This is a genomic window from Trichococcus palustris (genome assembly GCF_900114465.1).
GTDB classification, from domain to species: domain Bacteria; phylum Bacillota; class Bacilli; order Lactobacillales; family Aerococcaceae; genus Trichococcus; species Trichococcus palustris.
Window position 1 is genome coordinate 1 of the sequence record NZ_FOTD01000002.1, and the last position, 115,343, is coordinate 115,343.

General features: G+C 43.9%; 107 protein-coding genes, 1 tRNA gene, 1 other RNA gene and 3 pseudogenes (1 of these 112 running past the window's edge). 23 read left to right on the plus strand and 89 right to left on the minus strand.

The window, feature by feature from the left end; translation table 11 throughout:
* The coding region (locus tag BM101_RS14525; protein ID WP_409373488.1) for a helix-turn-helix domain-containing protein at nt 1-68 on the minus strand (68 nt) is incomplete at its 3' end.
* Nucleotides 69-242: 174 nt separating this feature from the next.
* Here BM101_RS14525 and mgtE point away from each other — a divergent pair.
* Both mgtE and BM101_RS01340 read left to right on the plus strand, forming a co-directional pair.
* Nucleotides 243-1,580, plus strand: a complete 1,338-nt coding sequence (gene mgtE / locus BM101_RS01330) for a magnesium transporter (RefSeq protein WP_087030334.1) — start codon at nt 243-245, stop codon at nt 1,578-1,580.
* Nucleotides 1,581-1,895: 315 nt separating this feature from the next.
* Entirely contained in the window at nt 1,896-3,173 is a 1,278-nt protein-coding gene (locus BM101_RS01340) for an NRAMP family divalent metal transporter (protein ID WP_087030328.1), read from the plus strand.
* Between the two features lie 443 nt (nt 3,174-3,616).
* On the opposite strand, the gene BM101_RS01345 is transcribed toward BM101_RS01340, so the two are convergent.
* From BM101_RS01345 to BM101_RS01360, 4 genes are all read right to left on the minus strand, one after another.
* Nucleotides 3,617-4,471, minus strand: coding sequence for a creatininase family protein (locus BM101_RS01345; RefSeq protein WP_087030326.1), 855 nt, complete (start codon nt 4,469-4,471; stop codon nt 3,617-3,619).
* Nucleotides 4,472-4,486: 15 nt separating this feature from the next.
* Nucleotides 4,487-5,959 (minus strand): MFS transporter, encoded by a 1,473-nt coding sequence (locus tag BM101_RS01350; RefSeq protein WP_087030323.1) that lies wholly within the window; start codon nt 5,957-5,959, stop codon nt 4,487-4,489.
* Nucleotides 5,960-6,695: 736 nt separating this feature from the next.
* Nucleotides 6,696-6,896, minus strand: coding sequence for a cold-shock protein (locus tag BM101_RS01355; RefSeq protein ID WP_087030320.1), 201 nt, complete (start codon nt 6,894-6,896; stop codon nt 6,696-6,698).
* A gap of 186 nt (nt 6,897-7,082) precedes the next feature.
* Complete coding sequence (locus BM101_RS01360) at nt 7,083-7,583, minus strand: GNAT family N-acetyltransferase (RefSeq protein ID WP_087030317.1); 501 nt, start codon at nt 7,581-7,583, stop codon at nt 7,083-7,085.
* Between the two features lie 384 nt (nt 7,584-7,967).
* On the opposite strand from BM101_RS01360, the gene BM101_RS01365 reads away from it, so the two are divergent.
* Nucleotides 7,968-9,197: an OFA family MFS transporter gene (locus tag BM101_RS01365; RefSeq protein WP_087030314.1), complete on the plus strand. Its 1,230-nt coding sequence runs from the start codon at nt 7,968-7,970 to the stop codon at nt 9,195-9,197.
* A 111-nt stretch (nt 9,198-9,308) separates the two neighbouring features.
* Here BM101_RS01365 and BM101_RS01370 read toward each other — a convergent pair whose 3' ends face one another.
* Entirely contained in the window at nt 9,309-9,563 is a 255-nt protein-coding gene (locus BM101_RS01370) for a DUF6718 family protein (protein ID WP_087030311.1), read from the minus strand.
* Nucleotides 9,564-9,737: 174 nt separating this feature from the next.
* Here BM101_RS01370 and BM101_RS01375 point away from each other — a divergent pair, with 174 nt between their 5' ends.
* On the plus strand, nt 9,738-10,184 hold the full coding sequence (locus tag BM101_RS01375) for a VanZ family protein (protein WP_177194319.1): 447 nt from the start codon (nt 9,738-9,740) through the stop codon (nt 10,182-10,184).
* 131 nt (nt 10,185-10,315) lie between these two features.
* Here BM101_RS01375 and BM101_RS01380 read toward each other — a convergent pair whose 3' ends face one another.
* From BM101_RS01380 to tnpA, 11 genes and pseudogenes are all read right to left on the minus strand, one after another.
* The gene (locus tag BM101_RS01380) at nt 10,316-11,014 is read right to left on the minus strand and encodes a DNA/RNA non-specific endonuclease (RefSeq protein ID WP_087030306.1); all 699 of its coding nucleotides are present in this window, start codon (nt 11,012-11,014) and stop codon (nt 10,316-10,318) included.
* Nucleotides 11,015-11,325: 311 nt separating this feature from the next.
* A complete protein-coding gene (locus tag BM101_RS01385) occupies nt 11,326-12,249 on the minus strand; it encodes a metallophosphoesterase (RefSeq protein WP_087030303.1) in 924 nt (307 codons plus the stop codon).
* Nucleotides 12,250-12,515: 266 nt separating this feature from the next.
* Nucleotides 12,516-14,006, minus strand: a complete 1,491-nt coding sequence (locus BM101_RS01390) for a metallophosphoesterase family protein (RefSeq protein WP_087030301.1) — start codon at nt 14,004-14,006, stop codon at nt 12,516-12,518.
* Between the two features lie 192 nt (nt 14,007-14,198).
* Nucleotides 14,199-14,534 carry a hypothetical protein gene (locus BM101_RS01395; RefSeq protein WP_143084402.1) on the minus strand — a complete coding sequence of 112 codons (336 nt, stop codon included), beginning with the start codon at nt 14,532-14,534 and terminating at the stop codon, nt 14,199-14,201.
* Nucleotides 14,531-14,692 carry a hypothetical protein gene (locus tag BM101_RS13985; protein ID WP_177194320.1) on the minus strand — a complete coding sequence of 54 codons (162 nt, stop codon included), beginning with the start codon at nt 14,690-14,692 and terminating at the stop codon, nt 14,531-14,533. Before BM101_RS13985 ends, BM101_RS01395 begins: the two co-directional genes overlap by 4 nt.
* A complete protein-coding gene (locus tag BM101_RS14315) occupies nt 14,670-15,149 on the minus strand; it encodes a phosphodiester glycosidase family protein (protein WP_245825568.1) in 480 nt (159 codons plus the stop codon). Before BM101_RS14315 ends, BM101_RS13985 begins: the two co-directional genes overlap by 23 nt.
* The gene (locus tag BM101_RS14320; RefSeq protein WP_245825566.1) at nt 15,146-15,490 is read right to left on the minus strand and encodes a glycosyltransferase family protein; all 345 of its coding nucleotides are present in this window, start codon (nt 15,488-15,490) and stop codon (nt 15,146-15,148) included. The genes BM101_RS14315 and BM101_RS14320 overlap by 4 nt, the downstream gene beginning before the upstream one ends.
* Before the next feature lie 570 nt (nt 15,491-16,060).
* Nucleotides 16,061-17,029: an RCC1 domain-containing protein gene (locus BM101_RS01405; protein ID WP_093399815.1), complete on the minus strand. Its 969-nt coding sequence runs from the start codon at nt 17,027-17,029 to the stop codon at nt 16,061-16,063.
* A 245-nt stretch (nt 17,030-17,274) separates the two neighbouring features.
* A complete protein-coding gene (locus BM101_RS01410; protein WP_087030293.1) occupies nt 17,275-17,775 on the minus strand; it encodes a hypothetical protein in 501 nt (166 codons plus the stop codon).
* 266 nt (nt 17,776-18,041) lie between these two features.
* Nucleotides 18,042-19,343 (minus strand): RNA-guided endonuclease InsQ/TnpB family protein, encoded by a 1,302-nt coding sequence (locus BM101_RS01415; protein WP_087030290.1) that lies wholly within the window; start codon nt 19,341-19,343, stop codon nt 18,042-18,044.
* Between the two features lie 15 nt (nt 19,344-19,358).
* Nucleotides 19,359-19,758 (minus strand): annotated as a pseudogene (gene tnpA / locus BM101_RS01420) (IS200/IS605 family transposase).
* 376 nt (nt 19,759-20,134) lie between these two features.
* Between tnpA and BM101_RS01425 the strand changes: the two are divergent.
* Nucleotides 20,135-21,694, plus strand: a pseudogene (locus BM101_RS01425) (IS1182 family transposase); the annotation flags it as partial.
* Nucleotides 21,695-21,881: 187 nt separating this feature from the next.
* On the opposite strand, the gene BM101_RS01430 reads toward BM101_RS01425, so the two are convergent.
* On the minus strand, nt 21,882-23,963 hold the full coding sequence (locus BM101_RS01430; RefSeq protein ID WP_087030287.1) for an HlyD family efflux transporter periplasmic adaptor subunit: 2,082 nt from the start codon (nt 23,961-23,963) through the stop codon (nt 21,882-21,884).
* Nucleotides 23,964-24,217: 254 nt separating this feature from the next.
* Between BM101_RS01430 and BM101_RS01435 the strand changes: the two genes are divergently transcribed.
* From BM101_RS01435 to BM101_RS01455, 5 genes are all read left to right on the plus strand, one after another.
* Nucleotides 24,218-24,916, plus strand: coding sequence for an ABC transporter ATP-binding protein (locus tag BM101_RS01435; protein ID WP_087030285.1), 699 nt, complete (start codon nt 24,218-24,220; stop codon nt 24,914-24,916).
* 12 nt (nt 24,917-24,928) lie between these two features.
* Nucleotides 24,929-27,277, plus strand: coding sequence for an ABC transporter permease (locus BM101_RS01440; protein ID WP_087030282.1), 2,349 nt, complete (start codon nt 24,929-24,931; stop codon nt 27,275-27,277).
* A gap of 404 nt (nt 27,278-27,681) precedes the next feature.
* Complete coding sequence (locus tag BM101_RS01445; RefSeq protein ID WP_087030280.1) at nt 27,682-27,921, plus strand: biotin/lipoyl-containing protein; 240 nt, start codon at nt 27,682-27,684, stop codon at nt 27,919-27,921.
* A 12-nt stretch (nt 27,922-27,933) separates the two neighbouring features.
* Nucleotides 27,934-28,809, plus strand: coding sequence for a lipoyl synthase (lipA, locus tag BM101_RS01450; RefSeq protein WP_087030277.1), 876 nt, complete (start codon nt 27,934-27,936; stop codon nt 28,807-28,809).
* Complete coding sequence (locus tag BM101_RS01455) at nt 28,809-29,798, plus strand: lipoate--protein ligase (protein WP_177194321.1); 990 nt, start codon at nt 28,809-28,811, stop codon at nt 29,796-29,798. The genes lipA and BM101_RS01455 overlap by 1 nt, the downstream gene beginning before the upstream one ends.
* 174 nt (nt 29,799-29,972) lie before the next feature.
* Here BM101_RS01455 and BM101_RS01460 read toward each other — a convergent pair whose 3' ends face one another.
* From BM101_RS01460 to BM101_RS01470, 3 genes are all read right to left on the minus strand, one after another.
* Nucleotides 29,973-31,211, minus strand: coding sequence for a DUF438 domain-containing protein (locus BM101_RS01460; protein WP_087030271.1), 1,239 nt, complete (start codon nt 31,209-31,211; stop codon nt 29,973-29,975).
* Between the two features lie 6 nt (nt 31,212-31,217).
* A complete protein-coding gene (locus BM101_RS13990) occupies nt 31,218-31,442 on the minus strand; it encodes a DUF1858 domain-containing protein (RefSeq protein ID WP_177194322.1) in 225 nt (74 codons plus the stop codon).
* A 289-nt stretch (nt 31,443-31,731) separates the two neighbouring features.
* Complete coding sequence (locus BM101_RS01470; RefSeq protein WP_218149869.1) at nt 31,732-33,147, minus strand: aspartate ammonia-lyase; 1,416 nt, start codon at nt 33,145-33,147, stop codon at nt 31,732-31,734.
* A 254-nt stretch (nt 33,148-33,401) separates the two neighbouring features.
* Here BM101_RS01470 and BM101_RS01475 point away from each other — a divergent pair, with 254 nt between their 5' ends.
* Nucleotides 33,402-33,845, plus strand: a complete 444-nt coding sequence (locus BM101_RS01475) for an Lrp/AsnC family transcriptional regulator (protein ID WP_087030940.1) — start codon at nt 33,402-33,404, stop codon at nt 33,843-33,845.
* Nucleotides 33,846-34,052: 207 nt separating this feature from the next.
* Here BM101_RS01475 and cysK read toward each other — a convergent pair whose 3' ends face one another.
* From cysK to BM101_RS01500, 5 genes are all read right to left on the minus strand, one after another.
* On the minus strand, nt 34,053-34,982 hold the full coding sequence (cysK, locus tag BM101_RS01480) for a cysteine synthase A (protein WP_087030262.1): 930 nt from the start codon (nt 34,980-34,982) through the stop codon (nt 34,053-34,055).
* Nucleotides 34,983-35,157: 175 nt separating this feature from the next.
* A complete protein-coding gene (locus tag BM101_RS01485) occupies nt 35,158-36,054 on the minus strand; it encodes a LysR family transcriptional regulator (protein WP_087030259.1) in 897 nt (298 codons plus the stop codon).
* 469 nt (nt 36,055-36,523) lie between these two features.
* On the minus strand, nt 36,524-37,414 hold the full coding sequence (locus tag BM101_RS01490) for a tRNA 2-thiocytidine biosynthesis TtcA family protein (protein WP_087030257.1): 891 nt from the start codon (nt 37,412-37,414) through the stop codon (nt 36,524-36,526).
* 333 nt (nt 37,415-37,747) lie between these two features.
* Entirely contained in the window at nt 37,748-38,992 is a 1,245-nt protein-coding gene (locus BM101_RS01495; protein WP_087030254.1) for an RtcB family protein, read from the minus strand.
* 100 nt (nt 38,993-39,092) lie between these two features.
* Complete coding sequence (locus tag BM101_RS01500) at nt 39,093-39,716, minus strand: hypothetical protein (RefSeq protein WP_143084403.1); 624 nt, start codon at nt 39,714-39,716, stop codon at nt 39,093-39,095.
* Between the two features lie 289 nt (nt 39,717-40,005).
* Between BM101_RS01500 and BM101_RS01505 the strand changes: the two genes are divergently transcribed.
* A complete protein-coding gene (locus tag BM101_RS01505) occupies nt 40,006-40,263 on the plus strand; it encodes a hypothetical protein (protein WP_087030249.1) in 258 nt (85 codons plus the stop codon).
* Between the two features lie 87 nt (nt 40,264-40,350).
* Here BM101_RS01505 and BM101_RS01510 read toward each other — a convergent pair whose 3' ends face one another.
* Together BM101_RS01510 and BM101_RS01515 are read right to left on the minus strand one after the other, a co-directional pair.
* Nucleotides 40,351-41,571 carry a haloacid dehalogenase-like hydrolase gene (locus BM101_RS01510; RefSeq protein WP_087030246.1) on the minus strand — a complete coding sequence of 407 codons (1,221 nt, stop codon included), beginning with the start codon at nt 41,569-41,571 and terminating at the stop codon, nt 40,351-40,353.
* Between the two features lie 243 nt (nt 41,572-41,814).
* Nucleotides 41,815-43,587 (minus strand): ammonium transporter, encoded by a 1,773-nt coding sequence (locus tag BM101_RS01515; RefSeq protein ID WP_093399818.1) that lies wholly within the window; start codon nt 43,585-43,587, stop codon nt 41,815-41,817.
* Between the two features lie 514 nt (nt 43,588-44,101).
* On the opposite strand from BM101_RS01515, the gene BM101_RS13840 reads away from it, so the two are divergent.
* From BM101_RS13840 to BM101_RS14215, 3 genes are all read left to right on the plus strand, one after another.
* Nucleotides 44,102-44,293: a hypothetical protein gene (locus tag BM101_RS13840; RefSeq protein ID WP_143084404.1), complete on the plus strand. Its 192-nt coding sequence runs from the start codon at nt 44,102-44,104 to the stop codon at nt 44,291-44,293.
* A 53-nt stretch (nt 44,294-44,346) separates the two neighbouring features.
* Nucleotides 44,347-44,502, plus strand: a complete 156-nt coding sequence (locus BM101_RS14530) for a 2-keto-3-deoxygluconate permease (RefSeq protein WP_087030242.1) — start codon at nt 44,347-44,349, stop codon at nt 44,500-44,502.
* A gap of 108 nt (nt 44,503-44,610) precedes the next feature.
* Entirely contained in the window at nt 44,611-44,748 is a 138-nt protein-coding gene (locus tag BM101_RS14215) for a hypothetical protein (RefSeq protein ID WP_179193082.1), read from the plus strand.
* Nucleotides 44,749-44,811: 63 nt separating this feature from the next.
* Here the strand turns inward: BM101_RS14215 and BM101_RS01530 are convergent, their stop codons facing one another.
* Nucleotides 44,812-47,265, minus strand: coding sequence for an ATP-binding cassette domain-containing protein (locus BM101_RS01530; protein ID WP_087030240.1), 2,454 nt, complete (start codon nt 47,263-47,265; stop codon nt 44,812-44,814).
* A gap of 167 nt (nt 47,266-47,432) precedes the next feature.
* Here BM101_RS01530 and BM101_RS01535 point away from each other — a divergent pair, with 167 nt between their 5' ends.
* A complete protein-coding gene (locus tag BM101_RS01535; protein WP_087030237.1) occupies nt 47,433-48,194 on the plus strand; it encodes a C39 family peptidase in 762 nt (253 codons plus the stop codon).
* A 184-nt stretch (nt 48,195-48,378) separates the two neighbouring features.
* Here the strand turns inward: BM101_RS01535 and BM101_RS01540 are convergent, their stop codons facing one another.
* The 6 genes from BM101_RS01540 to BM101_RS01565 all read right to left on the minus strand — a co-directional run bounded on the left by BM101_RS01540 (nt 48,379) and on the right by BM101_RS01565 (nt 52,820).
* Nucleotides 48,379-48,588: a hypothetical protein gene (locus tag BM101_RS01540; RefSeq protein ID WP_087030234.1), complete on the minus strand. Its 210-nt coding sequence runs from the start codon at nt 48,586-48,588 to the stop codon at nt 48,379-48,381.
* A gap of 46 nt (nt 48,589-48,634) precedes the next feature.
* Nucleotides 48,635-49,666 (minus strand): DUF5050 domain-containing protein, encoded by a 1,032-nt coding sequence (locus BM101_RS01545; protein ID WP_087030232.1) that lies wholly within the window; start codon nt 49,664-49,666, stop codon nt 48,635-48,637.
* Nucleotides 49,667-49,975: 309 nt separating this feature from the next.
* Nucleotides 49,976-50,788: a cell wall hydrolase gene (locus BM101_RS01550; protein ID WP_087030229.1), complete on the minus strand. Its 813-nt coding sequence runs from the start codon at nt 50,786-50,788 to the stop codon at nt 49,976-49,978.
* 549 nt (nt 50,789-51,337) lie between these two features.
* Nucleotides 51,338-51,538 carry a hypothetical protein gene (locus BM101_RS01555; protein WP_087030937.1) on the minus strand — a complete coding sequence of 67 codons (201 nt, stop codon included), beginning with the start codon at nt 51,536-51,538 and terminating at the stop codon, nt 51,338-51,340.
* 51 nt (nt 51,539-51,589) lie between these two features.
* Nucleotides 51,590-51,814, minus strand: a complete 225-nt coding sequence (locus BM101_RS01560; RefSeq protein WP_087030226.1) for a hypothetical protein — start codon at nt 51,812-51,814, stop codon at nt 51,590-51,592.
* A gap of 25 nt (nt 51,815-51,839) precedes the next feature.
* Nucleotides 51,840-52,820, minus strand: a complete 981-nt coding sequence (locus BM101_RS01565; protein WP_087030223.1) for a hypothetical protein — start codon at nt 52,818-52,820, stop codon at nt 51,840-51,842.
* A 150-nt stretch (nt 52,821-52,970) separates the two neighbouring features.
* Here BM101_RS01565 and BM101_RS01570 point away from each other — a divergent pair, with 150 nt between their 5' ends.
* Nucleotides 52,971-53,870, plus strand: a complete 900-nt coding sequence (locus BM101_RS01570) for a DNA/RNA non-specific endonuclease (protein ID WP_087030220.1) — start codon at nt 52,971-52,973, stop codon at nt 53,868-53,870.
* 864 nt (nt 53,871-54,734) lie between these two features.
* Here the strand turns inward: BM101_RS01570 and BM101_RS14470 are convergent.
* The 12 genes from BM101_RS14470 to BM101_RS01640 all read right to left on the minus strand — a co-directional run bounded on the left by BM101_RS14470 (nt 54,735) and on the right by BM101_RS01640 (nt 64,812).
* A complete protein-coding gene (locus BM101_RS14470) occupies nt 54,735-55,127 on the minus strand; it encodes a JAB domain-containing protein (protein WP_281251086.1) in 393 nt (130 codons plus the stop codon).
* 51 nt (nt 55,128-55,178) lie between these two features.
* Nucleotides 55,179-56,171 carry a patatin-like phospholipase family protein gene (locus BM101_RS01580; RefSeq protein ID WP_218149858.1) on the minus strand — a complete coding sequence of 331 codons (993 nt, stop codon included), beginning with the start codon at nt 56,169-56,171 and terminating at the stop codon, nt 55,179-55,181.
* A gap of 34 nt (nt 56,172-56,205) precedes the next feature.
* Nucleotides 56,206-56,400, minus strand: coding sequence for a hypothetical protein (locus BM101_RS01585; protein WP_087030210.1), 195 nt, complete (start codon nt 56,398-56,400; stop codon nt 56,206-56,208).
* A gap of 652 nt (nt 56,401-57,052) precedes the next feature.
* Nucleotides 57,053-57,637: a hypothetical protein gene (locus tag BM101_RS01590; protein ID WP_087030207.1), complete on the minus strand. Its 585-nt coding sequence runs from the start codon at nt 57,635-57,637 to the stop codon at nt 57,053-57,055.
* 145 nt (nt 57,638-57,782) lie between these two features.
* The gene (locus BM101_RS01595) at nt 57,783-58,058 is read right to left on the minus strand and encodes a hypothetical protein (RefSeq protein ID WP_087030205.1); all 276 of its coding nucleotides are present in this window, start codon (nt 58,056-58,058) and stop codon (nt 57,783-57,785) included.
* A gap of 149 nt (nt 58,059-58,207) precedes the next feature.
* Entirely contained in the window at nt 58,208-58,474 is a 267-nt protein-coding gene (locus tag BM101_RS01600; RefSeq protein ID WP_087030202.1) for a hypothetical protein, read from the minus strand.
* 33 nt (nt 58,475-58,507) lie between these two features.
* Nucleotides 58,508-58,969, minus strand: coding sequence for a hypothetical protein (locus tag BM101_RS01605; protein ID WP_087030200.1), 462 nt, complete (start codon nt 58,967-58,969; stop codon nt 58,508-58,510).
* 901 nt (nt 58,970-59,870) lie between these two features.
* On the minus strand, nt 59,871-60,290 hold the full coding sequence (locus BM101_RS01615; RefSeq protein ID WP_087030194.1) for a hypothetical protein: 420 nt from the start codon (nt 60,288-60,290) through the stop codon (nt 59,871-59,873).
* A gap of 1,007 nt (nt 60,291-61,297) precedes the next feature.
* Nucleotides 61,298-61,525: a hypothetical protein gene (locus BM101_RS01620; protein ID WP_087030192.1), complete on the minus strand. Its 228-nt coding sequence runs from the start codon at nt 61,523-61,525 to the stop codon at nt 61,298-61,300.
* Between the two features lie 1,190 nt (nt 61,526-62,715).
* On the minus strand, nt 62,716-63,411 hold the full coding sequence (locus BM101_RS01630; protein WP_087030189.1) for a hypothetical protein: 696 nt from the start codon (nt 63,409-63,411) through the stop codon (nt 62,716-62,718).
* 13 nt (nt 63,412-63,424) lie between these two features.
* Complete coding sequence (locus BM101_RS01635) at nt 63,425-63,766, minus strand: hypothetical protein (protein WP_087030187.1); 342 nt, start codon at nt 63,764-63,766, stop codon at nt 63,425-63,427.
* A 155-nt stretch (nt 63,767-63,921) separates the two neighbouring features.
* Entirely contained in the window at nt 63,922-64,812 is an 891-nt protein-coding gene (locus BM101_RS01640; RefSeq protein ID WP_087030184.1) for an exonuclease domain-containing protein, read from the minus strand.
* 355 nt (nt 64,813-65,167) lie between these two features.
* Here BM101_RS01640 and BM101_RS01645 point away from each other — a divergent pair, with 355 nt between their 5' ends.
* Nucleotides 65,168-65,848, plus strand: a complete 681-nt coding sequence (locus tag BM101_RS01645) for a site-specific integrase (protein ID WP_218149859.1) — start codon at nt 65,168-65,170, stop codon at nt 65,846-65,848.
* 99 nt (nt 65,849-65,947) lie between these two features.
* Here the strand turns inward: BM101_RS01645 and ssrA are convergent.
* The 18 genes from ssrA to BM101_RS01735 all read right to left on the minus strand — a co-directional run bounded on the left by ssrA (nt 65,948) and on the right by BM101_RS01735 (nt 89,615).
* Nucleotides 65,948-66,311, minus strand: a transfer-messenger RNA (tmRNA) gene (gene ssrA, locus BM101_RS01650).
* Between the two features lie 202 nt (nt 66,312-66,513).
* Entirely contained in the window at nt 66,514-69,702 is a 3,189-nt protein-coding gene (gene carB, locus BM101_RS01655; protein WP_087030179.1) for a carbamoyl-phosphate synthase large subunit, read from the minus strand.
* Complete coding sequence (gene carA / locus BM101_RS01660; RefSeq protein ID WP_087030177.1) at nt 69,695-70,795, minus strand: glutamine-hydrolyzing carbamoyl-phosphate synthase small subunit; 1,101 nt, start codon at nt 70,793-70,795, stop codon at nt 69,695-69,697. Before carA ends, carB begins: the two co-directional genes overlap by 8 nt.
* Before the next feature lie 350 nt (nt 70,796-71,145).
* A complete protein-coding gene (locus BM101_RS01665) occupies nt 71,146-71,871 on the minus strand; it encodes a histidine phosphatase family protein (protein WP_256212098.1) in 726 nt (241 codons plus the stop codon).
* A 219-nt stretch (nt 71,872-72,090) separates the two neighbouring features.
* A complete protein-coding gene (locus BM101_RS01670; RefSeq protein ID WP_087030171.1) occupies nt 72,091-74,076 on the minus strand; it encodes a fructose-1,6-bisphosphatase in 1,986 nt (661 codons plus the stop codon).
* Between the two features lie 257 nt (nt 74,077-74,333).
* The gene (smpB, locus tag BM101_RS01675; protein WP_087030169.1) at nt 74,334-74,792 is read right to left on the minus strand and encodes an SsrA-binding protein SmpB; all 459 of its coding nucleotides are present in this window, start codon (nt 74,790-74,792) and stop codon (nt 74,334-74,336) included.
* A 21-nt stretch (nt 74,793-74,813) separates the two neighbouring features.
* Complete coding sequence (gene rnr, locus BM101_RS01680; protein ID WP_087030166.1) at nt 74,814-77,174, minus strand: ribonuclease R; 2,361 nt, start codon at nt 77,172-77,174, stop codon at nt 74,814-74,816.
* A gap of 2 nt (nt 77,175-77,176) precedes the next feature.
* The gene (locus BM101_RS01685) at nt 77,177-77,935 is read right to left on the minus strand and encodes an alpha/beta hydrolase (RefSeq protein WP_087030164.1); all 759 of its coding nucleotides are present in this window, start codon (nt 77,933-77,935) and stop codon (nt 77,177-77,179) included.
* Between the two features lie 194 nt (nt 77,936-78,129).
* Nucleotides 78,130-78,369, minus strand: a complete 240-nt coding sequence (gene secG / locus BM101_RS01690; protein WP_087030161.1) for a preprotein translocase subunit SecG — start codon at nt 78,367-78,369, stop codon at nt 78,130-78,132.
* A gap of 151 nt (nt 78,370-78,520) precedes the next feature.
* Nucleotides 78,521-79,690 carry a phosphoglycerate dehydrogenase gene (locus tag BM101_RS01695; protein WP_087030158.1) on the minus strand — a complete coding sequence of 390 codons (1,170 nt, stop codon included), beginning with the start codon at nt 79,688-79,690 and terminating at the stop codon, nt 78,521-78,523.
* Nucleotides 79,690-80,775, minus strand: coding sequence for a 3-phosphoserine/phosphohydroxythreonine transaminase (gene serC / locus BM101_RS01700; protein WP_087030155.1), 1,086 nt, complete (start codon nt 80,773-80,775; stop codon nt 79,690-79,692). Before serC ends, BM101_RS01695 begins: the two co-directional genes overlap by 1 nt.
* 288 nt (nt 80,776-81,063) lie before the next feature.
* The gene (gene eno, locus BM101_RS01705) at nt 81,064-82,359 is read right to left on the minus strand and encodes a phosphopyruvate hydratase (protein WP_087030153.1); all 1,296 of its coding nucleotides are present in this window, start codon (nt 82,357-82,359) and stop codon (nt 81,064-81,066) included.
* A gap of 94 nt (nt 82,360-82,453) precedes the next feature.
* The gene (gpmI, locus tag BM101_RS01710) at nt 82,454-83,986 is read right to left on the minus strand and encodes a 2,3-bisphosphoglycerate-independent phosphoglycerate mutase (protein ID WP_087030150.1); all 1,533 of its coding nucleotides are present in this window, start codon (nt 83,984-83,986) and stop codon (nt 82,454-82,456) included.
* On the minus strand, nt 83,986-84,741 hold the full coding sequence (gene tpiA, locus BM101_RS01715) for a triose-phosphate isomerase (RefSeq protein WP_087030148.1): 756 nt from the start codon (nt 84,739-84,741) through the stop codon (nt 83,986-83,988). The genes gpmI and tpiA overlap by 1 nt, the downstream gene beginning before the upstream one ends.
* Before the next feature lie 26 nt (nt 84,742-84,767).
* Nucleotides 84,768-85,958, minus strand: coding sequence for a phosphoglycerate kinase (locus BM101_RS01720; RefSeq protein ID WP_087030145.1), 1,191 nt, complete (start codon nt 85,956-85,958; stop codon nt 84,768-84,770).
* Nucleotides 85,959-86,069: 111 nt separating this feature from the next.
* Nucleotides 86,070-87,071 carry a type I glyceraldehyde-3-phosphate dehydrogenase gene (gene gap / locus BM101_RS01725; RefSeq protein ID WP_087030142.1) on the minus strand — a complete coding sequence of 334 codons (1,002 nt, stop codon included), beginning with the start codon at nt 87,069-87,071 and terminating at the stop codon, nt 86,070-86,072.
* Nucleotides 87,072-87,111: 40 nt separating this feature from the next.
* Complete coding sequence (locus BM101_RS01730) at nt 87,112-88,149, minus strand: sugar-binding transcriptional regulator (protein WP_087030140.1); 1,038 nt, start codon at nt 88,147-88,149, stop codon at nt 87,112-87,114.
* Between the two features lie 365 nt (nt 88,150-88,514).
* Nucleotides 88,515-89,615 (minus strand): RNA polymerase factor sigma-54, encoded by a 1,101-nt coding sequence (locus BM101_RS01735; RefSeq protein ID WP_087030137.1) that lies wholly within the window; start codon nt 89,613-89,615, stop codon nt 88,515-88,517.
* Between the two features lie 205 nt (nt 89,616-89,820).
* Here BM101_RS01735 and BM101_RS01740 point away from each other — a divergent pair.
* Together BM101_RS01740 and clpP are read left to right on the plus strand one after the other, a co-directional pair.
* Nucleotides 89,821-89,892, plus strand: a tRNA-Arg gene (locus BM101_RS01740).
* A 222-nt stretch (nt 89,893-90,114) separates the two neighbouring features.
* Complete coding sequence (clpP, locus tag BM101_RS01745; protein WP_305727929.1) at nt 90,115-90,726, plus strand: ATP-dependent Clp endopeptidase proteolytic subunit ClpP; 612 nt, start codon at nt 90,115-90,117, stop codon at nt 90,724-90,726.
* Between the two features lie 124 nt (nt 90,727-90,850).
* On the opposite strand, the gene BM101_RS01750 is transcribed toward clpP, so the two are convergent.
* From BM101_RS01750 to BM101_RS01840, 18 genes and pseudogenes are all read right to left on the minus strand, one after another.
* On the minus strand, nt 90,851-91,030 hold the full coding sequence (locus BM101_RS01750) for a DNA-directed RNA polymerase subunit beta (protein WP_087030132.1): 180 nt from the start codon (nt 91,028-91,030) through the stop codon (nt 90,851-90,853).
* Nucleotides 91,031-91,120: 90 nt separating this feature from the next.
* Nucleotides 91,121-92,092: pseudogene (mreB, locus tag BM101_RS01755) on the minus strand (rod shape-determining protein MreB); the annotation flags it as partial.
* Between the two features lie 62 nt (nt 92,093-92,154).
* Entirely contained in the window at nt 92,155-93,468 is a 1,314-nt protein-coding gene (murA, locus tag BM101_RS01760) for a UDP-N-acetylglucosamine 1-carboxyvinyltransferase (protein WP_087030128.1), read from the minus strand.
* 121 nt (nt 93,469-93,589) lie between these two features.
* Nucleotides 93,590-93,844 carry a DUF1146 family protein gene (locus BM101_RS01765; protein WP_322787170.1) on the minus strand — a complete coding sequence of 85 codons (255 nt, stop codon included), beginning with the start codon at nt 93,842-93,844 and terminating at the stop codon, nt 93,590-93,592.
* A gap of 433 nt (nt 93,845-94,277) precedes the next feature.
* A complete protein-coding gene (locus BM101_RS01770) occupies nt 94,278-94,703 on the minus strand; it encodes a F0F1 ATP synthase subunit epsilon (RefSeq protein WP_087030125.1) in 426 nt (141 codons plus the stop codon).
* 1 nt (nt 94,704) lies between these two features.
* Nucleotides 94,705-96,129 carry a F0F1 ATP synthase subunit beta gene (atpD, locus tag BM101_RS01775; protein WP_087030123.1) on the minus strand — a complete coding sequence of 475 codons (1,425 nt, stop codon included), beginning with the start codon at nt 96,127-96,129 and terminating at the stop codon, nt 94,705-94,707.
* 20 nt (nt 96,130-96,149) lie between these two features.
* A complete protein-coding gene (locus BM101_RS01780) occupies nt 96,150-97,070 on the minus strand; it encodes a F0F1 ATP synthase subunit gamma (protein WP_087030120.1) in 921 nt (306 codons plus the stop codon).
* Nucleotides 97,071-97,109: 39 nt separating this feature from the next.
* Entirely contained in the window at nt 97,110-98,621 is a 1,512-nt protein-coding gene (atpA, locus tag BM101_RS01785) for a F0F1 ATP synthase subunit alpha (protein WP_087030118.1), read from the minus strand.
* Nucleotides 98,622-98,642: 21 nt separating this feature from the next.
* Nucleotides 98,643-99,200 carry an ATP synthase F1 subunit delta gene (gene atpH, locus BM101_RS01790; protein ID WP_087030115.1) on the minus strand — a complete coding sequence of 186 codons (558 nt, stop codon included), beginning with the start codon at nt 99,198-99,200 and terminating at the stop codon, nt 98,643-98,645.
* Nucleotides 99,193-99,696, minus strand: coding sequence for a F0F1 ATP synthase subunit B (gene atpF / locus BM101_RS01795; RefSeq protein WP_177194323.1), 504 nt, complete (start codon nt 99,694-99,696; stop codon nt 99,193-99,195). Before atpF ends, atpH begins: the two co-directional genes overlap by 8 nt.
* A gap of 41 nt (nt 99,697-99,737) precedes the next feature.
* Entirely contained in the window at nt 99,738-99,950 is a 213-nt protein-coding gene (gene atpE / locus BM101_RS01800) for a F0F1 ATP synthase subunit C (RefSeq protein WP_087030109.1), read from the minus strand.
* Nucleotides 99,951-100,015: 65 nt separating this feature from the next.
* A complete protein-coding gene (gene atpB / locus BM101_RS01805) occupies nt 100,016-100,732 on the minus strand; it encodes a F0F1 ATP synthase subunit A (protein WP_087030106.1) in 717 nt (238 codons plus the stop codon).
* A 429-nt stretch (nt 100,733-101,161) separates the two neighbouring features.
* Nucleotides 101,162-101,797 carry a uracil phosphoribosyltransferase gene (gene upp, locus BM101_RS01815; protein WP_087030100.1) on the minus strand — a complete coding sequence of 212 codons (636 nt, stop codon included), beginning with the start codon at nt 101,795-101,797 and terminating at the stop codon, nt 101,162-101,164.
* A 219-nt stretch (nt 101,798-102,016) separates the two neighbouring features.
* The gene (gene glyA, locus BM101_RS01820) at nt 102,017-103,270 is read right to left on the minus strand and encodes a serine hydroxymethyltransferase (protein ID WP_087030098.1); all 1,254 of its coding nucleotides are present in this window, start codon (nt 103,268-103,270) and stop codon (nt 102,017-102,019) included.
* Nucleotides 103,271-103,418: 148 nt separating this feature from the next.
* Nucleotides 103,419-104,435 carry an L-threonylcarbamoyladenylate synthase gene (locus tag BM101_RS01825; protein WP_087030096.1) on the minus strand — a complete coding sequence of 339 codons (1,017 nt, stop codon included), beginning with the start codon at nt 104,433-104,435 and terminating at the stop codon, nt 103,419-103,421.
* Between the two features lie 210 nt (nt 104,436-104,645).
* Nucleotides 104,646-105,494 (minus strand): peptide chain release factor N(5)-glutamine methyltransferase, encoded by an 849-nt coding sequence (gene prmC, locus BM101_RS01830; protein ID WP_087030093.1) that lies wholly within the window; start codon nt 105,492-105,494, stop codon nt 104,646-104,648.
* The gene (gene prfA / locus BM101_RS01835) at nt 105,481-106,560 is read right to left on the minus strand and encodes a peptide chain release factor 1 (protein WP_087030091.1); all 1,080 of its coding nucleotides are present in this window, start codon (nt 106,558-106,560) and stop codon (nt 105,481-105,483) included. Before prfA ends, prmC begins: the two co-directional genes overlap by 14 nt.
* 48 nt (nt 106,561-106,608) lie before the next feature.
* Complete coding sequence (locus BM101_RS01840) at nt 106,609-107,181, minus strand: thymidine kinase (protein ID WP_087030930.1); 573 nt, start codon at nt 107,179-107,181, stop codon at nt 106,609-106,611.
* Between the two features lie 419 nt (nt 107,182-107,600).
* On the opposite strand from BM101_RS01840, the gene BM101_RS01845 reads away from it, so the two are divergent.
* Both BM101_RS01845 and BM101_RS01850 read left to right on the plus strand, forming a co-directional pair.
* Entirely contained in the window at nt 107,601-108,953 is a 1,353-nt protein-coding gene (locus tag BM101_RS01845) for a Mur ligase family protein (RefSeq protein ID WP_093399820.1), read from the plus strand.
* Complete coding sequence (locus BM101_RS01850) at nt 108,954-109,619, plus strand: type 1 glutamine amidotransferase (RefSeq protein ID WP_093399821.1); 666 nt, start codon at nt 108,954-108,956, stop codon at nt 109,617-109,619.
* 470 nt (nt 109,620-110,089) lie between these two features.
* Here the strand turns inward: BM101_RS01850 and BM101_RS01855 are convergent, their stop codons facing one another.
* The 6 genes from BM101_RS01855 to BM101_RS01880 form a co-directional block, all read right to left on the minus strand.
* Complete coding sequence (locus BM101_RS01855; protein WP_179193081.1) at nt 110,090-111,226, minus strand: DUF1648 domain-containing protein; 1,137 nt, start codon at nt 111,224-111,226, stop codon at nt 110,090-110,092.
* Nucleotides 111,227-111,228: 2 nt separating this feature from the next.
* Nucleotides 111,229-111,615, minus strand: coding sequence for a GntR family transcriptional regulator (locus tag BM101_RS01860; protein ID WP_087030085.1), 387 nt, complete (start codon nt 111,613-111,615; stop codon nt 111,229-111,231).
* A gap of 188 nt (nt 111,616-111,803) precedes the next feature.
* Nucleotides 111,804-112,364 (minus strand): RDD family protein, encoded by a 561-nt coding sequence (locus BM101_RS01865; protein ID WP_245825561.1) that lies wholly within the window; start codon nt 112,362-112,364, stop codon nt 111,804-111,806.
* A 1-nt stretch (nt 112,365) separates the two neighbouring features.
* A complete protein-coding gene (gene sppA / locus BM101_RS01870; protein ID WP_087030079.1) occupies nt 112,366-113,406 on the minus strand; it encodes a signal peptide peptidase SppA in 1,041 nt (346 codons plus the stop codon).
* A gap of 26 nt (nt 113,407-113,432) precedes the next feature.
* Entirely contained in the window at nt 113,433-114,641 is a 1,209-nt protein-coding gene (locus BM101_RS01875) for an AI-2E family transporter (RefSeq protein WP_087030076.1), read from the minus strand.
* The gene (locus BM101_RS01880; protein ID WP_087030073.1) at nt 114,641-115,012 is read right to left on the minus strand and encodes a PTS glucitol/sorbitol transporter subunit IIA; all 372 of its coding nucleotides are present in this window, start codon (nt 115,010-115,012) and stop codon (nt 114,641-114,643) included. Before BM101_RS01880 ends, BM101_RS01875 begins: the two co-directional genes overlap by 1 nt.
* Nucleotides 115,013-115,218: 206 nt before the next feature.
* On the opposite strand from BM101_RS01880, the gene BM101_RS01885 reads away from it, so the two are divergent.
* A protein-coding gene (locus BM101_RS01885; RefSeq protein WP_087030071.1) for a lactonase family protein crosses the window boundary here: on the plus strand, nt 115,219-115,343 show its 5' portion. Its footprint extends 907 nt past the window's final position; only the first 125 of its 1,032 coding nucleotides appear in the window; the start codon lies at nt 115,219-115,221; its stop codon lies beyond the right edge, outside the window.

A 115,343-nucleotide genomic window follows, 5' to 3' on the forward strand; every position in this document is an offset into this window, starting at 1 on the left:
AAACAATTGGCGAAATAGATTTTCTGTTCCCGATTGGGGTACAAACGGAACTGATAGGCTTTCAGCATGATACTCACCTCTTTGGCTTCATTATACGCCTCCGAACAGGTGTTTGCCAAAGACAAAGCAAGGAAAAAGACCGTGCTGCCTAACTCATGACTGAAGTCACGAGAGTGCGGCAGCACTTATTCAATTATCTGTTACGCCTACCTAAACTTCATTTAGAATCAGGGGGTATGATTATGAACTTGAAAGAATCGCTGCTGAATATCATCGCCGATCGCGATCGGCAACAATTATCAATCATTTTAGAAGACAGCTATCCCATCGATATTGCCGCAGCATTATCTGAATTCGAAGATGATGAGCTGACACAATTCACCGCTTTGCTTACTGCAAAAGAAATAGCTTCCATTATTGAAGAATCTGACGAAGAGCTGCAACAAAAGCTGCTCGGATTGCTCGATTCCTCAAAAATTGTCACCGCCTTTTCCTATATGTCATCCGACGATATTGCAGACATACTTGGCATCCTTGATATCAGCCAACGTAAAGAACTGCTGAAACGGATGAGAATCAGTGATTCCAAAGATATTCAGATGTTATTGGGATATGGGCCCGAAACTGCCGGCGGTATCATGACCACACAGTATATCGCTTTGAAGAATACCCTGAATATGAAGGATGCCTTGCAGGAAATCCGGCGCATTGGTCCCAGAACTGAAATAATCGAAACGATTTTTGTTGTCGATCAGCACACTGAACTTGTCGGTAAAGCGGATTTACGCGATATCTTGATTGCATCCGAAGACACGAAGCTTGAAGAAATCATGGACGAAAACGTCCTCAGTGTTCATCCGGAAACAGACCAAGAAGAGGTTTCTCTCATCGTTTCTAAATATGATTTAAAAGTGCTGCCCGTCGTAAACCGAAAAAACGCGATCCTAGGCATCATCACTATCGATGACGTCATCGACGTCATCGTTGAAGAACACACAGAAGACCTGTTGATGCTGTCAGGGGTAAGCAAAGATGAAAAAGTCGGAAATAGCATAAGTATGTCTGTTCAGAGAAGGCTGCCTTGGTTGTTCATTAATCTGATGACGGCTTTCCTGGCTTCTTTTACAGTCAGCCTCTTTGAGGATGTCATCGTTCAAGTCGTAGCCCTCGCAGCAGCAATGCCGATTGTCGCCGGCATGGGCGGTAATGCCGGCTCACAAACACTATCCGTCGTCATCAGAAGCATCGCTTTGGGTGAAATCAGCATAAAAAAAGACTGGAAATTCGTGATCAACGAAGTTGCCTTAGGACTAATCAATGGTTTGGCTACCGGATTCATAACGGGACTCATCTTATTTATTAAATACGACAATATCTATCTGGGGATCATAATCTTAGTGGCTATGATCGGCAACCTTATCATAGCCGGCTTTTTCGGTTTTTTGATTCCGTTGATTTTATCAAAGATGAATTTGGATCCCGCCATCTCTTCATCCATTTTCCTGACAACGACAACAGATGTCGGCGGTTTCTTCATTTTTTTGGGGCTGGCTAAACTGTTTTTACCCTTGTTACTGTAAATTCAATCAAGCGTTGCAGCCACTATCAGCTGATGATTTCTGAAAATTTAACCAGAGACTCATCAGCTTTTTTGCGGCCTATAAATGATGCACATTCTTGCCAGTTATGCAGGGAATCGTTATGATTAGGATAAGGAAACAAAACATGGATCAGTTACGTCAAAAACATCTTTATCCACAAAAGAATCCATCAGCAGCCAATCCCATTGCCTCGCAAGAAAAATCGGATGCCCCTCATTATCACTATTTTCCCTAACAAAATTCAAGCATGCAGCATGAGGAAAATGAAGATCCCGAAAAGGAAGAGTGAGTGACATGGCTAAATTCCTCTCAAAATTAAAAAAATATTTCAAAAAATTCGGTCCGGGCATCATCACTGGAGCTTCAGATGATGATCCTTCCGGCATTGTCACCTATTCGCAAACCGGTGCCATGTTTGGATTTCAACAATTATGGCTTACCCCCATTTCCTGCCTCTTCGCTATTGCGATTCAGGAAATGTGCGGGCGGATTGGAATGGTGACAGGAAAAGGCTTGACCGGAATCCTGAAAGAGAACTATCCAAAAGGTGTCAGCTATACGGCCATTTCCCTGTTGTTCATCGCTAACACCATCAATATCGGCGCAGATTTAGGTGCAATGGCCGCCGTGGCCCAGATGGTTCTCGGTATGCCTTTCATTTTTTGGATTCTTTTTATGACCGCCCTTACGTTGATTCTTGAAATTTTTTTGGACTACAAGTACTATTCGAAATTCCTGCTGGTGTTGACGCTATCCCTATTCTCCTACTATATTACCGCTTTCATGGTGCATCAGGATTGGATTATGATTCTGAAAAATACCTTTATCCCGGCCTTTGATTTTTCCGAAGGGTATATACTCAATCTGGTGGCATTTTTAGGAACCACCATCTCCCCCTATCTGTTTTTTTGGCAAGCGGATGAAGAGATTGAAAAGGAGATCGTGGAACACAAAATAAAAGGGATCGGCATGGGAAAACCCTCCATCAACGACAAAGATGTAAAAAACATGAAAGTTGATACTGTTTTCGGCATGATTTTCACGACAGTGTCCGCCTTCATGATCGTGCTCACGACTGCCGGTACCCTTCACGCCTCGGGCATAACCACCATCAGTACCGCAACAGAAGCCGCCCAAGCCCTTCGTCCATTGGCAGGGGACTTCGCCTATTGGTTGTTTGCACTGGGAATCATCGGCACAGGGCTCCTTGGCGTACCGGTGTTGGCGGGAGCATCATCCTACGCTGTTTCCGAATTTATCGGCTGGGAGACAGGTCTTGGGAAAAAGTTAAAAGAAGCGCACGGTTTTTACGGAGTGATCACCATTGCGACACTGATTGGATTGACGATCAATTTCATTGGCATTGATCCAATGAGGGCTTTGTATTATTCTGCAGCCATCAACGGTTTGATGGCCCCCCCGCTGATGTTGCTGATTCTCTTTATCGGGAACAATAAAAAGGTTATGGGGAAATATACCAATCGCTTGATGGGAAATATCGTCGGCGGCGTTGCAACCTTGGTCATGTCCATCATCGGCTTCCTTTTGATACGCTACTTATTAAAAGGCTGAAAGACTCGTGGTGTGCCTTCCGTCAATAGGACAGTAAAATATTTAAACAGTTATACAGACTGCTCCCAGTAATGTGGGGGCAATTTTTTGCGTATATAAACCTGCCGTGCTTACGCTTGGCTCCCCACACGTTTTATGAGCGAAGTACAAAACGTGACGGCTGACAACTTCTGCACCTTGGAGTAGTGCTTGTTATTCTTGGCCGGTAAAAGGGCCGATGGACCCCCGTTCTCATAAAGTCTAACTCAACTGCGGATTGTCTCTTGAAATACACCAGCAACATGTGCTGCCCTTGATATGCCGATTTCATTTCTCAGGTATTGCTCGACAGTAGTGATTCTGTCCTCAACTGATAATTTCATAGATCGTTTGGACATAACAAAAACCCCCTATATAAGACTTGAAATAATTCATTGTCCTATATAGAGGGAGCATATCACTGATTAAATATTTTTGTGTCGCTTGTAGGCAGCTGGCACGTGGGGGTAACGTTTGTAAACATCTTCAAGATAATTTTCTTGAATCGCCATTTCCTTAAGTAACGTTGGAAAATCAATTGTATCTGCCATCTTATTGAGTAGTGCTAGGCCCTCTTCTGCCATGCGGTCCCGCGTTTCAATATCAGGTATAGCAGAGGTTGCCATATGGTCTGAATGTTCCTTGAAATAATAACCTGTTGCTCCAGATTGAAAAGCTTGGGCACTCAGGTTGCCAAAAACCGATGGGGTCTGGGTAACTGGTTCCGCATAATCAGAGGTTAGCAATATATCATCCAGACGATTGCGTAATTTGTATGCCCCAAGAATCATCTTATCTAAATTTAGCATCATATCTTTCGGATTTGAAAAGGCCCCAGATTTCTGGGCCGTTATCACGCCGTCAATATAGAGAATAGCTACTCCTGTTTCATCAAAGAAATCACGAACAACCGGGTTAATGGAAATATGGGCTGGGCCGTGCAGACTGATATAAATTTGCTTTTTGAAGCCTGATCGCAATAAGGAATGTGCAAGACCTTGCAACATATCAGCACTTTCCCTGACGGTCAATTGGATTGTTCCCTTACCTGAAGCCGTTGCCCCTGAATAAATATAAGGCACATGCGGAAGGACAAGTGAGTTTGTCCTTTCTGCCATCAATAAGGCAATCCCCTCAGCCAATATTGTTTCGCAATCTAAGGGTAGCCCACCATGCAGTTCGGTTGGGCCAAAAGGAACGATGATGACATCGTTCTCCTTTAAGTAAGCCTCCACTTCGTCATTGATTAAAACATTTAATAAGTGACTTCTTAATTTCATTAGTGCACCTCTCTATTAAACTTGCGGTTCATCATGTGTCTTAGCAAATTCATCCAGTCTTGCTTGACGAGCTGCTATCATGTCTTCACGTGTTTCATCAGTAATATTCCAAATAAATTTGAATGAAGCCCATGATAATAACGCACAAATTGCTGGGCCAATAAGATTCATTAGAACTAGCCCTTCAACCGTTCGAGCTGATTGTACTTGTCCTGTTTGAGCGGCCTGTTGGCTATAACCAATCCAACCAATCATCAAGACAACAAGTGATTGAGCTAACATTTGTCCGACACGTCTTGTTAGTGAGAAGTTACCATAGATTGAACCTTCTGAACGTTTTCCTGTGATGTATTCGTTGTAGTCAATAGATTCTGAAACAAGACCCCATTGAATTTGAACGGACATCATCATGAAGGCAATACCTAAGCTGGCAAAAAGCATGTAGAAGAATGGTGGTAAATCACCAACTAATTTCCAAACGTATAAACCAACAAAGACAACAATACTTAGTAATAAATAAGTACGGATTAACTTAACAGTAGATCCAAATAAGGTTACCAAATACGGAGAGATAAGCAATAGTATTACTGGTAACCCCATACCGATCGCAGAAGCGTATGCCATTAAGCCAAGATCACCAAATACATCGCCGTAAATATAAGGAAGAGTTGCATTGAATAAATTTTGACCAAATACAATTACAATTGAGTGTAAGCAAAGTGACAAGAAAGATTTATTTTTAGCTAATGTAACAAAAATATCTGTGAATTTTGTTGGTTCTGCTTGCTCTTCTGCGGCAAGTTTTGCTGTAACATTCCGTTCTTCCGTTCCCCAATAGTGGAAGAAGATAAGTAAACCACCTAATACCGCTGCAAAGATACCTGCAACCATATACCCTGTTGTATTTTCACCTAAACGTGCAAGTATGATTGGTATAACCATTGAACCGATCAAACCACCGAGTGTTGATCCCATACCACGGGCCGAAGATAAAGTAGTTCTCTCTTTATCATTTAAGGCCATAACCCCAAGAACTGATCCCATGGCAATATTCATCATGGTGTAACCTAATTCGTAAATAACTTTTAATAGAAAAATAGCCACTAAACGCATGGTTCCTTCAAACATTGATGGTACAGAGAAGAATGCAATAAGACCAACAACAATTAAAGGAATGGACCGTAACATCCAAGGACGGAACTTATCTTTTTTGCCATGGGCCTTAGAGAAGGACTTGTCCATAAAAGTACCCATCATTGGGTCATTGACCATATCCCAAATATTCCAAACGAGCAATAGTACAGATAGAGTCGCAAATGATACTCCTAATACATTTGTGACATATCGGTTCATAAATGTTTGGATCAAGACAAGGGTAACAACCCCACCGGCATCTCCGGCCCCATAAGCTAATCTATGCTTCAGGGTTAGCTTACTTTTCAGATCGTTTGCTAGATTTTGCTGCTTAACAACTTTTTCTTCTGCCATAATTTCTTCCTCTTTTCTCTATAAAATATTTTTTGATGAATTATTCAAAGTGAATAACACGCTTTGCCACAGCTTGGCATTGTTGTGTTGCGGTCCCTCCAGAACCGTTGAAGTATTTTTTGACATAAAAGCCCCCTCCGTATTATAAAATTTAGAACTTATAACAGCAAATATCTATTTATTATCACATTATGAAACTTCGTTATATTTAAAATAAATAGCAACATAAAAAATAAAACTTAGTTATAAGAACTAAGGAAATAATACCATCTAGTGAAACCGATTACAATATTTTTACTGTTAACGTTTTGTGAACGCTATCATTTCCACTTGGGTAATGGCGTCCCTAAAAGGTTTTACCCTTCTTGGGGATGATCTGATTTCCACGCGGAAACTCTTTGATGAGTTTTTTTATCGCATCCGGTATTGACAAATCCGTCTTCCTATATCCTGAATTATTCATATATTTTCAGAAAATGCCTTAAAACGTTAGTCTGCCAATATATTTTATATTTCCAGTTCACACCCAAAGAACCCCTTTCTGTTATGGTTAATGTACGACCAACAACCCTAGAAAGGGGTTCTCTCAATGACAACTTCACACAAAAACGCTCTAAATTTCAATACAAAAATGGCGGTTACAAATAATTCAGGTATGTTTATATTTTGAAAAATGGAAAAAAAAGAACCTAACCCGAAAGTTAAGTTCTTATAAGTTTAAATTTAGTTTTTAAAATTAAGCTTTGTTAACGTTTGTTGCTTGAGGTCCACGGTTACCTTCTTCAACGTCGAAAGTTACTGCTTGTCCTTCTTCTAAAGATTTGAATCCTTCAGATTGGATAGCTGAGAAATGTACGAATACATCGTCTCCGTTTTCGCGTTCGATGAAACCAAAACCTTTATCTGCATTAAACCATTTAACTGTACCTTTTTCCATAATTAAATTCCTCCTCGTGCGTTTCGCACATATCATACATTGTTGCTAACGTTACGAACCGGAATGTTTTTAAACAATTCTTTTTTCATACCTAACAAAATGTTAAATTCATTGTATCATGCATAAATGGAATAAGCAAGCCTAATCCCATTAAAATATTTTATCGGTGTTGTGATAGGCTTTCGTTTAATCATTGTTGATCAACGGAAGGACCATATCGTACCAGACCGCATTTCCATGCTGCGAGTCAGATTTACCGATAGCAACAAATCCGAATTTTTCATAATAAGAGATTTTCTTTTCCTTACAGCATAATGTCACACCTTTTCGCCCTGCCTTCCTTGCCGCTTCGATCATTCCCTGCATCAACGTTGCCGCGATGCCCTTTCCCCTGTATTCGGGGAGCACATCCAATCCGAAGACACTTTGGTAGTCGCCTGCTGGATTGTGGAAAGATATATCACTGTAGAATTCATCGCGTATGATTTCCCCTTCTATCACGCTTCCGTTGATGAAGCCTAGCATTTTCCCGTCCAGTTCGGCAACGAAGAAACTTTCCGGAAAAGCTTTTAGCCTGCCCTCAAAGGATTCACGCGTGGCCGCTTCCGATCTGGGGAAGCAGATTTTCTCTATCCTTACGACATCATCCAGATCTTCCAGAGATGCTTGTCTTACATTTACGTCCACAGCTTCTGCACATCCATTCTCACATTATCTATTTGCTCTTTTTCTCCAAGGTGTCAAAACTATCTTACTGAATTTCACGTTCCACTATTTTTATTATACCTGACAACTCCCCATGACTGAAGTCAGGGGCTTCCTTGTCCGATTATTGTCAACGATAGGTAATTCATAATTTTTCCCGATAAATATCAATAAACATTTCATTTTTTCATCCAAGCCAATCTGAGGTCCCCGTGATTCCGACACATCAACAAAACGCTTCCCTGCAACGATTAAAGCGCATACATTATTTCCGTCTAAATCTTGCTTTTTATATAAAAAAGAGTAGTATAATATCTGTATGTTTATTCATATATGTAATTATTACGTTATGGGAGATGAACCATTATGAGAACAATTGAGAACAAATGGATGCGCGCGGCGATACCCGCATTATTTATCCACTGCAGTATTGGAACCGTTTACTGCTGGTCCTTATTAAAAGGGAACATAGCGAATTATATCGGAAGAAGCAACGGCGAGGTTGAATGGGCATTCAGTATCGCAATATTCTTTCTTGGCATGTCAGCAGCGTTTGCCGGTAAGATTGTCGAGAAGGACGTTCATAAATCTTCGCTCATTGCGGCCGTTTGTTTCGCTGGCGGAATGGCAGGAACAGGTTTCTTCGTCCAGCAAAAATCGCTGTTGGGAATATTTTTAAGCTACGGGATCCTAATGGGCATCGGTTGCGGTATCGGCTACTTGTCACCTGTTAAAACACTGATGTTATGGTTCAATGAACAAAAGGGCTTAGCAACCGGTATTGCCATAGCCGGTTTTGGATTGGCAAAAGTTATTGCAAGCCCGATAATAGAAGCGCTTTTAGGGGCAACGAAAGCCGATGGCACCCTTGTTGATCCCACGAAAATTTATAAATTGTTTTATATTTTGGCAATCGCCTATTTCGTAATGATGATTGTTGGCCATCTACTTCTTAAGAAACCAGAAGGTTGGGTAGAACAAGGCACCAAAACCAAAGGCGCTAGTCCTCTTGCTATTTTCAAAAACAAAACCTTCATTGGTATTTGGTTGATGTTTTTCATCAACATTACCTGTGGCCTGGCACTTATTTCACAGGAAAAAGATATTTTACACTTCATCGGATTTGAAGCGATTGCAATCATCAGCTCTACGACGGCGCTCTTTAACGCCTTCGGACGCCTCGGTCTTTCGGCGTTTGCAGATCGGTTGAAGGATAGAAACAGTATCTACAAGACTATCTTTATTTTCTGTATCGCCGTCACCGGCATCACAATTTTGGCCAACGGCATCAATAATGCCATAGCACCGCTTGTTATTGCTCTGTTATGCGTAATCAATGCCGGTTATGGTGGTGGTTTCTCCAATCTTCCGGCACTATTATCCGACAGATTTGGCATGAAAACGATCAGTGCCATTCATGGCTTGGCATTGTCTGCTTGGGCATTTGCCGGACTTTCCGGTAACCAACTTAGTGCCTTCATTCTTTCGAGGACACAATCTTACAATGATGTTCTGTACGTCATACTCGCACTTTATACAGTCGCCTTGATCATCAGTTTTGTTTTGGTGAAACCTGGCAAAACCGAAATTGAATAATCAGCATACGTAGACAACAAACAAAAAAGATGGCAACGGGAGTAATTTTCCCTTGCCATCTTTTTTATGTTATTTGAAGAATGTGTTATTGAGTCGATAAAAGTTGATTGCTCAGCCTTTCCTCTTCAACTTCTCTTCTATTTCCATCTCAAACGTTGCTGTATTCGTCGCTAACGATATCGGCCCGTATTCCGGCCAGGATTCCTGTAAAGCCTCAAAGGTTTCCCCGCTAAGGATGAGCACTTCTATTTTCCTTCTGAATTTCTCTTCCAAAAAATCAGAATATTCAAAAAGTGAAGGGATTTGATCGAGTGAGATTGCTACGCTTCCGTTCTTCTTAAATGTTTTTGCTACAATGTATTTCATGGTTTCACCTCATGCTCCATTATAACAAAAAGATTAATAAGAAGGTTATCACAATTGAGAATAGCCAGAAAAAAAAGAAATGATAAAAAAGAACTATTTCGATAGGCTCTTTGCACAATCATACTCAGATAGGATATACTAATGAGAAATATCAAAATAAAGGATTTGTGCACAATGACATTGAAATATAACCGGAAACTTCTGTTCCTGATCCTCTGGATGGGCTGCATCTTCTTATTTTCGCAGCAAAACGGGCAGGACTCTTCCCAAACTAGCGGTATCGTGCTTGAAATCCTAAAAAGGTTGGGGCTCGATTCGGCCGCAACGGGGCAAAGCAACCTTAGTTTTTTTGTACGCAAAGCTGGGCATTTCACAGAGTACTTGATTCTGGGCATTCTCTTTCTCAGGTACTACCGTGAAAGGCAACCTTCCAGGAAAAAGTTGTTGATCACAACCGTCCTGTTTGTGTTCCTCTATGCCGCTTCGGATGAATTCCATCAGTCTTTCATACCCGGTAGAGGCCCGGCTTTCACCGACGTGCTTATCGACACTTCCGGTGGGTTAGTGGGAATTTTGCTCCATGGGCAAATCAGCAAATGGCGCACAAAACAAGCCGTCTGACAGGAAAAGGCTCTTGCCTTTCTGCAGCAGGCGACAAACGGAATTCATCTCATCCGCTATTTGTCTCCAATAAAAAAAGAAGGGGCCTGATATTTCTGATTATGTCACGCACCCTTCTTTTCATTTGCACCCTACTGAAGGTCATCCTTCGGCTCATTGAACACATAGACATTTATATCAACCGAATTGTCGGTTACGCTTTTCGCCATGATATGCAACCCCTTGCACATCAATTCCTCGCCTTTGAAAATCGGCGTCACGCGATAGCGTACGACGGTGCCGGATTGAATAGCTTCACTTACGATCTCCTCTGCCGCAAAATACATGGTCGGATAATTGGCATTCCGGTAAAGAGTTACCAAGTTACGCCAGTCCGCTCCGCTACCGCCCAGAACATCGGCCAACAGATGTCCACGATTCAGTTGCTTCGGATTCGATTCGTTTTGGTTGCTCTTTGACCATCCTGTCGGCAGGACACTGCTGACCGCATCGGTTCCTGTTTGGTACATTTCGGGGGTCACCATCGCATCCATGGTCGTCACACGGTTCAATTCATCCAAATCCCCATATGTCACCCATCCGTTGCCTTCATAAACCAGTTCCGAATCGCTGAAGGTGCTTTTTCCCCCATTTATTTTGATTTCATCTGCACCTGTATAGGTCGGGACAGCATCAGCCGTCATTATCTCGGTTGTTGCTTGTGTGTCTTCTGAACTCCTGAATGGATCGCCTCCATCGGACCAGTTATTCCATAGCATGATGCCAAGAAACAGGAAAAGCAGTAGGTTGCGCAATATAGCCTGCTTGTTCTTTCTTCGTCTTTTCGCCATTCTATGCCACCTTTCTTCTTGAATTATTTATTTTTCCCAGTCGACAAGGAACCTTGCCGCCAGACCTCATTCTATTGTTATTGTATCAGCCCGCCGCAAAGAGGGCAAACGCCCTTTGATTCCGCCATTATCGAAGATACATATGAAAAAGAGATACCTGATGTCAACAATGCCGGGAGCATGCAAAAAAGGAGGCTGGGACAAAAAGTCCGAGCCCCTTTCTCATTTCTCTTGAAAAAAACTATTTCATTCCCCACTATATTACCGCATAGCCGGTTTATTTCCCAAAGCATGCTCAGCGCGTGTAACGTTTAGAGGACTGGTTTTTCGTCAGATTCTTTATCTCGCAAGTCAAACTTTTCTATAGGGTTAGGCCCTCTCATGATTTCCCTTTTTATATAAAGCAGACCGTCCGGATTGACTCTTATTTTCCAGCGGACCAGCTGAATGTTGCCACCCGTTATTTCGATGGCGGTGATGCTGGTAGGATAGATGCAGCAGCCCGAATTGAAATAGGGAAGATCCTTCGTTTTCGGATATTTGAACCTGTGCGTATGTCCGCAGATGAGCATTACCTTGTGTTTTTTTATCCATTTTGTGTAATTCTTCTCGATTTTGTGCCGTTTGTTGATGTTTTTCACGGGGCTTGTTGGGCTCTGGACGCCAAATGCATGAAGGTACCGCCAGAAATACTTCAGCGAAAGCATGGTCAGGAACCAAATCTGATCGTTCGGAAAATCCCCCTGCATCCCATGCACGATGAAGATGTCCTGACCGGTTTTCTCATTTTTCAAGACCAACGCCTCGATCGGTTTGAGGCCCGGAAGGAAATCATAGAAAACCTCATGGTACTCGTCATAATTCCGGTAGTAGTTTTTTTCCACATATTCCTGGTTTTTCAAATAGATATTGTGGTTTCCGTAGATCATGATCAGCCGATTTTCGTCAAAAAAACGTTTGATGATCTCGAACACTTCGACGTGCGCATTTTTTATGTGTTTGAAATCGGCATGTTCCCAAAGTTCATCGCCATCACCGTTCTCCACGTAAACGAAACCGTTCTGGTAATAATATTCCATGGCATGCAAATAAATATTCTGATTCCTGGTAAATTCGTCGGACAGACTCCCGTCGCCTCTGTGGCAGTCGCTGAAAAAAACATAATTGGAATTCTCGTCAAAGTACTCCACTCTGGCATTCTTATATGCCTCCGTCAATAGTTGTTCCGTTCGCATATTCCTCACCTCATCCTATTGGAACTCATTACAGTATATTATTCTGATTCTTCGGCAATTCTCTATCGCGTTGGATAAAGCCCTTCTTAAGTGCGCAAAAAATAAATTTGCAATGAAATCCGCTGAAAGACTGTTTTACAAACAGCAGATCCTCAACTACATATCATTATTATAGGCCTCTGAAAAACCAAAAGCCAGACATATCCTGTTGCTTTGCCTTTCCGTTCTAGAGTGAAAACAGGAGCATTCCGCACCTGTAGAGTTGTTCATTTATGGAACAATTCCTTGAACCGTTTCACTGCATATTTGCCGGTATCCCACAGCCATTTCCCAAACGTATCCAGCGATTGTTTTTTCCATAAGTAGATGTTAATGACCAATGCAAGAATAAGCAATCCGAAACCAGTGACGACAAAGACGACCGCAACCGGATTTTCTTTATACATGGCATCCGCGAAAAGCTGTGCTGTTGCAGCATACCTTGTAATATAGTTGTTTGCTGGTGATGGCAATTCCACCATTGTGGTTGTATTCCCATCGTCCATTTTGGCGATCATATAATGATAGTAGCTGTTTTCCGTCAAAAGTTCTGCCCCTGCACCGCCGCTGATCAGATAGCGTACGCCATCCTTCGTGTATTCAAAATAGCTGTGAATGTGGGAGAGGTAGACCGTATCTACGTGGTAAGTACTCATGAGCGTTTCAAACTTAGCCGCTTCCTGCGGATCCTGGAAACCATGATCCATGTTCTTGCTCATATTGTAATCATTCAACTTCTGTTCCACCCAATTTTGTCCGCTCCTCACTTCGTTCAGATAATTGGGAATCTGATTGATGGTGACACCGCTTCTCGGGTCTTTCGGCGGTATATGGGTGATGACAAAGATCCGTTTCCCCTGCGCCTTTTTCAAATCATTTTCCAGCCAGATGTATTGTTCATCCGAAATCGCCCGCTTTTCAGACCAGCCGGGGGAAGAATCCAGAAAGACAAAATGGCTGTCCGAAAAATCAAAAGAATAATAGGCCGGGCCATAAAGCATTGTATAGGTGCTTCGTCCATTGCCACGAATATCGTGATTCCCGAGCGTGGTAAACAAAGGTACGGAAATTTTGGATACCATTTGGTCAAAAAGCCTGTATTGGTTCGTTTTTCCGCTGAAGACAAGGTCGCCATTGTCAATGACAAATACAGGATTTACACCATTTACCTGCTGGATGATCTGTCCAAAGGTGTCGTAGCCATCTCGATTGTCGCCGAGGATGATGTATTTATATTTCCCTGTACTGTCGTTGCTGCTTGGCTGTACCGGTTCCATGCTGATGGTTTCCTTGTCTCCGACAGCTATGCTTACCTGCAGGCTATTGACCGTCTTCTTTGTCATGGTCAGGCTGCTGGCTGTCATGCTTGCCGCATAAAAATCGGGGTTAACATTTTCAATCAGCAATGAAACGGTAGTTGCTGCATCTCCCTTGACTATTATTTTCGGAAGCGGGGACAAGGCCCTGATGACAATACTCTGCGTACCGTCGCTCCCCTTTTGGAGCCCTTTTACAAAACCGCCATAAACGGTGATTTGGGCATTCTCTGTTTTATAGGCCGAAGATGCATCATCCGGATTGAACTGGAGAGGTACGCTTATAAAATCGTTGCTGATTTTGTAAGCATTTGCGGCATTGTAGACAAATGCACCGACCCCTGTCAGGAGGAAAAGTGACAAAATAACTAATATCCAATTGCTGATTTTCTTCATCTTCATAATCAGGCCCCCTTCCTTTCCCCCTATTTTCCCTCCAAAATTCCTGTCCAAGATTACGCGTCTTCCAGATAATTGCTTCTATTAACATTATAGTTCCCTGCCGTTGCAAGCGCCAACTTTAGGCATACACGACAGAAAACATTTTTCCGTATAGAAATAGGGGCCAAAATCCGCGAGTGATTTTGGCCCCTATTAAAATTTATGCTGCCCCTTCCAGCCTGTCCCTCGTTGCAACGCGTGATGCATACTTCCGGCATCTAATCCCTGTTTTGTTCGGTTTTTTTTAGCCCAACCCGTAAACAATGAACTCAGCCCGGCCACGAGCAAGGCTGCGCCTATCACGTAAAAATAGGGTACATAAATGGAGTTGGTGCCGGCTATTTCCAGCACGCCCTGCAAGAAACTGCCGACCGTCAGTGTGGCTATCCCGGAATTGTAGAGGTTGGAAAAGCTTCGGAATCCGTTTGCTGTCACATTCTTTGGTGGCAATGACCGGATGAATGAATAGCCGATCACGCCGCCAATCAAGGGAAACAGGAACATCCAGGCATTGCCGGCGAGGTTACGCCATGCCCGAACAGTCCATATACTTTGGCGATGACGAACGTCACAAACGTCACACTGAAATAGGCCCATCTATTTTTCTTGATCGTCTTTTGCAGGTTATTCGTATCCGATATAGACAATGTCGCTCACTCCCCTTTCTCCGGAATTTTTGCCATCGGTAGGATTGTTGATGATGTTTCCATTGAAGTACAGGGTGGATGATCCCCCGCCATCCAGATTATAGGCCGTGACTGCCCCCCTGCTTTGCATTTCTTCCGCCAACGCCAACAGCGGCAATCCTTCGCTCTCATTGTTTCCGCCGTCTAAAACGATGATGATGTAATGCAGGGGAGAAATCTGACCGATAGCTGTGCGCGGATTACTGGCCATCGATTGCGATACCTCGCTTGAACCAGCGACCGTTATTTCGCCATTTCCCACCAACGAAGGGCCAAACGAGATGATCTGCGCGATGTTTGTCGTTTCAACGGAAGCCAGAGTCGTTTCGTTTTCGGAAATGATTGAGAAGTCTCCGTTGTTATCGATGACTAAAGCATCGTCCCCATCAGCATCTCTTGCCGTGTCGCGGTAGATCACGCCATTCCGTAGGACGTAGCCCGGAAGCCATAGTAATCCCCGTTGATCGCCAAAATAGCTTGATGGCTGTCAGTGATGCTCGAGGTTGCGGCCTTGATATTGCGCCCGAAAGTATCCTCTGCCAAGGCCGTTTTCAGCGCCACCCCTTTGCCGCGATTAGCGGGATGGATGCAAAGATCGCAATGATAGTCTGCTTTTAACTGTTGGAACAGTTCGGCATAGTCTGCTCCACTGCCGTCGTCTACAACATCGGTGTGCATCCCCTGTTCCTTGAGTTCGTTCACCAGCGAAATTAATTTTCCGTCTGGATGTAATGCTGGAATGACAACGATCGGTTTCATTTTAACCGCCTCCTAAGCTATTTTTCAGCAGTAGAATAAGAAAGCGATGGCACCGGATCATTACTAATCGTCATGCGTGGCCCAATCTTCTTTCTTCCAGCAACTGCAACCTGCTGTCCATCTTCGCTGCGGCAACCGGTTGTATGTAGTCTCGCTGTCTCCCTTGTTTGCTTGACACCTTTATTCTAGGTTAATCAGTCTGCCATTTCTCCGAAAACAAGACAGAGATTTGCGGAAAAAGTGAAGCGAAAAGCACACTAAACTAATCCAACCAGCAATGTAAGAAAAGCGGGACAAGCCCGTTCTGCCTCGACAGAAATTTAGGAAATCTGGCCCTGAATGAGCATACTGCGCAATGGGTTAGATTTATCTAATTTCCGAGAGGCAGGCTTGAACCGCTGGACATCATGTGATGGCGTGGAATAATTAAAGAACCTGTGAAAAACCTGCGGTGATAAGCTTTTACAGAAAAAATTTATACTTTACTAGAAATCAAAAAAGAGAGCTGCTATGGCTCCCTTTCGAGTGATATTGGCAAATGATGCAATCGCCTGTTTCTGCTATGCTTATCTATCTGGTGACGATGTCTTTCCAGTCGGTTACATCGCACTGGTTATCATCATTGCTTCCCGCTGCAACGACGGTGCCGTCTCCTTTCAGTCCCACTACGTGCACGCCGCCCGTTGAAATGGCTGTGATATCTGTCCAAGATGACACGTCACTCTGACCAAAGGGAGCCGTCCCGGCCGAAACGACTGTCCCGTCTTCTTTCAATCCCAACACAACCATTCCCCAATTGGATACAGCCACGATATCCTCCCAATGTGATACATCACACTGATCAAAGGAATCAGTTCCAGACACGACAACCGTTCCGTCTTCCCTCAGCCCCACGGTGTGCATACCGCCTGCGGAAACGGACACGATATCGCTCCAGGATGATACGTCGAGCTGGTTAAAAAAATCATCGCCGACTGCTACCACTGTTCCATCCTCTTTCAGGCCAACCGTGTGCAGTCCGCCTGCCGAAACAGCCACGATATCGCTCCAGGATGACACATCGAGCTGACCAAAAGAGTTCGCCCCCACCGCGACAACGGTGCCGTCTCCCCTCAGCCCCACGGTATGCAGCCCGCCTGCGGAAACGGATACGATATCGCTCCAGGATGATACATCGAGCTGACCAAAAGAGTTCGCCCCCACCGCGACAACGGTGCCGTCTCCCCTCAGCCCCACGGTATGCGTCCCGCCTGCGGAAACGGACACGATATCCTCCCAGGACGAAACATCCAGTTGGCCGTATTCGTTGTTCCCCACCGCGATGACCGTCCCGTCCGTTCTGAGCCCGACTGTATGCGTCCCGCCTGCAGAAATCACCTCTCTATTGATCCCGTTTTCATTCTTATCGATTCGCTCGGATTCGGATGCCGAAATAGCCACGTCACTTTGTTCAGGCGCTGAAGCTGCCTCATTCACACAACCAGAAAAGACTAGCGCAACAAGAGCACAGGAACCCAATAACTTCACTATTTTTCTCATGGCGAGTCCCCCTTTCTTATATTCTCTACATGTAAATTATAGTTCCCTCCGGCTCTTGATGCTAATTTTAGCGCTGAATCGTCAGAACTTTGTCTGCCTATAGGAGGGTGCAGACAAAAACGTCGTCTATCTATTTTTCATGCGGCAATACGGAATAAAAAAGGCATCGATGAAATTTACTTCATCAATGCCACACTATTATGGAGTCAACCAACTTTGTTCCGTTTGAGCCCTACTCAAAGGAATCATAAGTTGAACATTTTTCGATATTCGTTGATGTATTGCTGCTTCCGCTTTCTCAACATGTAAAGGGCGCTTTTGATTTGGTCGGGTTCATCGGCCATATCGAGATCCTCTTTCTGTTTTTCGATGCCTTCCACGACCTGTTCGCAGTAGGCAGCTTCCTTGATTTCATCCAAAATGGCGGTGATTTCTTTCCGCATCCGTTCGACACGGGGACCTTCGCCCGCCTTGATGACATCCAGGTTCGCCAACATGTCGCGGAACGTCAAATGGCGGAACACTTTGCCATCAATGATGCGGATGTATTCTTTGACAAACTCCGTCACCCCGGGCATACTTCCGTTCAGCTGATACCAGCCGTCATAGAGGACCCACATTCCGGGTGGGTCAGCAGGAATAAAATCCCGTTTTAATTTGTAGACCTCATCCTCCCCGGTTATTTCTGCAACCCAGCACTTGCTTTCGCTGTTGGCGGGCATCAGATTCAATTTTATATGTGACATGGATCTATCCTCACTTCTCTTTATTTTTAGCCTATTTACCTTTTTTTATTTACTAGAACGTCAACCGTCTATCTTAATCCCAATAATAGTACCGTCAACAACCCATGACTTTCACCTACGGTGAACTTTTCTCCGAAAAGAAAGCCACAGGCTTGTGAGCCTCTTGCGAGGCTCTGGTTTATATACAGCGGACTACGCATCCAGTGACACGCCCTTTCATCCTAGCGAGAGGAACTGTCAGGTACCAAGCAAACCTGTTTCTATGGTTAAGCAGCCACCAATGGTGGTGCCAATAATACTTCATCAATCCAACGAATACCATAATTGCGTAGGTTCAACCCAGCGTTATGGTCTCTGTCGTGCCATTCATGACAATTATCACACGTCCAATCACGTGTGGAAATATCGCCATTGAGGGCTGTATTCTTCACACCACAATCAGAACAGATTTGTGTTGAAGCAAAGGTTTTCGGTGTTTTCACGAAATATTTCCCCTGTATCTCAAGTTTGTACTTGAGATACAGGCGGAAGTTACCGAACCCATTATCTTGTTGGTTTTTCGCCAACTTCAAGGTTTGTCCGATTGCACGAAGGTCAAGGTCTTCCACCACAACCATGTCATAACGATTTGCGAGGGCATAGGCCTTCTTATGGAGCCAATCTTTCCGTTGGTTCACAACTTTCGTATTGCGTTTCGCTACTACCAAACGTTGACGCTCCCATCGTTTAGAGCCTTTTACCATGCGGGCTAGTTTACGCTGTTCTTTTGCTAGACGTTCTTCCATGACTCGATAGTAGTGCGGGTAATTGGCTTTCTTACCTTCACTGTCTACGAAGAAATTGGCTTGTGAATAATCTAGTCCAAGAATACGTTCAACAGCAGGGATCCCAATGCTTTCGACTTCCATTTCAAACGCAACAGTGATGGATACTTCGAATTTCCCTTGAGAGTTCGTTGTTACCGTAACGTTCTTGATACGACTGCCCTTTGGTAAGGGACGATGTGTATTCAATTTGATGGTTACTTCTGACAACTTACTCTTTCGGGCAGTTGGAAGATGGAGAACTTCGTTCTCATCAATGAAGATATTGTCATTTTGGTTGAATGTAGTATAACTTAACTTACTGTTCTTACGAGAATGGAATTTCGGCATTCCTTTAAGGTCGCGGAAAGTAGGCTCGATCCCAAGCGTTTTCTGACGTTTCAGTGCAGACTTCTTGAATTGTCCTTTGAACGCATTCTTGTTGAATGTGGAGATTGCTTTCTTGAAATGCTGTTTCGCTTCGTTCGAAGCGAATGCATCCACTTCATAAAGGTACGCGTCCCCTTCCTCATTCACACGCGTTTGCTTGAATTCTTTGACTGTCGGCATACCCATTTCTTTGAAAGTAGGTAGTTTGTCACCTATGGTGTAGCCATTCTTTTCAAGATACTCATATAAGTGAGCGGTATGAAGGTTGTACATCAAGCGGTCTGCGCCAAAACATTGAAAGAAGTAGCTTTCTACTTCTTCAGACATTGGTGTTCCGCTATACACATAACCACGATGGACTGTTTCTACTGTCATTGGTTTCACCTCCTATCAGTTTTGTAGTTGGCTTTGGATGTATTCCCGTACCTGTTCCTCAGTATTTTCGCTGACTGTCGCAATGAAATAACTAGGATTCCACATGTGTCCACCCCAGAAGTATTGCTTCATTTCAGGGTGTAGCTTAAAAAGTCGTCTTGCTGACTGACCTTTGAGCGTTTTAACTACTGACTGCATATAGTGTTGCGGTTTCATTGAAATGAGAAGGCGGATATGGTCTTTATCCGTTTCCATTTCTTCCACTTCAATCCCTTGTGCAGCACAGATGTCTCGCACGATTTGTTTGAGTAATTGCTCTGCTTGATTTACTAGAACTTTACGTCTGCACTTTACACCAAACCAAATGGAGCTGCAAGGAATAGACATACCCTCGACCGTGTTTGACTTCTGCCAAAGCGATCACTTCACAAGAACAGTATACGAAAATATGTTCGGTTTTTCAAATCATACGTTATTATTTAAGTTTTATGAAATCAAGGTTAATAATGAATGTCAGAAAGTCATATGTCGGTCTTTGAGGTGCCTGAGGCCCCCTGATTCCGAACGGCGATTCATCTCATGACTAAAGTCACGAGATGAATCGCCTAACTCCTAAAAAATAATAGAGGCTGGGACAAAACCCAACTGAATAAAGAAAAAAGTAGTGAACTTACCTGAATTGGGTAAGTTCACTACTTTTTTATCCTCCTACGGAGGTTTCTTGTAAACAAAAAGGATACCTTTTGATAGAATTACAGTAACGACACAATAATCGATCGGAGGGTATCCTTATGCTTAAATATTATACTATGAACCAAGTTGTTTTGCCTATCGATTTAGCGGTAAAATTACAAGAAAATGATATCGTTTTCTCGGTGGATGATGTAGTGGAGAGTATTCCACAAGAAGCCTTTGAAGCTTTCGTCCGTCAAACGGGTTGTCCCGCCTACCATCCTCGAATGATGATGAAAATCATCCTGTGTGCCTACACGCAATCAGCTTTTTCCGGAAGAAAAATCGAAGGTTTGCTCCGCGACAGCATACGGATGATGTGGCTCGCACAAGGTTATGAGCCCACCTACCGCACCATCAACCGTTTCCGGGTGAACCCTGCGGTTCAAGAACTGTTGCGCCAATGCTTCGTGCAGTTCCGGTGCCAACTGGTGCAGGAAGGTTTAATCGAGGAAGAGGCTATTTTCATTGACGGGACTAAGATTGAAGCCAACGCGAATCGATTCACGTTCGTTTGGCGCAAGTCGATTGAAAAGTACAGCGTTGCCCTCATTGAGAAGTCCAACCAAATGTATGATGAGCTTCTTGAGAAAGAGATTATCCCAGGGATTGAGCGGGAAAGTCTGGAGGAACTTTCGTCCGCAGAGCTTCTTCAGGTGGCTGAACAGTTGGACGAGAAAATTATAGAGTTTGATCAAGAGATATCGACGACGGAGGCAGGCAGTGAAAGAAAGCAACTTCGATCCCAACGAAAAATTCCGAAGCAGTATAGCAAACTCATTTTGGAGATGGCAAAGCGGAAGCAGAAATATCAGCGTGATATGATGATTTTCGGAGAAAGAAACAGCTACTCCAAGACGGATCATGATGCCACATTCATGCGGATGAAAGAAGATTACATGAAGAATGGCCAGCTGAAGGCCGGCTACAACGTGCAGGTAGCGACCGAAGGTCAATATGCATTGGCTTACGATATTTTCCCAAATCCCACGGATATGCGCACCTTGATACCTTTCTTGGACACAATTGAAGAAAAGTTCTTTTCCTTACTGGAATATACTGTTGCGGATGCAGGTTATGGAAGTGAGCAGAACTATGGGAACATTCTGGATAACCGAGAATCGACTCCCCTCATCACTTACAACACCTATCGAAAGGAAAAATAGAAGAAATATCGGAATAATCCTTTCAACTCCTCCAATTGGGAGTACGATGAGAAAGAGGATGCTTTCAAGTGCCCCAATGGTCAGAAGCTTCCCTTCCGTTATGTATCCAATCGGAAAGATTCTTATGGCTTCTCTCGAACCTTTAAGGTCTATGAGTGCGTGGACTGTTCCGATTGCCCCTTGAGAGAGCAATGCACTAAGGCGAAAGAAGGGAACAATCGTACGATCCGCTACAACGAGAAGTGGGAACAACAGAAAAAAATAATTAAAGATTTGCTTTCGGATGAAAAGACTGGCGCAATCTACGGAAAACGGAAGATCGATGTAGAACCAGTGTTCGGATTCCTGAAGGCTAATTTGTACTTCACTCGATTCTGTGTCAGAGGAAAGGAAAAGGTGCGCAATGACTTGGGATTTGCGCTCATGGCAGTGAACATGAGGAAATACACTGCCCGTGAAGCCCTCCTTAGGAGGGAAACTGCTCCAAAATCCTCAAAAAAAGGTTCCGACCACCACAATCTGGTGATTGGAACCTTTTTTTCGTTCACTTCAGCTAGTTATGTCCCAGCCTCTTCCTTATATCGCATTCTGTCTTCCCGGCCGCTTTACCGGCTATCCTTTTGATCGGAATGGTATTTTTTTACTTGCCCGCTCCGGTATCCTTAACGGTCACCCCAGCTGCGATGGTTTTGTCAGGATTTGCAATGTATCGCTCGCCTTCTACCAATCCATTCAGCACTTCGATGTTGTAATCCGTTTCGAGCCCAGTCTCGACATACCTTTTTTCCGTCTTGTTGGTCCGGTCTACTGTGAACACGTATTTTTTACCCGTATTCTCTTCAATCTGGACAGCTTCGTAATTCACCTGCAAGGTAGCCAGTTTTTCATCCAATATTATTTCCGCATCCGCTTCATAACCAACCTTGATGTTCTCATCCGGATTAGTTATCGTGACCTTCACCGTCACCTTTGAATTCTGGTCTGCCGAGGTCAGGGATTTCTCCGCCAACTGGCCGATTTCCGATACAATCCCTTCATATTCCTTCGCTATGCCTTTCACCTTGACGGCAGCCTTCTGGCCGACTCTGATGTTCACGCTGTCGAATTGGCTGATGGCCAGACTTATCACATATTCCGTCGCACCGTCGACTATGATGGCATCCCCCGCTGTCGGGAACTCATTTGCCTTCACATCCATCTTCGTCACAACACCATCAACATTTGCCTTCAGATCGTTTTCCGCTATCTTGTCGTTCAAATACTGGATGTCGGCTTTTAATAGGGCAATCTGGTCCGACTGGTTCGAAATTTTTTCGCCCGCGGTTGCGTCCGTAAAGGTGGCCATGCTCTGGGCATTTGAGAGAGATACTTCTGCGCTGCGCACGGTATTCAGTCCATCCGAAATAGCTTTTGCCGCCGCATCGTATCTGACGGCCGCTGTACTGTTTGCGTTCGCCAGCGTAAGCTCTGCACTGCGCACGGCAGCTTCGCTGTCCGATACAGCTTTTACGGCAGCGTCATATTCGATGGCCCCTGAACTTTTTGCATTCGAAAAAGCAATTTCTGCACTGCGCACAGCAGCTTCGCTGTCCGAGATTACTTTTGTTGCCGCATCGTAATCGGCGTCGGCTGCATTTTCTGCATTCGACAAGGCGATCTCTGCGTTGCTTATGGCAGTTTCGGCATCGATGACCGCCAATTTTGCCGTATTATACCCAGCATTATAGGTGTTTTGTGCACTTGACAAGGCCATCTCTGCATTGAGCACCGCATTTCCTGTGTCGGTCACAGCTTGCAATGCTGTTTGATATTGGATTGCGTAAGTCACCGGATCACTGTCGTAAAGTGTTTTGACGACAGCCAGGTTCGTCTTGGCGGTTTCGCTGGCAGCTTTTGCATTTTCCAAGGCGCATTCCGCTTGACTCAGCACCGCTTCGAGATCCTCCAAAGCCTTTTTGGCGAGATGGTAATGTGCTTCCGCGCTATCGAGGGCCAGCTGCGCTTGCCCCACCAGATTGTCGTTGGCTATTTCGATATTCTGCAGTCGCTCTACCGCAGCATCATAATTGGATTGCGCATTTCCCAGAGCAATTTCGGCCTGGCTCACGTTATTATTGTAGATTGTGCCGATATTATCGAGGTTCCCTTTTGCGGCATTATAATTTGATTGGGCATTCTCGAGTGCTATTTGCACCTGGCTCACCGCATTATCGTTGAGTGTGCTGACATCCCCCAAGTTTTTCTGGGCCGCATTGTAATTTGACTGCGCATTAGTGACGGCGATTTCTGCCTGGCTGACTGCGTTTTTGGCGGAAGCTTTGTCCATGTCGGAGCTGCTGCCTGACAGGTATGCAAGCGTAGCCTCTGCGTTGGACAGGGTGATGGTCTGCTTCTCTAGTTGTTTCCTGTATTCGGTTGAATCGATCCTTGCCAGCACGTCACCTTTTTTAACCGTCTGGCCTTCCGCAGCCAAAACTTCGACGATCTTTGCGGTCGGGGAGGGATAAATCGTACTGCTGCTCCTCGCTTCAATGTCTCCGGTTATCGGCACAGACTTCGCCATATGCCCTTTCGAAACCGTATTGAGCGTTACTTCGGTCCCCTTCGTGCTTTGATACCAACTGTATGAAAATACGCCGGTTGCAAGCAAAGCAATGATGGCTAGTACGGTGATGATGATCGACTTCCTGGATTTGAATATAGCATCCTTTAGTTTTCCCATAAGGCATACTCCTTCAGTGCAATTTTCAAATAATTTCGCGTACTTTCTATAGAATGATTATATCAATTTACGCTAAAAGTAGCAATGAATCGGCGGAAACATTGCAAACGCATTCATTTTTTTATTCTCTTTTCCTTATGCTGGATGGCGTCGCCTCTGCAAGAATGCAGAATCCCCGCTCTCCTGTTTTTTGACAAAATATTTATACACAAATATACTGGAGTTATACAAAGCGGGTAAGGGGATTGACGGGTATGATAACGATGACAAATGTGACGAAGACCTATAAAAGCGGCGATTCGGAAACCTACGCCCTGAAAGAAATCAACCTGACCATCGGCGAAGGGGAATTTGTCGTCATTCTCGGTCCCAGCGGCAGCGGCAAAAGCACCCTGCTGAACGTCATCAGCGGACTCGACACCGTTACTTCGGGGAAAATCACCTTCCGTGATGAAGAGCTGACCGACCTTTCTGAAGACGAAATGACCGAATTCAGAAGAAGGCATCTGGGTTTCATATTCCAGCAATACAATCTGCTCCAGAACCTGAACGTCTACGAGAATATCCAAATCGGTTCCGACATCGGCACGAATCCGCTCGATATCGATGAACTGCTCCAGAAGGTGGGGCTTGAAAATGCCCGCAACAAATATCCCAATCAGCTTTCTGGGGGCGAGCAGCAGCGGGTATCCATCGTAAGGAGCCTCGCCAAAAACCCGGATATCATTTTCTGCGATGAACCCACCGGCTCCCTGGATGAACAAAATTCAAAAAAAATTCTGCAGATGCTGCAGGATTTGAATGTCGCCTACAAAAAGACGATCATCGTCATCACCCACAACACAGGCATTGCCGAAATGGCAGACAAAGTCATCAAGATGAATTCAGGCCAAATAACGGAGGTCATCATCAACAAGGTCAAAAAAAATGCCCAAGACATTGTTTGGGGTTAGGGGTGGTGCATCATGCTTCTAAAAAATGTGATCAAAACATTGCGGAAAAAGTGGATGCAATTGAGCGCCATCGGTCTCATCATCCTCCTCAGCTCCTTGACCTATACCATGATGTTCTATGGACTGAGCGGCATCGAAGAGCCGACGAAACGCTTCCTTGATGAGAACAACCAGGAGGACTTTTCCGTTGAAATGCTGAATATGGTGACGGTGGAAGAATCGAATTATCCCCTTTTAGGAAGCGTACTGTCCAGAGGATTCTATTCCCTGAGCGACATCAAAAAATTGGAGCCCTCGACCTTCTATAAACTCATGGACAACAGGATCAAAGAATTCAATGAGCTCTATCCCGGTTTCTCCCTGGAATTGCGGGAATATAAAAATACCCAATATGATTATAAGGGAAGAAGCCATAAGGCCCTCATCTTGAAGGATGCGCACAAAATCAATCTGTCCTACATGGAGGAAGGGGCGAAACCCGCCGCTGATGATGAAATAGCCGTAAACAAAATCTATGCGCAGAAAAACGGCATCAACATCGGGGATCCCCTTGTCATCAAGAGCAGGCAGTACAAAGTGACCGGCTTTGTGCTGTTTCCCGATTACACTTTGCCGATGTTCGACGAAACCTTCAATCTGGACACCGGCTTGCAGACGCTGATCCTCATGACGGATTCGGAATATGAGCGCTTCGACGACAAAGAAAGTTTCCGGCTCGCGGGCGTGGATCTGACTGGTAAAGCTATCGATACGGCCTATGACAAGGACAAGCTTCCCTTCGTTACCCAGATAGCGACAACAAAATTTAATATGCGCAGCGGCGCCATCTTCGATGAGCTCACTCAAGGAAAGGTGACGGCTCTTGGATTGAGCATTTTTATCGCGACCATCGCCGTCATTATCGTATCGATCATGATCTACAACCTGCTTCAGGCCGAGCGGGGCCAGATCGGCATCCTTAAAGCCCTTGGCTACCGCCGGCGGGAAATCGCGATGCCCTATTTCCTGTCCGTGCTGTTTTTCGCTCTCGTTATGCTGGTTGCAGGTTATTTTTTGGGGACCATCTATGCGGAACCGTTGAAAGAGCTCTACCTGGATTTTTACCTTCTGCCGTCGGTCAAGATCGGCCAAAGCTTCACCGTCTTTGCCACTGCGATATTTGTCCCCTTCCTGTTCTTCGCAGTAGTTTCAGGGATCATCATCTCTCGGATTCTCGGGGAAAGCGCGCTGGAGCTGCTCAAGCCGCATGAAAACAAGTCCATCAACAAGCTCAGTAAATCGTTGAGCAGGATGCTGGCTAAGGCGAAAGGCATGACGAAGTTCAAATATCTGCATGCCATCCGAAGCATAGGGAGTTTCTTCATTTTTTTCCTGGGGATCATGTTCTCCACGATATTGATCAGCTTCTCCTTCATGATGGGCGGGATGGTGGACCGGATGACTATCGACTATCTGAACAAGGTGGACTATCAGTATGAGTCCTATGCCGATTTCACCAAACGGTTACCGGAAGTGCGCACGGGAGACGAAAAATTTCTTAGCTACCCTTTTGCCACCCTCGGAGATACCATCATCTCTCTGCAGGGCTTATCTTCAAGGAACAGGCTCTACAAACTCTATGATGAATCCGGAAATGACATCACAGTCTATACCCAAAATGGCGCAGTGATAACCAAACGGCTCAGCATAAAGCTCGGCATTTCAGAGGGGGATACGATTAGCGTCACAGTCAATAAGGCTCATTATGATTTTACGGTCAAAGGCATTACGGACGAATATATTGCCGACAAAGTGTACCTGAACATCGAACGTCTCAGCAACATGCTGTCGGAGAACAAGTCCTCCAGACTTTTCAGTGGCATCTACTCCATAGATAAGCCGTCTTCTGACTATTACAGCACCATTCTCAGTAAAAAGGGCCTCATCGAGCAGTCAAAAGCCATGTCCAATTACACCCAGTTCATCGTCAAGGTTATGATAGGCGGTTCGGCGATCATCGCTTCCAGCATCCTTTTCGTGCTGACCTCTTTTACGGTCGAGAAAAACTATTATGTCATCTCCTTGCTGAAGGTTATGGGCTATAAGCGCCGTGAAGTGAATGCGATGATTTTGAACAGTTATCTTGTCTATGCCGTGATTTCCTATCTGGTCAGCATCCCGATCGCATTGGCAATACTGTATTCGATGATGGATCTTTTTGCGTCGGAATATGGCGTCATCTTGCCATTGAAATTCGAACCTAACTTTATTCCAAAAACTTTAGCCATACTGGTTGTCATCTACTTCGCAAGCACCTACATCAGCAGGAGAAAGATAGCGAGAATCCCTCTTCAGGAAGTGCTTAAAACATACGGCGAGTAGCCTCTAGCCAGCATGTAAACACCTTATTATTCTGTATCATTATTTTCAGTACAATTCACCGTCAACAGATCAAGGGAAATCAAATGCGCTATAGTATTTAAAAGTCCGTTATAGGCGTCCCAATATGCCTTTTGCACATAATCTGAACCATGAAAACAGTAACGACCTCCCATCCTTTCCCATTGAGATAATGGTTAAGGACGGGAGGTCATTATCATATTTGTCATAAATCGTTAACATTCCCCCCTTGAATAAAGCTAATCGAATCGTTAAAATGATAAAGTGGTTAAAATTATATTTTTTTCTAACCTAAGAATAATGTTTCTGAATAAGACGACAACTGTACCATTTTCAAGTTGTCGCTGTAGGATGCTCAGCCAAAAAAATTAAAATGGAGGAAGCTCATGCAACAAACTGTAACGATGCCGAAAATTAATCCGAAAAGTGATGAGGTCATTTTTGGAATCTGGGCGAAAAACGTTGGGGATACAATCAAAGCTGGTGAAGTATTATTTGAAGTTGAAACGGAAAAGGTTGTCAGCGAAGTCGAAAGCAACTTTAATGGTGTGCTAGTAGAAATCTTGGTTAACGAAAATGATGCCGTTCAAACCGGCGAAGCCATCGCCATTATCGATATGCCCTAGACTGAAGGAGGAATGATCGTGGAAACAAAACCGCAATGGTTTAAAGTACGCTATAACCAAGAAGCCGTTGAAAAAGTAACCCAATTAATGGATGACCTCGAATTAAATACCGTTTGCAATGAAGCAAGCTGTCCGAATATGGGCGAATGCTACAGCAGCGGCACGGCAACCTTTATGATTTTAGGCCGCATTTGTACCCGCAGTTGTCGTTTTTGCGATGTTACCCATGGCAAGCCCGATGCTGTTAATGAGAAAGAACCGCAGCAACTGGCTCAAGCAGTCAAAAAAATGGGTTTGGAATATGTCGTGATTACAAGCGTTGACCGCGATGATCTTCCGGATTATGGAGCAGGTCATTTTGCTAAAGTCATCGAAGAAGTCCGCAAATACAATCCGCATACAATGATTGAAGTGCTGACGCCCGATTTCCAAGGTGATCAACTGGCTATCGATAAAGTCATTGCGGCGAAACCGGACGTGTTTAATCACAATATGGAAAGTGTGCGCCGCATTTCACCGAAAATCCGTCACCGCGCCACTTATGATTGTTCTTTGCGTGTGCTCGAATATGTCAAGCAACAGGACCCCAGCATTTTGACGAAAACGGGCATCATGCTTGGATTAGGCGAAACAGCCGAAGAAATCAGTGAATTGATGGATGATATACGCGCCGTTGATGTGGACTTTTTAACCATCGGCCAGTACTCACAACCTTCTCCGAAACACTATCCGTTGCATGAATTTGTACCCGTGGAAACCTTTGCTGAATACCAAAGAACAGGAATGACGAAAAAATTTAAATATGTAGCCAGTTCTCCGCTTGTACGAAGCTCTTACCGTGCCCGTGCCGCCGTCGAATCCGCTCACAACAATAAGGGGGAAAAATAGTGTTTACGATTTCATGCGCGGAACAGGATGCCGCTTTCTACTTTGCTTTGGAAGAATACTGTATAACAAACTTCCCAGCAGACGCAGATACCCTGTTTTTACTGTGGCAAACACGCCCTACCGTTATGCTGGGGAAATACCAAAATACCTTGAAGGAAATTGATCCAGCCTATATTGCTGCCGAAAAAATCGATGTCGTCCGGCGCCCTTCCGGCGGTGGTGCCATCTATACCGATGAAGGATGCTACCAATACAGTTTCATCGTGAATGGCCAGCATAACGTCATCGATTTTGAACCTTATATGGACAGAATTATCCATACCTTACAGACACTCGGTATCCCCGCAGAGCGTAATAGCCGGAACGACATCGCCATCCACGGTCAAAAAATATCGGGAAATGCCCAATACATGAAGGCTGGATTCACCGTCCATCATGGTACCCTTCTTTTCGATACGAATGTGAATCATATGGCAGCCGCCTTAAAAGTCGATCCCGAAAAACTGCGCAGCAAAGGCGTCGAGTCCGTGCGTGAACGCACCGCCCTGATCAGCGACCATGTAGCGCCTACGACTAAACGCCACTGGTTTGCTGATGAATTCCGCCAGAACATCCTAGGCCAAGGAGCGCACATCATCGAACTCACCCCGGAACAGCATGAAGCCGTGCAACAACTGGCTGACCAAAAATATCGCCGCTGGGAATGGAACTATGGCCAATCGCGGGAAACTAACTTCAGCGTTGCCGGCCGGTTGCCTGGAGGACGCATTGAAATTGCTCTCCAGCTCGATCATTACGTCATTCAAGACTGTCAAATTTCCGGTGACTTCTTTAGTTCGATCGACATCGCTACGCTCGAATCTGCTCTATGTGGTACACGTTTCGATAAATCGGATGTAGCAAACCATTTAGCGCCGGTATTGTCTGGTGGACAGCTGTACGGCATAACAACAACTGATATAGTGGCACTGTTGTTCCCGGAAGCATAAGCTTTTTCCTGTTCGAAGAAGGACAATTGCAATTGCAGCTTTCCTGTAAGAACCGTGCCCGATAAATATGAAATGGCCTTCGTCCTGTATTCAAAGGGACGAAGGCCATTTCATTCAAAAAAATCGGGTTGGAGCAGTTAAGAACTGCCTCAACCCCAACGCAATGTTATTTTTCTATTCCGATATCTTCCGTTTTTCGCCTTCCAGCCCGCGGATAGATTTGGCATCCTGGACATACTCCAGCGTGCCCAAGAAAGTCCCCTCGTCATCGCGCACCGCACAATAGGTGACCACGACAAATTTGCCGAGTTCCTCATACCAAAGCGTCTCCACATCTTTTTTGCCGGATTTCAAATCCGCAACCAGTTGTTTCATGATCGGTACACTTTTCGCTGGGTGGCAGTTCTCGGCTTGGCCGTCGATTGCGTTCTTTGTGCGCATGAATATTTTTTCGTCCGGCCCGTTATTATAGTATTTCAGCTTCTCTTCGGCATCGATGAAGGTGATTTCCAACGGCAGACTGTCCAGTACCTTTTCCAGCTCTTTGATGCTCAAATGACCCGTTTCAAAGTGGACATCCCCGTCCTCCTTATGTTCGGCCGCCCTCTCCTTCACATCCGTGATTGCAGCTGTCTTTGGCGCCCATTTTTCCTCCGGCCGAACGATGCAGTAGCCGATTTTCTCGGAAGCAACGGCAATTTCCAGCCAATCAGCTTCGGTAAAAGAATCGGACACCATTGGAATCAAGATTTCTTCTTCTTTGATGACCATTTCCGCCATTTCGTATTTCAGGGCATCGAATTTTTCTCGTACGCCATCCAGCTGATCCGCCTCCAACAACTTCCTCAGCTCTTTGAATTGCGCGCGGATTTCATCGTCCACGCCCCACATCACTTTTGGCGGGGCTGTCATGCCATAGCGCTCCATAATAGGGAAAAACGCGTATTCTTTGCGGGCATAATGTTTATCAAACTCCCAGAGGATTCCCAACTGTTTCAGCAACCCCTCTTTTAAAGAAGTGTCTTTGGACTCCAAATAGGCTTCCAGCAAGCGCGCAATCCTGTCCAACGCACTTTCGATCGCCAAGTTTTCTTCCTTCAAAACGCGGACTGGATGCCCCGGTTTTTCAGTTTCTTCGGAAACGGGCCGGTCATAGGCAACCGCTCCGGCAAACAGGGAGGCATGGATATTGCACAGCCGTTGAATCTCCTCAACTTCAATGCCTTGCGCCAGCAAGCCGCGTTCCATCACTGAAATTTCCAGGGCGCTGACATTGGCAAAATGTTCCTGGAACTCCTGCTTGATTTTCGCACTGTCCTCGCCGGCATGCAGCCGCAAAATCAGATCCTTTAAGACCGCTTGACGTCGCTCGAATTCCTGTGTCCGTTTGCTCTTGTCTTTGGATTCAGTCATTTCTCTCTACTCCTTCACTTGGTATCCCAGCCGCTCCAACACCGCCACAATTTCCGTCTGATCGATACCCATCATTTTGGCGCCGCGTACCAACGTCATCATGCGCCCTGCCGTGTGCAGCATCTTATCGTCCTTCAACGCCTCAAACCCCAGCTTCACCAACGCATCGCGCACCTCTGGATAAGCTGACACAATGGTGAATACCGTATCGTTCAAATCGATTTCTTTCATTTCCTTTCCCCTCCCCCCGTGCCAGGCCGATAGCTTCCGCATCATCACATGCCTCACAATAATCCATTCTGTTTGCCGAATGATACGATAATACAAAATAAGAAGATGGTTTATTCCGGTTCGATTCACTCTCATTTTAAACTTATTCATATTCGAAATACAGCCGCAGCCCTTTACTCCAAAAAGATTTATCCGAGGCGAAAACGAACTCCTTTAGAAGGAAGATTTTCAGGCAGAAAAACAGGCCCGGAAACATAACGGGCCTGTTTATTATTTTCGTCTTTTTTGCTTATGAAACGGCTTTTCTTGCAACGATCTCCGCCTGCGCTGGGATGCCGGCGATGCGTTTCAGATCGAGGATGCTGTCCGTCTCCTCAACCGTGAATAATCTCTTTTCAAGCACTAATTCCCGGACGGATTTCCCTGTCTTCAATGATTCTTTGGCGATGACGCTGGCTTTTTGGTAGCCGATGTATGGGCAGAGGGCGGTGGCAAGCCCGGCACTCTCTTCCACCTGTCTGTAGCAAAGCATTTCATTGGCTTGGATGCCGGCGATGCAGTTGACCGTCAACGTTTGGACGGCATGCGCCAAGCTGTCGATCGATTCGAACAGCGCGTGGAAGATGATGGGCTCAAAGGCATTCAGCTCCAATTGTCCGGATTCTGCCGCCATCGTGATGGTCACATCATTTCCGATCACGCGAAAGGCGACCTGCGAAACGACTTCAGGGATGACCGGATTCACTTTACCCGGCATGATCGAGGACCCGTTTTGTTTGGCCGGCAGGCTGATTTCCCCGATGCCGGCTCGGGGACCGCTTGACAACAAACGCAGATCATTGCTCATCTTCGACAAATTTACCGCTGCCGTCTTGATGGCTGCGGATACTCTGACGAACCCGTCCACGTTTTGGGTCGCATCAAAAAGATCTTCGGCTTGGGTAAAGGAGATGTTCAATTCTTCGCTCAACCGATCCGTGATTCCTTCAAGGTATGCTGGCGTTGCATTGATTGCGTTGCCGATGGCCGTCCCTCCCAGATTGATGACTTTCATCTCTTCAGCAGCACTTTCAAGGTATCGGATATCCCTTTTGACGAAGGATTGATAGGCATGGAACGATCTACCCAGCGTGGTCGGAACGGCATCCTGCAATTGTGTCCGTCCCATCTTGATGACTTCTGAAAATTCCTCACCCTTCTTGCCCAACGCCTCTTCCAGCCTTTTTAATTCGGCAATCAGATTCGGCAAGATTGTCAGCACGGTCATTTTCCCTGCCGTTGGGAAGACATCATTCGTGGATTGGCACAGATTCACATCGTCATTGGGATGCACGATGCGATAGTCGCCTTTCGATCCGCCTAAAATTTCAATGGCACGATTGGCGATGACTTCATTGGCATTCATGTTGGCAGAAGTCCCCGCACCGCCTTGGATGGCATCCACGATAAATGAATCATAAAGACTGCCGGCTACTATCTCGTCACAGGCTTGGACGATTGCGTCCCTTTTTACGGCTGTCAGAATGCCCGATTGAGCGTTTATCACAGCAGCGACTTTTTTTATTTTCGCCAGGTTACGGATCATTTCTGGATGCAATTGCGTATCCGTGATGGAAAAGTTTTCTTTTGCCCTTAATGACTGCACACCATAATAAGCTTCTTTAGGTACTGCTAACGTTCCGATCGAGTCTGCTTCAATTCTCATGTTCATCACTGATTGCCCCCTGAATTTTTTTATGTCATTCATAGACCAAACACTAACACCATTCCGAATCAAATGAAATACAATCGGATAAGAAGTGAATCTAGCCCTCCAATTCGTTATTTTGACAAAAGAATCGCATCATTGTTTTCGCTTACACTTTATTTTCTTAAGCAACAATAATCAACGTTTGCAGTTCTATGCTTTTTTGATGTAGAATCTTAAGAAAGAAAAGGTAATTGCGAAAGGAACATGAAATGGATAATATCGATAAGCAAATCGTTAATATTTTGCAGACAAATGCACGGGCATCCCTGAAGGAAATCGGCGAAGCGACCTTTCTTTCTTCTCCGGCGATATCGGCACGGATTGCCCATCTGGAGAGGGACGGCATCATCAAGGACTACGGCGCCAATTTAAATTTGCAGACGCTTGGCTACAATATCACGGCCTTCATCAACTTGGAGGTGAGCCCCAAACAGAAGCCCATCTTTTACCCCTTCGTCGAAAAAGTGCCGAATGTATTGGAATGCAATTGCGTGACGGGAGAGTACTCGATGCTGTTGAAGGTCGCGTATCCCACAACCAATGAATTGGATACTTTCATCGGCGAACTGCAGCAATTCGGGAAAACGTACACACAGATCGTCTTCTCAACCTCTGTCGGTCCAAGAGGCATCCATTTGGAAGAAACAGACTGACAAATTCGGATCTTTTCCTGCCAATGAACTATACATCCTAGAAACAAGGCGCAAAGGGAGAACGCACAATGAAAGCTGGCACAAAATCGGATGAATTCCGCATTTGTGCCAGCTTCTTGTTTGCTCTGAGACTAAAACATCACCATGCGATGTTTTAGGTCTATTTTTTTTTTGAGAGTTAAACAATTTTTTTCGCGTTCTCGTGCCCTATGCTTGTGTGCTGAATACCGGCGTTGATAGGTAGCGTTCGCCGTTGTCGGGCGCAATGGTCACAACCGATTTGCCTTTACCTAAACGGACAGCGACTTCGATGGCGCCGACGATTGCGGCACCGGCTGAGATGCCGACGAGGATGCCTTCCTGTGCGGCCACGCGGCGGGTCATCGCAATAGCGTCCTCGCTGGATACTTGGATGATGCCATTGTATAGAGAAGTGTCCAAAACGTCCGGCACAAATCCGGCGCCGATCCCTTGGATTTTATGGGGCCCTTTCGGTCCGCCGCTCAATACGGGCGATTCGGAAGGCTCCAAGGCATAGATTTCGACATTCGGATTGGCTTTGCGGAGCGCTCTGCCGACACCGGTCACGGTTCCGCCGGTGCCGACACCGGCAACAAACGCATCGGGTCCTTTGCCGCCGAAGGCTTCGACGATTTCAGGGCCGGTCGTCGCTTCATGGACGGCCGGATTGGCCGGATTGGAGAATTGCATCGGCATGAAATGGCCGGGTTCCGCTGCGATTGCGGTTGCTTTCGCGATCGCACCGGGCATGCCGTCCGCGCCTGGCGTCAATACCAATTCCGCCCCATAGGCCGCCAACAAGAGGCGGCGTTCGATGCTCATCGTATCCGGCATCACGAAGATTGCTTTGTAGCCTTTTGCGGCTGCAAGCATCGCCAAACCGACGCCTGTATTGCCGCTGGTCGGCTCCACAATGGTGTAACCCGGTTTCAACAGGCCTTCCTCTTCGGCTACTTCGATCATGTTCAAGGCGATGCGGTCCTTTACGCTGCCGCCGACATTGAACGATTCCAATTTCACATAGACATCCGCTGCCCCTTCAGGAACCACTCTGTTTAATTTTACAATCGGCGTTTCACCGATCAGATTTGCGACTGACGATACTATTTTCACCATGTTGTTTCCCCCATATTCTTATTATTTATCGATTTACATTCAATCTCTCCGTCCAAGAAATGGATCATTCCTTTGGACCTATTTATTAAACCTTAACACGACAACACCTATTTGAATATTATGCGTTATCGAACAAGCTTGAACGGAATTTCCGAACACCAAAAGGCAAAACCAATCAGCCTAAAAGTTCCCTGACTATTTCCATATATCTTTTTGCGATGGGGCTCAGTCTCCGTTGGTGCGAGTAGATGAAACCGATCGTATTTTTTTGATCCACATCGACCGGGACGACTACAATATGATCTTGCGCATCTGATTTCAATAATCCCGATCCTACCAAATAACCGTTCGTTACGGCCAAAAGGTTCAATACCGTCCCTCTATCGCTCGCGCTGATCCGTTTTGCGCCTGGATCAACCTGGATAGACTCTTCCATCAACTGCAGGGTGCTGTTTTTGCTCTGATCAAAGGAAATGACAGGGTATGGCTTCAGCTCTTCCATAGCTATTTTTTCCTGCTTCGCTAAAGGATGGTCGCCTCTGAGGAACACATGTGGCTGGAACTCGACCAGCGGATCGAAATGTAAATCATATTCCTTCAAATATTTTTTCATGACTTTTCCGTTGAACTCGTTGAGGTACACAAAACCGATTTCGCTGGAAGCCATGTAAACGTTGTTCAGCACCTCATACGTGCTTGTTTCCAAAAAGCGGAAATTATAGGGTTCTTCCTTGTTTTCCGATACCAATCTGGCAAATCCTTCCGATGCAAAATCATAATGCTGGCTGGATACCGAAAATAGTTTTGTATTTATAGTAGTGCTTAAATAGTGGTTATCCAACTGATCCGCCTGTCCAACGATCTGTTCCGCGAATTCCAAAAAACGTGCCCCTTCGGCCGTCATTTCTATCCCTTTCTTAGAACGCGCAAAGATTTGGATGTTGTATTCCTCCTCCAGATCCTTGATGCTCGAGGATAAACTGGATTGAGCCATATACAGCTGTCTTGCGGCCTCTCGAAAAGTGCCAAACTTGGCAACCGTGATGACATACCTTAATTGTTGAAGATTCATTGCTATTCCCCCTTCGTCTTGCTTTCTCGTTCACTTAACGTTTGCATCGCTTTCCCGGCAGCAAAGAGCGTAAGCTTTTTGCGCATCAGCCGAGTCGCAAGCCTATACATCGAAGTGCCTAATGGCTGATGGCGCTGCAACGCTTATAAAAAAGCATAAAAAAGTGCATATGCGTTTTGGTAAACACATATGCACCGATTCTTTATCAAATTGATGATTCCCTATGTACAGATGAACGACGGATACTGATATAGCTACAGTTTTCCGTGCGCTAACAAACTGAATCTGCATATTCAAAAGGAAGTCCAAAAGATGATACGGATGTACATATATGTTTGACATAACACATCATACAGCACATGCAACACATCATCTTTTTCATGAACACTTCCCCTTTCCTTACGCATCTATTTTCATTTTTTTAATTATTCTTTAATGGTAATTAGTATACCTATTCTCTTGCTTTAATTCAACAACTTTTTTCGGTTTCTTGTTCTGCTGCTTCATTCTGTTCCGTTTCGTTCCCCGCTTGCCCATCATAGTCCTCAAGGAAATGATGTCTGCCCTCAGAATCGCGGTATGCAATGATGTTCTCGATGTTGACGTTCTGTACGCTCCGATAGATATTCAAATCGATGAGTTCGCTTGTCTTCCGCAGTTGGCTGATCAGATTCTTCATTTCCTTTCGTTTCTGACCTCCTCCGGCATTGTTGAGGATGGCGCAATTTTCGGTAAAGCAGCAGGCGCACTGGATGAATGCCAACTCATTGTAGTCCTTCCAAGTGATGATGTCCTCCTCTTTCACTTTGTAAAGGGGCCGAATCAATTCCATCCCCTCATAATTTTTGCTTGGCAGCTTCGGCATCATCGTTTCAATGGAGCCGCTGTACATCATATTCATCAATATTGTTTCAATGACATCGTCGAAATGATGCCCCAAAGCGATTTTATTGCATCCAAGGTCCTGGGCATTTTTATAAAGATGCCCTCTTCTCATCCGCGCGCATTTGTAGCACGGTGACACTTCCTCTTCTTCCACAACATCAAATATGTTCGACTGGAAGACAGTGAGCGGCACAGCCAGCAGTTCAGCATTCTCGATCACTTTTTTACGGTTCATTTCATTGTATCCCGGATCCATCGCAAGAAACACCAGTTCGAATGTCATCATGCTGTGCCGTTGCAGTTCCTGCATCATCTTTGCCAGCAGCATGGAGTCTTTCCCTCCTGAAATGCAGACCGCTATTTTATCGCCGTCCTTAATCAGTTCAAACTCCTGAACCCCCTTTATGAATGGCCGCCAAAGTTGCTTCCGATATTTTTTGATGATGCTTCTTTCGATATCTTTATATTTTTCCATTTATTGTGTTTTCCTTTCGGTTCCTGTCTGCCGAATCATCCGTATCCATCCTGTTTCCTATGCAGACCTTCTTTGTTCGTCACGATATTTTAACACGGCAGGAATGGAAGGAACAGTGTTTATTCATTCTTTGGATACGCCAAAAATTCCTTATTCCCTAACTATTAATCGTAAACGTGTTCCAAAAAGCAGACCCGACGTCACTTCACGAATAATGCTCAGATGGTTTGCAACCATCCTCCACTTATTCGCTCCAGTGATTCGGGTCTGAACGCTTTTTGTCACACTCTCTTCTTTAACAGGTTGGGTCTTTCGTTGCATTGCGAGCAGCGGCTATCCTTTCACAACACCCAGCGTTTCCAGCTTGCGGATAGGCTCAATCAAATCCAGTTCATTGGCGATGACAAAATCGATGTTTTTATAGGCAAAACGAGCTTCTTCCCCTATGTCGCGTTTCCTTGTCTTCCCCAGAAAAATGCCCTTCGCTTCAAGATCGAGGATTGTTTCTTCCGCACTGAACGTTTCCATCGCCTCTTTCCTGCTAATCTGGCGGCCGGCCCCGTGCGAGCAAGAATGAAAACTCTCTGGATTGCCTTTCCCCTTGACCAGATAGGAACTAGCCCCCATTGCGCCAGGGATGATTCCCCATTCGCCTTCCCCGGCCCGTATGGCGCCTTTCCGATGAACCCAGACCATCTTCCCGGCATGTTCTTCGTAAGCGGCATAATTATGGTGACAGTCGATCGGTTCGGACAGTTCAACCTCGGTAAAAGCTGCATATTCGGCAACAAGGTGACGGATGATTTCGATGACAATTCCTATAATTTTCGCCCTGTTCTCTTTGGCGAATGCCATGGCAAATTCCATCCATCGGATATATTCCTTGCCGATGTCACTGTCGGTCGCTAGATAAGCCAAATTCCACTCCGGAGGAACGGGCGAATGCTGCATGTTTAGTTGCTTCGCCTTATCATCAAAATAATCGCAGACAGCCTTCCCGACATTTCGCGAACCGGTATGGACCATCACGCCCAGGAATCCCTGCTCATCCGTTTGCAGCTCGATAAAGTGATTCCCGCCGCCAAGTGTCCCTATTTGAAAATAGGCCTCATCCAGCACATAGGCGAGATCCTGGGCCGGCCCAGCCTTTTCCTGTTCTTCTACATACCAAGAAAACTTCCGGACAGCCTCGCTTGCTTTTTTGCGCTTATGCTTCTCATAGCCGTTCGGGATGCTCCGTAGGATGTTGCTGACGATTATTTGCGCTAATTTCCCGTCGGGCGTCTCTTCCGTAATAAGGATTTCCACGGGAATATTGGTTTGCACAAAAGTCATGCCACAACCGATATCGGCCCCGACTGCATTCGGGACGATCATTCCTTCAGCAGCCAAGATGCCTCCGATGGGCATGCCGTAGCCGGCGTGGGCATCCGGCATGAGGGCAATCCGCTGGTAGGCAAAAGGCAGATTAGCCAGATTCATTGCTTGCTCCAGACAAATCCTATCCAGTTGGCCTGTATTCTCAAGCCAAATCTTGATCGGCACTTTCTGTTCGGATGGTTCAAATAACGTGAACATGCTTCATCCCCCATGAGTTGAAATTTATTTACCCAACGGAATTCCCGCTGGATCGGCTATCTCTTCTAAATCTTAGAAATCGTCATTATTAGACCGCAAGTTATTGTAGCTCAATCATATTTACGAAGGCAGCCGGAACCGTAATCTTTTCTCCAAGGGAAGAATCATAGCTTATCGATTTGGCAGCCATGCCGTAAAATTTTATATGGTCATTTTCTAAAATCCCGGATTCCATGATTTTCGATTCATATCCCAGAAAAATGACGGTGCTATCATTGTCACCGACCGCCACCAGCAATTGCGAAGATTCCTCTCCTTGCATCACTTGAAGAACCCGCCCGGACATGGTAAACATTTCAGAATAATATGCATCGGGTGCCTGTGCCAATTGCTCATAGGTAATATCCGTCCGGTAATTTGCGGGATCTTTGAGTTTGGCATCCGCTTCAGCCTGGGCTTTAGCATTGGCCTTCGCTTCAGCCTCTTTGGTGGCCGCCTCTGCCTGTTTATCCGCCTCTGCTTGGTCTTTGCTTTCTGCAGCCACTATCTTGTCAAAGTCAGCTTTTGCTGTTTCCGCCAACTTATCGGATGCGGTTGTTTTCGCCGTATCCCCCTCTCCACCGAACACAACCATCATCCCGACCGCAACAACAAAAATCAACCAAAACCACCATTTTTTCAATAATGGTTTTTCTTTTGCATCATAGATTGTCTTCTTAGCCAAGAAACACACCTCCCAGATTCTATTTCCCTTCTCATCCGCTCGTTCCGACAACATTTCCCGCCTCTTATTCCGGTGGCAGAAAGTGGGGATTTTTTCATTTATATTTGCCTTTATTATACCGCTAAAGGATAGGTAAGCGGTATTAATTCGCTAGCAATTTTCTCGATCCGCAAGCAAGGCAGCAAATAGTCAAGCCGCCTATGGGCTAACTGCTCCTGCACAATAATGGGTTATTAGGGTATAATGATTATTGCTCGACAAGTGTCAGAAACAAAAAGGAGGTCCACACATGGACTTAGAAAAACTGATTGAAATGATTGCAGCATTCAAAGCAAACCACACAAATAGCACCATCGATTTCTTGGTGCACCCGCAGAGAGACCTTGATGATAAATTTGCAGAACTATTGATTGTTGAAGTGTTAGAGGATTCCGAAGGCAATACGACTATCGGGGATGAAGAAGCTCTTATGACGGTAGATAATCCTTCAACGGAAGACCTATCCGAGCTGGAGAACATTGCCCAAGCGCTGCACAGATACCTTTAAGCCCGCACAAAAAACCGTGCCACCATAAGCCAAAAAACCACCGTTCCGTTTAGGGATGGTGGTTTTGGCTTCTCAATCATCGTTTTTTTATTTTTTAATGTCGCGCATCAAGACTTCTTTTGAAGTGCCCAATAAAATGGATTTTTCAGAAGGACGAAGCGTTCCCAAGTTCTCATCGCGGCCTTGCAGAACGACGCGCGGGCTTGGATGTTCCCTGGATTCGACAGCTTCTTGGACCAATTTTTGGGTATCGTCATCCAGATAACGATTGAACAGGACGCAAAGTTTTACATCCTGCAATTGCGTCATCATATCGAAATCGCCCGTGCTGTCGCCGAACAACATCAGTGGTTGCTGATTGTTGTTCTCAGGCATCAGAACTTCGGTTATGACAGCTGTTTTGCCTTCCCCTTTGGTGATGTGTTTGTCTGGCTGCATACCATGTTGAATCATCCCGTCCGCATCTTTCGTATAGTACATACCAATGATGTATTCGGGATTTAGGTTATAGCCAAAATCAGCGTGCGTTGCAGCAGTTTTTACCACGTCAACGGGGGATGCTGAAATGACATAAACTTTGATGCCATTTTCTTTAAGCACTTGATAAAGCTCTGTCAGTTCTTGAGGAAAAGCTAAACCCGTTTCATAACTGGAACTGATCACCCCGGCTTTTCCCGGCAACTCTTCCGGACTGGCCAGGGTCACCCGCTCGAATTTACCGAACTGCAGCCAATAGCTTATCGATTGATAAGCCAACTCACTCAATTCTTCGCTCGTGCGCCCAGCGAACAAATATGTCATCCAAGGATAGCCCGCTTTACGCTTGAATTTGCCGTTGATGACCGTATAAAACAGGCGGAGCTTCGCTGCAAAATCTTGGTATTGCAGGCTGTTTTTCGTCTCTTCCAAAGACTCGGTGCCGCCTTGCCCAAAACCTTCATAGTAATTGTACAGCCAGGTGTAATCCGCCGTTATGTCATCTGTAATATTCCGGATGGTTGCTTTTGAATTATTTTGGTCCAATAGATCATCGAAAGCTGCAATACCGGCTGCAACGCCATCCGTTAAAACCGCATGGAATTGTTCAGGCGTCAGCTTATAGTTGAGATGCAGCATCATGTAAAGCATCAGGAGGTCTTCTATATCCATGATGGCGGATGTATTGTCAAAATCGAACACCACGTATGGCGGTTTATCCGGATTGTAGCTGTTGCTTTGAATGCCATAAGCTGCAATCACGTCACAAAGGGCTTGATAGGTACGCGGTGCCCAGTTTTTTTCGGAAAGATGTTTAAAATTTTCTGCCAAGACTAACACTCCTTTTAAATGAAAATATCATTAGAATCCATTCTAACAAAAAAAAACGATGCCTGCATCATATATCATTGATTTGTGCCCATCTATTTGCCGAAATTGAAAAGAAGATAAAGCACCTGGCAGAGTTGGATTCTGACAGATGCTTTATCTTTCATTCGGATGGCCTGAGACAAAAACTTCAACCGCTCGGCCGCTCAAACTTTTCATTTGAAAACGAAAACTTATTTGCTTCGATCAGGAAGTCGCACGCAATAAATCTGTATCTTTATTGTACGTCAATGCTTGTGCGCCTTCTTCGCCGGTGCTCACGCGGATTACGTTCTCAACATCATAGACAAATATTTTTCCGTCTCCGATATTGCCTGTATATAACGCTTGTCTGGCAGTTTCAATCACTTGTTGGAGAGGTACTTTGCTGATTACGACTTCCACCCGGATTTTAGGCAACAAATCAGCATCGGTCTCTACTCCGCGATAATAAGTTGTATGGCCTTTCTGCACACCATAACCAAAGACATTGACTACTGTCATGCCGGTGATGCCGATGCCGTTCAAAGCTTTTTTCAGATGATCGAATTTACTTTCATTGATCAATATTTCCACTTTCGTCAGTTTTGCAGTTTGAGGTGACGGGTTGCTTGGATATGTTGTTGCGTGGTTTTCCACAACAACCGCTTCGTCTAGAGCGACCACTCCTGCACCAAAATGCCTGTTCGGAGAAATGGATTGATTTGCCGGGACTGCAGTTGCATCATGCACACTACCAACAGAAAGGCTTCCAGCGCTGACAGAACCATAAGCCGTTTCTCCGTGCAAGGAATAGTCCAAACCATCTTCCTCTTCTTCCTCAGTGACCCTGACCGGCATAACTAAGCTGATCAGTTTTAAGATGGCAAAGGATATTATTGCTGAATAAGCAATAACCGCAACGATGCTGATGATTTCAGCGATCAGCAGTGAAGTATTTCCGTCGACCAATCCGCCTGTTATATCGGGATTGATAGCGGATGTTGCGAAAATCCCTGCTGAGATGCCGCCCCAAATTCCGCCTACGCCATGACAGCCAAAAGCATCGAGTGCATCATCATAGCCGATTTTCTTTTTCAATGCAGTGACAGCGAAGAAACACAGCAAACCACCGATGAATCCGATAATCATAGCCGAGAATGGGCTAACGTAACCGGCACTTTGCGTAATGGAGCCAAGTCCTGCTATTATCCCACTGACCAGGCCTAAAGCAGTCGGTCTTTTGTGGAGCACCCATTCGCACATGATCCAACTGAATCCAGCCGCAGCTCCCGATACCATCGTGGTGATGAAAGCATTCATTGCAATGCCGTTCATGCTGAGGGCGCTGCCTGCGTTGAAACCGAACCATCCAAAAAGCAACAAGCCAGCGCCAATCATCGTCATCGGGATGTTATGCGGTCTGACCGAATCTTTGTTGATTCTTTTTCCGACAAAGATGGCAGCCACAAGTGCTGAAATGCCGGCGCTGACGTGAATGACCGTTCCGCCCGCGAAATCGAGAGCGCCCATTTGTCTTATCCAACCGCCATTGCCCCATACCCAATGAGCAATCGGGTCGTAAACCAAGGTTGTCCATAGCAATACGAACGCAAGGAACGCCGGGAATTTCATTCTTTCCGCAACGCTTCCGGAAATGATTGCAGGGGTGATGATAGCAAAAGCTAATTGAAACATCATGAATAACTGATGCGGAATTGTCGGAGCATAATCGACAGGGGCAAAACCAACATTTTTAAGAAAAGCAAATGAAAAGTCGCCGATAATCGAGTGGTCTCCTCCGAATGACAAGGAATAACCGATAAGTATCCATTGTATGACAACAACTACAATAGCCGCATAACTATGCATGGTTGTACTCAGAACATTTTTTGCCCTGACCATCCCTCCGTAAAATAAAGATAAAGCTGGGGTCATCAGCAGAACCATTACCGTTGCGAGGAACATGAAAGTCGTGTCCGCCATATTGATATTCTCCATTTTATTATTCTCCTTTGATTGAATATATTTAATTTGTGCTTAACTCTTGAGCAAATTATATATTCAAAAAAGAAGATAGTCATTTCGTTTCTGACAAGTCATGGGATGATATGTTACATGAGGTTGGTATTCCACCCAACGAAATGATAACGTTCACAATGCAGAACGATTTAAACAGTTGCCTATTCTGTCTGTTGCTGCTGTCCGTTCGCAAAAATATGCCCCGCGGTGATTGCGGGGTGACGATCCTCATCGCTCCTTCCGTGCCGGGCAAAGGAAGTTAAACTAAAAAATGCACCATTTCAGGGTTCTACGCCTTTTTTCTATGGAAATACATTCAGAAATAGATGATCGTTCGGTGATTTCATACCATAAGCAATGCGTTCTCTGACTGCGGAACGTATCCATCATTTGTATTTTCTTTGCCTTGCGCACCATCCACCAAGCTGCGATCATTGTGTGAATATGCTCACATAACCTTTCGTTGGCGAAAAAGGAAATAGGGGGGAAAGGCTTGTCAGATAAGCTTTTTCTGTGGCTTCTATCAATAAACTGGCAAATTTCAAAAAAGGTGAATATTTGGCGATTGGATGACATTGAGGGAGCTCTTGTTTCATTGATTTTTCCTTTTTTTGCACCACAAGATGACTTCCGCATGGAAGTGTTTCTGCTTATGGATGTCAGTTTCCGCCGTCACTCGTCTTGAAACGCCGGAATGCAACCGCTAACTTAATTCGTCGAAAATGAAGTATAATTTAAGTGAGAGCAATAGAGGAGGGGGGGAATGTTCGATTTCATGAAAAAATACCCGGCGCTTTATTGTTGGTTCCCATGTTCATCACAGCCATCATTTACACGTTCTGGCCCACCCTATTCCAAATCGGCGGGGCTACCCAGGCAGTATTTTCAGCCTAGGGCATCAGCGCCATCACTTTCATCGCCGTCATCTGCAGCACAAATCCAACCCTTTTCTTGTCGTTGATGAGCGATTAGGGCGATGAGCGCGATCGGGATGCTTTCGGGTTGCTCGGCTTGATGGCTGTGCCGACGGTGCCTTTGCTGATCATCAATCGTTCACTGGGGACAGGTGCCGACTTGGTTGCCGATCATTTCAATCTTATTCCCGTTGCTGCTCGGGATTATTCTCGGGAACCTGGATGAAGCAGCCAGTAAATGACTGTTTCAAGAGCTTCCATTCCATTGCCATGGACCCAATCTTCTTATTCAGATGTATCTTCCTGTTATCGACTTTTTATTGGCCCGTACATCATCCGGTGTGCCTTCGGCAATCACATTACCGCCAGCGATACCGCCTCCCGGGCCGAGATCCACGATCCAATCGGAAGCTTTGATGACTTGCTGGTTGTGTTCCACTACAATGACTGTGCTTCCTGCATCGATCATTCGGTTCAGGAGGTTGAGAAAGTTTTCTACATCGATCGGATGCAGCCCCGTTGTGGGTTCGTCAATCAGATAAAGATTATGCTTGCCCTGATGCGTAATCAGCTCTTGCGCCAGCTTTAATCGTTGGCCTTCGCCGCCGGATAGAGTGGTCAATGTTTGTCCAAGTTCCAGATAGCCCAATCCAACCTCTATCAACAATTTTACAATTTTGAGGATTTTTGAATGGCCCTTGAAGACAGGGACCGCATCCTCGACCGACATCCCTAGAACGTCATTTATGGAGTAGCCCGCATATTTCACGGATAACACATCATCAGTGAATCGGTTGCCGTGGCAAACCGGGCAAAGCACTTCCAAATCCTCAAAAAACAGCATATTGCTCGTGACATAACCGAGCCCTTCGCAATTCTCGCAACGTCCGCCTTTGGTGTTAAACGAGAAATGCTTTGCGGTTATCCCCTTGTCCACAGCGTCCTTTAATTCGCCAAAAATTTTCCTTATCTCCGTATAGACCCCAGAATATGTTGCGACATTTGATCGTTTCATTCTGGCCAGAGGCGCTTGCTCCACGGTTACGATTTGGTCAAAAAGACCGGTGCCGGTAACCTGGTTGGACGTTCCTTGCTGTGTTTCCCTTGATTTCGACAGTACCTCGAACACCAGTGTCGATTTTCCTGAACCGGAAACCCCTGTAACACAACTGAGGCACCCGACAGGGAATCGGACGGTGATGTCCTTTAGGTTATGCACCTTCGCATTTTTTACTTCGATGAAAGCCCCGGTCCCTTTCCGGAACGCTTTATGCTTCTGTGGCCTTCGCCTTAGGTAGGCGCCGGTGACGGAACCATCCTGTTTTTTTATGTCTTCCAACGTTCCTTTTCCGATGATTTCCCCGCCATATTTGCCGGAACCGGGTCCGAGGTCTACCATATAGTCAGCGGCCTTCATGACATCGAGGTCATGTTCAATGACGAGCACCGTGTTCTCCAAGTCCCTTAATTCCTTCAATATGGTGATGATGCCGTGTGTATCTTTGGGGTGAAGGCTGATTGTCGGTTCATCCATGATATAGATGATTCCTGTCAGATCTGAATCCAAAGTTGCCGCTAACTTAATCCTTTGCGCTTCCCCACCCGATAATGTGATCGTTTGCCTGTCGAGAGAAAGATAACCGAGTCCGACAGCCACGATTCGGCGTATTTTCGTTTCCAAATCCAGCAAATAGACTTCCACGAGGATGAACTGCTCGCCGCCGAGACTATCCTTAAGCCTCAGCATCCAGCGAGACAGCTCCTGCAACGATACCGAAACCAATTCCGGAAGGCGCGTGTCCAGTACGGTCACGCTTCTGCTTAACGCATTCAGTCGTTCCCCCTTGCAATCCGGACAAACAACAGAATCGAAATACGTATCCTGCAGCCTTGAATTGCCGCCTTTTTCTGCTATTCTCCGCCAAAGAGACGTGAATACTCCTTCAAATCTGCCGCCCTCCACCGTTTTAGGCGGAACGATTTTCGGGAAAGCCCCCCTCACCTGCGCGCTGTCGACGCCATAAAGAAGGATTGCCTTTTGCTCCTTCGTAAATTCGTTAACCGGTGTACCCGGCTCGATGGCTATGCCGTAGTGTTTGAAGGCATTGTGTAAGGCAGTGATTTGATAATCCTTATATTTATGTTTCCAAAAATCGATTGCACCAGCCTCCAAAGATAGCTGTCCATGGACGACGCTTGTCTCGTCCACCGTCAAGACCTTACCCAGTCCTTGGCAGGTTTCGCAGGCACCTTCCCGGGTGTTGAAGGAAAAATGGGTTCTGGTGAGCTTCTCCATTCGGTGGTTGCAATGATTGCAGTACATATAGACCCTAAAATCATCTTCGGATTTCTCGATTTCTTCTTTGCAGTCGGCTGAGGCGATTTCCCGGCTGCAATTCGGGCAGATTCGTTTGCTTAGTTTTTCGTAAATCATCCGGAGGTCCGTATAGATGTCGGTGGCTGTCCCCACGGAGGAACGCGGGTTTTTATTGTATTCGTTTTGCATAATCCTGATGGCTGGCGATACATTGCGCATGTACTCAATTTTGGGCTTATGGAGCCCTTGATAGCCCATCGCCTCCAGATACTGCCTTTGACACTCTTGATAGATCGTATCGATCGCTAAGGTGGACTTGCCGGAGCCAGATAAGCCGGTAAACACAACCAGTCTATTTCTCGGTATCTCCAATGAAATATCCTTCAGATTCCCTTCTTTGGCGCCTTTGATGATGATATTCTTCATTTCTCCGCCTCCTTTCATAAACTGATCAGGTGTGCTTATTGTCTTCTGCCTTCATTATAGGATAGAAATGGTCTTTCTGTACAATCCAGTACGATTGCTCGCCAGAAGCTATTGATCCTTGACTGTCATTCATACTATTTTCCAACCCTACAAAGGAGTGCCCCCTTATGCGAAAAAAATCATCCTTCAAAAAAATGCTGTCCTTATTCACTTTCGTCTGCCTCCTGACAGTCAGCGTTCTTTATTTAAAAAGTATGGCGATGCAACGTTCGACGGAGCGGCATGCGACTGTATCAAATCCACCAACGCAAATGGCAATGGCAACAGAGCAAAATGAATGGGCTGAAAGCGTGTTGTTGGATGTCCCTTTGCTTAACCAGATGGATCCGCCCGCCTTATTGCTGGGCTGTGAAGTCACTTCCTTAGCGATGGTCCTTCAATACAATGGGATTGCGGTTTCAAAAAATGAGTTGGCCGACAGGCTCCCTTCCGTTCCGATATACTATGATAACGGCCTGCAGGGCAATCCGAACGAAGGTTTTGTCGGGGACGTGACGGGATATGCTTACGGCTTCTGCGTCTATCATGGTCCGATTGCCTCATTGGCCGCCCAATACGTTGCCCCTGATCGTGTGAAGGATATCACCGGCAGCGGGTTTGATGCCGTTATTTCAGCCCTGAACCAAGGATGCCCCGTTTGGGTCGTCACGACCACCACCTTTTTACCGGTGGATGACATGGAAATTTGGCAAACACCTACAGGTCCGGTCGGTATCACCTATTTCATGCATAGTGTGGTTATCGTAGGCTATGATGCCGATTCCATTTATCTCAATGATTCTTACGGAATAAAGGATCAAGTGGTCGACCGGGCGGGATTCATCCAATCGTGGGAGCAGTTGGGCAATCAGGCCATCTATATTGACTGATCCCACCTATCCCCATTAAAACCAGATACAGCCGTAATTATTCTGCGATGGCGGAATAATTGCGGCTGTATCTGTCTATCCTTTACACTTTTTCCGGCTCAACGTTCAGTAAAGATCCCTTTGCTTTTCAATCAATTCCCAAAAATTGGTATAACAACTGTTCCTACTGCGCGCTGCATTTGGTTTATAGTTCTCTGGCCATACTTATATTACGGTATAAAATCATTTGAGGCGTTTCTAAGTAAGGGGTGTCCTCCTCATTCCCCCAATTCTTGACCGAGCCGTATTCACGCTCCATCTCCTCCAGAAGGTTGGTAAGTTCGTTCGTGCGTTTTGGTTCGGCATAATTTTTCTTTATTTCCTCGAATTTCCGTTCAAAGTCTTTCAGATCCATGATGAACACTCCCTTATTTTCCAAAATCTAAAGCATAATGACATTTTTAATCCAGCTTGACCCCTATAGTCCCATCCAGTTTCACGCGGAACGTCGGACCCTCGTATTCTGTCGTGTACATCCAGTCGCCTGCAACGCCGTCCAGTGAGTAGATGCCGACTTCATTCATCTTTTTGCTGTTTGTTCCGTCCAGGTTCATGCGGTACAAGCCGCCTTTGTCCTTGCCCAGTCCGTAATAGAAGTAGCCGTCGTCAAATGTGTAATAGACGACGCGGTCCATCGCCCAGACTTCTGAGGCTTCTGCCCCATCCAGCTTCATTCGATAAAGGAAGATTTTTTCTTCCCCCTTATCGTTTATTGGTTCGGAGTAGGTATAGTAGAGATAATCGCCGGATTCGTGAAGAACCAGGGCCTGTTCAGCAATCTTGCTCTGCTCGGTGCCATCGGCTTTCATATGGAATAGATTTCCTGCTGCATTATGATAGTAGACCCAGTCGCCGAAGACTTGTGGCGCTGTCCCATCGGAAACGAGCTTAACTTTTCCTGTGCCGTCCGTGCCGATGCGATATAAGTCGTCAATGGTGACCATCTTTTCGGTAATTTTATCAGAGCTTTTCCCCTCATTGAGGTCTTTCTTGGTTGCATTTAATTCATCCAGGCTCAGCATGGTACTGTAGAAAATCGTATCGCCCGAAACGGCAAACGCACCAATGGAATCGTCGCTGATCAGACTGTTCTCCGAACCATCATTCCTCATTTTATAGAGGCTGCCGCCATCTGCGGAATCAAGGTAATAAATCCACTCCCCGACAATCTGGAAGGAAGCGACCGGCTTATCGGATACCAGCGTCCGTTCCGTCCAGTCATATTTTCTTTGATACAGTTTTCTGTCCACGGTATAGTAGATTAAGCCGTCGCTTTCCGAAATACTGCCAAGATTCACCGTGCGGTCGATGGGGTCACCAGCTTCCACCGCAGTAAGGGAATCTTTGACAGTGAATCCTTTTGAACAGCCGAACATCGCCAAAATACCGATGGCCAAACCAACTTTTGAAATTGCCATTAGAAATTTTTTCATTTGAGCTCCCTCCTCGTTTGAGCTATTTCACAATGACCATGCACATGGTGCTCACTTGACAGGCGTGACGGAAAAGAACAGAAATCAGCGGATCCTTTTGCGGAAAAACGCAACAAAATCTTTCAGTACCATTATACCGTATCCGCTTCCAAATGATGAAATGTTACCATTTTTGAGTTCTGTCCCAAACCACACAAAAAAAAAACCGGAAACTAGCTACTCAAAAATGAGCAGGCAGTTCCGTTTTTTGTGCGATTTTAAGTTTCGTTGATAATAATTGAATTAATGTTAATGCTTATCTGACGTTTTTTAAAAGAAAACATTCGTTACGCCATCACCAGAAGCACGGAAGCTTTGAGCTGATGTCGTGCGGGTTCCGTTCAATACCTCATTGACCGCTTGGATAGTTTCGGCCGATGGCGTCTGAGCTGCGGCGGCTCCAATCGAAACTGCTTCAAATTGGCCCGGAGCATTCAATACTGCATCGATGGTCGTTCCGCCCCAAGCGCCTGATGCAACGCGGTTCATAATCACAGATGCTACATTTAATTTTTCCTGGTAGCTTGGACCTGCTTCGGCTTGGACAACTTGGTAAAAGAAGTAGTTGCTTGAAACATCCGGAACTGTTGCTGCTGCCTGTGCTGCCGCTGCTTGTTCGGCTGCTGCCTGTGCTGCCGCTGCTTGCTCGGCTGCTGCCTGTTGTGCCGCTGCTTGCTCAGCTGCCGCTTGTTCTGCCGCCGCTTGCTCAGCTGCTGCCTGTTGTGCCGCTGCTTGCTCGGCTGCCGCTTGTTGTGCCGCTGCTTGCTCGGCTGCCGCTTGTTGTGCCGCCGCTTGCTCAGCTGCTGCCTGTTGTGCCGCTGCTTGCTCGGCTGCCGCTTGTGCTTCTGCTGCTTTTTTTGCTAATTTTTCCTTTGCTGCAGCTTGGTTAATTACGGATTGATTTTCAGTTATATGATTATTGACTAAATGGTTCTCATTTGCCTGTTTGTAAGTTGCTGTTTGGGTTTGGGTAGCTGATGGCATTACATCTGCGAGTGCTGTTGCACCAGCGGTAACTGCAAAACTGAACAATATACCGGATGCTGTTATAGTTGTCAGGATCTTTTTTTTATTTGATTTCATAAATGAATGTCTCCCATGTTCTCATTTTTAGAAAGAATATCGTTTCATATTTTTCCTTTGAACATGACAGACTTTAACATGATAAATTGCGAATGAGAATCCTTTTTGGGTGATTGTAAGCCAGCTTTAAAGGGATTGAAATATAAATTAGCTATCATTGCATCTGCGTGACAAAAAACACGGGACTGACATAATTATTTTTGCAAAGATGAGAAGCGAATATATGGTCTATTATGAATGGACAAAATGTATGCAAATGATTGGATGATCCGACTCTTTTTATCATTCACGAGTGATTTTCTGGGTAAAAAAAACACCCCTCAAAAAGTCGAATGAATCCCTTCATCTCAACATTTCTGAGAAGTGCCGTCTCATACTGATCTAGAGACGAAGCTTTGTTGCCTATTGGCTATTACATGCTGCATGCGATTGAACCATTACATATTCAAAAATCCGTGGGGTCATGAGATAACTTATTCAGAAATGAACACATTATTTTTTTCCAAACGGCCACCAACTATCCACTGATGAACCTCATAATTTCCTATCCTATTTGAACAAATCCCAAAATGAGAATGTTGTTTTCTTATAAACCTTATTGTACGCTGCACGTTTTGGATCACGTATCCATCCCATACCCTTTTTGCCATATAGCGGATTGACGGAACTCTTTATCGCACGTTTCACTCGTCCGGTTGTCCTTGCTTTGATCGATCGTTTAATACTTGGTGTACGCATACCGAATTTCATATCATTCAGTCCTTTCGTATTTTGAATAAATATTATATACAATTCATCATACTACTTTGACAATAAAATAGCCTTAATAGTAAAAGAATGACTATCCTTCAAGGTGATTTCAGATTCTTGCGTTGATATTTTTTTACAATGAACCTTCATCGAAAACCAGAGCATCCCATTTCTTTGGAATTGATCAGAATATTCTTCTTGCATATCAATCATTGCCCCATCTTCTTTTTCGTAAATTGTAAAAAAGTCTAAAAACCTGTCGATTATTATTCTCATGTTTCACCCTACTGACCAAACCCTATTACTGAGTACAAACGTTACAGGGGTCGGTTTTGGGACAGTTTGAAGCCGCTCCTTCTAAAATTGTTTTGCTTCTAGCTAGCGTGCTGCAATTTCTGTTATAGTGGTACGATTTACCATTAGGTGTCCAATAAACCGTTCTGGTCCCTTGGGCAGGTTCATTAGTAGTTACGTCGCCATTTCCTGAGAATGAACCACCACTCGAAGGAGTATTTGAAGCAGCTGCTTGCTCTGAAGCAATTCTGTCGGCTTCTGCTTGTTCTGCAGCAATCCTGTCGGCTTCTGCCTGAGCAGCTGCTTGTTCTGCAGCAATCCTGTCAGCTTCTGCCTGAGCGGTTGCTGCTTGTTCTGCAGCAATTCTGTCGGCTTCTGCTTGAGCAGCTGCTTCTTTCTCTGTTATGGAACCCTCTAAGGTAGATAAACGGTTCGTAAAAGTAGAATTTGGAATAACTAAAACTGCTAGAGTTGATTTTGCATTTTCATAAGCTTCTCTAGTTTGGTTTGCTTCTGCTGATGCAATTGCAGCTTCCGCTAATTTTAGATTATCTTCTTCTTGAATGACGCGATTCTCAGCAGCCTTTAAATTATCTTGTAACTCTTGAGACGGCTTGTCTATTTTATCTACAATACTTGTAGCTTTAGTATAATTAGCACGTGACGGTTCTTTGTCTACTAATGCAATAGCAACCGTAGCATTTTTCAATAATATTTCTTTCTCAGATTCTACTTGAGATTGTTTTGCTGTTGTTTCAGAAGCCGAGTTTTCTCCTCCGGAACATCCTGTTAATGTAAAACAGCCGAATAAACCAATCACTGCACCAAGTATTGCAAGTTTCATCTTTTTGGAGTTCGGAGTTTTCTTTAAGAAATACCAAATTCCATACCCGCCAAGAACGAGAACTATGGGTGAGATGATGGGAAATACAGCAATAACAAAAATTGAAGCAACTAATACGCCAAGTACGTTCACAATCTTTTTCATTTTCATTACTCCTTTATTAATTATATATAACAAATATATTACTGTTATAATTACATTTTAATATTAATATATATAAATAGCAATTATACTAAGGAAATTATTTCCCTACGGTGTTAATATAGAAATAGTAATGTAAAGGAGGACAAGTTAATGTCAAAAAAAGGTGGGGACAACCCATTTTTCGGTATGCTAGGGCTTTTACTTGTACCCGCCATTGTTTTTTCTGTGGTGATCAGTAACAATCCGTTAAACAGAAAAATAGAAAATTCGGTAAAAGAAACACAAGTTGCAGTTGAATCAGAAGCTGCATCAGCTGATTTTTTATTTGCGGAATCGACAAATTCATCGGATTCAGAAATACTATTTGAATCGATAAAAGAAGTAGAATCGAAGTCCTCAACAGAACCCGTTAATCAGGATATCAGCCAAGTCGAATCAATAGATCCCTCACTTGAACCATCAAAAGAAATTCCAATTAAACAGGTAAATTCTGCTATTTTAACGGCAGCAGACGTTCCTGCATACACTGGAGCAGATGAAATAATACTGAATGGTGGAAAGAGTACCTTTACAGTAGCAGAGTTACAGTATGACGGTGTAGGATGGGCGGTGTATGGTAATTTAGATGAATGGAATCGTGTGACGACTATGAATGCTATGGTGACGCCTGACATGTATGACACTGGTACAGATGCAGACAGCCGTATATTGCCAAGTGGATGGAAAAAAAGTGGCCAGAATGAAGGGAATCCAGAGCAGCTCAATCGAGGACATCTATTAGCAGATGTGCTGGGCGGAAGTGGAGAAGACTGGCGTAATCTGGTCACTTTGTACCGTAATGCCAATTATCCGACTATGTATTTTGCTGCGGAAGACATTGTGAATACAGCTATTCAGCATGGATCGGTGGTTCGTTATCGTGTAACCCCAATATTTATGGGAGAGGAATTGATGTGTGAAGGCCTGCATATTATGGCGAAAAGTGTAACGGATAATTCCGTTGACCTGAATGTGTATGTATTCAACGAACCGAAGGATGGGATAGATTAAAAAGTAAGATAATAATCAATTTGACTGAAGATTGAATTATTAATCTTGTTGATAAAATCCAAATATCATTATCTATACTTCTCCCCTGTTGAAAGAGAGGCGCAAACGGTAAGCAAAGGATTCCCTGAAGATTACATTCAATGCCATGAATGAGAAAATCAACTTATCTTCCCAAATGCAAAAAATGAGCTGATGTCCCCACCAAAGTAGGCCAACGACTCAATTGCTTTATTAAAGAATATGGCCTGAAAAGAATAATTGTTCACGGCTTACCGCATACACTCCGTAATTCATTGTTCGAAATTGGTGTACCTTACCCAAAAAATAATGGAACGATTAGGCCACTCAGATATTCAAACCGCCATGAATATATATGCCAAAGTGACAAAACACGCTAAAGAAAAAACCGCTGAAGAGTTCGCTCAATATGTGAATTTCTAACATTACGTATTCAATTACGTATTCAAAACAAAAAAACAACCCTTAGAAATGTTGATATGAAGCGATTCATACGACTTTCTAAGGGTTTCATCTTCATCTAGATGGAGACGAGGGGTTTTACCTTTGCGCGTTTATGTAATATCATTCAATACAAATCCCCCCGTATATTATAGTAGAAAACTTGTTAGCTGTTTCATATAGTTTTATACGATTGCTAAAACGGGGTATTTACTAGGGGTATTAATTTAATCACGGGCAATGTTGAAGCTGTACTCTTAATTGAGAGCGGCTTTTTTTGTTTCGCTGTATGAAATAAAATCTCCCCAATCTTTCTTTGGATCGGAGAAATTTTACATGGTATCCCTTGGAATAAAATTGTTACGTAATCATTCCAGTCGTTTGAGTACCCAAAGCGCCTCTGAATTAAATTGATGATGTATGGTAGTTTATCCACCATGATCCTTCTCTTTCTTTTGCATGAATTTGTAAAGGGTCGGTTCCATAACGCAGTGTTTTAGTAAAAAACGAGATTATTTCCCTCTCGATTTTCACTAAAACTTTTTCCGGTTTACAGGTATCCCCCATTTTAAGCGATACGAAATCATCATCGCCCAATATGATGTGGTCCAGGACAGTGATGCCCAACAGTTCACCTGCTTCAGTCAATCTCGCTGTCATCACAAGATCGGCTTCAGACAGTTCAGGATTTCCGCTGGGATGATTATGCCCAACCATAATGCTGGCTGCATTACTGAGTATGGCTACCTTCCAATAATCCGGCAGGTTATCTTGAGCACATTCTTTCTCTTCCAGCAACTCCAGTAATAAAAAATAGAAATCATGAACAACACAATGGCAATATTGCTATTACCTGTAATTTTTTTTGTACTGATCAAAATCCCATATTTCAAGAAATTTTTGAGCCATATCTTCACCATTTTTATATAAAAGTAGACTTTCTTCTTTGGTAATATCAAAATAAGCTGTTTTAATTTCCTTAGTATTATTATTTATTGTTATTGATGTCGGAATTCCAATGGTTCTAGCATAGTCTCCTTTTGAATTAGAAATATGCAATTTATCGTGTGCTTCCATCATTGTGCTAACAAGCGCTTTTAAGTATTTCACAGGATTATCAATATCATCTTTATATCCTTCTGTAATTTTTCTTGGAACTGGCTCATTTAGCTTAAAACCGAATGTCGGCCATTTAGGGTTATGTGTTGTAGTATCATCTAAAAGCCAGATAGGGTAATTGCTTAAAATTCCTCCATCTACAATAATATGTGTCCTGCCATTTTTATCCTTAAGCTTTACAGGTTCAAAAAATATTGGTATCCCTATACTCATTCTTACTGCTTTAGCAATACTAAATTGATCGATATCATCAACAAAATCTTTAAGATCATGTGGAAGTATTAACATTTTTTTATCAGTAATATCTGATGCAACAATCTGTAGCTTATACTTGTATTGTTCTTCAGGATAATCGGTTTGTATTTGCTTAAATGTTGTTATACCCTTCTTTTTTAGTAACTCGTTTAGCCAAGATTCAAAAAAATCTCCTTCATATATACCATACTCAAAAATTATACTAATGCCTTTTCCGATAGGCCCAAAATTATCCACAAATTCCTTATCTTTAAAATCGGTATAATCCAACTTCAGGAGTTCATTCTTTATTTCTTCAGCTTTATAACCTACCGCAAGCAAGGTTGCAACAATTGCCCCTGCTGAAGTTCCAACTAAATTCTCAAATTTATATCCTGCCTTTTCTATCTCTGAAACTGCACCAACCAACCCAATACCTTTTATACCGCCACCTTCAAAAACAGCATCGACTTTTTTTAATTCCATCATGAACACCTCCCTTAATTATATTAATTTAAATATACTAGTGTAATGTATCGTTGACAAATAAGTAAGTTGTTGAGAATGTTCCAATTACCTCAGAAGATGTTGCAAAAACCGCAATCATTTTCAACGGGCCAGTGACAGCACTAACAATATTAGTTCGATTATTTTCTTTTTCTGCATTCTTTTCCTGAAGATTCTCCTTTTCTTCATGTTCTTTTGTCAGATTGATCACAATTAGTCCCCCTTCCTTTAAATTTCTAGAGATAAGAAACATCTTGCCGGAATTTACAGCAAGCGGCGCCCATATCTATCCGCTTACAATTCCAAACAATTCTCAAGTGCGCTAGTATTTTTCATCAAATGTATTAATTCGATTTGTATGTCCAACTTCCCTGATAAGCAAATCGTTCACTGCTTCACACGTTCATTATACGGCGCAGATTTTCTTTTGTAAAAACATCCACCCCATCAGCAAACATTTCATATGTATTACAGCCTTAGATGATCCGGAAGGCAAAAAAAAACGGAAAGACCGTCGTTATAGGCTTTCCGCTTTATCGATTCTATTCTCTTTTTTAAGACATTTCTGTATCCGGCTCAAGAATGCCGTCATACCTACATTCTCCTCAAAAAAATGACCTCATTTATTATACACATGTGCGTATCATATTCAACTGCGGTTTTTTTATCGCATTAGTTGTATTACGTAACCCATAACCACTAATGCTATTCGAATGAATTTCACAAAACATATAGAATCAGGGAGCTATAGCTCTAAAAAAAGCAAACCCCAAAAGAGAAAAATTCTCTTCTAGAGTTTGTGAATGTGGCTCCCGTATTTCAATAGATAAAATGCCTCATCAACACCATTTGACAGAGAGCCCTTAAAGCCCACCAGGCCAAAGAGGGCCATTTTTTTTATGAACCTTCATCTTATCGACCCTATCCGCTGGGTCTCTATTTTCACCGATACCAGCGCAAGGATCCCAACAAACATCTGGAGCATTAGGATCATAATAATCATAAGAGGAAGAACTATAACCGCCACCACGTTCGACAGGAATGATTTCACCCAAGGCATCGACTGTTACATAAGCAGCTTCTGGATCTACTCTCATCGCAAGGGCAACAGATCCCTTCTCAAAAGTGGTAATGGCTTCAATAGGGGTAACAACTAAATAGTAATAATTTTTATCACTCGTCCATTCGTAAATACCCGGCTCAGGCCACTGCTCAGGCCACGCCATAGAGTCAGCGCCAACATCTAAACTATCCCCATTTTCAGAATCACTCATTCGCACATAAGTACCAAGATTTCTGATAATACTTCTTATGGGGCTAATAATTAAAAAGTGATGATTTTTACCACTCCACCAGATATAAGTACCTGGGCCAGGCCACCGCTCAGGCCAATGCAAATACTTAGAATTAAGGACATTACTATTTGTTTCTGGACTTGATTCACTCATATCAAAACCTCCTAACTCATTTATAAATACGCTGGAAAATATATAATTTTAATTTCACATTGATATTAATGTATATTCTTAATTTTTTCCTTTTTATTTTTTTGATTTTTGATTATGAATTTATGTTTTTATAAAATCATATTATTTATTCAATCTGTGACAGGGCCTTTTCTGCTACGCTGAGAGCTGATTCTTGAATTTTTTCCCTCATTGTATCATCCTTGATTACTGCAGCAGATTGAAAAATAGAAATTGCACCATAAAGTTCTGGATTCCAAGGTGGAATACGTATTAAACGTCCATTAACAATAATATAACCTCCCCCATCTGAAGCAACTCCACCAATAGTTTTAGCGGGTCCGGCATTTACCTTATCTATTTTTTGAAGAATACTGTCTAATTTTCGGTCTAATTCTCTCATTTTGAAAACCTCCAACTTCTCTTGATTACGTTTTTAACTCTCTCATCTAATAAAATAGCTACACATAAAAAGTTGATTCTGTATTCATCTCCTTAAATAAACTGTTGGTATTACGACATAGTATATATAATTTAACGTAGATACCAATTTCATTTTCTATACTTATCTTGTAATTCTTCAAAGGTCTTTGAGCTGTTTTCCAATTGCCTTAAAATGCTTGGTGTGATGATATCTTTATTTGGTAATACAGCATATGGCACCCGCGCCCCATCCGTATCATGGGGGTAAACATGTGTTGATTTTTCTATTTCAAGTTGCAACAAACTATTTACAGTGTCTATAATTTTTTTTAAGTCACCTTTTAATTCTTCTAAATCCGCTTTTGTCGCATAGATACTAGTTTCTTCACTACTCATATTTAACACTCCTTAATTATTATGTATATTCCGTCATTTATACCCCTTATATTTATCTTGTAATTTCTCGATATCGTCTATAGCTTTCCCTAGATATCTTATCTTGTCTTCATCATTTTTCTCGCTGCTCAATGTTTGTTTAGCGAATTTTGCGATTTCCTTTGTCTTTAATGTTAGTTTTAAAAAGTCATTCTGATTAGAAAAATCTGAAGGCCCGTATAAAACGTGATTTTTATTGTACAGTACAAAGAAAAATAAGGATGTAAGAAAAGCCGGATAGACAATCAGAAACGATATCAATACCAACTGATTCCTTGAATCATTTATAAAGGGTACAACTAATGTTCCAATTACCTCGGAAGAGGTTGCAAAAACCGCAATCATTTTCAACGGGCCAGTGACAGCACTAACAATATTAGTTCGATTATTTTCTTTTTCTGCATTCTTTTCCTTAAGATTCTCCTTTTCTTCAATTCCACTTGTCTGATTATTCACAATCGATACCCCCTTCTTTAAATCCCAAAAGAATAAGAAATATTTTTGCCAGAATTTACAGCAAGCGCACTTATATGTATCCGATTACAATTTGAATGCCTCTCATTACACTATCGTTCACTACTTAATACTCTAATTATACGGTGAACATTTTCTTTTGTAAAAGCATCCGCTTTCAGAACTAAATGTTACATGCGTGTTACAGCCTTAAATGATCCGGAAGGCAAAAACCAAAGCGGAAAGCCCGTCATTATAGGCTTTCCGCTTTTTCGGTTCTATTCTCTGTTTTAAGCAACTTTTGTAGCCAGCGCAAGAATGCCATCATACCGACATTCTCCTCAAAAAAATGACCTCATTCATGGTCATGCGTACCATAAATGATCCGGAAGGCTCAGTAATTTAGTAAGGTTCAGCCACTAACTGTAAAGGATAGCGACACCCTATAAAAATCCAGTACAATTTTCTTTTGAGAATCGGAAACCTCAGAAAAGTTAGCGTTAATATTCTCATTTTTCAGCAAAAGTTAGCAAAAAATAAGACTGCTCCGCCTTGGGGGTGCGATCCAGCCTTAAACAGATACATATCGTCATACCGAAATACTGATACCTTATTCTGTATTGTTTTTAGTGAGTAGCCCGTCATATCCGCTATATCTTGCTGGGAAAGTGGTACTATCAGCTCCTCGTCTTTCTCATACGGATTGTGGCATAAAATACTGCCATGTAAACTGATATACGGTAACAGCATATACACTAGCCCCAGGTCTGCCGGTCCTAGATCCCTGTATAACTTCCGGGTATTGACGCTATAGACCTTAACAAAATTAGTATTGTTTATCTTGCCTCTTTTGTGTATCTTTTCAGGGATAGCGTAAACCGTTAGGAATTTTACGGTCCAATCCTCACCCTCTAATTCGTGCGGTAGGGATATTAAAAGCTGTAAGTAGGCCGTAATCCATAAATTTACCTATAACGGTTGCCAGGGTCCTTTCTTTTTTAATTCCCAGCTCCTTACACAGCTCCGGTATTGTCATAGGTTCCTTTTCCCTGTTACTGCGGTACATTTCCCCATGTTTATTAGGCTGTATGTAGGTCTGCATGATCATGTAATAACCTAACTCCTTAGCCGAAAACTCCCCGTTGTTACAGATAACCTCAATTACTGCCATATCTGCCGTTGTAAACATCATTCCCTTTGGTCTAGCCGTCCAGGATAATTTTTTCTTGTATCCCTCTGCCTGGTCCCGTGTAACAATGCGGTCCCCTGGTTTCAGTGTATATAGAACTTGTCCCGTTATCTCATCTACAAGATAGTTACCCACTATAAAAACCTCCTCGATAATCTATAGGCTACCTAGTCTGTTCTAGGTCTGCTGTGCCTACGTCCTCCTTTACTTACTCTATAATTAGACTGATTTAGGGAAACTGTGACAGGTTTACCCGTAACTTTCCCGAAAAAATTTCTAAACAGGTGCTTTCCCCCATGATTTTTGACAGTAAAAAAAACTACAAACCCCGTCGTATTAAGGGTTACAAGGATTATACACAGATAATTATCTCTTATTTTTAATAGGCATACTGTTATAGGAAAAAACTGTTAGTACTGTTTAACTGTTAAAAGAAATATATCCCGGGTTCGCTATCGCTCCCGGGGCTCACGCCCACCTCCTTAAAATAATACTTAGATAGATTCCTTTTATTTAGAACGCCCTAGCCATGGTTACTGGTTAAGGTTAAGAGGGATCTTGGCCGTAAGACTGTTTTACCCTCGTTTAAAATAAGAGTTAACCCCTCATTAGTAATTACGGTAGGGGCCGTTAGGCTAGGGAGGGCTGTATCTCTGTTAATAGCAGTTATTACAAGTACTGTTACAAGGTACAACTATATGATAGTTAGGGACTGATAAGAGCTGAGAATAACCCTAAATAGCTCCTTTACACCCAGGAGGTCCCGACCTTGCCTATCCCGTCCTTTTCCCCCTTATCCTCTTATTTCCAGGCATTAACCCGTTGTACCCCCCGGACTTTAAGTGTTGCAGCTGTTCCTTTACCGGTTCCATTAGCTATCCTTTGCGGTTAGAATACGGGTTATAGTTAACGTCTAAGCATCTTTAACTAAATACCTTAAGCAAGGGCTAAGTTGTGCTAGGGTGTTACTTGTCCTAGGGCAACAAAAAAGGGACCCTGTAGGCCCCTAACTGTTACTTATTCTGTTAAGCCATTACTTTGTTATACAGGCTCCCTTACCCAGGATGTCCTACCTTTTACAAAGATTCTACCAAAGAGTAGTTAAACGATAGTTACCGTGCTATTAGCTGTTTGTCATCTTTTTAATTAGTTCCCGCTAGTGCTGATAGGAACACCTTTAGCTCGTGAAGCTCGTTAATAGCACCCTCGCTACGTGCAAGTTCTGTGACATATTCAGAGTATTTCTTTGCAGGCAATTTAGTTGCTAACATACTCTGAAGATTACTTATATTCGCTTGCTCCTCCTTAATACGCTTATTAAGGTGTGCTACTGCTAGTTTTATGGCTTGCTCCAATTCCGTGTCTGGCATGTTTATCTCCCTCTCTAATACGATTTTTTTAGTACCTGTAAAGCGTGTACTGATTATAGGATAAACGTATCTAGCACGTTATCCTATTCTTCCTTATCAATCCCTATATATCGCATGGTAATTTCCTGGGTACTGTGGTTAAGAATACTCTGTAACATTGCTATATCCTTTGTTTGGATAGGTTATACTTCTAAACAACTTTCAAATACGCTCGTACATTTCCTCTCATGTTAATTCGGTTTGTATGTACCATTTTCTTCATAATAAAATCGTTCACTTCTTCACACGTTCATTATACGGCGCACACTTTCCTTTGTAAAAACATCCACCTCATAACAAAAAAACTTGTAAATATCCGTCCGTTTTTGTCCATTTTAATCGATACGAAATCATCATCGCCAAATGGTTACGGGTACTGATAAAAAACAGTACTCACTATTGCTGAAATTTGTAATAGTATGCATGTCTTCACACAGTAATATTTGGAATAGGTGTTCTATTCTTTGGCATTGCTTAGTTCATTCAATAACAGGAAGCGTTAATCCATTCAGAAATGAAGATTTATGCGTATTTTTTGAGATTATCTAAATAAAATAAACTCCAGGAGAGAAATTTCCTTTGAAATCCCTACTCTGAAGTTTGTGAATTTGATTCAGTTAATTTAACAGTGAATATACCCCATCAACAGCATTTGACTGAGAGCAAAAAAACCCTTAGAAAGTCGTATGAATCGCTTCATATCAACATTTCTAAGGGTTTCATCTTCATCTAGATGGAGACGAGGGGTTGTTACCTAGTGGCTATTGCGTACTTAATATGGCGCTACATAGCTTATATTATATAGAAGAAAACTAAAAATAATTAATAGAATTGAATGCTATTGATACATTACATGGTCAATTACATAGTCAAAAATCCGTAGGGTTATGGGTGTAACTTATTCAGAAATGGATAGGTTATTTTTTTCGCACCAGGTCAGCAGCAGCCTTGCTGATTCTATTTAAATAAATTCCAAAATGAGAACGTTGCTTTATTATATATTTTATTGTAGGCTGCACGTTTTGGATCACGTATCCACCCCAAACAATAATATAATTGCTATTTAAAATAGGAATACATTCTAAAAAAATAAAGTAATTACATCTATTAAAACTTTATAGTGCATGTAACATCTCCTATGATAAATTATTTTACCCTTTCTTTTTACTCTCTCTATATTCTTCCCAAACTCTATCCATGTAATGTTTTATAGGAATTGACCTCCCTCTATCGTAGTCACCAACAAATAGATAACTATACTTCCCCATACCTTCTTTCAATAGTAAATCATGTAAATATTCATCTCTTAATAATTGATTTTTCATATACGAAAATTCTGGATCGCTTAATATAATTTTTTTTAATTCCTCTTTGTCTGCTTCTTTGTTCTTTCTTTCTTCTTTTTCTTTAAGTGCAAATTCAGCAAAATATTTTTCTTCTATTTCTGAATGTTTTGTATCTTTATCTGGAATACTCATTTCTTCAATCCAAGAATCTAATAAAGATATTTTAGTTATTGTTCCATTGAGTAACATGAAGAGAGTTAATGAATATGGTTTTGAAAAATCAATCTTATTAATTTCTTTGTTATGTTTTTTTATTTCTACATTGATACCATCAGAAAATTCATCATAGGTATCTATAGGTATTATGTATTCGTTTTTATCATAGTATGAATAAGAATAGTACACATACTCAACTTTTAATTCTTTAGCTAAACTTATAAAGTCTTCAACATTATCAATTGATAAACTAATAAAATTTGAAGCTTTGTATTCATCTACTTTCAATAATTTAATTTTATTTTTATAAGTATTAACTAATTCGTTACTATTTATAATTGGCATTCTTCAATCCCCCTTACTCATTTTGGTATAAACTAAATTTTTTATCAGCAATTTCCATAATTCTTTTATTACTCTTGGTGTAGCTTTTCTGGTCGTCACTTAGTTCTTCACCTGCTTTTAGCGTAAGAAATATACCTTTTTCGATTTCGTTAGGCTCTGTAATCTCTAATACATTTTCATATTTAACAGTTTGTGCATCTTTCGCAAAAAACGGTGTGATAGATTTAAATTTTTTCAGACTATTTAAGAGGATGTTATCACCTCTATAAATATTCATTCTTTTATCTACATCAGTACTCATATCATCTATAATAAAAATAAAACCATTAACTGAGGAAATCTTCTTTAATTCCATGTAATACCGCCTCCAAATATATCCTATAGCATTCTTAAGAAATCATCTTCCCCTTATTTGCTCTATATCTGCAACTCGTTAAATAGTTCTGAAATCGCCTTAGAATGCTTTAGAATTAACGTTTTTAAGTTAAAATGAACTCTTAATAATTTATTTTATAACACATAACTTAAAAATTCTTCTACAGACATAATTTCAATATCCTTGCCACCCTCTTTAAGTTCATAAGCTTGTTTCAATTTACCGCCTGCTGCATTCGGTGAAGTTTGCTCTCCTGATACCAAAATATCTAAATTTTTAACGATACTTTTTTTTACATTAGCACCTTTGCTTTCCGCTAAATTTTCAGCTTCTTCTTTACTTTCAAATGGTGCAATATGCCCAGTAAAACAAATATTTTTCTCAAATAATATATGAGTTTCATCTATTAATCCATGATTAATTAGTTCTGCATTGTATTTGCGTGATTTACTGCTAGATTTAGTTTTTACAAAACCGTTCCCAAATACTTTGCCAGTTTTATATAGATGTCTATCCGTAAACCCATTAATTGAACCGTCATAATATTTTAATTCATCCTCAAATATTAAAGCACATATACGAGCATCTTCTAAAGCATTATGATGATCAAATCCTTTTATTCCGATTGCCCTGCTAACACTTTTTAAAGTGTAATTTTTTAAGTTATACGTTTTCTTTGCAATTTTCATAGAGCATATATATTCATTTTCTATTTTTGGAAGATCGTATTTTTCAATAGCTTTTCTTAAATACCTCATATCATTTTGAGCAGTATGTGCAACTAAAAATGATTCGCCTATAAAATTCATGATTTCAGGAAAAATATCTTTAAAATTCTTTTCTTTTTGTACGTTTGGTTCATAAATTCCATTGATATGAGAATTCATAAAGTAAAATGGCTCTTCAGGATTAATTAATGAATAAAACGTTTCAATTTCTTTTCCATTTGAATACTTAACCATACCAATCGAACAAATCGCCTCATCAGTATTAGCGGTTTCAAAATCAATCGCAACATAGTCCATAATATTCTCCTTTGAATAGATTATTTTCTCCACATAAACATTTATTACGTTACCCCTTATCACTTTGCGTAAACCCAATATATAATTACATATTGTTGATATATGAAGTATACATCTAAACAGAGAATAATATAACTAATAACTCTATTCATATAAAAAAGCTACTCACACCGATTGCGGCACGAGTAACTTTCATTTTCCTAGTGACCCATGTTTTTAAGAATTTTAGCCACAAGTGAATATCTGATTTGAAAAGCTTGTCCATTTCGGATTGACGAAAAACTATGCAGCAGCCGTATTCACCTACGCAAAAAAATTAGGCATTATCAACGCTAACCCAATGGATAACGTGACAATGCCTAAAAAATTTGCAGCTGTTGGTGAGGAAAAAGAACTTAATTTCTACTCAAAAGATGAATTACAACAGTTCTTTGAAGGTGTCCAGAAAGATGCGGATAGAATCCACTCAATGAAATGGCTTGCCCTATTCCGTGTGCTTGCCTTTACTGGGATGCGAAAAGTGGAACTGCTATCCCTTACCTGGAATGACATAGATTTCAGCAATGAGACGGTATCCATCAACAAAACACTTTCGAGGGGTCTTAACAATAGGTTACTCGTCCAAACTCCAAAAACAAGTGCCAGTAGGCGTACGATCGTTTTAGATAAGGTCACCTTGTCTATATTAAAAGAGTGGCGTAAACATCAAGCAATGGACTATCTGAAGCTTGGATTCAATACCATGAATTCCACTCAATTAATATTCCCTAACACAAAAAACGAGTATATGTCACCTACTAAACCAGGTCAAAAATTAACCAGTCTGATTAAGGAATATGATCTAAAGACAATTTCCATCCATGGCTTTAGGCATACTCATGTTTCGCTGCTACTTGAATCCGGTGCTACCATCAAAGCGGTACAGGAAAGAGTTGGTCATTCAGATATTCAAACCACCATGAATATTTATGCCAAAGTGACAAAACACGCTAAAGAAAAAACCGCTGAAGAGTTCGCTCAATATGTGAATTTCTAGCATTACATGGTCAATTACATGGTCAAAGCAAAAAAACAACCCCTAGAAAGTTATATGAATCGCTTCATATCAACATTTCTAAGGGTTTCATCTTCATCTAGATGGAGACGAGGGGAGTCGAACCCCTGTCCAAGCATATCGGCACTTCCAAATCTACGCTCATAGTTAAGCAATTGGAATTCGCCTTGAACTAGCCGCTTAACAGGCATCATTTTTGGCTAATCTGATTAATCTCTTCTGATTCCTCCAGATGGAAGGTCACAGCGTATCCCACATCATTGAGACCCTTACCTGAGTACATGGGCGATACCAGGAGGATCTTAGCTAGCTACAATTAAGCAGCGAAAGCTAAAGTATTGTTTTGTGTTTTGTCAGTTGTTTTAACTGTAACGTTTTAACGTAGCCGTAACCTACGAAGCGCATTGAAAGCTCGACCTATACCTGTCGAATCCGTAACGCCCCCGATATGGGAGTACAGAATTACAGATGTGTACTGTAAATCATATTATACGACATCCTGAGGAAATTGCAAGCATTCTGCACAAAATATTTTGGCACTCGGGCGGCGAGGTCATCTATGGACAAACGTAAAAAAGCCACCGGCAAGGAAACATTTACTGTCTCCCCCGCCGGTGGCTTTCGTCATGATCATTTAAAGATGCTGCTTATTTGCTCATATCTTCCAATTGAAAGTGGATGGTTTCCATCGCTTGCAGCAAGGCTTCTGCTGTATCCAACGAAGTCAAGCAAGGGATGTTGTTTTCGACTGCTTCGCGGCGGATCAAGAAGCCGTCTGTTTCGCTTGTCTTCCCTTCGGTCATCGTGTTCACAACCAAGTTGATGCGGCCGTCGCGGATGGCATCCAGAATGTCGTTGCTGTTTTCGTTGATTTTTTCAACAACGTCTACTTTGATGCCTTCTGCTTCCAAAGCTTTACCGGTCCCAGTCGTTGCGACGATATGATAGCCCAATGCGATCAAGCGTTTTGCAAGCGGGATGATTTCCGTTTTGTCTTTGTCGGATACGGTCATCAAGGCTGTGCCGTATTCGGGAACGTTGACACCGGAAGCGATGAAGCCTTTATACAGAGCTTTCGGCAGGCTGACATCCTTCCCGATGATTTCACCGGTCGATTTCATTTCAGGCCCTAGAACGGTATCTACCTTCTTCAGTTTGTTGAAGCTGAAGACCGGCATTTTCACGTAGACGCCTGATTTCGGCGCAACCAAGCCTGTTTTGTAGCCTAAGTCCTTCAATTTGATGCCCAGGATGCCTTTTGTCGCCAAGTTCGCCATCGGGATGCCGGTCACTTTGCTCAGGAACGGAATCGTCCGGCTGGCGCGCGGGTTCACCTCGATGATGTATACGACGCCTTCGCTGATGACGAATTGGATGTTCACCAAACCGATGGTGTTCAGTCCTTGCGCCACCCGGATGGTGTAATCCTCGATCGTTTTGATCAATTCCGGGGACAGATTTTGCGGCGGATAGACGGCGATGGAGTCGCCGGAATGGACACCCGCACGTTCGATGTGTTCCATGATGCCCGGAATCAGGACCGTTTCGCCGTCACAGATGGCATCCACTTCCAGCTCTTCCCCGATCAGATAGTGATCGACCAGGACGGGACGTTCCGGGCTTGCCACTACTGCTTCACGCATATATTTTTCAAGGTCTGCTTGATTGTAGACGATCTGCATCGCCCGTCCGCCCAACACATAGGAAGGACGAACCAAGACCGGATAGCCGATTTCATTGGCGTTCGCTACCGCTTCTTCCACGTTTACGGCTGTTTTACCAGGCGCCTGTGGAATGCCCAAATCACGCAACAGTTGTTCAAACAATTTTCGGTCTTCCGCGCGGTCCAGATCTTCCAGGCTGGTGCCCAAGATTTTCACGCCGTGCTTCACCAATTTATCCGCCAGGTTGATGGCAGTCTGGCCGCCGAATTGCACGACGACACCCATCGGCTGTTCCAAGTCGATGATGGCCATGACGTCTTCTTCGGTCAACGGTTCAAAATAAAGCTTATCGGAAATGGAGAAATCGGTCGAAACGGTTTCCGGGTTGTTGTTGACAACAATCGCTTCATAGCCGGCTTCCTGGATTGCCCACACAGCATGGACAGTCGCATAGTCGAACTCCACCCCTTGTCCGATACGGATCGGGCCGGAACCCAGAACGATCACTTTTTCGCGGTCGCTTGCGAAGGATTCCTGTTCCATTTCGTAGGTGCTGTAGAAGTACGGCGTCGAGGATTCGAATTCGCCCGCACATGTATCCACCATTTTGTAGACCGGCACGATGCCGTTTGCTTTCCGTAACGCATAGATTTCTTCTGAAGCTACACCCCAGTACTCGGCGATGACTTCATCACTGAAACCATATTTTTTAGCTTCTCTTAAGACTTCCAAGTCTTGGACGTTGTCTTGGACTTCTTTTTCAAGATCGATGATGTGCTTGAATTTGTAAAGGAAGAAGTAGTCGATTTCACTCCACTCATGGATTGTTTCCGGTGTGACACCGCGGCGTAATGCTTCGCCAAGATAGAAAAGGCGTTCGTCGCAGGCAACGCGGATGTTCTGTTCGATTTCTTCCATCGTCACTGTTTTGCTTTTTTCTTTCGGTAGAGCCAGATGATTCACGCCGTATTCCAACGAACGGATTGCTTTCAGCATGGATTCTTCGAAGGTGCGGCCGATTGCCATTACTTCGCCGGTTGCTTTCATTTGTGTTCCTAGACTGCGGTCGCCTTTTTCGAATTTATCGAATGGGAAACGCGGAATTTTTGACACGATATAGTCCAAGGCTGGCTCGAAGGCTGCATAAGAAGTGCCGGTAACCGGGTTCTTCATTTCATCCAGCGTCAAGCCGACAGCGATCTTCGCCGCCATTTTCGCAATCGGATACCCGGTCGCTTTACTTGCCAAAGCCGAGGAACGGCTGACGCGCGGGTTGACCTCGATGATGTAATAGTCGAAGGAATACGGATCCAGCGCCAACTGCACATTACAGCCGCCTTCGATCTTCAAGGCGCGGATGATCTGCAGGGATACATCGCGCAACATTTGGTATTCTTTGTCGGATAAGGTCTGGGAAGGAGCCACAACGACCGAATCCCCTGTATGCACGCCGACCGGGTCGATGTTTTCCATATTACAGACCACGATGGCATTGTCGTTGCTGTCGCGCATCACTTCGTATTCGATTTCCTTGAAACCGGCAATCGATTTTTCCAACAGACATTGGGTTACAGGCGAGTAACGCAAACCGTTCGCGACAATTTCACGCAGATCCGCTTCATTGTGGCAGATTCCGCCGCCGGTGCCGCCCATCGTGAAGGCCGGGCGAACGATCAGCGGGTAGCCGATTTCTTTTGCGAATTTTAGTGCTTCCGCCACCGTATGGATGATGTCGCTTTCCGGAACCGGTTGATTCAATTCAGCCATCAATTGTCTGAACAGATCCCGGTCTTCCGCTTGTTGGATGGATGTCAGTTTCGTGCCCAACAATTCGACGTTGTATTCTTCCAATATGCCGGCTTTGTCCAGTTCAACTGCCATGTTCAGCCCTGTCTGGCCGCCCAATGTCGGCAACAAGGCATCCGGACGTTCTTTGCGGATGATGCTTGAGATGAATTCCACGGATAGTGGTTCCATGTAAACTTTATCGGCAATCTCGACGTCCGTCATGATTGTAGCCGGGTTTGAGTTTACCAGGATTACTTTGTAGCCTTCTTCTTTCAAGGCCAAACATGCTTGCGTTCCGGCATAGTCGAATTCCGCTGCTTGCCCGATGATGATCGGACCGGATCCGATAACTAAGATAGATTTAATGTCAGTGCGTTTAGGCATGTTTGTTTCCTCCTTTTGATGCAATCATCTTGCCAACAAATTCATCGAAGAGATAGTTGGCGTCATGCGGACCTGGTGCTGCTTCCGGGTGATATTGCACGGAAAAGATCGGTTTTGTTTTATGTCTGACACCTTCGTTTGTGCCGTCATTCAAAGCGCGATGCGTCACTACAAGGTCAGTTTGTGCCAGACTGCTTTCATCCACAGCATAGCCATGATTTTGGCTGGTCAAGCTTACTTTGCCGGTAACGACGTCCTGCACCGGATGGTTGGCGCCGCGATGGCCGAATTTCATTTTGTATGTTTTCGCTCCGCTCGCTAAGGCAACCAATTGATGCCCCAAGCAGATGCCGAAAATCGGCAGATTCTCTTCATTCATTAATGTTTTGATGGTTGCGATCGCTTCCGGGATTGAGGTTGGGTCCCCAGGCCCGTTGCTCAACATGATGCCGTCGGGTTGATAAGCCAAAACGCTTTCCGCGCTTGTGTTCCAAGGAACAACGATGACTTCACAGCCTCTTTTTATCAACTCAGCCAAAATATTGCTCTTAAATCCAAAGTCCATCAAGACGACGCGAGGGCCTTCGCCTGCATAACGTTGCGCTTCTTTGACTGAATTCATTTGGATTTCGTCGGTAGGCAAAACATAAGCTTTTAAGCCTGCCACGATTTCTTCAAGGTTGTCCGCATTGTTGACCATCGTTCCGCGCATAACGCCGGCATTCCGGATTTTTTTGGTGATGCTGCGTGTATCTACGCCATAGATACCAGGCACGTCGAAAGATTTTAATGCTTCATCCAATGTTTTTGTACAACGGAAATTGCTTGGATGATCCGCTAATTCATGAATAACCATTCCTTTTAGACCAGGGTGTAGCCCTTCAAAATCATCTTCGTTGATTCCGTAGTTTCCGATTAAAGGATAGGTAAATGTGATGATTTGTCCTGTATAGGAAGGATCTGACAAAGTTTCTTGGTAGCCGGTCATTCCTGTGTTGAAGACGATTTCGCCGATTGCGTCTTTCTCTGACCCGAATGCATAACCAGGATAGTAACTGCCATCTTCTAAAACTAAATATCTACGTTTTTTCATGTTTTTCCCCCTGAATTCTTTTCTGACAAGTCATTTGCACTAATACTTGCATGATAACAGGAAAAATGTAAAAAAACACCCCTATTTGTAGGCGTGTTTTAACGGTTGTTTACATTCATCGTTTCACATGCCTTGTTAGCCTCTCTGGGCTAATTTAAAGACTGGTTCTAGCCACGTTCTGTATCTCGTACAGCTTTCTGTGGATTAAGTTAATTTTAGACTATTCTAATGGAAATTTCAATTTATATTTTCAAAAAGACTAAAAAAGTCAAATTATAGGTATTTAAGGCTGTTCATCCTGAAAGAATCCCTTGGGAAATGCGCCCAAGGGATCCAAGAATACAATATATTTATTTTATCTTACCTTCCACTCTGTCTGCCGGTGTCACCAGGTGGATTTCAGGTTCCTGTTCATTGGCCGGTGTGAAGTCGTCGACAAAATGATCGGTTCCGTTGTATTGATCCAGATGATAAAATCCGTCTTCATAACGAACGATGGAGACACTCGCATTATCCAAGTGCTGCTCGATCGAAAAATCGGGTATGACGGCATGAATCATGTTGCGGATGGTCATCCCATGGGAAACGATCAAAATGTTTCTTTCGGAATCCCTATGTTCGGCAATCAGTTTGATTAGGCCGCGTTCCACCCTTAGCCAAAAGGTCATGTAGTCTTCGGCTTCGTGATAAGGGTCCATTTTCTTCAACCCATTCAATTCATCGATGACGGAACGGTTTTCGGCGTAGGAAGGCAGACCATCTTCATTGCCCAGGAATTTGTTCAAGTTTCCCCAGGTTTCGCTGGAATCCAGACCCTCAAAGGAACCGAAAAATATTTCCCGGAATTCCGGCATGGCCTTCACGCTTAAATCTTCGGCATGTTGGTTTTCTCTTAATATGATTTGTGCCGTCTCAAAGGTTCTTCTCAAGTCACTGCAGTATACCGCGTCAAAAACGACATCGGCCAGACCCGCTCCGCTGCGCATCACATCGCGTCTTCCCCTTGGTGTTAGCGGTGTATCCGACCAGCCTTGCATACGGTTATATTTGTTAAGGTACGTTTCTCCGTGACGCATAAAGTAAAATGTTACTCCTTTTTTCAAGGTTAACCCGCCTCTCTAAGCCTAAGCAATTTTCCACAAGGAGTTTGAATCCCTTGGTTCTATCTTAACAATTTCATCTGGAGAATGCATCTATTTTCCTCGAAATAAGCTGAAAGAGGGCGGGATGTAAATCATTTGTCATGATTTACATCCCGCCCCCGCTAAAATAGTATCAGTGAATGAACGTATTCTTTATTTATCGCTCGCTAAATTCTCCACAATATCACCGGATTTATAGGCGCGGAGCAGTTGCTGCAGGTCGATGACCTGTTGCGTCAATCTTCTTCCCACATCGGTTTGCCGAACCGTTTTTCTTTGCAGTTCTTTGTCGACGACCCTCCTCGTCGAGATGATATCTTTTTCATTTTCGACTGCATCTTGTCGGGATGTGAACGGCTGGTGCGAAACCAATTGCATGCCGAATGAATTATACAGCAAGGTGTATCCTGCCAGCCCGGTGGTGCTTTGATAGGCCTTTGAAAAACCGCCATCGATGACGATCAGTTTTCCGTCTGCTTTCAATGGATTTTCCCCGATTTTTTCCTTAACCGGTGTATGGCCATTGATGATATGGCCTTTTTTCGGATCCAATCCGAATTCCTTCAGGATCAGATGGCTCATTTCTGGATTGTTCCTTTGTTCGTAATACAGATTTTTCTTTTCGATATGCGTTTCTTTGTCGGCAATGTAGAGTCGCTCAAACGTGGTCATTCTGTCTTTGCCGAACAGGGAGGATGCTTTCCCCTCCCATAGATACCAGATAAGATCCAAGCATGGGATATTCCGTTTTTTATTTTCACGGTTAAGGTAGCCTTTGCGCAGGATATCCTCATATTTATCCAATAACGCCTTTCCGCTGTATGTGATGTTCGCGATGGGCAATTCCATGAAAGTCCCGTCAGGATTCAATGGGACGCAGCCATGGTACAGCAGATTGTCATTGTAGGTCAGATACATACTGCCTTTGCTCAACAGGAACTGCACATGTTTTTGTAGCCTTTCGGAATTCAAAAAGCCTGTCAGCAGCCTGTCCACAACAACTTTTTCTTCCGACGTCAATTTGTATGGATCGGCCGGGTCGATTGTAGGGAAGTAGTTGCATAACAACTCATGCTCTTTCCCGTCCACAGTGACCGTCCCTTTTTCGTAATCGATGAAATTCAAGACCATCCGATCAGCCATGTCAAATTCAGGATGGCGTTGAATGATTTCGCCTTCCAGCTTGAACTGGATGACGGAGATGGCTTGGTTCATTTTGGTGATTTGACGGATTTCTTCCGGGAAAGTTTTCTCTTCATCTTCCGGACTGATTTTTGGCACAAATGGCTCATTCCTGTCCTCCGTATAGACCATCTCAGCAAAGGTAATCAAGGGACGAAGGGAAATGCCGTATGCATCTTCTACAATCTCCAAATTGTTATAGCGCGCACTGATGCGGATCACGTTGGCCATGCAGGCGGCCGATCCGCTCGCGGCTCCCATCCAAAGGACATCATGGTTTCCCCATTGGATATCCAGTTCATGTCCATCCATGAAGATGTCGATGATTTTGTCAGGGTGAGGACCTCTGTCGTAGATATCCCCGACGATGTGGATATGGTCAACCACCAGTCGTTGGATGACAAAGGAAATGGCCGTAATGAGCTCAGTTGCTCTGTCAAGCGAGATGACAGTCTTGATGATTTCTTCATAGTAATCTTCTTTGTTCGTCAAGATGGTATCCTTGAACAGCAATTCCTCGATGATATAAGCATAGTCCGCCGGCAATGATTTCCGGACTTTTGAACGTGTATATTTTGAAACGGTAAACGCACAAAGTTCGGTGATGCGTGACAATGTCAATGAATAAAACTCGTTGATTTCATCTTCCGAATCCAATCCTTCCACAATCATGTCTATTTTCTCTTCAGGGTAATAGACGATTGTAGCCAACTGGTTCATCTCACGCGTGCTCAGCCTGCCTTGGAAAATTTCCCTGATTTTTTCCTTCACGTTCCCTGATCCATTTCTAAGTACATGCTGCACGGCATCATATTCGCCATGTAGATCACTGATGAAATGTTCCGTTGCCTTCGGCAAGTTCATGATAGCTTCCAAGTTAATGATTTCGGTCACTGTTTTCGCAGCCGTTGGATATTCCTTTGCCAGTAATCGAAGATACTTGTCTTTCGTGATCATAACCAATACACCCCTACTTTTTTCATTTCACTCAGCAAACAATCCCACAAAACAATATTTTTTATAAGACTATTCATAATTATGAGACAACATTGTTACTCCTATAATAGCCTGATTTTAATAAAAATGATAGGAAAGTAGCAAAGGTTCAATAATTGTTCAAATTAGGTTGAAAGTAAAGGAGCTGGAAGGGATGTTGGACATCGGCTTCCGGCTCCTTCTCTTCTACTTTTTTCTTGCGTCACGATCAGCGGCTGTTATCTTTCTTTCAAGGCTCTGTCCATTTCACGTTTCACATCTTTTTGTTTCAACGCTTCCCGTTTATCATAGTTCTTCTTACCTTTTGCGAGGCCTATCAATACTTTGGCAACGCCATTCTTCAAATAAACTTTCAGCGGGACCAAGGTGACGCCCGTTGTTTTCGTTTCGTTCACAAGGTATGCGATCTGCTTCTTGTGCAACAGTAATTTCCGGGTCCTTAATGGATCATGGTTAAAGATATTCCCTTGTTCAAACGGGCTGATGTGTACATTTTGCAGAAAAACTTCCCCATTACGGATGGTGGCGTACCCATCCTTCAGGTTGATTTTCCCGCCGCGGATGGATTTGATTTCCGTCCCGGTCAAAACCATCCCCGCTTCCAGCGTGTCGATGATCGCATAATCATGGCTCGCTTTTCTGTTTTGAGCTAATACTTTCCCTTCGCCTTTTGGCATAGACTGGCACCTTCATTTCATTTACTTACTTTTTTTACTCGTCTTCCCTTTATTTTTCTTATGTTGGTGCGAATAAAAAGGATCTTTGGCTTTATTTTTTTTCTTGCCTTGTCCAGCTTCCTCAGCCGCACCCGGTCTTCTCTTCTTGGCTTTCGGAGCCTTTGCCCTGATTTGCTTCACCAGATCAAGGTCACTTTGCGTAGGCTGTTTTTCCTTGTCGATAATCAGTGAAAAGTCGATGGCTCGCGTCGCTACGTCGGCGTTTTCCACCTTCACTTTTACCTTTTGACCGATTCGGTAGATGACGCCCGTGCGTTCACCCATCAACAGCATATGGCTTTCGATGTAGTTGAAATAATCTTCGTTCATTTTGGATATATGCACGAGCCCTTCGACCGTATTCGGTAGCTGTACGAACATACCGAATTTCGTGACGGAGCTGATGACGCCTTCGAATTCCTGGCCGATTTTATCCAGCATGAATTCGGCTTTCTTGAGGGAATCCGTTTCACGCTCGGCATCGACGGAGCGGCGTTCCATCTGCGAACTTTGGACAGCGATGTCAGGTAATTTTGCTTCCCACTCACCCATTAATTTGGCGTCCTCTGTCCCTTTGCCATAGACGCGGATCAGACGGTGCACAATCAGATCGGGATAACGGCGGATCGGCGAGGTAAAGTGGGTGTAATCCTTCGCGGCCAAACCATAGTGTCCGATCGGGGTAACGTCATATTTGGCTTGCTGCATACTGCGCAGCAAGATTGTCGAGACGACCGCTTCATAGGGCTCATCTTTGACTTTTTCCAATACGGCCTGCAGTTGTTTTGGCTTGACGTTCTCATGGGTGCCTTTCACCAATATCCCGAAGGTGGTCACAAACTCCAGGAAACGCAACATTTTAACGGGATCCGGCTGGTCGTGGACCCGGTAGATGAACGGCAATTTTGCCTTCGTGAAGTGGTGGGCGATGGTTTCGTTCGCGCTCAGCATGAACGATTCGATCAGCCGCTCTCCGACGCCGCGATCCTGAACATAGATATCGAGCGGATGTCCGTTTTCGTCGACGATTATTTTCGCTTCATCGGTTTCGAAGTCGATGGCTCCGCGCTTTTGCCTCTTTTTCAACAAAATTTCATGAAGCGCCGCCATCTCCTCGAACATCGGCACAAATTCGCTGTATTTTTCGCGCAATTTTTTATCGTGATCCATTAAGATGGCATTGACATCCGTGTAGGTCATCCTTTGTTTCGATTCGATGATACTCGGGAAGATATCATAGGCGATGACTTCGCCGTCTGCATCCATTTCCATTTCGCATGTCAACGTCAAGCGGTCTTCATGCGGCAACAGGGAGCAGATGCCGTTGGAAAGTTTCTGCGGCAACATCGGTACAACGCGGTCGGTCAAATAAACGCTGGTTCCGCGTTCGTACGCTTCCCTGTCGATCGGCGAATTTTCCGTTACATAATACGAGACATCCGCGATGTGGACGCCTAGTAGATAATGGCCGTTCTCCAATATTTTCAATGAAATCGCATCATCCAAATCTTTGGCATCCGCGCCGTCGATCGTAACGATCCGTTCTCCCCGCAGATCTCGTCTGTTGGCCGCTTCTTCCGCAGGTATTTCCAACGGAATGCCTTCCGCCTGCGCCATGACATCTGCCGGGAATTCGGTCGGGATGCCAAATTTATACAGGACCGCCAAAATGTCCACACCGGGAGCGTCTTTGTGCCCAATTTCCTTCGTTACCAAGCCTTCCATTTTGACGGGGTTTTTAGCGGTAGGATAACTCGTGATTTCCACGAGACAGACACTGCCTTCGACCGGATGAATCCCTTCCGGTTTGATGTAGACGACGATGTTACTGATTTTGGTGTCCTGCGGAATGACGAAGCCCAGATAGCCGGTCTCTTCCCGTCTATCGGAATCATAGGGGGTGAATACACCGACAACCTGATTGGATTTGCGCGTCAAGATGGCTATGACTTCCCCTTCAACGCCCTTTCCTGCCAAAGGATCAGCTTCCCGCGTCACTTTTATTTCGACCGTATCGCCTTCCATGGCACTGCCTGTGCGGCCGCGCGGGATGAAGACATCCGCTTCATTCGGATCGATCGTCACAAAGCCGAAGCCGCGGTCATTGCTGCGGAAAGTCCCTGTCAGCGTGCTGCGCGTCTCTTGCAAACGGAATTGCCCTGTTTTGTTCAACACCAGCACCCCTCTTTGCTCCAGTTGTGCAAAGACCTTTACCAGGCTTTTGAAATCATCGGACGCTGTGTATCCCAAGGCTTCACTTACTTGTTTCAGTGACATGCTTTTTGAGGCATTCTCTTGAAAATAGGCAAGAACATCATTTTGTATTTGATCCAGTTTTCTCATCTTTATCCCTCATTCCAGTTTAATCGGCTTAAAAAGTCCAATACAGTCAATTCAAATTCTTTTCGGTCCTTACCGATCGTAATGACATGTGTAGCTTCCGGAAACCAATTATAATCTACATTTGTATTCCTCAGATGTTCCGCTAACATTTCCCCGCAATCCGAATCGATCATTTCATCTTTTCCTGATTGGGCTATATAATACGGAACGGTAATCTTGTCCAGATCATTTTGGATAATGTCGGTGAAGTCATCCATGTTGCGCAATTGATTGGCCAATTTCGGTTTCATCGCATCCAATTCTTGCTCGATCACTTCATTTGGCGTATCCATTTTTTTCTTGAACGTTCTTGCATAATACATGAACATTTTTGGCACATTTGATTCGCCCATTTTGAATATCGGCGAATTGAATGATCCCCCGCCGACGAACGCCCCCGTTTCCAATGCTCTGGCCGCCATGATGCCGCCCATCGAAAGACCAAAGACGGCAACGTTTTTGTACCCTCGCTTGAGCAGTTCTTCTTTCGCACGCATCACATCTGCAAACCAAACTTCAGGACTCCCTAAATCAAGGATATCCTCAAACCGTTCCGTTGCATGTCCCGTAAAATTGGGCGCATAGACGGTATATCCATTTCGTTCCAGTTCTCTTCCAAGCAGGCGCATATCATTTGCACTTCCTGTATAGGCATGCAACAACAAAACAGCTTTTTCTCCGCTTTCAAAAAAAAAGGGTCTCGGTAAATTAATTGCTTTCATTTAAGTCATCCCCACTCCATTCATCTTCATTTTACTGTATTTTCAGTTAAAAGCCTAATATATCTGATCTTCTAAGCATAATATTTTGAGCAATCAGCATCTTTTATATAATTTCCGCTGAAACGGGAACAGCACTTCTAAAATAAAATAAAAAAAGAGCAGAAATCAACACGATGATTTCTGCCTGCAATTTTTTATTTTGATGACAAATACGTTAAGGCCGTGGCCAGTATAATGAATAACGCACCCAAAACGACTGTGATTTGTCGTAAAACAGCTTCAAAACCTCTTGCTTTTTGTTTACCGAATAATTGTTCCGCTCCCCCAGTAAGTGAGCTGGCAGCATTTGTTTTTGATGGCTGCATCAACACAACAATAGTAAGCAGCACCGAAACAATCAGCAGGGCGGTTAATAGTACATCGTATAAAGACAAAGGATGGACCTCCCTTTAATAATTTTCTACACTTTACTTTAGCATAAAATGTTTGCCTTTACTAGCAATTTTGAAAAAGGATAGCGGCCATACCATTTGTTTTCACACATTGCGGTCCTTGTTTCCAAATCACGCAGGAACAAACCCTTTATTATTTTCTGATCACACGGATGTTTACGATGCCATCAATTTGTTTGATCTCTTCAACGACTTGATCCAGTAAGTGCGTCTCTGTTTCTGTGATGTCAATGATTGTATAAGCGTAATTCCCTTTGCTTCTGTTGATGATATTTTCAATGTTGATGAAGTGTTTGGCTAAATCAGATGACATTTGGCCAACCATATTCGGAACGTTTTTATTGATGATCGCTAAACGGATAGGCGATTGCATAACGACATCGACGGTCGGGAAGTTGACGGAATTAACGATATTCCCGGTCTCCAAGAAATACTTCAATGTTTGGGCTGCCATGATGGCACAGTTCACTTCTGCTTCTTCGGTTGATGCACCTAAATGCGGGAATACAAGGATGTTTTCGTTATGCAGTAACGCTTCATCAGCAAAATCGGTTACGTATTTACGGACTTTCCCTTCGTTGACGGCCGCAATGATGGCATCGTTTTTAACAAGTTCTCCACGCGCAAAGTTCAATAGAACCGCACCCGGCTTCATTTGTTCAATGAATGCTTCATCTACCATACCAAGCGTATCTGGAGTAACTGGCACATGGATTGTGATGTAATCCGCTTTTTCCAATATTTCTGCAATGGATTGGGCTTTTTGAACACGACGTGAGATGTTCCATGCTGTTTCCACTGAGACATATGGATCATAACCGATTACTTCCATTCCCAAACGGTATGCGTCGTTTGCGATCAGCGAGCCGATTGCACCCAAACCGATGATGCCCAATGTTTTACCGGATATTTCAGTACCCGCAAATTTACTTTTGCCTTTTTCGACTTGTTTCTCAACATCATCCCCACTCAATGTTTGGACCCATTCCATCCCTTCTTTGATGGGACGGGAAGCCATAATCAAGCCGGCTAAAACGATTTCTTTTACTGCGTTGGCATTTGCTCCGGGTGTGTTAAAAACGACAACACCGGCTTCAGAACAGGCTTCAACGGGTACATTGTTTACCCCAGCCCCTGCACGGGCGATACCCTTCAAGCTTTTAGGGAATGCCATGCCATGTAATTTTTCGCTTCTTAAAATGATGCCGTCTGGATCATCGCCCAGATTTAGAGCATATTGGTCTTTATCTAAAAGGCGTAAGCCTTCGTTTGCGATTGCGTTATATGTTTTAATATGGAACATTATTTAAATTTCCCCTCTTTCGCTTCAAATGCTTTCATGAATTCTGTCAATTCTTTTACGCCTTCATAAGGGAACGCATTGTAGATACTTGCGCGCATCCCGCCGACGGAACGGTGACCTTTCAGGTTCAGGAAACCGGCATTGGTTGCTTCTTTGACGAACTTCGCATCCAAATCCTTATCCCCTGTAACAAAAGGAATATTGGTGATGGAACGTGAATCGACGGCAATCGGGGAAGTAAAGATAGATGATTCCTCGATGGTACGGTAAAGCAAACCTGCTTTTTCCTCATTTTGTCTGACCATCTCAGTAACGCCACCTAAATCTTTTAACCATTCAAAGACTAATTTAGCGACATAGATTGCAAAACTTGGCGGTGTGTTGTAAAGGGAATCATTTTTGATATGCGTACGGTAATCCAACATGCTAGGCAATGTTTTTTCCGTCTGGATCAAGTCTTCTTTGACGATGACGATCGTCAATCCTGCAGGACCGATATTCTTTTGTGCGCCTGCATAGATCAAGCCAAAATCATTCACATCATATAAGTTCGATAAAATGTTTGATGACATGTCTGCAACAATCGGTGCATTCACAAAACGAGGGATGGTTTGGAACGCAGTCCCTTCGATTGTGTTGTTTGTTGTGATATGGATATAATCATAGGCTTCATCCACCGCTGGGATCTCCGGGATGTGCGTGAAGCCATCACCTTCAGAACTTGCCAACACATCGATGTGTGGAACGCCTAAGATTTTCGCTTCGGATATCGCTTTTTTAGCCCATGATCCTGTATTGATGTACCCTACCTTACCGGTTTTGACTAAATTCATCGGCGCCATTGCGAACTGCAGGCTTGCTCCACCTTGTAAAAATAACACTTTATAGCCTTCGGGAATACCCATTAATTCTCTCAGTAACTGTTCTGCTTCTTCAATGATATTTTCGAATAAGGAGGAGCGATGACTCATCTCCATTACTGACATTCCGCTGTCCCTATAAGATAACATTTCTTTTTGCACAATCTCCAATACTGATTCCGGTAAAATGGCCGGACCAGCTGAAAAATTTCTAGCTCTTTTCATCTTAACTCCCCCTTATGTACTTTTCCTCATTAATTATTAATAAGAATTTAATCTAATTATATCAGATTACATTTTTATTGAAAGGCTAAAATGCTAATTTCAGAATATTTTAACGCCTGCATGTCAGGAACAGCCTCAGACCCTCATACATACGCTTTTTTGGCCAAAAAAATAGCCCAGCTGTTCCAAGCAGCTGGGCTATTTCCTTATGGTCCATCAGGTTGTGTCTGACGGTCATTATTTTACAAATGCATTCCAAGCTGCATCTGTATTTTTAACGAATTTTAATTATTTGTTTTTTAAATTGTAGAATGCATCTAGTCCTTGGTATACAGCTACGTCACCTAATTGGTCTTCGATACGTAATAATTGGTTGTATTTAGCAACACGGTCTGTACGGCTCAATGAACCAGTTTTGATTTGGCCAGCATTTGTAGCTACTGCGATGTCAGCGATTGTAGCATCTTCTGTTTCGCCTGAACGGTGAGAAACAACAGCAGTGTAGCCAGCTTTTTTAGCCATTTCGATAGCGTCGAATGTTTCAGTCAAAGTACCGATTTGGTTAACTTTGATAAGGATTGAGTTAGCGATGCCGTTTTCGATACCTTGTTTCAGTTTTTCAGTGTTTGTAACGAATAGATCGTCACCTACTAATTGAACTTTGTCGCCTAAACGAGCAGTCAAACGTTTGAAGCCATCCCAGTCATTTTCATCCAAGCCATCTTCGATTGAGATAAGTGGATATTTTTCAACTAAGTTAGCATATAATTCGATCATTTCGTCAACAGTCTTTTCGCCTTCGCCTGAATCAGCTAAGTCGTAAACACCTTTTTCTTTGTTGTAGAATTCTGAAGAAGCAGCATCCATAGCAAGAACAACGTCTTTACCAGGTACATAGCCAGCTTTTTCGATAGCTTCGATGATAACTTCGAAGCCTTCTTCGTTTGAACCCAAGTTAGGAGCGAATCCGCCTTCGTCACCTACAGCAGTTGAGTAGCCTTTAGCTTTCAAGATTGAAGCCAATGCGTGGAATACTTCAGCACCCATACGTAGAGCTTCTCTGAATGTAGGAGCTCCTACAGGCATGATCATGAATTCTTGGAAGTCGATGCTGTTGTCAGCATGAGATCCGCCGTTGATGATGTTCATCATTGGAGTCGGTAAAACTTTAGTATTGAATCCGCCTAAGTATTGGTATAAAGGAAGATCTAAGTAATCTGCTGCTGCATGAGCAACTGCGATAGATACTGCCAAGATAGCATTTGCGCCTAATTTAGCTTTGTTTGGTGTGCCGTCCAATGCGATCATTGTTTTGTCGATTGCCATTTGGTCACGTACATCGAAACCTAATAAAGCATCTGCAATGATATCTACGTTTTCAACAGCTTTTAAAACACCTTTGCCAAGGTAACGAGCTTTGTCGCCGTCACGTAATTCGATGGCTTCGTGTTCACCAGTTGATGCTCCTGAAGGAACCATTCCGCGTCCAAAAGCTCCGCTCTCTGTGAAAACTTCTACTTCGATTGTTGGGTTACCGCGTGAATCTAATACTTCTCTAGCTAAAATTTCTGTAATAAATGGCATTTTGTTCTCTCCTTTTAGTTGACTGAATTACTTGTTTTACCAAGTATCATTTTAGACAATTTCCTCGACTTATGCAAGAGCCAACCCGATGGGATCAGCCTTTTACGATAAGCGATTCGCCTGTCATTTCTTCCGGTTTTTCTACGTTCAATAAATCAAGCATGGTTGGGGCTACATCAGCCAGCTTCCCATCGGTGCGCAAAGCGACACCTTTCTTCGTCACGATAACCGGTACAGGTACCGTCGTGTGTGCCGTATGCGCTTGGCCTTCTTCCGTAACCATTGTATCCGCATTGCCGTGGTCGGCGAAAATAATGGCGTATCCATCGTGAGCCAAGATGGCATCAACGACTTTGCCAAGATTTTCATCAACAGCTTCAATCGCTTTGATTGTCGGTTCCAGCATACCTGAATGGCCTACCATATCCGGATTCGCGAAGTTCAAGATAATGGCGTCATATTTGTCGTCATTGATTTCTTTTACTAACGCATCACCGACTTCGTAAGCGCTCATTTCAGGCTGCAGATCATAGGTTGCAACTTTTGGCGACGGGATAAGGATACGTCCTTCGCCTTCGAACGGTTCATGACGGCCACCGTTCATGAAGAAAGTGACATGCGGATATTTTTCAGTTTCCGCAATACGCAGTTGTGAAAGTTTATGTTGTGCCAAAACTTCACCCAAAACGTTCGTCATCGGGATCGGCTTGAATGCAACATCTGCAATGACTGTATCTTGATACTTCGTCATCGTCACGAATTTCACATTTTTGGCGCGTTCTCCGCGTTCAAAGTTGCTCCATTCTTCATTCGTGAACGCGTTCGACAATTGAATCGCACGGTCAGGACGGAAGTTGAAGAAAATGATAGCATCATTGTCTTTCAATGGACCTACTGGTTTGCCATCTTTAACGATGACAGTCGGCAAGACGAATTCATCCGTTTTGCCATCTGCATAGCTTGCTTCTACAACAGCTTGCGCAGATTCAAATTTTTCGCCTTCGCCGTGTGCGATGGCATTGTATGCCAATTCAACACGTTCCCAACGGTTGTCGCGGTCCATAGCGTAGTAACGACCTGATACAGTCGCGATTTCGCCCAATCCGATTTCTTGCATCGCTTTTTCTACCGTTTCGATGTAGCCTGGTGCAGCGTGTGGATCCACGTCGCGGCCATCAAGGAAAGCATGGAGGTAAAGTTTTTTTACGCCTTTTTCTTTTGCGCTCTTGATCAAAGCAATGATATGGTTGATATGGCTATGTACGCCACCATCAGAAAGCAATCCGAAAAGGTGCAAGGCAGAATCATTTTCAGTAACGTGACCGTAAGCGCCGACAAGCGCCTCGTTCGTTAAGAATTCGCCATCCAGGATGGCTTTGTCAATTCTTGTCAAGCTTTGGTAGACAACTCGTCCGGCACCAATGTTGGTATGTCCCACTTCGGAATTACCCATTTGTCCTTCAGGCAGTCCCACAGCCAATCCGGAAGCCAGCATCGTTGCATGCGGAAAATCGTTCCAATAACGGTCAAAGTTCGGTTTATTGGCTTGCTTAACCGCATTGCCCATCATTTCGTTTCTCCAGCCGAAACCGTCTAAAATAATTATTGCTACCGGTTTTTTACTCATTATTTAATAGCCTCCAATAATGCTAAGAATGATTCAGGAACTAAACTAGCACCACCGACCAACGCGCCATCAATATGTTCTTCAGCCATGTATTCTGCAATGTTTTCAGGTTTAACGCTGCCGCCGTATTGAACGCGAACTTTGTCAGCAACTTCTTGGCCGTAGATTGATGCAACAGTTGCGCGTACTACGCCGCAAGTGTCATTCGCATCTTGAGCTGTAGAAGATTTGCCTGTTCCGATTGCCCAGATTGGCTCATAGGCAATGACCAGGTTTGCCACTTGGTCTGCAGTCAAGTCTTTCAAAGCTGCAGTGATTTGGCCTGCAACCCACTCATTTGTTACGCCTGCTTCACGTTGTTCCAACGTTTCGCCGCAGCAAACGATTGGAGTCATGCCATTGCGTAAAATCGCATGTGCTTTTTTATTGATGTCTTCATTTGTTTCGTGGAAGTATTCACGTCTTTCAGAGTGGCCGATAATGACGTAGTCGACGCCTAAGTCCCCTAAAGCTTTCGGGCTGATTTCACCTGTGAAGGCACCCTCTTCTTCAAAGTAACAGTTTTGCGCGGCAACTTTCAAATCTGTCCCCTCTGTATCTGATACCATTTTTTCTAAAAATAAAGCCGGTGATCCAATAACAGCTTCTACTTTATCAGAAGCAGGAATCTTATTTTTGACAGCCTCGATAAATGCTTGTGCTTCTTTAGCTGTTTTGTTCATTTTCCAGTTACCGGCAATAATCGGTTTACGCAATATAATCACTCCTTAAGATAGGTTGCTTATTTGTCAGAAATTGATGCTACACCAGGTAATTCTTTACCTTCAAGATATTCCAAAGATGCTCCGCCACCTGTTGAGATGTGCGTGAAATCATCAGCAAAGCCTAATTGCATTGCTGCAGCTGCGGAATCGCCGCCACCGATGATTGTTACAGCATCCTTAAGTTTAGCGATTGCTTCACAGACACCGATTGTGCCGCCAGCAAAGTTTGATAATTCGAATACGCCCATAGGTCCGTTCCATACAACTGTTTTTGCACCTTGAAGTTCTTTGGTGAACAATTCTACTGAAGCAGGTCCGATATCCAACGCCATTTGATCAGTTGGGAAATCAGCGTTTTTCACGATTGTGATTGGTGCATCATTGCTGAATTCAGGAGCAACTTTCGCATCGATCGGTAAAATTAATTTGTCGCCGGCACGTGCCAACAATTCTTTAGCCAAGTCAACTTTATCAGCTTCCAAAAGGGATTTACCGATTTCTAGTCCTTGTGCTTTCATGAATGTATAAGCCATTCCGCCACCGATGATGACTTTATCGGCTTTGTTCAATAAGTGTTCGATAACACCGATTTTGTCGCTGACTTTTGCTCCACCTAAGATGGCAACGAAAGGACGAACGGGTTGGTCTACTGCACCACCGATGAACTTGATTTCTTTGTCCATCAAGAATCCGGCAGCACTTTCAAGGTTAGAAGCGATACCCACGTTTGAAGCATGCGCACGGTGAGCTGTACCGAATGCATCATTGACGAACAAATCGCCAAGGCTTGCCCAGTATTTTCCTAATTCAGGATCATTTTTGCTTTCTTTTTTACCGTCAACATCTTCAAAACGAGTGTTTTCGAATACTAAAACATCTCCATCTTTCAATGCTGCGATAGCATTTTCCAATGCTTCCCCACGTGTTTCAGGAACAAACGTCACTTCTTTGCCTAGCAATTCAGCTAAACGATCAGCAACAGGTTTCAAAGACAATTTCGCTTTGTCTTCTTCCGTTTTCACTTTGCCCAAATGTGAGAATAAGATTACTTTTGCATTGTTTTCAATCAAATATTTGATTGTAGGCAACGCTTGAACGATACGGTTGTCATTTGTGATGACACCGTCTTTCATAGGAACATTGAAGTCGGCACGAACCAATACTTTTTTACCGGATACAGCCAAGTCAGTTACAACTTTCTTTACCATTTTGTAGCCTCCTAAAGAGTAGTATTCACATAACAAAAGCGGAGAAGCGCGTTGCCTCACCGCTTTTCGTTATCTTGTACGATTTAACTTTCAGATATGAAAGAGTTGATCTTATAAGCTAGCAAATTGTACTAAAGTGCGTACCAATTGAGAAGCATAAGACATTTCGTTGTCGTACCAAGCAACAGTTTTAACCAATTGTTTGTCTCCAACTGTCATAACTTTAGTTTGTGTTGCATCGAATAATGAACCGAAGTTAATGCCTACGATATCGCTAGAAACTATTTGGTCTTCAGTGTAGCCGTAAGATTCGTTAGCAGCAGCTTTCATAGCAGCGTTAATTCCTTCAACAGTTACAGCTTTTTCCAATACAGTCACTAATTCAGTCAATGAACCGGTAGGAACTGGAACACGTTGAGCAGCTCCATCTAATTTGCCTTTCAATTCAGGCAATACATCGCCGATAGCTTTAGCAGCACCAGTTGTGTTAGGTACGATGTTTTCTGCAGCAGCACGTGCACGACGGAAGTCACCTTTAGGATGTGGAGCATCCAAAGTGTTTTGGTCGCCAGTGTAAGCATGGATTGTAGTCATCAAGCCTTCGATGATTCCGTATTCGTCATTCAATACTTTAGCCATTGGAGCCAAGCAGTTAGTTGTGCAAGATGCACCTGAAACGATGATATCATCAGCATTCAATTCGTCATGGTTAACGTTATAAACGATTGTTTTAACGTCGCTTCCTGCTGGAGCAGATAATAGAACACGTTTAGCACCTGCATCGATATGTGCTTGTGCGCCTGATTTGCTCATGAAGAAACCAGTACATTCTAATACGAACTCAACGCCAAGTTCTCCCCATGGAAGTTCCGCTGGATTACGTTGTGACAACACTTTGATGTCATTTCCGTTTACAGTGAAGAAACCATCGTGAACTTCAACGTCTCCGTTGAATCTTCCTTGAGTTGTATCATATTTCAATAAATGAGCTAACATTTTTGCATCTGTTAAGTCATTGATTGCCACAACTTCGATTCCTTCTACTTCTTGAATACGGCGAAATGCCAAACGTCCGATACGTCCAAACCCGTTAATACCAACTTTTACTGTCATACTGAGATTTCCTCCTTAGGATAATCAAAAATTTTTTATTTTAAAGGGTAATCCCTTTTAAAATCAGATTAGCTGCACCCATATCTGTAATCAGCCATGTTTGATGTGGTGCAAGTTTCATAAAAGCTTTAATTGCCTTGGCTTTCGATTGACCTCCTGCGATGGCCATCTCATAAGGTATCTTATCAATTTCTTCAATTTGAAGACCGAAGCGGGATAATCGATAGACGATTTCGCCGTTCTCATTGAAGTAACAACCAAAGGCTTCGCCGACTGCATTTTTTTCGTTCAAAAATGCTATTTCCTCCGGCGACATTTTCCGTCGATCCATCATAACTTTAGCATTACCGATACTGTATAACAAGCAATTCGCTTTTTTCATAACCTCTAAGGTATGCTTGATGGACGGTTCGGATTTCATGGTTGCATAGGCTTGCTCACTCAGATTGTCCGGAACAAAAAGCGCCATGTTTTCTCCGCCGACGGATTGGGCCATCAGATCACTCACGCTGTTGGCCTGAATGGACATCGATTCGCCTAATCCCCCGCGCGTCGGTACAAATACAAATTTTCTGTTCCCCGATAATTCCGGCGAAAAATGAGCTGCCGCACGAGCCATCGTATTCCCGCCCGCCACAGCAACAATATAGTCGCCTGCAGGCAGAAGCATATTCAGCCCTTTCGAAGCCTCTTTCCCCATCTCATCCAAAACAGTTGCATCCAGATCGCTGTCGCCTAGCACAATCCGGCAAAACTGAATATTTAAATAATCAGCCAACGCCTTTTCTTTGGGATTCATCTTGAACAAAATCCCCATAAAGAGTTCCAGTTCAAGATAAACTTTTTCCCCTTTTGGGGTCAATTGCATGCCACTTTGAGAACTGGAAAGCAAACCTTGCTTCCGCAAAAAATCCGTTTCCGTCCGTAACGTTCTTTCGGATAAAGAAACTTTTTCCGAGAGGATACGTCTCCCAACCGGGGCATACATGTTAATACTTCGTAAAATATGATACCGGTTAATTAAAACAGTCATAATATCCGGAACAACTTGTTGCAAGACTGAAATAGACTCTTCCATAAAACCCCTCTTCTATACACATGGTCACTCTTCGACCCGTTGTGTCACAAAGTGACCCTCGCATCTTAAAATAGGAGAGATAGTCTGGACGTAAACATTTTTTATTTTAGGTCTATCTTCTTCCGTTCTTACATTGTTATTTTATCAGTAAAATCAATACGTTTCAAGCTTTTTAACAAATAAAATCATTCTAAGGCAGATGTCGTTCGTTCAACATGTCACGAACGACATCCTGCCACCGACGTTATTTTGATAATCGCTTCCAGAAATGTTGACAGGTCAGCCTTTTCCAACGGGACTTAAACCGTCCCTTAAATGTTTATGTTTCCGCATATATTCGCTTTGATTGCAAATAAATTTCCAAATCAAAGCTCCCCGCAGAGAAAAAGGAGGGGAAATGTGCCGCGTTCCGTCTCAATCTTCTTATTTTGAACCGCCATTCTGATATATTCACTCGATTTATTCAATCGCACGGCTAATGCATCCATATCAACCGGATTCAGATCGCCTTTATGCGCAAAGAATTCTGCTTGTGTCTCAACCAAGGCTTCAGCCACCTTCAGCAAGGTCTCTTTCCGTTCATGCATCTCTTTTCTGATGATTTCCCATTCAGCCTTCTTCTCATCCAAAAAAATCCGGACATCGTCATCTTCAAGCTCCAGCATATCTTCATAATATTCTTTTTGATAAACAATATACGGAAATCCCAGTTCATTGTATTTCACGATATTTTGTCCATCGGCTTCTTGCAGATAAAGATCCGGCCGATCGTACACCGAGATATTTTCGCTGTAGCTTGCACCAGGTTTGGGATTCAGCGTTTGCGCATAATGGAAGACGGCCTTCACTTCTTCCACCGTAATCCCTGCTTTTTCCGCAATACCGGACCAATCTTTATTGGTCAGTTCCTCGAAGAACGACTCCAAGATATAATAGGCTATTGCAGGAGATTGCTCATCCCTCTCCGTCTGAAGCAGCAGACATTCCTGCAGGTTCCTCGCCCCGATGCCAGGGGGATCCAGTTGTTGCATCAGTGTCAAAGCATCCAGCATCTGGATGTCCTCCACTTGATTCATCTCGGCAGCCTTGTGTAAATCTATCGTTACATACCCCTCTGGATTGATGAATTCCACCAAAAATATGACTAAATCCCTTAGAGGAGTGTCCCTCATCGTTAAATGAATTTGCTCCAACAAAAAAGTATCCAGCGTCGGCATCGCCTCTGGAATTTGTTCCATCAACGATGCCCTATCATCCGTATCATCTTTATCAGGATGATACATCACCGGCCTTTCGACTCCTGCACGGGCATCAAATTCTTTGTTTATCTTCACTTCCATCAATGGATTACCTAAGGCTTTTTGCTGCAGAAATGAAATCAGTTCATCATTGCTTAACTGAATCAGTTCCACAGCATCCTGTTCCTGTTTTTTTTCTTCTGACTGTTTATCTGATAGCGTGGCCAAAGCAACTCACTCCTCTCTTCTCAAAACTATTTTAGCACAATTAACAGCCGATTGGAAACGCTGTCACACCAATGCCGCCATTTTCTGAACTGCTTCTGCCTCCAAAATCCATCAGAAGCCATCAGCCTTTACCGTCTGAAGCAATATATTTAGAAATAATGCTTGAATTTTATCCCATCATCCGCTATAATTACAAATGTTGCATGTCTCCTTGGTGTAATGGATATCACGTAAGATTCCGGTTCTTGAGATGGGGGTTCGATTCCCTCAGGAGACGTATTTCCAGCAGTCTTGTAAAAAAAACTTCCAGCGAGGGAAACCTTACTGGAAGTTTTTTGCATTGAATGCTTATTTTTAGACAAACAGCCGGGGAACCTATATGATTTAGGTATACTTAGCCGTTCCGAAAACGGCGTTGATCAGCGAACAATATCATTGACCTTTTTTGACCAATGAGTTAAAATGGACAATGTAAAGCAAGGTTTGATCAATCAGTAATATCGAGGAGGAAACATATATGAATTTAATACCTACAGTCATTGAACAATCATCCCGCGGCGAACGTGCCTATGATATCTACTCACGTTTACTGAAAGACCGCATCATCATGTTGAGCGGACCGATTGATGACGATACAGCAAACGCTGTTATCGCACAATTACTTTTCTTGGACGCACAAGATTCAGAAAAAGACATCTACATTTACATCAACTCACCTGGCGGCAGCGTATCTGCCGGTTTAGCCATCTACGATACAATGAATTTCATCAAAGCGGATGTCCAAACAATCGCAATGGGTATGGCAGCTTCAATGGGAAGCTTCTTGTTGACGGCTGGCGAAAAAGGCAAACGTTTCGCTTTACCGAATGCTGAAATCATGATTCACCAACCACTTGGCGGAGCTCAAGGTCAAGCTACTGAAATCGAAATCGCAGCTCGCCATATTCTCCAAACGAGAGAACGTTTGAACAGAATCTTGGCTGACCGTACCGGTCAACCGATGGAAGTCATCGAACGCGATACAGACCGCGATAACTACATGACTGCTCAACAAGCAAAAGAATATGGTTTAATCGATGATGTAATGGTAAACTCCAAATCATTGAAATAAGAATCCAGAGAGACTAGGACATTTGTCCTGCCTCTCTTTTTTTTGTTCCGCAAAAAAGTAGGCAGGAACCGTTTTAGCTCCTGCCTACTCATATTTGGAAAAACAGTTTTGCGATGACTGTTCCTTAGCGTATGAAATTCAAAATATGTTCCCACGTTTGCTTCTCGAAAACAAGCTTGGGATTGCCATCACCAAGCACTCCATAACCGACCATCAGCCCGGCAGAGAAAAGGATACTTGCCAATAGCAAGAAAATCAAAACCCGCATCAAAGTTGAAACTACGGGTTTAAAATCAAACTTCATCGCAGTCACCTATCTTCCTTTTCTATTTTTTAGGTTGTGCAGCAACCGCATGAGTATGCCGGAAACGGAATTTGCGGGACGATTTTTCTGATCGATATTATTCAATAAAACGCCCGTTCCAAGCGCGACTGCATCCAACGGTTTTTCAGCAGAAAATACAGGCACTTTCAATTCATCCGAGAATAACTTTTCGATCCCTCTTATCAGCGCTCCACCACCAGTTACTACAATACCTGTGTTGATGATATCGGCAGCAAGTTCTGGCGGTGTCGTTTCAAGCACTTCTTTCGCTTGTTCCACGATCAGCATCAGCGTTTCATGCATCGCTCCGTAAATTTCGATGGACGTGATGGAGATTGTCCTCGGCAAGCCCGTCACCATATCACGGCCGCGTATTTCCATTATTTCATCTTTTTCAGGAGGTAGCGCTGCCCCGATCGTTATTTTTATTTTTTCGGATGTTCTTTCACCGATTAAAAGCTTATGCTCTTTTTTGACATAGTTCATGATGTCGGCATCCAGCTTGTCCCCGGCCGTTTTGATGGAGCTGCTCGTTACAATGCCGCCCAGTGAAAGCACCGCTATGTCGCTCGTACCGCCGCCCATGTCGATGACCATGTTGCCGTTCGGTTGAAAAATATCCAATCCCGCACCAACAGCAGCCACTTTGGGTTCTTCCTCCAAATAAACGTTGCGCCCACCGCTTTTTTCAGCAGCTTGGATGATCGCTTTCTGTTCGATCGTTGTAATGTTAGTCGGACAACAAATTAAAATATTTGGTTTTGTCAAAAATCCTTTCACATTCAACCGGTCGATAAAATGCGTCAACATCGCTTCCGTGATGTCGAAGTCAGCGATGACCCCGCCCTTCAACGGACGAATGACTTTAATGTTTGACGGTGTACGTCCAACCATTAAATAAGCTTCTTCCCCAACCGCTAAAACTTTGCCGGTCTTTGTGTCAATTGCAACAACGGAAGGTTCGTTCAATACGATGCCCTTCCCTTTAACGTGTATCAGTACATTTGCAGTCCCTAAATCGATTCCTATATCTCTGGCCACGTTGATCTCCTCTCAAACATGCATTTATATTGATTTATTTCCCATATCGCATCATTATAATGTTATTTTACGAATAATGCCTCAATCTCAGTTGCAGCTAATCTTTGTTCTTCCGTTTCGTCGATGCGTTCAACATCCGCACCCAACGCTTGTAATTTTTTATCGAATTCATAATAACCGCGGTCTAAATGTTTTAGATTGGTGACGCGCGTATAACCTTCAGAGACTAAACCTGCGATGATCAATGCAGCCGCAGCGCGTAAATCAGATGCAGCTACTTCAGCACCCTGAAGTTCGGTATTCCCGTGCAGAAGGACGGTTTGCCCTTCAATTTTGAAATCCGCATTCATGCGGCGCAGTTCTTCCAAATGCATGAAACGATTCTCAAATACGGTTTCGGTCATCGTGCTTGTCCCTTGTGATACCAGTTGCGCAATCGTCATTTGCGATTGCATGTCCGTCGGGAATCCAGGATGCGGCATAGTCTTCACATCTGTCGCTTTCAAATATTTCGGTCCAATGACACGGATGCCGTTCTCGTCTTCTTGGAAAGCTACATGCATTTCCTTTAGTTTCGAGATAAGCGGTTTGTTGTGATCGGCGATCGCATCTTCGATGTAGATATTTCCGTTCGTAACGGCTGCTGCAATCATGAATGTCCCAGCTTCAATCCGATCCGGGATGATGGAATGGTCTGTTCCTTTCAATGAAGGAACACCTTCGATGCGGATCGTTTCCGTACCGGCGCCGACAACTTTTGCACCCATCCGGTTAAGGAAGTTAGCCAAGTCGACAATTTCCGGTTCGCGGGCTACGTTTTCGATGGTCGTTGTGCCCTCGGCCAGTGTTGCACCCATCATAATATTCTGTGTTGCACCCACGCTTGGAAAGTCCAAATAAATACGCGCCCCTATTAATTTATCTGCTTTTGCTTCAACAAATCCGTTCTCGATTTTGATTTCAGCTCCCATTGCTTCGAAGCCTTTCAAATGCAGATCAATCGGTCGCGTTCCGATTGCGCATCCGCCTGGCAATGCGATTTTGGCATGTCCTAAACGCGCCAAAAGCGGCCCCATCACAACAATCGATGCACGCATTTTACTTACATAGGTAAAAGGTGCTTCAAAATTGATGTCCCCGGAAGCGTCTGCTGTGACGGTATTTTCTTCTTCATTAAAATCAATTGCCACGTTTAAGTGTTTCAATACATTATCCATCGTAAAAACATCAGATAGTATCGGAACATTCGTCAGAACTGATTGTCCTTCACTAGCCAATAGCGTTGCAGCCAAGATAGGCAGCACCGCATTTTTTGCGCCTTCAACTTTAACTGTTCCTTCCAAGCGATTACCGCCGCGAACAATTATCTTTTCCATTAAAAATCCCTCCGAAAGTCACATCATGTGCCCTTTATATTTGGTATACATCGTTTTTATCAAAATGATAGCTTGTTGTTTAAAGTTAAATGTCTTGATTCGAGCAATTCATCAATAATAACTATTGAAACAGTAAATAACTGATATTCCTTGAGGCCATAACAAACGCCAAAAGAAAAGTGCTTACCGTATAACCTAGTGCAATCGACAGAAATAAATAGAGCACCCTAGCTTCGCGTATGTGCCCTTTCTTTATCCATTTTTCAATTCTGATGGCCTTCAAAGACCAAAAAGAAATAAAAATAAATAACATATGAGAGAGCAATACCATCACGCCGTTAAATAGTACCATGTCCACTTGCTGCACTCCTCCCATATTCTCAAACTATACTAACATAAATATTTTGAAAAAAAAACCAAGTTGGCGTTTTTTATGGACGAATACAGTAAAAATTCCATGAGAAAAACGTTTACAAAACTTTTCCCGATGCTGTATAATAATATGTTTCAATGTTACGGAATGAAATTGCAGGTTAATTCTATTAGATAATTCATTCCGCCAATTTGGCGAATGGCATCCCTGCATCCGAAACAAGTGAGCTTAGGGCATGAAAAAAAGCTCCAGGTCTGCGGCAACAGGTCAGGCCAAGCCCCAAAAAAATCCCCCAACTACAGTTTACAGCATCGAAAGCGGATTTTCGCGCATTTCCCAGCTGTTCATCCTCAAAAAAAAAAAACGCCCTAGCAGTAAGCTAGAACGTTCAAAAAATTTTGGCAGCCTTCGTATAAAAAGCCGTGGCCTCACTTTTTTATCTTGATCTGTTTTTTGAAACACCGATACGGTTAATAGCTTTGTTAAGTGCGATTTGGGCACGCTGGAATTCTTTTTCGTTCTTGATATTGCGGGCTTCTGCCATTTTTCTTTCGGCACGTTCTTTCGCAATTTCAGCGCGGTCAATATCAATATCCTTCTCGCGTTCTGCACTGTTCGCAATGATGTTCACAGCATTATCACGGACTTCCATGATGCCGCCGTTTACAGCTATGTGATTTTCACTATTGTCATCAGTTACTCTTGTAACTATCAAGTCTGCAATGGCTAAAGGAACAATGATAGGTGTATGATTCGGCAAAATTGTAATGCCACCATCCGTCGTTTTCGCACTCACTTGCTTGGCACGGTGCTTAAAGACGGTACCGTCAGGCGTCACAACATTAACTTGTAAGAATGCCATTTCATTCGCCTCCTTCATACCCTAGGTCTTTCGCTTTTGCTAATACTTCTTCGATCGTTCCAACGTTACGGAAAGCCTCTTCTGGAACGCCGTCATACTTGCCTTCGACGATCCCTTTGAAACCACGGATGGTTTCGCTGACCGGAACGTATGAGCCTGGAATACCGGTGAAGGATTCAGCCACATGGAAGTTTTGGGATAAGAAGAATTGGATTCTTCTCGCTCTGTTAACGGTTATTTTTTCCGAATCGGAAAGTTCGTCCATACCTAAAATAGCGATGATATCCTGCAATTCACGGTAACGTTGCAAAATGCGTTGTACCTGTGTCGCAACTTCATAATGTTCTGCCCCTACGATTTCAGGCGATAAAGCACTGGATGAAGAAGCCAATGGATCAACGGCAGGATAAATCCCTTGTTCGGTCAACTTTCTTTCCAAGTTCGTCGTCGCGTCCAGATGGGCGAATGTAGTTGCCGGCGCTGGATCGGTGTAGTCATCCGCGGGCACGTAAATCGCTTGAATGGATGTGATCGAACCATCTTTTGTAGAACTGATACGTTCCTGTAATTGTCCCATTTCAGTCGCTAACGTTGGTTGATACCCTACTGCGGAAGGCATACGGCCCAACAAGGCGGATACTTCCGAACCAGCTTGGGTAAACCGGTAAATATTATCGATGAATAATAGCACATCTTGTTTTTCTTCATCACGGAAATGTTCCGCCATCGTTAACCCGGTCAAAGCAACACGCATCCGCGCACCCGGTGGCTCATTCATTTGTCCGAATACCATGGCCGTTTTTTTGCCTACCCCGGATTCTTCCATTTCATGGATCAAGTCATTCCCTTCGCGGGTACGTTCCCCGACACCGGTAAAGACTGAAAGCCCGCCGTGTTGTTCCGCTACGTTATGGATCAGTTCCTGAATCAGTACGGTTTTGCCTACTCCGGCACCACCGAACAATCCGATTTTCCCGCCCTTCAAGTAAGGAGCCAACAAGTCGATAACTTTGATGCCTGTTTCCAATATTTCGAAGTTACTGCTTAACTGATCGAACGTTGGTGCTTTTCTATGGATGGATTCGCGACGAAAATCCGCTGGGAAATCCTCTTTTAAATCGATTGCCTCTCCCAATACATTGAAGACGCGACCTAAAGTTTCTGTCCCTACAGGGACCCGAATCGGTGCACCTGTATCGGTTACGACCATCCCTCTTTGCAATCCATCCGTCGATTCCATTGCAATCGCGCGGATGATACCATTCCCAAGTTCCAAAGAAACTTCTAAAATGATTGTATTTTCTTTACCTTCAGCGTCACTTTTTTGTACAACTAGGGCATTGCGAATATCCGGAACCCCTACTTCCAATGGGAAGCCAACGTCTACTACTGGCCCAATTACTTGTACGATATGACCTTTTTTCATGTTTTTATTCCTCCCATTTGTCAATCTTCTAATGCAGAAGCTCCGCCAACAATTTCCGTAATTTCCTGTGTGATTGCTGTCTGTCTTACCTGATTATATTTGATTGTCAAATCACTAATTATGTTTGTCGCATTATCTGTGGCACTCTTCATCGCAGTCATACGGGCCGCATGTTCTGATGCTTTGGCGTCAATAATTGCCCCATAAATCAAGCTTTCCGCATATTGAGGAAGCAGAATCTCCAAAATATCTTCTTTGGTGGGTTCAAATAAATATTCCACTGCATATCCGACGGCTTCATGAGAATCCAAATCGGTCAAAGGCAGCATTTTTTCAGCACGATACTCTGATATCAGGGCATTAACGTGATGATTGTAACAAACATATAATTCGTCAAAGTCACCATTACGGTACATTTCAACAGCTTTCATAACAATATCGCGCACTTCTTCAAAGGCAGGCTGATCTCCTAAATCTCTGATTTCGAACGGTACTTCGATACCATTCTTTTTTAAGTCATCCGCAACCGCTCCGCCGACCGAAAGAACAACATAGTCATTTTTCGATTCATGGTCTGTTGCAAACATTTGTTTCGTCGCCTTTAAGATGGAGGTATTATAACCTCCGGCTAAGCCTTTATCAGAAGATACAATCAGATAACCAGTCTTTTTGACTGGACGCTCAATCAACATATCATGAAAGTCAATTAAGTCTTGATTACCAGAAACCTTACGTCCGTGTTCCTCCAGAAATGAAAGTTGAGAGCTGGCTAAATGCGTAACGATTTCGCGGATCTTCGCTGCATATAGTTGATATCCTCTTACTTTTTGCTCTGCACGTATCAATTTGGAAGCGGACACCATTTGCATGGCACTTGTAATTTGACTTGTCTTTTTTGTGGAAGCGATTCGCTTCCGGATGTCTATTAAAGACGCTGCCATATTTTCACCTCAATCTTCATCGTTCAAACCGCAGCTAACTTACTCAGCATGGGGAACAAAAATACCTGCAAACGAACCCAAAGCTGCATCTAATTCTTCCGTAGGCGGCAAATCTTTTGTATCTATAATGATTTGCATCAGTTTCGGATAGGTTGAATGCATGTAGCTGAATAATTCACGTTCAAAACGCTCAATATCTTGGACCGGAACCTCATCGATGAAACCATGGGTCAAGGCATATAAGATAATGACTTGCTTTTCGACTTCAAGCGTTTTGTGCAGGTCTTGTTTTAGGATTTCAACTGTTCTACGACCACGGCTTAAGCGTTTTTGCGTAGATAAGTCCAAATCAGAACCGAACTGTGTAAAGGCTTCTAATTCACGATAACTTGCCAAATCGATACGGAGTGTACCGGATACTTTCTTCATTGCTTTGATTTGAGCCGAACCACCAACACGGGATACAGATAACCCGGCAGATAGCGCCGGACGAACGCCGGAGAAGAATAAATCGCTTTCCAAGAATATCTGTCCATCGGTAATCGAGATTACGTTTGTCGGGATATAGGCAGCTATATCGCCTGCTTGTGTTTCGACAATCGGAAAGGATGTGATGGATCCTCCACCTAAAGCATCGTTCAATTTTGCGGAACGTTCCAATAAACGGGAGTGCAAATAGAAAACATCCCCTGGGTAAGCTTCACGGCCTGGCGGACGACGCAAAAGCAAGGACATTTCACGGTATGCCGCCGCCTGTTTAGACAGGTCATCGTAAACGATCAAAACATGTTTGCCGTTATACATGAACTCCTCCGCCATCGCAGTCGCAGCATAAGGTGCAATGTACAGCATCGGTGCGGATTGAGAAGCACTAGCCGTAACGACGATGGTATAATCCATCGCATGATGTTTCTTCAGCGTTTCCGTTAAATTACGGACCGTAGATTCTTTTTGACCAATCGCTACATAGATGCAAATGACATCTTTGCCGCGTTGATTCAGAATGGCATCTACTGCGATGCTGGTTTTGCCGGTTTTGCGGTCACCGATAATCAATTCCCGTTGTCCTCGGCCAATCGGCACAAGTGCATCCAACGCTTTAATCCCCGTTTGCATAGGCTCACGTACAGATTGACGATCCATTACACCTGGTGCAGGAAATTCAACGGGGCGCATGCCTGTCGTTTCAATGTTTCCTTGACCATCCACCGGACGGCCCAACGAATCAACAACACGGCCGATCAAGGCTTCCCCTACAGGAACTTGCATAATCTTTCCGGTACGTTTGACGATATCGCCTTCATGAATATTTTCATAAGCTCCAAAAATGATAATCCCGACGTCTTCTTTTTCAAGGTTTTGCGCCATACCGATTGATCCATTACTGAATTCCAGCAATTCTCCGGACATTACATTTTCCAGACCCTTGGCACGGGCAATCCCATCCCCAAGATAGGTAACTTTACCTATTTCTTCAAATCCTGATACAGATTGAAAAGAGTCAATTCTTTGCTTAATTAAAGAACTTAAATCTTCCTTTACAGTAGCCACATTTTTCACCTCTTCAACCTATTAATCTTGTATGATATGTTTTTTCATTTCTTTCAGCTTTGTAACGATTGTATTATCAAAATAATGGTTTTCCGATTCTAAGCGAACCCCACCAACTACATCCGGATCCACTTTTTCTTTGACGAAGATTGTCGCTTCGCCAACTTTTGTTTGGAATTTCTTGAGAATCCGTAATTTTTGATCTTCGGATAGCGATACAGCTGAAGTCAATGTAACATTTACAAATTTTTCTTTGTTCTCATAAATCGCATTAAATTCTTCAATGGAAGTCAAAATACCTTCAGTGGTTACTTTTTCATCCAATCCGGCTAAAAATTCCAGTGTTTCCTTGGATAGATATTTAACAGCCTGTTGTAAACTTTCTTGTGTTGCGCGGTCGGACTGCGACGGATCGCCACTGCCGACTTGCGCAACGGAGATATTTACCAATTCTTTTAGCTGATTTAATTCAACATGAATCTTCTCAGCTTTTTTTGAATGATCCAGATCACTAAAATAGGCTTGTACATAGGCTTTCAATGAAGAAGTTGAATTCCCCTCTTTGCCCATATTATTCATCCAGCCCTTCAATGAATTTTTCAATCAATGTATTTTGATCCCTTTGGTTAATCTCTCTGTCAATTATTTTCCCAGCGATATCAACGGATAAGGCCCCGACTTCTGAACGCAAACTTTCAAGCGATTGTTTTCTCTCCAGTTCAATCTCTTTTTGTGTCAACACTTTGATTCTGATAGCATCTTCTTTGGCTTCTGTGATGATCCGTTGTTGCATCTCAGTGCCTTCAACCTGTGCACGGGTCAATATATCGTTCGCTTTGGCTGTCACTTCTTTTAGCTGTGCATCAGCAGCAGCTTTTTGCTTTTCAGCTTTTTCACGAGCAACTTCCGCTTTATCGATATTTGCATTAATCATTTCTTCTCGATCTGTAAGGACCTTCATCAAAGGGTGCCATGCAAACTTCTTGATGAGAGCCATTAAAATAAGAAATGACAGTAATGTTACGATAGTATCGCCTAAGGCTGTAATCTCTCCCAATACGAGATTGGCTGTCATTCTCATCCCTCCTGTAGTCGTTTCAATTCACCGTTCTTTAATTATTGAAAAATCAATAAGAAGGCTATTACAACTGCTATGATAGGGACTGCTTCAATCAAACCAACACCGATAAACATCAAAGTCTGTAATCTGTTTTGTAATTCTGGTTGTCTCGCGATCGCTTCAATCGTAGTAGAAATAACCCTTCCGTTTCCTAATGATGCGCCGATGGCTGCACCGGCAACCGCAATAGCAGCTCCTATAAAGTTCATAATAATATTTCTCCTTTTCCTATAAAAGTAATAAACTGCTCTTTTGTGATGCTCCTGATTCTGGCTTATTCATGCTCGATCTTATGCGCCAGATAAACCATTGTGAGTGTTGTAAAAACAAACGCTTGAATTGAACCGATAAAAATAGAAAAACCTTGCCACACGATTTGCAGTGGTATCCCGACAACCCATGTCAGCAACCCATATGAGTTTGCCAACGAAGCTATCAATCCTAACAAAATTTCACCTGCATAAATATTTCCGTAAAGACGAAGGCCCAGTGTCAATATGGTAGTGAATTCTTCCAATAATTTAATCGGCATAAGCAGTGCAACCGGACGAATATAACTGTTCAGGAAATATTCTTTAAACCCTTGTTCCTTCACCCCAAAATAATGGGTCAGTAAAACCACAAGCAATGCCAATGCTAATGTAACAATGGGGCTTGCCGTCGGGCTCTTCCAGTAGGAGTAGCCGTCAACATTCAGCATGAAAAACAAACCGAGCATATTCGCTACCCAAATGAATAGGAATATCGTAAAACCAAGCAAGTGAAATTGTTGTCCTTTTTTCCAATCCAGTGAATTTGATATTAGATTTCGAATAAAACCCACTAAATATTCAATCAGCAATTGACCTCTTGAAGAAGGCCGGACAGTTAATTTCCTGGTGCCTATAAAACAAAACAAGAATACAATAATACATGTTACAAGCACACTGATTATGATATTCAAACTGAAACCCAAACCCATAAGATGTATGACTTTTGATTCAGCTCTCAATACGTTCACCTCTTTTCAATCCAAATAAAAAACAGCTATACCTAGACCTATTTCATGCTCCATTATCATTAAAAGACGCGGTAAAGTAGACAACTGTTTCAGTTGTCTCCCCGATACTTTAGTCACAATATGTGGCTATTCATAAGTTTTTTGCATACCTGTTTGACATTGCCTATCATAACACCATAAAGTTTGAAATTCAAAAGAATTCTTGGCTTTATAAATATATTTTTCGTTTTTCTATGAAAATGATGAAAATAATCCAAAAAGCGTTGCTAAATTGCTTTTTCCAAAAAAAAAGGACTGAAGAAAATACTCTTCAGTCCTACATTTTTATGAAACCAACCGTTGAAAGCAACGCTTTTCATATCAATATGTTGATTTTTGTCATGAAAGCAAACGAAAATTGTTCAAGTTGCTGATAATCGACTATTTCGTACCGAATAGACGGTCGCCCGCATCCCCTAAACCGGGAAGGATATAGCTGTTCTCATCCAATCTTTCATCCAATGCCGCTGCGTAGATGTCCACATCCGGATAAGCTGTATGCAACGCATTCACTCCTTCCGGAGCTGCCACTAGGCAGATGAATTTGATGGAAGATGGCGCTGCGCCTCTTTTCACCAATGCTTCAATAGCTGCAATGGCCGATCCGCCGGTTGCAAGCATCGGATCCACGATGAACAATTGGCGTTCTTGGATATCTGTCGGCAATTTAACGAAATACTCAACCGGCTCCAATGTTTCGTGGTCTCTATACATACCGATATGCCCCACTTTTGCTGCTGGTAACATAGCCAAAAAGCCGTCAACCATTCCAAGTCCTGCACGCAGAATAGGGATAATCGCCACTTTTTTCCCGCTTAGCGTTTTTTGAGTCGTTTTCACTAACGGAGTCTCAATTTCAATATCTTCCAAAGGCATGTCTCTTGTGACTTCATACGCCATCAACATGGCTATTTCGCTTACTACCTCCCGAAATACTTTTGTACCGCAATCTTTTTCGCGGATGATCGTTAATTTGTGTTGGATCAACGGATGATCCATTACATGAAATTCTCCCATAATTTTCAGCCTCACTTTTCATTTTTGCTCAATCCATTGTAAAGGAAATATCCTTCAAAAGCCAGTAAAAGACACCTTACATTAGAAAAGCCTAACGTTTGTTGCTACATCAAGACACCCTCTGGCGCATGCCATTTTTATTTTTGATGTTTTAGGCCTGACTGCATAAAAAATACCCCGTCGATAGATGCTCTCTATGCTGACGGGGTATGAAGCCTATTATTTTGAAGAAACAATTTCTTTACTATGCAAAGGGAACGCTTTCGTGATCGCTCTTACTTCCGCTCTCACTTTGTCCAAAGCAAGTTCATCAGTTGCGTTATTGATTGTTTCTATGATCAATTCAGCGATTTTGCGCGCTTCGTTTTCTTTGATTCCACGTGTTGTGATGGCAGGTGTACCGACACGGATACCACTCGTTTTGTTCGGTCCCAGTTTTTCGAATGGAATCGAATTTTTGTTTACGGTGATGCCGACCGTATCCAATAATTTCTCCACTTGTTTTCCGTTCAAGCCTGTACCGGTAACATCCAACAGCAATAAGTGGTTGTCGGTTCCGCCGCTGATGACGCGCAGATCGGAAGTATTGAAGACGTCCGCCATCGCTTGCGCATTCTTGACGACTTGGCCGATGTACTCTTTATATTCCGGTGCGGCCGCTTCACGGAATGCCACCGCTTTGGCTGCAATGACGTGCTCCAACGGGCCGCCTTGGATACCAGGGAAAACGGCACTGTTCAGCTTTTTACCGAATTCGGCGTTAGCTAAAATAACCCCTCCGCGAGGTCCACGTAATGTTTTATGTGTTGTCGAGGTAACGACATGCGCATATTCAACAGGGTTTTGATGGTGGCCCGTTGCACAAAGTCCTGCAATATGAGCCATATCGACCATCAGGTACGCGCCTACTTCGTCTGCGATTTCTCTCAAACGTTTAAAGCCGATGGCGCGAGGGTATGCACTTGCGCCCGCTACGATCAATTTAGGCTGCTCTTTCACTGCGATTTCTCTTACGACATCATAATCGATGATTTCAGTCTCTGGATCGACGCCATAGGCAACAAATTCATATGTTTGGCCGCTGAAGTTAACGGAAGCCCCATGTGTTAAATGTCCGCCATGGCTAAGATCCATCCCTAAGATCTTATCGCCAGGCTGAACCAATGCGCGGTAAGCGGCCATGTTCGCTTGTGAACCGGAATGCGGTTGAACGTTTACATATTCGGCTCCGAATAATGCTTTCAGGCGATCAATCGCCAAATTTTCAACGACATCCACAAATTCACAGCCGCCGTAATAGCGGTGCCCAGGATAACCTTCGGCATATTTATTTGTTAAAACGCTACCTTGCGCTCTTAATACGTCTTCGGAAACAAAATTCTCGGATGCAATCAATTCGATTCCATTCTCTTGTCTTTCGCGTTCTTTTTCAATTGCATCAAATAACTCTTTATCCATATTTGCACCGTCCATTACTTTAGTTTTGAGTTGAAAATATTACTGGAAAAATATAAGTAGAGTATAGCACAGATTCCATGAAAGGAAAGCAGATTATGCTCACGATTCAAAAGAAACAACCAAACCCCTTCGATTCGCCGCTTATTTCCGAACGAAATGCTTTTTAAACCGGATATTTTTCGGAGGATGCCTTCTCCAGCCTATTCATGAAAGCTATTCCGATACCCTCTTTTTCATAGGCTTCCGCCAGAATCACTTGCACGGATTGCTCATCCATGTAGCGGAGTCCTGCATAGAGGCGTTGGGACGCGCGTTGCGGTTCCGCTTTTGCCCCCAACGAATAGACGGCATCCGCTTCATCGCGATAGCGATCGAGCAGTTCTTCGGAAGCCAGTATGCCGATGCGTTTGCCTTCGCTTCTGTACTTAGCGATCACGACATCCCACTTTTCCGCACCGCCCTCGATCAAAATGACCGGTTGGGCAGGAGCGTAATGCTGATATTTCATCCCTGGCGCTTTCGGTGCCTCGCCATCTTTCGCTGCCGTCTCAAGATCTGCGAGTCTCCCCACAACCTGCTCCAGCTCCTCCTTGGTGATGGCGCCGGGACGCAGGATCACCAATCCGGCCTCGTTCGTCAAATCCAAAACCGTCGACTCCAAGCCGATGTCCGTTTCGCCGCCATCCACAATACCGGCAATTTTCCCGTCGAAATCATGCAGAACATGCTGCGCCGTTGTCGGGCTCGGCTTTCCTGAAGTGTTTGCGCTGGGGCCTACCAAGGGGAATCCTGTTTGCCGGATAAGTTCCAATGTCTGTTCTTGATCGGGCATCCTTAGCGCTACCGTCGTGTGCCCGGCCGTAACCGTAGGAGCGAAGACCCCTTCCCTCATCGGGAAAATGAGCGTAAGCGGACCCGGCCAAAAGGCATCCATCAAGGCTTGCGCTTTTTCCGGGACACCGGCGACAAATTTTGCGATGTCCTTATCGGCTACGTGCACAATCAAGGGATTGTCGCTGGGCCTTCCCTTTACGGCATAAACATTTTTGACCGCTTGGTCGTTGGAAGCGATAGCTCCCAAGCCATAGACCGTCTCGGTAGGGAAGGCGATCAGTTCGCCCTCCCTTAATTTTTGTGCCGCTTCGGCAATGGTTGTACGACCGTATATTTTTGTTTCCAAGTTCCTGCTCCTTTCCGTGCTGCCACGCAATGAAATTTAAACGAGGCCGAGACAAAAGTCCCGGCCTCAGTGCGTTGTGCTGCGATCCTGTTGAGTAGTCGAGTCCAAAAAGCTGTATCGGCTTGCATTTTTATCTCATTCTATCAGTGTTTTGCAGCTGATCGATCTTTCATCGTGTTTCCGTCGGTCACTCGCTTTTCAGCAACGCGCTTATTTCACGATGAGCATCCTGTCCAATCCGGACAAGTCTTTTTCAATGGTGACTGTTTTGTCGGGGAAAGCCTGCTTGTAGAGTGCCAGCAATTTATCACCCTGTTTGAAGCCGATTTCCATAAACAGACAGCCATCTGTCTTTAAATAGAACGGCAGCTCAAATGCCATTTTTTCATAGAGGTCCAGACCATTGTTTTCAGCAAATAATGCGGTATGCGGTTCATATTCCAAAACCGATTTATCCATCAAGTGAATTTCATCTTCTCCTATATAAGGGGGATTGCTGATGATGCAATCAAAGGTCTCCAATTGCACCGGCTCCAGCAGGTTCCCCTTCAGGAAACGGATCTCGGCATGTAATTGTTTCGCGTTCTCTTGCGCTACCGCAAGTGCGGATTCGGAAATATCGATGGCCGTCACGTCATCTTGCGGGCGTTCTTTCTTCATCGCAATGGCAATGGCGCCCGATCCGGTTCCGATATCCAATACTTTTTGCGGGCCTTTCCCTTCTAGCGCGGCTAATGCTCTTTGCACCAGTTCTTCCGTTTCAGGACGCGGTATCAAGGTCGCTTCCGTCACTTTCAATGGATAGCCGTAAAACCATTCCACACCGACAATGTATTGGATCGGTTTGCCGGCGATATATTCATTCAGGTCGCTCAGATATTGCTTGTGTTCCTCGTCCGAAATGGTTTCCGTGAAACGCATCAAAAGATCCGTTTTGGTCCATCCGAGTCGGTCCAACAAGAGACGTTCCGCACCCTGTGGACTTTTGTCGTTTTGTTCAAGATAAAGAGCGGCATTCTGCAATGCCTGTTGGTAGGTTAAGCCTTTAGATGCCACCATTGTTTAACAACTCCAGTTGTTGCGTTTGGTCCGACATGATCAACGCATCGAAGATTTCGTCCATCTTGCCGTTCAAAATGATATCCAATTTTTGCAGCGTCAAGCCGATACGGTGATCGGTCACTCGGTTTTGAGGGAAGTTATAGGTACGGATCCGTTCAGAACGATCCCCGGTTCCGACAGCAGATTTGCGGGTCGCATCGTATTCCGATTGTGCGTCGGATGAAATTTTATCGTATACGCGGGCGCGCAAAATCTTCATCGCCTTCTCACGGTTTTTGATCTGCGAGCGTTCATCCTGCATCGCAACGACAATCCCTGTCGGCAAATGGGTTAAACGGACTGCTGAAGCGGTCTTGTTGACGTGTTGTCCACCGGCTCCGCTGGCATGATAGATGTCTATACGGATATCTTTATCCGCCATATCGATCTCCACTTCTTCCGCTTCCGGCATAACAACAACTGTAGCTGTAGAGGTATGCACGCGCCCTTGGGATTCCGTTTCCGGAACACGTTGCACGCGGTGAGCGCCGCTCTCGTACTTCAATTTTGAGTATACGCCTGAACCGGTGATCATCAAAATGATTTCTTTGTAGCCACCGATACCGGTGATATTGGCATCCATCACTTCGACTTTCCAGCCTTGGCTTTCAGCGTATTTGCTGTACATGCTGAACAGACTGCCGGCAAACAAGGCCGCTTCGTCCCCACCTGCAGCACCGCGGATTTCCATGATGATGTTTTTGCCGTCGTTAGGGTCTTCGGGAAGCAGCAACAGTTTGATTTTTTCTTCCAAATCAGCTTTCTCTTTCTTCAAGCTGCTCAATTCTTCTTTCGCCATTGTGGCCATTTCATCATCCAAATTTTCGGAAAGCATTTCTTCCGTGTCGGCTATGTCGGCCTCCACTTGTTTATAATGACGGTACGTGGCGACTTTTTCGCGCAGGCCCGCTTCTTCTTTCGACAGTTCCATCAATCGTTTTATGTCAGAGATGACCGATGGGTCGCTCAATAGTTCCCCAAGTTCCTCATAGCGGATGATGAATGCTTCTAATTGATCATACATATTTTCTCAAAACTCCTCTTTATTTAAATGATCTCGATTTTCGCACCGTTAATCCAACGGCGGATGATGATAGTGTTTGCGGCAGACCGGTAGATAGGCTTCATTGCCGCCGATTTGGATTTGTTCACCTGTATAGACTGGCTTGCCATCGACAACGCGCATATTCATGCTCGCTTTTTTGTGGCAATACCAGCAGATGGTTTTTATTTCTTCTATTTTATCCGCATAAAGCAAGAGATATTTCGAACCTTCAAACAGCTCATTCAGAAAATCATTTTTCAGCCCAAACGCCATCACCGGAATATCCAATTCATCCACAATGGTCGCTAATTGGATGACATGGTCTTTGGATAAAAACTGAGATTCATCCACCAAAACGCAGGAAGGTTTGACAGGATTACCCTTTACTTCTTCGAAGATGTCCGTATCTTCCGTCACTGGAAACGCCTGACGCTTCAAACCAATCCGGCTTGATACATAACCGACTTCATCTCTGTCGTCGATTGCGCTGGTAAAAATCATTACGGATTTGTTCTGTTCTTCATAATTATAGGCAACTTTGAGGATTTCGATCGATTTCCCGCTGTTCATTGCGCCATATTTAAAAAATAATTGTGCCATCATTTCCGCCTTTCCAAAAGAATACCAAGAAACTTCTTAGATAAATATAGTAGATAAAAATTTATTGCAAAAAGAAAGGAGGCCTTTTAGCCATCCGTCCCCCAACATCTATTATCTCAAACCCATCTTTCCAGAGATAAAAAAACTGAATAACATCCCGTATAATAATAGTAGGAAATAACGCCAAAGTCAATAAGATTCACTCTTCACCCGGCCTTCATCCCTGTGCAATCCCGGAAGAGCAGCCGATCGATTTTTGATATCCGCTTCTAAGCGGCGCATACCTTCCAAATCTTTGATTCGGTGGATACGTTCAGGCACTATCGCTGTTTTTCACTTTCTGCTATACTTACGGTATCGAAAACAGCTAGTTTTATGCTATGATGGCAAGAGATATTATTAGTAAGGAGCGAATTTATTTGAGTATCCGCGGAACTATAGCAATCAACATCGGCAAGCTTACCCAATGGGGACTTCAAACATTTACAAAAGGTGGCACAAGCCTCCCTGGTAAATTAGCGGTTAAATTGGATCCAGACGTATTGAAACATCTATCCGAGAATTTTGATGTAGTCATCATAACAGGAACCAACGGCAAAACGCTGACGACATCCTTGACCTATCATGTCCTGCAACAAAAATTCCCGAACATCTTGACCAATCCTACCGGTGCGAATATGGAACAAGGCATCATTTCAACTTTTTTGGATGGCTATTCCAGAAAAGTGAAGCATGAAAAAGGCCTTGCCGTACTCGAAGTCGATGAAGCCAGCTTGGTGAAAGTAACCAAGTTCATCAAGCCGAAAGTCATCGTGAATACGAACGTCTTCCGTGACCAGATGGATCGTTTCGGTGAAATCTACACAATCTATCAAAAAATGGTCGACGGCGCTGCCTTAGCACCTGATGCCGTCATCCTCGCGAACGGGGACAGCCCCATTTTCCATTCCAAAGAATTGGTGAATAAACAAATCTATTTCGGATTCAATCACGAGCCGGATGGAGATACGGCTGCCCACTACAATACCGACGGCGTCCTCTGCCCGAATTGCCAACATATTTTGCGCTATAAGTTCAATACCTACAGCAATCTGGGGAAATACTACTGTCCGCATTGCGATTTCAAGCGTCCGGAACTGACTTATGCGGTCACGAAAGTGAACAAGTTGACGCACAACTCTTCTTCCTTTGAAATCGATGGACATCCCTTCACGACGAACGTGGCCGGCTTGTACAATGTATATAATGCGCTGGCCGCCTATTCCGTCGGTCGCTACTTCGGGTTGACGCCGGAACAGATCCAAGCCGGTTTTTCTGCGGCCCAACAAAAATTTGGCCGCCAAGAAACCATTAAGGTCGATGATAAGGAAATCATTTTGAATCTGATCAAAAACCCGGTCGGCTTGAACCAGGTCATCGATTTGTTGAACTACGAGGAGGATCCCTTCAGCGTCGTCTCGATCCTGAACGACCGCCCTGCGGATGGAACGGATGTCAGCTGGATTTGGGACGGGAATTATGAAAAATTGTTGGACTTCGACATCCCGAAAGTCACGGTGAGCGGCATCCGCCATAAAGAGCTTACGCTGCGCATGAAAGTCGCCGGTATCCCGGAAGACCGATTGACGGTCCTGCCGGAAGTGACGGATGTCATCAAGGAATTTAAGAAAGCACCCACGAAAAAAATATACGTATTGGCCACTTACACAGCCGTTCTGCAATTGCGCAAAGAATTGGCGAATCAAGGCTATATCGCTGAAAGGATGAAATAGATGAAATTACGCATCTGCCACCTATACGGCAATCTGTTAAATACTTATGGCGATAACGGCAATCTTTTGATGCTGCAATATTGCGCACGCGAAAAAGGCATCGACTTCGAGACGGAAATCGTCAGCCTAGATCAGCCCTTTGAGGCGGATAAATACGATTTGGTCTTTTTCGGCGGCGGCCAGGATTATGAACAATTCATCGTTTCCAAAGACATCAAAAGCAAAGCCGTCCAGATCAAGGAATATATCGAAAATGACGGCGTCGTACTTGCAATCTGCGGCGGCTACCAATTACTGGGCCACTATTACATGGACGCTTCCGGTAAAAAAATCGATGGCATCGGCGCACTTGATTACTACACGCTCAGCCAAGACAATAACCGATTCATCGGTGACATCACGATTCATAGCGATGAATTCAACGAAACCTATGAAGGCTTCGAAAACCACAACGGCCGAACCTTCTTGGGCGAAAGCATGAAGCCGCTCGGAATGGTCCAAAAAGGTATGGGCAACAACGGCGAGGACAAGACCGAAGGCGCCCGTTACAAAAATGTCTTCTGTTCCTATTTTCACGGCCCGCTTTTGGTCAGGAACATCCATCTCGCCAATCGCATCATCGATTTAGCGGTAGCGGAGCACAACAACAAACTGGCTGTAAAATAAGAAAAGCGGACCAAGCCCGCCCTGCCTCGACTAGTAAGGAAACACTGTGACCAAAAAGCGGTCAAGTGTATCATGCCTCTAAGCGGTTGAAATCGCAAGAGTCATGACAATTTAGGAAATCTGGAACGAAGCAACGCTCCTTGCAGTCGCCTTGTACTGGTAGTCTAAGGGGGAAATCCCCAAGACTACCATGCAAATGAGCATACTGCGCAATTGCTGAGAGACTTCCTGCACCAGCAGGTTAGTCGAACAGTATGTCTTGGCTCGCAGAGCCAAGAGGAACCCTTCATCTTTACTCCGAGAGGCAGGCTTGGAACGCTAGACATCATGTGGTGGCACGAAACACATCGGGAACCTTTGAAACACTTGCAATGATGCGCTTCTCATATGAAAGAAATTCATAATTTCTCAATTGTTAAAAAATGAAGCTGGCCGGAAGACAAAATCTTCCGACCAGCTTCATTTTTTTATCAGTCCATCGCAAAAGACAGGAGCAGCATCAGGACGATGAACAGCAGTATGCCTGCTACAAAAAACCAGGCTTGCCATCGTGCCATATTCATCGTGCTGCCGATTCCGAATCGCTTCTCGACGAATATCGACGGATCATTCGGATTGTAATACCATACGCCCCATTTCCAATAGTCCTCTTCATCCACTTCGGCAACGTCATCAGGTAATTCACCTGCTTCATGCAGAAATAATTTTTCCCCGCCCTGTCCATATTTCCACGTCAGATACAGGCTGTAGCCCATGATGATGATGACGTATGGGATGGTTATCCCGATGACCCATTCAGCGCCCGAATCCGCAAAGAACAGACTGAAGAAATGAATGCCGCTTAACAGTAGCTGCGTCAAGATGCTCACCACCAGGAAGTAATAGGACCACGCCTGTCTGAACAGTTTGCTCTGTTTACTGGATAAGTCGGATAGATAGGGCGATAGTTTTTGTTTTGATTTGATGAAGGAGTAATGGCTGAAAAAAAGAACGGGTATCATGAACAATTGCATCACCGGTAACATCAGCACCGACAAATAGGATTTGTCGACGATCCGATCCGGTTCGTTGGCGCTGTTCCAATGGACGGGAAAACGTTCCGGAATCGCATCATAATAATAGAGCGTAATGCCGACCGTCACCAACACGATGAATAATTGGGCAATCACAAAAACACCATTGGAAATGACCTTCAGATCCTTCTGATAGGAAGTATCGATGACAATCTTCTCCATTTTCGGTTCCGTCTTGATGTTGTTCGCCTTTTTCCATGCGCGTATCTTCTTCCGCTTTTGGAGATACAGCACAAAAGAAATGATCAGGTACACAAGCATCGCTGCAGTCACGTAAATACTGCTGATCATTTCCGCCTGCCGCAAATCATCCAGCCGTAAAAACAACAGGATCGGCAAGGCGAAAAGGATGCTGATGATGATGTTTTGATAGAGATATTCTTTTTTCAATCTGACGATATAGTTGTCTTCCTGATGGGCCGTCGGAACCGTCACTCCGAAGGGAGCACCTTTCCTGCTGTAGAATGGGGTAATCCCATTGACGAAGCCCAAAATGAAGAACAAGACAAACATGAATAAACTGAAAGCCAACATATTCATTTCCCCTCGCTGTTAAAGTCTTTTTCGATTGTATCCGACCATTCCTCGAAAGTCTCGTCGGAAATCGCATAGATTTTTTTGTCGATCATGATTTCCTGGAGCTTTTCCTGAAGGAATGCCTGCAGTTTATCATCCGCTACAATGGCGGTCTTTTCTCTTACAAAATAGCCTTTTTTGTTTTTTTCCAGGACGCCTTCCTCCACCAACAGGTTATACGCTTTATTGACAGTGTGCATATTTATCCCCAAATCCCCCGCAAGACTGCGGACACTCGGCAAGCCCTCGCCGAAGCCCCACTCCCTTTTGACGATTCCTTTTTTTATTTGATACATCACTTGCGTATAGATGGGTGTATCGCTGTTGGGCATTATTTCTATAAACATGCTCGTCCCCTCCTGTTTGTTATATAACGAGTATAACACTTTTGCAGAATGAATCAATAAAAAAGCTGGAATTATCTAAAAAAAGGCCCCTGCAGAAGATCACTGATTATAGTGTCCTCTGTAGGGGGCCTTTTTATTCCACCGACCTTTTTCAGCAGCTTCGTTCTCCAACGAATGCTTTTGGTGGTTCACTTTGCATAATAGGCTTGCACACAATTCTCTATGACGACGGACGTATCGCACAGCATGTCGACCGGATGCTGTTTTTGGCGTTGGAATGCTGACACGAGCATAAGTACCGGTATCGTCTTGAGGATGTAGCGGCCGACGACCTCCCTCAAAAGGACGGTTGCCCAACTTAGATTCTCTTCATTGAAGCAAACCACACGTATCCCGAAGATCATCTTCCCGATGGTCTGTCCGTTCGTAAATTTTGTCGTCAAAACAAAGTAGGCAAGGTACAGCAGCAAATTTGCAAGCATGAAGGGAGAAAAAGCGCCCCGGTCATAAATGGAAACGCCCAACAAGATGAACAGCGGCTTGATGAGGATGGCGGCAAGGGCGTAGATCAGCAGCAAATCAAGCAAATAGGCTGCTAGTCTGATCCAAAATCCGGCATAGAAATAATCGGGAAAGCGATGAAACGGCCGTTCTTTCTCTTCCGTAAGCCTGTTCTCCTCATCCCATTTCAGTTTCTTTTGCTGGATAGCGGCGAGACGTTCCTGCTGATTTTTTTGGCTTTCATCCACACTACTCACCTCCATACAGATACATCAAGCGCGGGGCAGCCGAGGTTCCGAATGTTTCCCGCAACAGCTGCAGTTCGGATAATACTTGATTTTCTGGAGCCGTCATCTTGCTTACGGCTTGGCCGAACAACCAGGAAAAATCGGAGAACGGGGTTGATGCCGTTGCATAGCCGAAAACCTCCGCACCCTCCAGTTTATTCTCTGTTTTCATGGCGGCAAGCGCGTCATCGGTGTAGGCAATCTCATCCACTAACCCGATCTCTTTCGCTTGCGTGCCGGAATAGATCATACCAGTCGCGATCGCCTTCACATCCTCCACCGGCATAGACCGGCCTTCCGCCACGACCGATACAAAACGCGTATAAGCTTCGTCCACGTAAACCTGCAGCAGTTGACGCTCCTGGTCCGTCATATCCCGATCCGGTGAACCAATGTCCTTCAATGCGCCAGATTTGATCGTATTGTATTGAATCCCCAATTTTTCGAGCAAACCCGCGTATTCGACGGCTTGCATGATGACGCCGATGGAGCCGGTCGTCGTTTCCGCAGTGGCATAGATTTTATCCGCTAAGGCGGCGATATAGTATCCTCCGCTCGCAGCCGTCCCTTGCATCGATACGTAAACCGGAATATTCTTTTCTTCTTTCAGTTTGAGCAATTTATCATGCGCTTCAGCGCTTTCATATACCCCACCGCCGGGGCTGTCCACAATCAGGAAAATGCCTTTTACGGTATCATCTTCGCGGATGGCCTTCAATTGCTCCAAAAAGAGCGCATGGTTATAGGCGGAAGCATCCCCCAAGACACTTGACGATCCGGAACCGATTGTCCCCTCGACGCGGAGGACCGCAATCCGGTTTGCTTTGTCGCCGTTTTCCTGGATGTTTTCCTGCAGATTTGTTCCCGGGATCAAAGTTCCCGCCAATTGACCGATAGCCTCCTCCGTTTGGCTGCTCAATCGTGCCGATAAGAAGTTTGAACCTATGGAGCTCATAAAAATCACAATGGCTATGCCGACTGCTATCCATCTCTTTTTATTCACAGATTGCCCCCCCTTTTCCGGATGAACTATTCATCATCCATGTCCAATTCCTGCAGTTCTACCGATTCACCTGTGTCTTCCTCAAAATATAATCCGGACATTTCTTTATACCATTCGAAGATATGCATGAAAAGCACTTTGAGAACCGCATACCCTGGAATTCCGATGATGAATCCCGTCAACCCGAACAGTTTCCCTGCCGTCAGCAACACGATGATGATCGTCACCGGATGGACCTCCAGATTGCTTCCCAATACCTGAGGCGAAATGACCCGCCCTTCGATGAATTGTTCAATCGAGAAGAGAATCAGAACCTTCACCAGCATCATCGGTGAATCGACTATGCCGATGATGACAGCCGGTATCATCGCAAGGACGGAGCCCAAATAAGGAACGATATTCAAAAAGGCCGCCAAGACTGCTAAGACAACACCATACTTCAACCCGATGGCGGAGTATCCCACCATAAACATCACGCCCACAAAGAAGGCCACCGTTATTTGGCCGCGTACATATTGGCTGATTTGATTATTTATTTTTTTCAACAATACATCGATGGATCCCCTCACGGTTGTCGGGAAAAGTTTAATGAAGCTTTGCGGCAACTTCTCTCCCTCTTTCAATAAATAAAAGAGGATGATCGGCATGGTGATGATGCCGACAAAGGCATTGGTCACGATGCCGACAACATTCCCTAAACCGCTCACGGTATTTGAAAGGATTTCGTTCACTTTTACCGATACGGATTTGAAAATATCCGCATTCAGTTGATTGATTTGATTTTGCAGGGAGGTAAACCAATCATAGTTGACCACCTCCGTTGTCATCTTCTGAATGGCCGTCCAATAACTTGGAAAGTCATTGATGATTCCCACCGTCTGATCACGGACGATGGGAATCAGGATGGCGAATCCCCATATCAAAAGCAGCAAGACGACGACAAGCGCTATCCAAATCGCCCAGAGTCGGCCGGTGCCTTTTTTCTCCATAAAAGTCACTAAAGGATTCAGCATGTAGTAAAAAATGCCTCCCAGCACCAGCGGAAAACCGATGACACTGAAGAAACTGCCGATGGGTTGGAGCAGGTAAGATATTTTCGAGAAAACTAAAATGATCAATAAAACCAGCAAAAGGATCAACAAAATAGTAACGAATTTATTGTTCAGGAACCATCTGCTGAACCAATACCCCTGAGAAGCGGCCTTTTTATTTCCCCTGCGAGGAACTTTTTCCATTATAGATCACCTTCAACTTTCGTTTTGTACATGATGGTCGTGCCATCCATGATAGCAGGCCGCGTGTACGGAGCCGAGTAAATGCTCGTTTCCAAGGGCTCCTCGCCTTCGCTCTTAAACATGAAGGTCGTATGGCCCAGCGACCGGAGATTTTCATGGACGGAAGATCCAATAAATGCAATCGTATATTCCTGCTCATCGAAGAAGACGGCATCTCCTCTTCGTAGGTCTGTCCATCGGTCGGTCTGTTGAAAGCGCTGGATGACGGATACATTCTGCAGCGCTTCCGTCGCCGTCTCACCAAATAAAATGACCACGGGATCGGCCTTGTCGATTGCGTCTTTCCCTATTTGTATAACTGTGCTTTGCATTGCTTAATTCTCCTTTTTCGTTGCATGATTACAACTCTTATTTTAGCATAGTTTTCTTTCCAAACCATTATTTCCCGCTGAGCGAAGGCGATTTTTTCAGCCGGCTGAAAAAGTACGTCTGTTGGCAATAATAAATCGTTTTCCCCTACCTTTATGTGAAGGTTTTGCTATAATTGATGTATTACAATTTTTGGGAGGCATTCTGGATGGAAGAAATTTTATATCTTGGCTCATACACGAAACGGTTAAGCAAAGGCGTTCATCAAATCGTTTTGGATACAGAAAAAAAAGAACTGCGCGATTATCGCATGATTGCGGAAGTCGATAGCCC

Bases quoted from the DNA above. Each gene is read 5' to 3' on its own strand.
- mgtE (WP_087030334.1), top strand. From the start codon at position 243: ATGAACTTGAAAGAATCGCTGCTGAATATCATCGCCGATCGCGATCGG.
- BM101_RS01340 (WP_087030328.1), top strand. From the start codon at position 1,896: ATGGCTAAATTCCTCTCAAAATTAAAAAAATATTTCAAAAAATTCGGT.
- BM101_RS01345 (WP_087030326.1), bottom strand. From the start codon at position 4,471: ATGAAATTAAGAAGTCACTTATTAAATGTTTTAATCAATGACGAAGTG.
- BM101_RS01350 (WP_087030323.1), bottom strand. From the start codon at position 5,959: ATGGCAGAAGAAAAAGTTGTTAAGCAGCAAAATCTAGCAAACGATCTG.
- BM101_RS01355 (WP_087030320.1), bottom strand. From the start codon at position 6,896: ATGGAAAAAGGTACAGTTAAATGGTTTAATGCAGATAAAGGTTTTGGT.
- BM101_RS01365 (WP_087030314.1), top strand. From the start codon at position 7,968: ATGAGAACAATTGAGAACAAATGGATGCGCGCGGCGATACCCGCATTA.
- BM101_RS01370 (WP_087030311.1), bottom strand. From the start codon at position 9,563: ATGAAATACATTGTAGCAAAAACATTTAAGAAGAACGGAAGCGTAGCA.
- BM101_RS01375 (WP_177194319.1), top strand. From the start codon at position 9,738: ATGACATTGAAATATAACCGGAAACTTCTGTTCCTGATCCTCTGGATG.
- BM101_RS01380 (WP_087030306.1), bottom strand. From the start codon at position 11,014: ATGGCGAAAAGACGAAGAAAGAACAAGCAGGCTATATTGCGCAACCTA.
- BM101_RS01385 (WP_087030303.1), bottom strand. From the start codon at position 12,249: ATGCGAACGGAACAACTATTGACGGAGGCATATAAGAATGCCAGAGTG.
- BM101_RS01390 (WP_087030301.1), bottom strand. From the start codon at position 14,006: ATGAAGATGAAGAAAATCAGCAATTGGATATTAGTTATTTTGTCACTT.
- BM101_RS14320 (WP_245825566.1), bottom strand. From the start codon at position 15,490: ATGAAACCGATCGTTGTCATTCCAGCATTACATCCAGACGGAAAATTA.
- BM101_RS01405 (WP_093399815.1), bottom strand. From the start codon at position 17,029: ATGAGAAAAATAGTGAAGTTATTGGGTTCCTGTGCTCTTGTTGCGCTA.
- BM101_RS01410 (WP_087030293.1), bottom strand. From the start codon at position 17,775: ATGTCACATATAAAATTGAATCTGATGCCCGCCAACAGCGAAAGCAAG.
- BM101_RS01415 (WP_087030290.1), bottom strand. From the start codon at position 19,343: ATGACAGTAGAAACAGTCCATCGTGGTTATGTGTATAGCGGAACACCA.
- BM101_RS01430 (WP_087030287.1), bottom strand. From the start codon at position 23,963: ATGGGAAAACTAAAGGATGCTATATTCAAATCCAGGAAGTCGATCATC.
- BM101_RS01435 (WP_087030285.1), top strand. From the start codon at position 24,218: ATGATAACGATGACAAATGTGACGAAGACCTATAAAAGCGGCGATTCG.
- BM101_RS01440 (WP_087030282.1), top strand. From the start codon at position 24,929: ATGCTTCTAAAAAATGTGATCAAAACATTGCGGAAAAAGTGGATGCAA.
- BM101_RS01445 (WP_087030280.1), top strand. From the start codon at position 27,682: ATGCAACAAACTGTAACGATGCCGAAAATTAATCCGAAAAGTGATGAG.
- lipA (WP_087030277.1), top strand. From the start codon at position 27,934: ATGATCGTGGAAACAAAACCGCAATGGTTTAAAGTACGCTATAACCAA.
- BM101_RS01460 (WP_087030271.1), bottom strand. From the start codon at position 31,211: ATGACTGAATCCAAAGACAAGAGCAAACGGACACAGGAATTCGAGCGA.
- BM101_RS13990 (WP_177194322.1), bottom strand. From the start codon at position 31,442: ATGAAAGAAATCGATTTGAACGATACGGTATTCACCATTGTGTCAGCT.
- BM101_RS01470 (WP_218149869.1), bottom strand. From the start codon at position 33,147: ATGAGAATTGAAGCAGACTCGATCGGAACGTTAGCAGTACCTAAAGAA.
- BM101_RS01475 (WP_087030940.1), top strand. From the start codon at position 33,402: ATGGATAATATCGATAAGCAAATCGTTAATATTTTGCAGACAAATGCA.
- cysK (WP_087030262.1), bottom strand. From the start codon at position 34,982: ATGGTGAAAATAGTATCGTCAGTCGCAAATCTGATCGGTGAAACGCCG.
- BM101_RS01485 (WP_087030259.1), bottom strand. From the start codon at position 36,054: ATGAATCTTCAACAATTAAGGTATGTCATCACGGTTGCCAAGTTTGGC.
- BM101_RS01490 (WP_087030257.1), bottom strand. From the start codon at position 37,414: ATGGAAAAATATAAAGATATCGAAAGAAGCATCATCAAAAAATATCGG.
- BM101_RS01495 (WP_087030254.1), bottom strand. From the start codon at position 38,992: ATGTTCACGTTATTTGAACCATCCGAACAGAAAGTGCCGATCAAGATT.
- BM101_RS01505 (WP_087030249.1), top strand. From the start codon at position 40,006: ATGGACTTAGAAAAACTGATTGAAATGATTGCAGCATTCAAAGCAAAC.
- BM101_RS01515 (WP_093399818.1), bottom strand. From the start codon at position 43,587: ATGGAGAATATCAATATGGCGGACACGACTTTCATGTTCCTCGCAACG.
- BM101_RS01530 (WP_087030240.1), bottom strand. From the start codon at position 47,265: ATGAAGAATATCATCATCAAAGGCGCCAAAGAAGGGAATCTGAAGGAT.
- BM101_RS01535 (WP_087030237.1), top strand. From the start codon at position 47,433: ATGCGAAAAAAATCATCCTTCAAAAAAATGCTGTCCTTATTCACTTTC.
- BM101_RS01540 (WP_087030234.1), bottom strand. From the start codon at position 48,588: ATGGATCTGAAAGACTTTGAACGGAAATTCGAGGAAATAAAGAAAAAT.
- BM101_RS01545 (WP_087030232.1), bottom strand. From the start codon at position 49,666: ATGAAAAAATTTCTAATGGCAATTTCAAAAGTTGGTTTGGCCATCGGT.
- BM101_RS01550 (WP_087030229.1), bottom strand. From the start codon at position 50,788: ATGAAATCAAATAAAAAAAAGATCCTGACAACTATAACAGCATCCGGT.
- BM101_RS01555 (WP_087030937.1), bottom strand. From the start codon at position 51,538: ATGAAATTCGGTATGCGTACACCAAGTATTAAACGATCGATCAAAGCA.
- BM101_RS01560 (WP_087030226.1), bottom strand. From the start codon at position 51,814: ATGAGAATAATAATCGACAGGTTTTTAGACTTTTTTACAATTTACGAA.
- BM101_RS01565 (WP_087030223.1), bottom strand. From the start codon at position 52,820: ATGAAAAAGATTGTGAACGTACTTGGCGTATTAGTTGCTTCAATTTTT.
- BM101_RS01570 (WP_087030220.1), top strand. From the start codon at position 52,971: ATGTCAAAAAAAGGTGGGGACAACCCATTTTTCGGTATGCTAGGGCTT.
- BM101_RS01580 (WP_218149858.1), bottom strand. From the start codon at position 56,171: ATGATGGAATTAAAAAAAGTCGATGCTGTTTTTGAAGGTGGCGGTATA.
- BM101_RS01590 (WP_087030207.1), bottom strand. From the start codon at position 57,637: ATGAGTGAATCAAGTCCAGAAACAAATAGTAATGTCCTTAATTCTAAG.
- BM101_RS01595 (WP_087030205.1), bottom strand. From the start codon at position 58,058: ATGAGAGAATTAGACCGAAAATTAGACAGTATTCTTCAAAAAATAGAT.
- BM101_RS01600 (WP_087030202.1), bottom strand. From the start codon at position 58,474: ATGAGTAGTGAAGAAACTAGTATCTATGCGACAAAAGCGGATTTAGAA.
- BM101_RS01620 (WP_087030192.1), bottom strand. From the start codon at position 61,525: ATGCCAGACACGGAATTGGAGCAAGCCATAAAACTAGCAGTAGCACAC.
- BM101_RS01630 (WP_087030189.1), bottom strand. From the start codon at position 63,411: ATGCCAATTATAAATAGTAACGAATTAGTTAATACTTATAAAAATAAA.
- BM101_RS01635 (WP_087030187.1), bottom strand. From the start codon at position 63,766: ATGGAATTAAAGAAGATTTCCTCAGTTAATGGTTTTATTTTTATTATA.
- BM101_RS01640 (WP_087030184.1), bottom strand. From the start codon at position 64,812: ATGGACTATGTTGCGATTGATTTTGAAACCGCTAATACTGATGAGGCG.
- BM101_RS01645 (WP_218149859.1), top strand. From the start codon at position 65,168: ATGCCTAAAAAATTTGCAGCTGTTGGTGAGGAAAAAGAACTTAATTTC.
- carB (WP_087030179.1), bottom strand. From the start codon at position 69,702: ATGCCTAAACGCACTGACATTAAATCTATCTTAGTTATCGGATCCGGT.
- carA (WP_087030177.1), bottom strand. From the start codon at position 70,795: ATGAAAAAACGTAGATATTTAGTTTTAGAAGATGGCAGTTACTATCCT.
- BM101_RS01665 (WP_256212098.1), bottom strand. From the start codon at position 71,871: ATGCGTCACGGAGAAACGTACCTTAACAAATATAACCGTATGCAAGGC.
- BM101_RS01670 (WP_087030171.1), bottom strand. From the start codon at position 74,076: ATGATCACGAAAGACAAGTATCTTCGATTACTGGCAAAGGAATATCCA.
- smpB (WP_087030169.1), bottom strand. From the start codon at position 74,792: ATGCCAAAAGGCGAAGGGAAAGTATTAGCTCAAAACAGAAAAGCGAGC.
- rnr (WP_087030166.1), bottom strand. From the start codon at position 77,174: ATGAGAAAACTGGATCAAATACAAAATGATGTTCTTGCCTATTTTCAA.
- BM101_RS01685 (WP_087030164.1), bottom strand. From the start codon at position 77,935: ATGAAAGCAATTAATTTACCGAGACCCTTTTTTTTTGAAAGCGGAGAA.
- BM101_RS01695 (WP_087030158.1), bottom strand. From the start codon at position 79,690: ATGTTCCATATTAAAACATATAACGCAATCGCAAACGAAGGCTTACGC.
- serC (WP_087030155.1), bottom strand. From the start codon at position 80,775: ATGAAAAGAGCTAGAAATTTTTCAGCTGGTCCGGCCATTTTACCGGAA.
- eno (WP_087030153.1), bottom strand. From the start codon at position 82,359: ATGCCATTTATTACAGAAATTTTAGCTAGAGAAGTATTAGATTCACGC.
- gpmI (WP_087030150.1), bottom strand. From the start codon at position 83,986: ATGAGTAAAAAACCGGTAGCAATAATTATTTTAGACGGTTTCGGCTGG.
- BM101_RS01720 (WP_087030145.1), bottom strand. From the start codon at position 85,958: ATGGTAAAGAAAGTTGTAACTGACTTGGCTGTATCCGGTAAAAAAGTA.
- gap (WP_087030142.1), bottom strand. From the start codon at position 87,071: ATGACAGTAAAAGTTGGTATTAACGGGTTTGGACGTATCGGACGTTTG.
- BM101_RS01730 (WP_087030140.1), bottom strand. From the start codon at position 88,149: ATGGAAGAGTCTATTTCAGTCTTGCAACAAGTTGTTCCGGATATTATG.
- BM101_RS01750 (WP_087030132.1), bottom strand. From the start codon at position 91,030: ATGAAGTTTGATTTTAAACCCGTAGTTTCAACTTTGATGCGGGTTTTG.
- murA (WP_087030128.1), bottom strand. From the start codon at position 93,468: ATGGAAAAGATAATTGTTCGCGGCGGTAATCGCTTGGAAGGAACAGTT.
- BM101_RS01765 (WP_322787170.1), bottom strand. From the start codon at position 93,844: ATGGGAGGAGTGCAGCAAGTGGACATGGTACTATTTAACGGCGTGATG.
- BM101_RS01770 (WP_087030125.1), bottom strand. From the start codon at position 94,703: ATGGCATTCTTACAAGTTAATGTTGTGACGCCTGACGGTACCGTCTTT.
- atpD (WP_087030123.1), bottom strand. From the start codon at position 96,129: ATGAAAAAAGGTCATATCGTACAAGTAATTGGGCCAGTAGTAGACGTT.
- BM101_RS01780 (WP_087030120.1), bottom strand. From the start codon at position 97,070: ATGGCAGCGTCTTTAATAGACATCCGGAAGCGAATCGCTTCCACAAAA.
- atpH (WP_087030115.1), bottom strand. From the start codon at position 99,200: ATGAATAATATGGGCAAAGAGGGGAATTCAACTTCTTCATTGAAAGCC.
- atpF (WP_177194323.1), bottom strand. From the start codon at position 99,696: ATGACAGCCAATCTCGTATTGGGAGAGATTACAGCCTTAGGCGATACT.
- atpE (WP_087030109.1), bottom strand. From the start codon at position 99,950: ATGAACTTTATAGGAGCTGCTATTGCGGTTGCCGGTGCAGCCATCGGC.
- upp (WP_087030100.1), bottom strand. From the start codon at position 101,797: ATGGGAGAATTTCATGTAATGGATCATCCGTTGATCCAACACAAATTA.
- glyA (WP_087030098.1), bottom strand. From the start codon at position 103,270: ATGGACGGTGCAAATATGGATAAAGAGTTATTTGATGCAATTGAAAAA.
- prmC (WP_087030093.1), bottom strand. From the start codon at position 105,494: ATGGTGGCATCTAAAGGCTTAACCTACCAACAGGCATTGCAGAATGCC.
- prfA (WP_087030091.1), bottom strand. From the start codon at position 106,560: ATGTATGATCAATTAGAAGCATTCATCATCCGCTATGAGGAACTTGGG.
- BM101_RS01840 (WP_087030930.1), bottom strand. From the start codon at position 107,181: ATGGCACAATTATTTTTTAAATATGGCGCAATGAACAGCGGGAAATCG.
- BM101_RS01850 (WP_093399821.1), top strand. From the start codon at position 108,954: ATGAAATTACGCATCTGCCACCTATACGGCAATCTGTTAAATACTTAT.
- BM101_RS01855 (WP_179193081.1), bottom strand. From the start codon at position 111,226: ATGTTGGCTTTCAGTTTATTCATGTTTGTCTTGTTCTTCATTTTGGGC.
- BM101_RS01860 (WP_087030085.1), bottom strand. From the start codon at position 111,615: ATGTTTATAGAAATAATGCCCAACAGCGATACACCCATCTATACGCAA.
- BM101_RS01875 (WP_087030076.1), bottom strand. From the start codon at position 114,641: ATGGAAAAAGTTCCTCGCAGGGGAAATAAAAAGGCCGCTTCTCAGGGG.
- BM101_RS01880 (WP_087030073.1), bottom strand. From the start codon at position 115,012: ATGCAAAGCACAGTTATACAAATAGGGAAAGACGCAATCGACAAGGCC.